The 112,496-nt window shown below is 69.4% G+C and carries 107 protein-coding genes, 4 tRNA genes and 1 pseudogene (2 of these 112 cut by a window edge); 31 read left to right on the forward strand and 81 right to left on the reverse strand.

Translation table 11 applies throughout. The annotated features are described in order from the left end of the window. Positions 1–182, forward strand: the 3' portion of a protein-coding gene (locus ITJ57_RS16000) for an antitoxin (protein ID WP_194671026.1). It extends 28 nt beyond the left edge of the window; 182 of the gene's 210 nt are visible here — the last part of the coding sequence; its start codon lies off the left edge, out of view; its stop codon occupies positions 180–182. Between the two features lie 101 nt (positions 183–283). Here the strand turns inward: ITJ57_RS16000 and ITJ57_RS16005 are convergent, their stop codons facing one another. The 6 genes from ITJ57_RS16005 to ITJ57_RS16030 form a co-directional block, all read right to left on the reverse strand. After that, positions 284–793: a hypothetical protein gene (locus tag ITJ57_RS16005; RefSeq protein WP_194671027.1), complete on the reverse strand. Its 510-nt coding sequence runs from the start codon at positions 791–793 to the stop codon at positions 284–286. A gap of 158 nt (positions 794–951) precedes the next feature. Next, a complete protein-coding gene (locus tag ITJ57_RS16010) occupies positions 952–1,743 on the reverse strand; it encodes an aquaporin (protein ID WP_194671028.1) in 792 nt (263 codons plus the stop codon). Between the two features lie 122 nt (positions 1,744–1,865). Beyond that, positions 1,866–2,528: a GntR family transcriptional regulator gene (locus tag ITJ57_RS16015; protein WP_228507518.1), complete on the reverse strand. Its 663-nt coding sequence runs from the start codon at positions 2,526–2,528 to the stop codon at positions 1,866–1,868. A gap of 32 nt (positions 2,529–2,560) precedes the next feature. Continuing rightward, on the reverse strand, positions 2,561–3,982 hold the full coding sequence (locus ITJ57_RS16020; protein ID WP_194671030.1) for a mechanosensitive ion channel domain-containing protein: 1,422 nt from the start codon (positions 3,980–3,982) through the stop codon (positions 2,561–2,563). Next, positions 3,979–6,198 (reverse strand): adenylate/guanylate cyclase domain-containing protein, encoded by a 2,220-nt coding sequence (locus ITJ57_RS16025; protein ID WP_194671031.1) that lies wholly within the window; start codon positions 6,196–6,198, stop codon positions 3,979–3,981. Before ITJ57_RS16025 ends, ITJ57_RS16020 begins: the two co-directional genes overlap by 4 nt. 209 nt (positions 6,199–6,407) lie before the next feature. Further along, positions 6,408–8,297, reverse strand: a complete 1,890-nt coding sequence (locus ITJ57_RS16030; protein ID WP_194671504.1) for an ABC transporter ATP-binding protein — start codon at positions 8,295–8,297, stop codon at positions 6,408–6,410. Between the two features lie 660 nt (positions 8,298–8,957). Here ITJ57_RS16030 and ITJ57_RS16035 point away from each other — a divergent pair. After that, positions 8,958–9,479: an endonuclease domain-containing protein gene (locus ITJ57_RS16035; RefSeq protein WP_194671032.1), complete on the forward strand. Its 522-nt coding sequence runs from the start codon at positions 8,958–8,960 to the stop codon at positions 9,477–9,479. A 240-nt stretch (positions 9,480–9,719) separates the two neighbouring features. Here ITJ57_RS16035 and ITJ57_RS16040 read toward each other — a convergent pair whose 3' ends face one another. The 3 genes from ITJ57_RS16040 to ITJ57_RS16050 all read right to left on the reverse strand — a co-directional run bounded on the left by ITJ57_RS16040 (position 9,720) and on the right by ITJ57_RS16050 (position 13,265). Next, a complete protein-coding gene (locus tag ITJ57_RS16040) occupies positions 9,720–10,694 on the reverse strand; it encodes a carbohydrate ABC transporter permease (protein WP_194671033.1) in 975 nt (324 codons plus the stop codon). Further along, entirely contained in the window at positions 10,691–11,824 is a 1,134-nt protein-coding gene (locus ITJ57_RS16045) for a carbohydrate ABC transporter permease (RefSeq protein WP_194671034.1), read from the reverse strand. Before ITJ57_RS16045 ends, ITJ57_RS16040 begins: the two co-directional genes overlap by 4 nt. A gap of 127 nt (positions 11,825–11,951) precedes the next feature. Then, positions 11,952–13,265 (reverse strand): ABC transporter substrate-binding protein, encoded by a 1,314-nt coding sequence (locus tag ITJ57_RS16050; protein WP_056014135.1) that lies wholly within the window; start codon positions 13,263–13,265, stop codon positions 11,952–11,954. 298 nt (positions 13,266–13,563) lie between these two features. Between ITJ57_RS16050 and ITJ57_RS16055 the strand changes: the two genes are divergently transcribed. Beyond that, entirely contained in the window at positions 13,564–14,613 is a 1,050-nt protein-coding gene (locus ITJ57_RS16055) for a LacI family DNA-binding transcriptional regulator (RefSeq protein WP_194671035.1), read from the forward strand. Between the two features lie 33 nt (positions 14,614–14,646). On the opposite strand, the gene ITJ57_RS16060 is transcribed toward ITJ57_RS16055, so the two are convergent. From ITJ57_RS16060 to rplJ, 5 genes are all read right to left on the reverse strand, one after another. Beyond that, positions 14,647–15,939 (reverse strand): MFS transporter, encoded by a 1,293-nt coding sequence (locus tag ITJ57_RS16060; protein ID WP_194671036.1) that lies wholly within the window; start codon positions 15,937–15,939, stop codon positions 14,647–14,649. After that, positions 15,936–16,397, reverse strand: coding sequence for a MarR family winged helix-turn-helix transcriptional regulator (locus ITJ57_RS16065; RefSeq protein WP_056014129.1), 462 nt, complete (start codon positions 16,395–16,397; stop codon positions 15,936–15,938). Before ITJ57_RS16065 ends, ITJ57_RS16060 begins: the two co-directional genes overlap by 4 nt. Before the next feature lie 150 nt (positions 16,398–16,547). Further along, positions 16,548–16,691 (reverse strand): hypothetical protein, encoded by a 144-nt coding sequence (locus ITJ57_RS16070; protein ID WP_194671037.1) that lies wholly within the window; start codon positions 16,689–16,691, stop codon positions 16,548–16,550. 329 nt (positions 16,692–17,020) lie between these two features. Beyond that, a complete protein-coding gene (gene rplL / locus ITJ57_RS16075; RefSeq protein WP_056014124.1) occupies positions 17,021–17,404 on the reverse strand; it encodes a 50S ribosomal protein L7/L12 in 384 nt (127 codons plus the stop codon). Between the two features lie 78 nt (positions 17,405–17,482). Then, positions 17,483–18,001 carry a 50S ribosomal protein L10 gene (gene rplJ, locus ITJ57_RS16080; protein WP_056014121.1) on the reverse strand — a complete coding sequence of 173 codons (519 nt, stop codon included), beginning with the start codon at positions 17,999–18,001 and terminating at the stop codon, positions 17,483–17,485. A 319-nt stretch (positions 18,002–18,320) separates the two neighbouring features. Here rplJ and ITJ57_RS16085 point away from each other — a divergent pair, with 319 nt between their 5' ends. Further along, positions 18,321–19,478, forward strand: a complete 1,158-nt coding sequence (locus ITJ57_RS16085) for an AAA family ATPase (RefSeq protein WP_194671038.1) — start codon at positions 18,321–18,323, stop codon at positions 19,476–19,478. A gap of 25 nt (positions 19,479–19,503) precedes the next feature. Here ITJ57_RS16085 and ITJ57_RS16090 read toward each other — a convergent pair whose 3' ends face one another. The 4 genes from ITJ57_RS16090 to ITJ57_RS16105 all read right to left on the reverse strand — a co-directional run bounded on the left by ITJ57_RS16090 (position 19,504) and on the right by ITJ57_RS16105 (position 23,013). Beyond that, a complete protein-coding gene (locus ITJ57_RS16090) occupies positions 19,504–19,914 on the reverse strand; it encodes a DUF5684 domain-containing protein (protein WP_194671039.1) in 411 nt (136 codons plus the stop codon). A gap of 101 nt (positions 19,915–20,015) precedes the next feature. Further along, a complete protein-coding gene (locus ITJ57_RS16095) occupies positions 20,016–20,636 on the reverse strand; it encodes a phosphoribosylanthranilate isomerase (RefSeq protein WP_194671040.1) in 621 nt (206 codons plus the stop codon). Between the two features lie 29 nt (positions 20,637–20,665). Then, the gene (locus tag ITJ57_RS16100) at positions 20,666–22,264 is read right to left on the reverse strand and encodes a sensor histidine kinase (protein ID WP_370582459.1); all 1,599 of its coding nucleotides are present in this window, start codon (positions 22,262–22,264) and stop codon (positions 20,666–20,668) included. After that, complete coding sequence (locus ITJ57_RS16105) at positions 22,261–23,013, reverse strand: response regulator transcription factor (RefSeq protein ID WP_056777068.1); 753 nt, start codon at positions 23,011–23,013, stop codon at positions 22,261–22,263. The genes ITJ57_RS16100 and ITJ57_RS16105 overlap by 4 nt, the downstream gene beginning before the upstream one ends. 242 nt (positions 23,014–23,255) lie before the next feature. Here ITJ57_RS16105 and ITJ57_RS16110 point away from each other — a divergent pair, with 242 nt between their 5' ends. The 4 genes from ITJ57_RS16110 to ITJ57_RS16125 all read left to right on the forward strand — a co-directional run bounded on the left by ITJ57_RS16110 (position 23,256) and on the right by ITJ57_RS16125 (position 28,014). Next, the gene (locus tag ITJ57_RS16110; protein ID WP_194671041.1) at positions 23,256–24,782 is read left to right on the forward strand and encodes an ABC transporter permease; all 1,527 of its coding nucleotides are present in this window, start codon (positions 23,256–23,258) and stop codon (positions 24,780–24,782) included. 86 nt (positions 24,783–24,868) lie between these two features. After that, positions 24,869–25,549, forward strand: a complete 681-nt coding sequence (locus ITJ57_RS16115; RefSeq protein ID WP_194671042.1) for an ABC transporter ATP-binding protein — start codon at positions 24,869–24,871, stop codon at positions 25,547–25,549. A 147-nt stretch (positions 25,550–25,696) separates the two neighbouring features. Continuing rightward, a complete protein-coding gene (locus ITJ57_RS16120; RefSeq protein WP_370582461.1) occupies positions 25,697–27,505 on the forward strand; it encodes an MDR family MFS transporter in 1,809 nt (602 codons plus the stop codon). 17 nt (positions 27,506–27,522) lie between these two features. Next, a complete protein-coding gene (locus tag ITJ57_RS16125; RefSeq protein WP_194671043.1) occupies positions 27,523–28,014 on the forward strand; it encodes a MarR family winged helix-turn-helix transcriptional regulator in 492 nt (163 codons plus the stop codon). Positions 28,015–28,113: 99 nt separating this feature from the next. Here the strand turns inward: ITJ57_RS16125 and ITJ57_RS16130 are convergent, their stop codons facing one another. Further along, entirely contained in the window at positions 28,114–28,971 is an 858-nt protein-coding gene (locus ITJ57_RS16130) for an NAD(P)-dependent oxidoreductase (RefSeq protein ID WP_194671044.1), read from the reverse strand. 106 nt (positions 28,972–29,077) lie between these two features. Here ITJ57_RS16130 and ITJ57_RS16135 point away from each other — a divergent pair, with 106 nt between their 5' ends. Then, on the forward strand, positions 29,078–29,338 hold the full coding sequence (locus ITJ57_RS16135) for a thioredoxin (RefSeq protein ID WP_194671045.1): 261 nt from the start codon (positions 29,078–29,080) through the stop codon (positions 29,336–29,338). 136 nt (positions 29,339–29,474) lie between these two features. Here ITJ57_RS16135 and ITJ57_RS16140 read toward each other — a convergent pair whose 3' ends face one another. Genes ITJ57_RS16140 through ITJ57_RS16155 form a run of 4 tightly spaced genes read right to left on the reverse strand, consistent with a single transcriptional unit; the run spans position 29,475 to position 33,473 of the window. Beyond that, positions 29,475–30,509 (reverse strand): sugar phosphate isomerase/epimerase, encoded by a 1,035-nt coding sequence (locus tag ITJ57_RS16140; RefSeq protein ID WP_194671046.1) that lies wholly within the window; start codon positions 30,507–30,509, stop codon positions 29,475–29,477. Next, positions 30,506–31,624 carry a Gfo/Idh/MocA family protein gene (locus ITJ57_RS16145; RefSeq protein ID WP_194671047.1) on the reverse strand — a complete coding sequence of 373 codons (1,119 nt, stop codon included), beginning with the start codon at positions 31,622–31,624 and terminating at the stop codon, positions 30,506–30,508. Before ITJ57_RS16145 ends, ITJ57_RS16140 begins: the two co-directional genes overlap by 4 nt. Further along, complete coding sequence (locus ITJ57_RS16150; RefSeq protein ID WP_194671048.1) at positions 31,621–32,730, reverse strand: Gfo/Idh/MocA family protein; 1,110 nt, start codon at positions 32,728–32,730, stop codon at positions 31,621–31,623. Before ITJ57_RS16150 ends, ITJ57_RS16145 begins: the two co-directional genes overlap by 4 nt. Continuing rightward, the gene (locus tag ITJ57_RS16155) at positions 32,727–33,473 is read right to left on the reverse strand and encodes a TIM barrel protein (RefSeq protein WP_194671049.1); all 747 of its coding nucleotides are present in this window, start codon (positions 33,471–33,473) and stop codon (positions 32,727–32,729) included. The genes ITJ57_RS16150 and ITJ57_RS16155 overlap by 4 nt, the downstream gene beginning before the upstream one ends. A 154-nt stretch (positions 33,474–33,627) precedes the next feature. Between ITJ57_RS16155 and ITJ57_RS16160 the strand changes: the two genes are divergently transcribed. Then, entirely contained in the window at positions 33,628–34,290 is a 663-nt protein-coding gene (locus tag ITJ57_RS16160) for a YqaJ viral recombinase family protein (RefSeq protein WP_194671050.1), read from the forward strand. Positions 34,291–34,333: 43 nt separating this feature from the next. Next, positions 34,334–35,563 carry an ROK family transcriptional regulator gene (locus ITJ57_RS16165; RefSeq protein ID WP_194671051.1) on the forward strand — a complete coding sequence of 410 codons (1,230 nt, stop codon included), beginning with the start codon at positions 34,334–34,336 and terminating at the stop codon, positions 35,561–35,563. On the opposite strand, the gene ITJ57_RS16170 is transcribed toward ITJ57_RS16165, so the two are convergent. Together ITJ57_RS16170 and ITJ57_RS16175 are read right to left on the reverse strand one after the other, a co-directional pair. Then, positions 35,527–36,294, reverse strand: a complete 768-nt coding sequence (locus ITJ57_RS16170; RefSeq protein ID WP_194671052.1) for a DUF998 domain-containing protein — start codon at positions 36,292–36,294, stop codon at positions 35,527–35,529. The genes ITJ57_RS16165 and ITJ57_RS16170 overlap by 37 nt on opposite strands. An 8-nt stretch (positions 36,295–36,302) precedes the next feature. After that, positions 36,303–36,932 (reverse strand): Pr6Pr family membrane protein, encoded by a 630-nt coding sequence (locus ITJ57_RS16175; RefSeq protein ID WP_194671053.1) that lies wholly within the window; start codon positions 36,930–36,932, stop codon positions 36,303–36,305. Between the two features lie 299 nt (positions 36,933–37,231). On the opposite strand from ITJ57_RS16175, the gene ITJ57_RS16180 reads away from it, so the two are divergent. Further along, positions 37,232–38,188 (forward strand): NADP-dependent oxidoreductase, encoded by a 957-nt coding sequence (locus tag ITJ57_RS16180; RefSeq protein ID WP_194671507.1) that lies wholly within the window; start codon positions 37,232–37,234, stop codon positions 38,186–38,188. Positions 38,189–38,242: 54 nt separating this feature from the next. Here the strand turns inward: ITJ57_RS16180 and ITJ57_RS16185 are convergent, their stop codons facing one another. From ITJ57_RS16185 to ITJ57_RS16210, 6 genes are all read right to left on the reverse strand, one after another. Then, positions 38,243–38,776, reverse strand: a complete 534-nt coding sequence (locus ITJ57_RS16185) for an N-acetyltransferase (RefSeq protein ID WP_194671054.1) — start codon at positions 38,774–38,776, stop codon at positions 38,243–38,245. A gap of 120 nt (positions 38,777–38,896) precedes the next feature. Then, positions 38,897–39,586 (reverse strand): 50S ribosomal protein L1, encoded by a 690-nt coding sequence (rplA, locus tag ITJ57_RS16190; RefSeq protein WP_194671055.1) that lies wholly within the window; start codon positions 39,584–39,586, stop codon positions 38,897–38,899. Positions 39,587–39,701: 115 nt separating this feature from the next. Beyond that, positions 39,702–40,133 carry a 50S ribosomal protein L11 gene (gene rplK / locus ITJ57_RS16195; protein WP_056014074.1) on the reverse strand — a complete coding sequence of 144 codons (432 nt, stop codon included), beginning with the start codon at positions 40,131–40,133 and terminating at the stop codon, positions 39,702–39,704. 93 nt (positions 40,134–40,226) lie between these two features. After that, positions 40,227–41,207, reverse strand: a complete 981-nt coding sequence (gene nusG, locus ITJ57_RS16200) for a transcription termination/antitermination protein NusG (protein ID WP_194671056.1) — start codon at positions 41,205–41,207, stop codon at positions 40,227–40,229. 138 nt (positions 41,208–41,345) lie between these two features. After that, a complete protein-coding gene (secE, locus tag ITJ57_RS16205; RefSeq protein ID WP_056014068.1) occupies positions 41,346–41,618 on the reverse strand; it encodes a preprotein translocase subunit SecE in 273 nt (90 codons plus the stop codon). Between the two features lie 41 nt (positions 41,619–41,659). Continuing rightward, a tRNA-Trp gene (locus tag ITJ57_RS16210) sits at positions 41,660–41,732 on the reverse strand. A gap of 239 nt (positions 41,733–41,971) precedes the next feature. Between ITJ57_RS16210 and ITJ57_RS16215 the strand changes: the two genes are divergently transcribed. After that, positions 41,972–42,523 carry a DUF805 domain-containing protein gene (locus ITJ57_RS16215; RefSeq protein ID WP_194671057.1) on the forward strand — a complete coding sequence of 184 codons (552 nt, stop codon included), beginning with the start codon at positions 41,972–41,974 and terminating at the stop codon, positions 42,521–42,523. Here the strand turns inward: ITJ57_RS16215 and ITJ57_RS16220 are convergent. After that, positions 42,501–43,760: a low temperature requirement protein A gene (locus tag ITJ57_RS16220; protein ID WP_194671058.1), complete on the reverse strand. Its 1,260-nt coding sequence runs from the start codon at positions 43,758–43,760 to the stop codon at positions 42,501–42,503. The two genes, ITJ57_RS16215 and ITJ57_RS16220, sit on opposite strands and share 23 nt — an antisense overlap. A gap of 275 nt (positions 43,761–44,035) precedes the next feature. Between ITJ57_RS16220 and ITJ57_RS16225 the strand changes: the two genes are divergently transcribed. Further along, on the forward strand, positions 44,036–45,109 hold the full coding sequence (locus ITJ57_RS16225; RefSeq protein ID WP_194671059.1) for an alkene reductase: 1,074 nt from the start codon (positions 44,036–44,038) through the stop codon (positions 45,107–45,109). 60 nt (positions 45,110–45,169) lie between these two features. Here ITJ57_RS16225 and ITJ57_RS16230 read toward each other — a convergent pair whose 3' ends face one another. Further along, positions 45,170–46,666: a helix-turn-helix transcriptional regulator gene (locus ITJ57_RS16230; protein ID WP_194671060.1), complete on the reverse strand. Its 1,497-nt coding sequence runs from the start codon at positions 46,664–46,666 to the stop codon at positions 45,170–45,172. A 150-nt stretch (positions 46,667–46,816) separates the two neighbouring features. Between ITJ57_RS16230 and aceA the strand changes: the two genes are divergently transcribed. The 4 genes from aceA (at position 46,817) to ITJ57_RS16250 (ending at position 52,000) form a co-directional block, all read left to right on the forward strand. Then, positions 46,817–48,163 (forward strand): isocitrate lyase, encoded by a 1,347-nt coding sequence (gene aceA, locus ITJ57_RS16235; protein WP_194671061.1) that lies wholly within the window; start codon positions 46,817–46,819, stop codon positions 48,161–48,163. A 121-nt stretch (positions 48,164–48,284) separates the two neighbouring features. After that, on the forward strand, positions 48,285–49,949 hold the full coding sequence (aceB, locus tag ITJ57_RS16240; protein WP_194671062.1) for a malate synthase A: 1,665 nt from the start codon (positions 48,285–48,287) through the stop codon (positions 49,947–49,949). 132 nt (positions 49,950–50,081) lie between these two features. Continuing rightward, a complete protein-coding gene (locus ITJ57_RS16245; RefSeq protein WP_194671063.1) occupies positions 50,082–50,699 on the forward strand; it encodes a hypothetical protein in 618 nt (205 codons plus the stop codon). Positions 50,700–50,770: 71 nt separating this feature from the next. Further along, positions 50,771–52,000: a pyridoxal phosphate-dependent aminotransferase gene (locus ITJ57_RS16250; RefSeq protein WP_194671064.1), complete on the forward strand. Its 1,230-nt coding sequence runs from the start codon at positions 50,771–50,773 to the stop codon at positions 51,998–52,000. A 61-nt stretch (positions 52,001–52,061) separates the two neighbouring features. Here ITJ57_RS16250 and ITJ57_RS16255 read toward each other — a convergent pair whose 3' ends face one another. The 7 genes from ITJ57_RS16255 to ITJ57_RS16285 all read right to left on the reverse strand — a co-directional run bounded on the left by ITJ57_RS16255 (position 52,062) and on the right by ITJ57_RS16285 (position 56,694). Next, positions 52,062–53,198, reverse strand: a complete 1,137-nt coding sequence (locus tag ITJ57_RS16255) for a UDP-N-acetylmuramate dehydrogenase (RefSeq protein ID WP_194671065.1) — start codon at positions 53,196–53,198, stop codon at positions 52,062–52,064. A gap of 13 nt (positions 53,199–53,211) precedes the next feature. After that, the gene (locus tag ITJ57_RS16260) at positions 53,212–53,646 is read right to left on the reverse strand and encodes a MaoC family dehydratase (protein ID WP_228507299.1); all 435 of its coding nucleotides are present in this window, start codon (positions 53,644–53,646) and stop codon (positions 53,212–53,214) included. Next, entirely contained in the window at positions 53,643–54,092 is a 450-nt protein-coding gene (locus ITJ57_RS16265) for a MaoC family dehydratase N-terminal domain-containing protein (protein ID WP_194671066.1), read from the reverse strand. The genes ITJ57_RS16260 and ITJ57_RS16265 overlap by 4 nt, the downstream gene beginning before the upstream one ends. A 63-nt stretch (positions 54,093–54,155) precedes the next feature. Continuing rightward, on the reverse strand, positions 54,156–54,953 hold the full coding sequence (locus tag ITJ57_RS16270; protein WP_194671067.1) for a sulfite exporter TauE/SafE family protein: 798 nt from the start codon (positions 54,951–54,953) through the stop codon (positions 54,156–54,158). Continuing rightward, positions 54,950–55,540, reverse strand: coding sequence for a histidine phosphatase family protein (locus ITJ57_RS16275; protein WP_194671068.1), 591 nt, complete (start codon positions 55,538–55,540; stop codon positions 54,950–54,952). Before ITJ57_RS16275 ends, ITJ57_RS16270 begins: the two co-directional genes overlap by 4 nt. A gap of 59 nt (positions 55,541–55,599) precedes the next feature. Continuing rightward, positions 55,600–55,911, reverse strand: a complete 312-nt coding sequence (locus tag ITJ57_RS16280; protein ID WP_194671069.1) for a DUF3253 domain-containing protein — start codon at positions 55,909–55,911, stop codon at positions 55,600–55,602. Positions 55,912–55,992: 81 nt separating this feature from the next. Then, positions 55,993–56,694 (reverse strand): SDR family oxidoreductase, encoded by a 702-nt coding sequence (locus ITJ57_RS16285; RefSeq protein WP_194671070.1) that lies wholly within the window; start codon positions 56,692–56,694, stop codon positions 55,993–55,995. 92 nt (positions 56,695–56,786) lie between these two features. On the opposite strand from ITJ57_RS16285, the gene ITJ57_RS16290 reads away from it, so the two are divergent. Together ITJ57_RS16290 and ITJ57_RS16295 are read left to right on the forward strand one after the other, a co-directional pair. After that, positions 56,787–57,185: a MerR family transcriptional regulator gene (locus ITJ57_RS16290; protein WP_194671071.1), complete on the forward strand. Its 399-nt coding sequence runs from the start codon at positions 56,787–56,789 to the stop codon at positions 57,183–57,185. Positions 57,186–57,298: 113 nt separating this feature from the next. Beyond that, positions 57,299–57,862, forward strand: coding sequence for a hypothetical protein (locus tag ITJ57_RS16295; protein WP_194671072.1), 564 nt, complete (start codon positions 57,299–57,301; stop codon positions 57,860–57,862). Between the two features lie 24 nt (positions 57,863–57,886). Here the strand turns inward: ITJ57_RS16295 and ITJ57_RS16300 are convergent, their stop codons facing one another. The 7 genes from ITJ57_RS16300 to ITJ57_RS16330 all read right to left on the reverse strand — a co-directional run bounded on the left by ITJ57_RS16300 (position 57,887) and on the right by ITJ57_RS16330 (position 62,930). Beyond that, on the reverse strand, positions 57,887–58,441 hold the full coding sequence (locus ITJ57_RS16300; protein WP_194671508.1) for an adenylyl-sulfate kinase: 555 nt from the start codon (positions 58,439–58,441) through the stop codon (positions 57,887–57,889). A gap of 12 nt (positions 58,442–58,453) precedes the next feature. Continuing rightward, complete coding sequence (locus ITJ57_RS16305; RefSeq protein WP_194671073.1) at positions 58,454–58,825, reverse strand: PH domain-containing protein; 372 nt, start codon at positions 58,823–58,825, stop codon at positions 58,454–58,456. Positions 58,826–59,057: 232 nt separating this feature from the next. Beyond that, complete coding sequence (locus tag ITJ57_RS16310) at positions 59,058–59,492, reverse strand: hypothetical protein (protein WP_194671074.1); 435 nt, start codon at positions 59,490–59,492, stop codon at positions 59,058–59,060. A gap of 211 nt (positions 59,493–59,703) precedes the next feature. Continuing rightward, the gene (locus tag ITJ57_RS16315) at positions 59,704–59,958 is read right to left on the reverse strand and encodes a DUF2188 domain-containing protein (protein WP_194671075.1); all 255 of its coding nucleotides are present in this window, start codon (positions 59,956–59,958) and stop codon (positions 59,704–59,706) included. Positions 59,959–60,038: 80 nt separating this feature from the next. Beyond that, a complete protein-coding gene (locus tag ITJ57_RS16320) occupies positions 60,039–60,551 on the reverse strand; it encodes a hypothetical protein (RefSeq protein ID WP_194671076.1) in 513 nt (170 codons plus the stop codon). 285 nt (positions 60,552–60,836) lie between these two features. Continuing rightward, positions 60,837–61,637 carry a hypothetical protein gene (locus ITJ57_RS16325; RefSeq protein WP_194671077.1) on the reverse strand — a complete coding sequence of 267 codons (801 nt, stop codon included), beginning with the start codon at positions 61,635–61,637 and terminating at the stop codon, positions 60,837–60,839. A 192-nt stretch (positions 61,638–61,829) separates the two neighbouring features. Next, positions 61,830–62,930 carry a CHAT domain-containing protein gene (locus ITJ57_RS16330; RefSeq protein ID WP_194671078.1) on the reverse strand — a complete coding sequence of 367 codons (1,101 nt, stop codon included), beginning with the start codon at positions 62,928–62,930 and terminating at the stop codon, positions 61,830–61,832. A gap of 200 nt (positions 62,931–63,130) precedes the next feature. Here ITJ57_RS16330 and ITJ57_RS16335 point away from each other — a divergent pair, with 200 nt between their 5' ends. Then, positions 63,131–63,640 (forward strand): hypothetical protein, encoded by a 510-nt coding sequence (locus tag ITJ57_RS16335; protein ID WP_194671079.1) that lies wholly within the window; start codon positions 63,131–63,133, stop codon positions 63,638–63,640. A 269-nt stretch (positions 63,641–63,909) separates the two neighbouring features. On the opposite strand, the gene ITJ57_RS16340 is transcribed toward ITJ57_RS16335, so the two are convergent. The 4 genes from ITJ57_RS16340 to ITJ57_RS16355 all read right to left on the reverse strand — a co-directional run bounded on the left by ITJ57_RS16340 (position 63,910) and on the right by ITJ57_RS16355 (position 65,528). Beyond that, a tRNA-Met gene (locus ITJ57_RS16340) sits at positions 63,910–63,983 on the reverse strand. A gap of 42 nt (positions 63,984–64,025) precedes the next feature. After that, a tRNA-Thr gene (locus tag ITJ57_RS16345) sits at positions 64,026–64,097 on the reverse strand. A 79-nt stretch (positions 64,098–64,176) separates the two neighbouring features. After that, a complete protein-coding gene (locus ITJ57_RS16350) occupies positions 64,177–64,899 on the reverse strand; it encodes a lytic transglycosylase domain-containing protein (RefSeq protein WP_228507302.1) in 723 nt (240 codons plus the stop codon). Positions 64,900–65,150: 251 nt separating this feature from the next. Continuing rightward, positions 65,151–65,528 carry a PGPGW domain-containing protein gene (locus ITJ57_RS16355; RefSeq protein WP_194671081.1) on the reverse strand — a complete coding sequence of 126 codons (378 nt, stop codon included), beginning with the start codon at positions 65,526–65,528 and terminating at the stop codon, positions 65,151–65,153. A 148-nt stretch (positions 65,529–65,676) separates the two neighbouring features. Between ITJ57_RS16355 and ITJ57_RS16360 the strand changes: the two genes are divergently transcribed. After that, on the forward strand, positions 65,677–67,440 hold the full coding sequence (locus tag ITJ57_RS16360; protein WP_194671082.1) for a glycoside hydrolase family 13 protein: 1,764 nt from the start codon (positions 65,677–65,679) through the stop codon (positions 67,438–67,440). 61 nt (positions 67,441–67,501) lie between these two features. Here the strand turns inward: ITJ57_RS16360 and treZ are convergent, their stop codons facing one another. The 4 genes from treZ to ITJ57_RS16380 form a co-directional block, all read right to left on the reverse strand. Further along, a complete protein-coding gene (gene treZ, locus ITJ57_RS16365) occupies positions 67,502–69,280 on the reverse strand; it encodes a malto-oligosyltrehalose trehalohydrolase (RefSeq protein ID WP_194671083.1) in 1,779 nt (592 codons plus the stop codon). Continuing rightward, entirely contained in the window at positions 69,277–71,649 is a 2,373-nt protein-coding gene (gene treY, locus ITJ57_RS16370; protein ID WP_194671084.1) for a malto-oligosyltrehalose synthase, read from the reverse strand. The genes treZ and treY overlap by 4 nt, the downstream gene beginning before the upstream one ends. Then, on the reverse strand, positions 71,646–73,694 hold the full coding sequence (glgX, locus tag ITJ57_RS16375; RefSeq protein ID WP_194671085.1) for a glycogen debranching protein GlgX: 2,049 nt from the start codon (positions 73,692–73,694) through the stop codon (positions 71,646–71,648). Before glgX ends, treY begins: the two co-directional genes overlap by 4 nt. A gap of 103 nt (positions 73,695–73,797) precedes the next feature. Then, complete coding sequence (locus tag ITJ57_RS16380; protein ID WP_194671086.1) at positions 73,798–74,859, reverse strand: serine/threonine-protein kinase; 1,062 nt, start codon at positions 74,857–74,859, stop codon at positions 73,798–73,800. Between the two features lie 244 nt (positions 74,860–75,103). On the opposite strand from ITJ57_RS16380, the gene poxB reads away from it, so the two are divergent. Then, positions 75,104–76,840 (forward strand): ubiquinone-dependent pyruvate dehydrogenase, encoded by a 1,737-nt coding sequence (poxB, locus tag ITJ57_RS16385; protein ID WP_194671087.1) that lies wholly within the window; start codon positions 75,104–75,106, stop codon positions 76,838–76,840. Between the two features lie 82 nt (positions 76,841–76,922). After that, entirely contained in the window at positions 76,923–77,921 is a 999-nt protein-coding gene (gene rfbB, locus ITJ57_RS16390; RefSeq protein ID WP_138945191.1) for a dTDP-glucose 4,6-dehydratase, read from the forward strand. 262 nt (positions 77,922–78,183) lie between these two features. Here rfbB and ITJ57_RS19870 read toward each other — a convergent pair whose 3' ends face one another. The 5 genes from ITJ57_RS19870 to ITJ57_RS16415 form a co-directional block, all read right to left on the reverse strand. Next, entirely contained in the window at positions 78,184–79,395 is a 1,212-nt protein-coding gene (locus ITJ57_RS19870; RefSeq protein ID WP_194671088.1) for a peptidoglycan DD-metalloendopeptidase family protein, read from the reverse strand. Positions 79,396–79,656: 261 nt separating this feature from the next. Continuing rightward, a complete protein-coding gene (locus ITJ57_RS16400) occupies positions 79,657–80,484 on the reverse strand; it encodes an inositol monophosphatase family protein (RefSeq protein WP_194671089.1) in 828 nt (275 codons plus the stop codon). A 296-nt stretch (positions 80,485–80,780) separates the two neighbouring features. After that, entirely contained in the window at positions 80,781–82,052 is a 1,272-nt protein-coding gene (locus ITJ57_RS16405) for an HNH endonuclease signature motif containing protein (protein WP_194671090.1), read from the reverse strand. Between the two features lie 254 nt (positions 82,053–82,306). Beyond that, a tRNA-Tyr gene (locus ITJ57_RS16410) sits at positions 82,307–82,388 on the reverse strand. Positions 82,389–82,493: 105 nt separating this feature from the next. After that, a complete protein-coding gene (locus ITJ57_RS16415) occupies positions 82,494–83,258 on the reverse strand; it encodes a lytic murein transglycosylase (RefSeq protein ID WP_228507305.1) in 765 nt (254 codons plus the stop codon). Between the two features lie 53 nt (positions 83,259–83,311). On the opposite strand from ITJ57_RS16415, the gene ITJ57_RS16420 reads away from it, so the two are divergent. Next, the gene (locus ITJ57_RS16420; RefSeq protein WP_056014685.1) at positions 83,312–83,800 is read left to right on the forward strand and encodes a YajQ family cyclic di-GMP-binding protein; all 489 of its coding nucleotides are present in this window, start codon (positions 83,312–83,314) and stop codon (positions 83,798–83,800) included. A gap of 332 nt (positions 83,801–84,132) precedes the next feature. Here ITJ57_RS16420 and ITJ57_RS16425 read toward each other — a convergent pair whose 3' ends face one another. The 8 genes from ITJ57_RS16425 to ITJ57_RS19875 all read right to left on the reverse strand — a co-directional run bounded on the left by ITJ57_RS16425 (position 84,133) and on the right by ITJ57_RS19875 (position 92,442). Continuing rightward, positions 84,133–85,170, reverse strand: a complete 1,038-nt coding sequence (locus ITJ57_RS16425; RefSeq protein ID WP_194671091.1) for an alpha/beta hydrolase — start codon at positions 85,168–85,170, stop codon at positions 84,133–84,135. Between the two features lie 73 nt (positions 85,171–85,243). After that, positions 85,244–86,401, reverse strand: a complete 1,158-nt coding sequence (locus tag ITJ57_RS16430) for a hypothetical protein (RefSeq protein WP_194671092.1) — start codon at positions 86,399–86,401, stop codon at positions 85,244–85,246. Positions 86,402–86,497: 96 nt separating this feature from the next. Continuing rightward, entirely contained in the window at positions 86,498–87,883 is a 1,386-nt protein-coding gene (locus ITJ57_RS16435; RefSeq protein WP_194671093.1) for an FAD-dependent oxidoreductase, read from the reverse strand. A 119-nt stretch (positions 87,884–88,002) separates the two neighbouring features. Further along, complete coding sequence (locus tag ITJ57_RS16440; protein ID WP_056776705.1) at positions 88,003–89,064, reverse strand: polyprenyl synthetase family protein; 1,062 nt, start codon at positions 89,062–89,064, stop codon at positions 88,003–88,005. Between the two features lie 102 nt (positions 89,065–89,166). After that, the gene (locus ITJ57_RS16445; protein WP_194671094.1) at positions 89,167–89,604 is read right to left on the reverse strand and encodes a hypothetical protein; all 438 of its coding nucleotides are present in this window, start codon (positions 89,602–89,604) and stop codon (positions 89,167–89,169) included. A 155-nt stretch (positions 89,605–89,759) separates the two neighbouring features. Continuing rightward, positions 89,760–91,319, reverse strand: a complete 1,560-nt coding sequence (locus ITJ57_RS16450; protein ID WP_194671095.1) for an APC family permease — start codon at positions 91,317–91,319, stop codon at positions 89,760–89,762. A gap of 148 nt (positions 91,320–91,467) precedes the next feature. Beyond that, the gene (locus ITJ57_RS16455) at positions 91,468–92,127 is read right to left on the reverse strand and encodes a class I SAM-dependent methyltransferase (RefSeq protein WP_228507532.1); all 660 of its coding nucleotides are present in this window, start codon (positions 92,125–92,127) and stop codon (positions 91,468–91,470) included. Between the two features lie 108 nt (positions 92,128–92,235). Further along, entirely contained in the window at positions 92,236–92,442 is a 207-nt protein-coding gene (locus ITJ57_RS19875) for a hypothetical protein (protein ID WP_194671097.1), read from the reverse strand. Positions 92,443–92,543: 101 nt separating this feature from the next. Between ITJ57_RS19875 and ITJ57_RS19510 the strand changes: the two are divergent. The 3 genes and pseudogenes from ITJ57_RS19510 to ITJ57_RS16470 form a co-directional block, all read left to right on the forward strand. Next, positions 92,544–92,711, forward strand: a pseudogene (locus ITJ57_RS19510) (helix-turn-helix domain-containing protein); the annotation flags it as partial. A 50-nt stretch (positions 92,712–92,761) separates the two neighbouring features. Then, positions 92,762–93,385, forward strand: a complete 624-nt coding sequence (locus ITJ57_RS16465; protein WP_228507307.1) for a transcriptional regulator — start codon at positions 92,762–92,764, stop codon at positions 93,383–93,385. An 89-nt stretch (positions 93,386–93,474) separates the two neighbouring features. Then, positions 93,475–94,713: an isochorismate synthase MenF gene (locus ITJ57_RS16470; protein WP_370582463.1), complete on the forward strand. Its 1,239-nt coding sequence runs from the start codon at positions 93,475–93,477 to the stop codon at positions 94,711–94,713. Between the two features lie 16 nt (positions 94,714–94,729). Here ITJ57_RS16470 and ITJ57_RS16475 read toward each other — a convergent pair whose 3' ends face one another. Genes ITJ57_RS16475 through ITJ57_RS16485 form a run of 3 tightly spaced genes read right to left on the reverse strand, consistent with a single transcriptional unit; the run spans position 94,730 to position 97,814 of the window. Continuing rightward, positions 94,730–95,593, reverse strand: coding sequence for a polyphosphate kinase 2 family protein (locus ITJ57_RS16475; protein ID WP_194671098.1), 864 nt, complete (start codon positions 95,591–95,593; stop codon positions 94,730–94,732). Between the two features lie 56 nt (positions 95,594–95,649). Continuing rightward, positions 95,650–97,392 (reverse strand): 2-succinyl-5-enolpyruvyl-6-hydroxy-3-cyclohexene-1-carboxylic-acid synthase, encoded by a 1,743-nt coding sequence (menD, locus tag ITJ57_RS16480; RefSeq protein WP_194671099.1) that lies wholly within the window; start codon positions 97,390–97,392, stop codon positions 95,650–95,652. After that, complete coding sequence (locus tag ITJ57_RS16485) at positions 97,389–97,814, reverse strand: PLD nuclease N-terminal domain-containing protein (protein WP_194671100.1); 426 nt, start codon at positions 97,812–97,814, stop codon at positions 97,389–97,391. The genes menD and ITJ57_RS16485 overlap by 4 nt, the downstream gene beginning before the upstream one ends. A 71-nt stretch (positions 97,815–97,885) precedes the next feature. Between ITJ57_RS16485 and ITJ57_RS16490 the strand changes: the two genes are divergently transcribed. Continuing rightward, positions 97,886–98,233 (forward strand): DUF4229 domain-containing protein, encoded by a 348-nt coding sequence (locus tag ITJ57_RS16490; protein ID WP_370582464.1) that lies wholly within the window; start codon positions 97,886–97,888, stop codon positions 98,231–98,233. Between the two features lie 13 nt (positions 98,234–98,246). Here the strand turns inward: ITJ57_RS16490 and ITJ57_RS16495 are convergent, their stop codons facing one another. The 5 genes from ITJ57_RS16495 to ITJ57_RS16515 all read right to left on the reverse strand — a co-directional run bounded on the left by ITJ57_RS16495 (position 98,247) and on the right by ITJ57_RS16515 (position 105,219). Continuing rightward, the gene (locus ITJ57_RS16495) at positions 98,247–99,281 is read right to left on the reverse strand and encodes a 1,4-dihydroxy-2-naphthoate polyprenyltransferase (protein ID WP_194671101.1); all 1,035 of its coding nucleotides are present in this window, start codon (positions 99,279–99,281) and stop codon (positions 98,247–98,249) included. Positions 99,282–99,320: 39 nt separating this feature from the next. Further along, the gene (locus ITJ57_RS16500; RefSeq protein WP_194671102.1) at positions 99,321–101,444 is read right to left on the reverse strand and encodes an acyltransferase family protein; all 2,124 of its coding nucleotides are present in this window, start codon (positions 101,442–101,444) and stop codon (positions 99,321–99,323) included. Between the two features lie 147 nt (positions 101,445–101,591). Beyond that, positions 101,592–102,764: an AMP-binding protein gene (locus tag ITJ57_RS16505; RefSeq protein WP_228507309.1), complete on the reverse strand. Its 1,173-nt coding sequence runs from the start codon at positions 102,762–102,764 to the stop codon at positions 101,592–101,594. Between the two features lie 39 nt (positions 102,765–102,803). Then, positions 102,804–103,730 carry a 1,4-dihydroxy-2-naphthoyl-CoA synthase gene (locus tag ITJ57_RS16510; RefSeq protein ID WP_056013937.1) on the reverse strand — a complete coding sequence of 309 codons (927 nt, stop codon included), beginning with the start codon at positions 103,728–103,730 and terminating at the stop codon, positions 102,804–102,806. A 16-nt stretch (positions 103,731–103,746) separates the two neighbouring features. After that, positions 103,747–105,219 carry a hypothetical protein gene (locus tag ITJ57_RS16515; RefSeq protein ID WP_194671103.1) on the reverse strand — a complete coding sequence of 491 codons (1,473 nt, stop codon included), beginning with the start codon at positions 105,217–105,219 and terminating at the stop codon, positions 103,747–103,749. A 71-nt stretch (positions 105,220–105,290) separates the two neighbouring features. Between ITJ57_RS16515 and ITJ57_RS16520 the strand changes: the two genes are divergently transcribed. Then, complete coding sequence (locus tag ITJ57_RS16520; protein ID WP_194671104.1) at positions 105,291–106,268, forward strand: o-succinylbenzoate synthase; 978 nt, start codon at positions 105,291–105,293, stop codon at positions 106,266–106,268. A gap of 177 nt (positions 106,269–106,445) precedes the next feature. On the opposite strand, the gene ccsB is transcribed toward ITJ57_RS16520, so the two are convergent. Genes ccsB through ITJ57_RS16545 form a run of 5 tightly spaced genes read right to left on the reverse strand, consistent with a single transcriptional unit; the run spans position 106,446 to position 111,132 of the window. Continuing rightward, the gene (gene ccsB / locus ITJ57_RS16525) at positions 106,446–107,501 is read right to left on the reverse strand and encodes a c-type cytochrome biogenesis protein CcsB (protein WP_194671105.1); all 1,056 of its coding nucleotides are present in this window, start codon (positions 107,499–107,501) and stop codon (positions 106,446–106,448) included. Further along, positions 107,498–109,162, reverse strand: coding sequence for a cytochrome c biogenesis protein ResB (locus tag ITJ57_RS16530; protein WP_194671106.1), 1,665 nt, complete (start codon positions 109,160–109,162; stop codon positions 107,498–107,500). The genes ccsB and ITJ57_RS16530 overlap by 4 nt, the downstream gene beginning before the upstream one ends. Further along, positions 109,146–109,892, reverse strand: a complete 747-nt coding sequence (locus ITJ57_RS16535) for a cytochrome c biogenesis CcdA family protein (RefSeq protein ID WP_056013922.1) — start codon at positions 109,890–109,892, stop codon at positions 109,146–109,148. Before ITJ57_RS16535 ends, ITJ57_RS16530 begins: the two co-directional genes overlap by 17 nt. Then, positions 109,889–110,497, reverse strand: a complete 609-nt coding sequence (locus ITJ57_RS16540; protein ID WP_194671107.1) for a TlpA disulfide reductase family protein — start codon at positions 110,495–110,497, stop codon at positions 109,889–109,891. The genes ITJ57_RS16535 and ITJ57_RS16540 overlap by 4 nt, the downstream gene beginning before the upstream one ends. Continuing rightward, the gene (locus ITJ57_RS16545; RefSeq protein WP_194671108.1) at positions 110,497–111,132 is read right to left on the reverse strand and encodes a histidine phosphatase family protein; all 636 of its coding nucleotides are present in this window, start codon (positions 111,130–111,132) and stop codon (positions 110,497–110,499) included. The genes ITJ57_RS16540 and ITJ57_RS16545 overlap by 1 nt, the downstream gene beginning before the upstream one ends. Positions 111,133–111,217: 85 nt before the next feature. On the opposite strand from ITJ57_RS16545, the gene aspS reads away from it, so the two are divergent. After that, on the forward strand, positions 111,218–112,496 hold the 5' portion of the coding sequence (aspS, locus tag ITJ57_RS16550; protein ID WP_194671109.1) for an aspartate--tRNA(Asn) ligase. Its footprint extends 62 nt past the window's final position; the window shows 1,279 of its 1,341 coding nt (coding positions 1–1,279); the start codon lies at positions 111,218–111,220; its stop codon lies beyond the right edge, outside the window.

The following is a 112,496-nucleotide window of genomic DNA, read 5'->3' on the forward strand; positions in this document are numbered from 1 at the left end:
CTCAGGAGTTCCTGAACGACAACAAGGTCAAGGACGCCCTCTCGAGCCAGCAGGCCGAGGACATCAGCGACAAGCTGCTCGGCGGCGTCGCCGACGCGGCGAAGAAGGTCACCGGCGGCAAGTTCGACGAGCAGATCGACGGTGCCCGCGACGCGGCCGACAAGGCCGTCGGCACGGAGTAGTCCGCACCAGCACCACCCGATCGGCCGGCCGACGCACCACGTGCGGCCGGCCGATCCGTGTGTCCGGCGTCAGGCGCGACGTCCGACACACCTCGGCGGCGTCAGCTCGCTTCGGCGTCCGTGTCGACGGCCGTGCTCCGGAACCGGTCGAGGGCGATCGCCACGAGCTCCGGCGCCGACAGATGTGTGTCCTGCATGAGGTCCGACAGGACCGCCGAGGCCCGCCCGGTGAGCGTCAACTGCACGTTGGTGGAACGGTCCTCGTCGACGCCGGTCAGGGTGCGACGGCGTTCGCCCAGGCTGAGGATGGCCGAGCGCAGGTAGGTGCGGCTCGCGACCGTGTCGATCTCCCAGCGGCCGGACCGACGGCTGGCGATCACGTTGCCGCGACGGATGTTCGTCATGAGCGACGCCCGGCTCACGTGGAGCCGTGCTGCCAGTTCGGCCGTGCGCACGGGACGCGGGAGGTCGTCGATGAAGTCCTCGACGAGCGCCTCCTGCAGCAGCTCCCAGGCGACGTCCGCCGGGAGCGGCACGTCGGCCGTTCCGCCGTCGGTGGTCAGCGGATCCGCCCACCTGGTCGTGGGGGCGTCGCGTTCGGTCATCGTCATCGCCCCTCCAAGGATCTGGCGCTCGAACCTCAAGCATGGACGGTGCCTCCCGAAAGCGCGTCCCCCAATGCGGGTTGCCCGCGTTCGCGGGGTGCCGTGCGAGAACGACGCACCCCGCCTGCCGAGGGCAGACGGGGTGCGAGTGGCGAGCGGCGGGATCAGCCGCGGTTCGCGACGGGCCGAGCGCCCACCGGACGCGTCCCCCCGAAGAGGATCCGGTAGCTGAATCCGGCGATGAGTGCGCCGATGACCGGGAACACGATGAACACCCACACCTGCGCCAGCCAATCACCACCGGCGAAGACGGCCGTCGCGATCGAGCGGGCCGGGTTGACCGATCCGTTGTCGATGGGGATCGCGACGAGCAGCAGCAGCGTCAACGTGGCGCCGATCGCGATGGGCGCGAAGCCCGGCGCCGCCCGGTTGTGGGTCACGCCGAGGATCACGTACAGGAAGACGGCGGTGATGACGACCTCGACCACGATGGCCGACACGAGTCCGAACCCGCCCGGCGACAGCTCACCGAAGCCGTTCGAGACGAAGCCTGTCGAGACCGCGCGGTCGAGGAAACCGTCCGGCCCACCGGCGGCCAGGCCGAACACCGCGAGCGCGCCGAGGAACGCCCCGACGAGCTGGGCGAGGACGAAGGTCCAGGTCGCTCGCCAGGGGAACCGGCCGGCAGCGGCGAGACCGAGCGTCACGGCCGGGTTGAAGTGCCCGCCGGAGATGGGGCCGAACGCGTAGGCGGCGATCGTCACCGAGAGCCCGAGGGCGACAGCCACCCCGAGGAACCCGACGCCGAGGGGGTTGGAGGTCTCCTCGCCGAAGAACGCGGAGAAGGTGGCGGTGCCGACGAGTCCGAAGACGAGGAGGAAGGTGCCGGCGAGCTCGGCGACCAGCTGCGCCATGGTGGTCGGTTCGACAGAGGGTTGGACTTCCGGTGAGGACATCTGGTCTCTTCTCGCTCGGGGTGACGACGGGGACACGGTCGGCTGGGGGGAACCGCGTCATCAGCAGACTATTGCCACGCGTCCCGAGCGGCACAGTCCTGCACGTCGTGCGGGGCCGTCGGTCAGTGGACTTCGAGGTCGTGCAGCGGCACCTGCAGCCGGAAGACGTGTTCCATCGCGAGCTCCGCGCCGACGGCGTCACCGGCGGCGATGGAGGACCGCAGGTGCGGGTACCCGACGCGGAGGTCGGCCCACTCGACCGTCTCGGCGGAACGGGTGGCGGCGAGCCGATACGCGAGCGCACCGATCACGTCCGCCGTCGCCGCGACGAGCACCGGGTTCGCACAGTGCTTCAGGAACCGGTCGACGAGGCCCCAGATGCACCGGCCGTGCGCGTCGGCGTCCTCGACCTCCACCGTCGCCATCGTGTGCTCGACGAAGGCGATGAGCTCCGTCCGCTGCCCCGCCGTGAGCGTCGGCACGGTCACCCGCACGACCCCGCTGACGAGGGCCCCCAGCGTCTGGAGGACGGCGGTCCGGTCCTCGACCCGAGGCTGAGCCACCCGCGTGTGCCGCTGCGGGGCGGTCTCGACGAGCCCGAGCTGTTCGAGCGACGTCAGGGCGGCGCGTACGTCCTCCGCCGGCACCCCGAGCCATGCCTGCAACTCCTCCTCGATGAGCAGCTCACCCGAGGCGAGCGTGCCGTCATAGATCGCGGCGCGGATCCGGTCCGTCGCGTCGCCGGGCGCGGAGCGGGTCCCCTGCGGGTGGTCGGGGTTCGACATCTGGCTCACGCTCCGATGGTGACGACGGCTGGCTACCGGCCGATCGTACCGCGGACGATCCCGGCTTCGGCGAGCGCCGCCTGCGCCTGCCGGTGCTTGTGGTCGATGGAGGCACCGATCTCCTGGGCGAGCCGGGGTCGGGTGCGGACGAGTCGGTCGATGGTGGACAGGGGCATCCTGAGGACCAGGGTCGTGCCATCGGCGATCGCGGCGGCCATGGCGACCTCCCGGGTCAGGGCCGTCTGGCCGATGACGTCGCCCGTGCCGAGGCGCTGGAAGGTGATGAGCCCGTCCTTCGTCGGGACGGCGAGTTGCACGCCGCCCTCGATGAGGAAGCGGATGGCGTCCGGGACGGCCCCGGCGGCCTGGACGGTCTCCCCCGGCCCGTACCGCTCGAGCGTGCAACTCTCGGCCAGCTCGTCCAGGTCCTCCTCGCGCGCGTGGAGGGTGGGGGCAAGGGTGACGAGCGCCGCACCCAGTCGCTCCGGGGTCGCGATCGGGTCGGTGCTGTCACCGTCGAGCGCGAAGCCACGACGTCTGGCCGCGTACCAGAGCCAGGATCGGAAGCGGGCGACGGCCTCGCCGGCGGCGGACGGGCCGGACACCGGCAGGGTCACCGAGAATCGCGCTGCACCGAGGTAGGAGGCGGACACCTCGTCGGATCGTTCGAGCATCGGGAGCGCCGATGCGACCTCTCGGAGCAACCGCAGCACGTCGTCGGGTGGGTCGTCGGTGGAGAAGGTCACCTCGACACTCGCCGTGAACGCACCGACGGGCTGGCTGAGGTTCGTGAACGAGGCCCCGGCGAGTGACGAGTTCGGCACGATCTGGATGCCGTTGCCGGTGTCGAGGTGCACCGCGCGCCAGTTCACCTCGACCACCCGCCCGCGGACGCTGCCCGTGTCGAGCCAGTCCCCGAGGCGGAACGGCTGCTCGAACAGCAGCAGGAGCCCGGAGATGACCCCGCCGACGGCGTTCTGCAGGGCGAGGCCGATGACGATCGAGGTGACGCCCAGCGCGGTCACGAGCCCGCCGATGTCGGCTCCCCACACCCAGGAGAACAGGATCGCCAGGCCGATGAGGATGAGGGCGAGTCTGGCCAGGTCGACGAAGATGGACGGGATCCGATCGCGCCAGGACCCCTCCTCGGCGTTCGCGAACAGGGCGACGTTGAACGCCGAGAGGATCAGCAGGATGAGGAGGAAGCCGAGGAGCGTCCCGACGATGCGCACCCAGGTGCTGTCGTCCGCCCTCGCCGTCGCGAACACCAGGAGCGCGAAGACCGCGCCGACGGGGACGACGAAGTTGCGCAGGAGGCGGACCGGTTTCGCCGCGGCGTTCCCGCGACGGCTGAGCGCCCCGAGCACCTCCGTGAGGACGATCAGCAGCACGGGGACACCGACCGCGAGCCCGACGGCCCACGGGAACCACGGCTCCTGCCACACCTCGGTCATGACGACGGCCCCGCGACGACGCGCCAGACGGACTGCGGACCTTCGCGCGTCTCGACCGTGCCGGCGGCCTCGAACGACACGGTGTCCTGCAGCCGGTCCCTGACGCGCTGACTGACGAAGATGCCCGCCGTCCCGGCCACGGACTGCACCCGGTTGGCGAGGCTCACCGCGTCACCCCACATGTCGTAGGCGAGACTCGTCCGACCGACGAGTCCGCTCGTCACCACCCCCGCGTCGACGCCGACCCGCAGGGTCAGGTTCGCCTGGTGCTGCGCGTTGAACCGTTCGACGATAGTGCGCATCTCCAGCGCGAAGTCGAGGGTCCGACGGACGTTGTCGACGCGCGGCACGATCAGTCCGCAACTGGCCAGGTACCCCTCCCGCAGGGTCCGCACCTGCTCGATGCCGAGGCGTTCTGCGGCCTCGTCGAAGCTGCGGACGAGGCCGTTCAGGAGCGAGAGCTCCCGTTCGGAGTCGAGCCCCCTCGTGAGGTCGTCGAACCCGACGAGGTCGGCGAAGATGACCGATACGTCCTGGTGGACCTCAGAGATCGTCTCCTCCCCCTCCTTGTACCGCTTCGCGACCGTCGCGGGCATCAGGGTCAGCAGCAGGCGCTCGTTCTCGGCGCGCTGCTCGTCGATGAGCTCCTGCTTCACCCGGAGGCTCCGACTCATGTCGTTGAAGGCCGCACCCAGGTCGCCGAACTCGTCACGCCTCGTGTTCGGCACCTCGACGCTGTAGTCACCGCCGGCCACGCGCCGGACTGCACCGACGAGCGATCGCACCGGACGGGCGAACACCTGGGCGAGCAGGAGCGAGAGGAGCGACACTGCGACGATGATCGCGAGCACGGAGATGATGAGGTTGCGCGTGAAGTCGGTGACCGGGGCGAAGGCCTCGGCGGTGTCGATCCGGGCGACGAGCACCCACTGGAGCCCATCGATGTCGACCGGCATGAAGGCGGTGAGGTTCTCCTCGCCGAGGTAGCCGCGCCCGATCGTCGTGCCCGTTTCACCGGCGAGTGCCCGCTCGACCGAGACGGTGCGGGTCGGTTGGATCTGGACGGTCCCCGCGACGGCGACCGCCCGTGCTGCCGTCTCGGGCGGTGTCCCGGCGGCGATCGCGGTGCGTTCGTAGGCCTTCGGATCCTCGATGAGCAGGCGTGAGGTCGAGCGCATGAGCTGGTCGGGGCCGGCGAGGTAGGTCTCACCGGTCTGCCCGAGACCGTCCTGTTCCCACTGGCCGGACCCGGTCATGATGTCGTTGATCGCCCCGATCGGGACCTGCAACGCCATCACCCCGTCGATCCGCCCGTCCTCGCCGACCGGGGAGAAGATCCACTGCGTCGGCACGTTGAGCGAGGGCTGGTACCGCTCGAAGTCCGTGATGCCGACGTAGTCGGTCGCGTTCGATCGGAGCGCTGCGGTGAAGCCGTCCTCGAGGACCCCGCCCCGGTAGGGCCCGGTGAGCACGTTCGTGCCGAGGTCCGGTCCCTTGTACGCGCTGTAGACGACGTCGCCCTCGTCGTCGATGAGCAGCGCGTCCTCGTAGCCGAAGCGGTCGATGATCTCGCGGAAGTAGTCGTGGTACCGGGCGTGGACGGCCGACCAGGCGCTGCCGTCACCGGCGTCCTGCACCGAGAGCGCGGTGTCGTAGTCGAGGTCGTCCGGGGTGTAGGCCGACTGCAGGTAGGTCTCGGCCGGGTTCGTCGGGATGAAGGCCGCCGGGTCGGTCTCGTCCCCGGTGCGCTCGGCGAGCTCCGGCGCGAAGGTGTCCTCGTAGAACGACGTCACCGTGGCTTTGCGTGCCGCGTCCTCAGGCTGCTCCTCCAACTCGTGGAAGGCGTCGTGGAAGCCGTTCATCGCGTCGGCCACCGTGCTGCCCCGGGTGTAGACGACGAGCGAGTCGCGCGTCTGGTCGTAGTAGTTCATGATCTCGCGGGCGCGGGACTCCCGGACCTCGGTGAGCCGCTCGAACGACGCCTGCCGGAGCGAGTCGCTGCCGGACAGGTAGCCGACGACCCCGGTGACGACCGACGCGCCGACGCTGACGAGCAGCAGCATGACGAGGAGCTTCGACTGGATGCTGAAGCCCGGGCGGCCGAACCGACCACGACCGAGTCCGCGACTGCGGGCCGCGGAGGACGACGCCGGCGGGTCGGTCGGCGCGGTGGCGTCGGGCGAGGATCCGGATGGTTCGTCCACAGCTGCGGTCATCGACGAGTCCCCTACTCGATCCGGCGGTGCGCGGTCGCGACCCCCTCCTTCGGGGGTCACGATGGCGCTCACTCTAGCCACCCGCGCCACGGGCCCACAATGGCTGGCCCACGGTTGTCCGAGAACCGCACGACGGCGGCGTGGGCGGGCCCGGACGGTTCGGCTCGGCGGGCGCTCGGCGCCCAGGCCGTGCGCCAGGTGACGCCGGGTCAGGCCGTGACGGCCTGCTGCGCGTAGAGGGTCGCGTACACGCCACCGGCGGCGAGGAGCTCCTGGTGTGTACCTCGCTCGACGATGCGCCCGCGGTCGAGGACGAAGATGACGTCGGCGTGCACGATCGTGGACAGGCGGTGGGCGATGGAGACGGTCGTGCGTCCGCGGGTCGCGTCGTCGAGGGCGAGCTGCACCACCCGCTCGGAGATCGTGTCGAGCGCGCTCGTCGCCTCGTCGAGGATGAGCACCTCGGGATCCTTCAGCAGGACGCGCGCGATGGCGATGCGCTGTTTCTCGCCGCCCGACAGGCGGTAGCCGCGTTCGCCGACGAGCGTGTCGTAGCCGTCCTCGAAGCGCATGATCGCCTCGTGGATGTTCGCCGCCCGGCAAGCCGCCTCGAGCTCCTCGGCGGTCGCGTCTGGCTTCGCGTAGCGGAGGTTCTCCGCGATCGTCGCGTGGAAGAGGTAGGTCTCCTGGCTGACGATCCCGATGCGTGAGACGAGCGAGGCCTGGGTGACGTCGCGGACGTCGGCTCCCGCGACGGTGACCCGGCCGCCGGAGACCTCCTGGAAGCGCGGGATCAGGTAGGAGATCGTGGTCTTCCCGGCGCCCGATGGCCCGACGAACGCTGCGAACTGTCCGGGTTCGATCGTGAACGAGACGCCGTCGAGCGTCGGGGTGGAGTCGTCCTGGGCGTCCGCGTACCGGAAGGTGACGTCGTCGAAGCGGATCTCCGGGGCGGTGTCCGGGAGCAGCGTTGCCCCTGGGCGGTCGGCGATCGACGGTTTGAGGTCGAGGTACTCGAAGATGCGGGCGAACAGGGCGCCGGAGGTCTGCAGGTCGAGGGCGACGCGCATGACGCCCATGAGCGGGAACAGGAGACGCGCCTGGATCGTCGTGAACGCGACGATGGAGCCCGCGGTGACGTCGGTCACGCCCCCGGTGATGAGGTAGCCGGCGACGAGGTAGACGATCGCCGGGATCGACGACAGGAAGATGTTGACCATCGCGAAGAACCACTGGCCGCTCATCGCCTGGCTCACCTGGAGGCGGATCTGGGTGCGGTTCTCGGCGCTGTAGCGCTCGACCTCCGTGTCCTGACGGTTGAAGCTCTTCGCGAGCAGGACCCCCGAGACGCTCAACGCCTCCTGGGTGATCGCGGTCATCTCCGACAGGGACTCCTGCGTCTTCGTCGCGATCCGTGCGCGCACCTGGCCGACCCGGCGCTGCGCGACCACGAGGATCGGCATGAGGATGAGCGCGACGATCGTGAGCTGCCAGTTGAGGATGAGCATGGCGACGAGGGCGGAGATGACGGTGACGGTGTTGCCGAGCACGCTCGACACCGTGTTGGTGAGCACGTTCGCGACGCCGCCGACGTCGTTCTGCAGGCGCGACTGGATGATGCCCGTCTTCGTGCGGGTGAAGAAGCTCAGTTCCATCGCCTGGAGTTGCGAGAACAGCTTGATGCGCAGGGCGCCCATGACGCTGTTGCCGACGGTGGCGGTGAGGTAGGTCTGCCAGACGCCGAGGAGGGCCGCGATGATGAACAGGGCGACCATGACGCCCACGATCTCCGCGAGGGCGACGAGGTTCGGGGAGCCGCCGTCGGTGGGGAACAGGCCGACGTCGAACGCCTGCTTGACGAGGAGCGGTGGCAGCACCGCGAGGGCTGCACCGAGGACGACGAGCACCATCGTGAGGATGATCTTCGCGCGGAACGGTACGAACAGGGCGACGATGCGCTTGCCGAGGTCGGGGATCCTCGGGGCCTCGGCGTTGAGCGCCTTCTGCGCCTCCGTGTCGCCGCCGCTCACGCGGCTGCCGGCGCGGGGCCCACCGCCGCCGGGGGCACCACCGCGTGGTCCGCCCCGTCCCCCGTGCATGCTCATCCCGCCACCTTATCCCCGCCCACCGACCTCCCCGCCCTCGGTCCCCGCCCCTGTTCTCTGACCCGTTCTTTTCCCTAACTCAGGACCTCTCCGGCGCGGCGTCCCATCGTGCACCGCCGACCCGCGCGACACGCCGCCGGCTTCCTGAGTTGGGCAAGCCAGGCACCACCCTCCTCCACAGCCGGTGTGTGCGCGAAACCGTGCGCAGCGGACGTGATCGGGCATGAGGCGACCAGCCCCGGCGCACACGATCGGGGGATGACGATCGCGACGACCTTCCTCGAGCCCGCTTATGGAATCGCCACCGTCCATCAGCTCAGGCGGCTCGGGCACACCAAGGAGACGCTTCGGATCGCAGTCGAGACAGGGATGTTGATCCGCGTGCGGCGCGGCTGGTACGCGGCGCCGGACGCACCGAGTGACCTGGTGAGGGCTGTGCGAGTCGGGGGCCGACTGAGCTGCGTCTCGGCAGCACGTTGGTATGGCTGGGCCGTGCCGTCGACGTCTCGACTCCATGTCGCGCTGCCGCCGAACGCAGCCCGCCTCCGGTCGGCCGATGAGCGGTGGAAACGTCCGCCGGCCGAGGCCCGCGAAGACGCCGTGCTGCACTGGGACGACTGGCCCCCAGCCCCTCCCCGCGGCACCCTCCTCCCGATGCTTGTCGAATCACGGTGCCAGGTGATCGGCCACCTCGTCGACTGCCAGCACCCCGAGGTCGTCGGGGCGGCCATGGACTCGTTCACCCACCTCGAACCCGCCCTGTCCGCAGCACTCCCCTCCTGGATCGACGCACTTCCGTCGCCACGAGCTGAGCGGACACCACGTGTGGAACCGGGTTGCCACAGTTTCATCGAGAGCATCGCTCGGATCCGCCTCGAGTCCGCTGGCATCGTCGGGCGTCACCAGGTCGCCATCCCGGCTGTCGGCCGGGTCGATCAGGTGATCGACGGATGGCTCGTCCTCGAGTGGGATGGTCGTGAGTTCCACGACAATCGCGACGCTCACGAAGAGGACCGCTGGCGGGACGCCCAGTTGGTCGTGCAGGGGTATCGGGTGTTGAGGTTCACCTATCGCATGGTCATGAACGACTGGTACGTCGTCCTGGGTGCCATCCGATCGGCGCTGGATGCTGGTCCTGCCGGCTCACCTCCTCAAGCCGCACTTCGCCGCTCCTGATCGATACAGCAGCTGCCCGACCTCGGTCTCGACGTTCCCTAACTCAGGAACGGCGCGGCGCGTCGGGTCCGCCGCGCACTTGTTCAGCGAGACTCGCCGAGACGCTCCTGAGTTAGGGAGGAGGAAACAGATCCGGAAGGCGACGGCCCGCAGACGCACGGATGCCCCGGGAGCGTGAGTTCCCGGGGCACCGGCGCACCGACGACGCTGTCGATCGGAGGATCGAACCGCGGCGTCGGGTCAGCCCTTCGTCGAACCGGCCAGCAGCCCGCGGACGAAGTAGCGCTGCAGGGCGAAGAACACCACGAGCGGCACGAGGATCGAGATGAACGCACCGGCCGTGAGGAGGTGCCACTCGTTGCCGCGGGTACCCGTGATCTCGGCGAGCAGCTTCGTGATCGGCGCGACCTCACCGTCCGCGAAGATGAGAGCGACCAGGAGGTCGTTCCACACCCACAGGAACTGGAAGATCGCGAACGACGCGATGGCCGGCATCGTCAGCGGCAGCACGATCCGGAAGAAGATCTGGCCGTGACCGGCACCGTCCACCCTGGCCGCCTCGATGACCTCACCGGGGATCTCCGCGACGAAGTTGTGCAGCAGGAAGATCGCCAGCGGCAGCGCGAACATGGTGTGCGCGATCCACACCTGCGCGAACGTGCCGCTCGCATCCAGTCCTTCACCGACCTGCAGGCCGAAGACGTTCAGCCCACGGGAGAACGTCGACAGCAGCGGGACGAGGGCCATCTGGATCGGCACGACCTGCAGGGCGAACACCATGATGAACAGGAAGTTCTTGCCACGGAAGTCGATCCACGCGAACGCGTACGCCGCGAGGCTCGCGATCACGAGCGGGAGGAGCGTCGCCGGAATGGCGATGGCGATCGAGTTGACCCACGACCCCGCCAGGTTCAGCGTCGAGTTGCCGGCCTGGAGCACCTGCACGTAGTTGTCGATGGTCACCTGGAAGTCGGCGAAGATCGTCCACCAACCGGTGGTCTTCACCTGCTGCTCGGGCCGGAACGAGGAGACGAAGAGTCCGAACGTCGGGATGGTCCAGAGCACCGCGATGACGACCGCGGCAATGGTCGCACCACGGCTCGTGAGGCGCTTCTTCGTCCGTCGGCTCGCGGCTTCGATACCGCGTTCACCCTGCTCGAGCTGCTTCTTGGTGGATTCGTCGATCGGTAGTTCGATCGGCTGCACAGCACTCATCGGATCTCCCTCTGCTTCTTGATCTGCCGTGCGTTGTAGATGACGATCGGCAGCACGAGGATGAACAGGATCACGGCGAACGCCGCACTCCGGCCGTTCTCGAAGTTCTTGAACTGGGTGTACATCTCATTCGCGATGACCGAGGTGCCGTTGTTGCCGGCGGTCATGGTGCGGACGATGTCGAAGACCTTCAGCGACGCGATCGAGATCGTCGTCACGACGACGACCAGCGAGGAGCGGATACCGGGGACGATGACGTTGGTGAAGCGCTGCCAACCGTTGGTGCCGTCGAGCTCGGCGGCTTCGATCTGCTCGGTCGGGACGCCCTTGATCGCGGCGGACAGGACGACCATCGCGAATCCGGTCTGCACCCAGATGAGCACGACGATGAGGAACAGCGTGTTCCACGGCTCGTTCTGCAACCACTGCACCGGGGTCCCGCCGAACCACACGACGATCTGGTTGAGCAGACCGATCTGGGTGGCGTCGGCCTCACGGTAGGCGTAGATGAAGCGCCAGATGATGGACGCTCCGACGAAGGAGATCGCCATCGGCATGAAGACGAGGATCTTGAAGTACTTCTCGCCACGGGACTTGTCGATGAACACCGCGTACGCGAGACCGAACGCCGTCGACAGCGCGGGGACGAGGAGCACCCAGATGATCGTGTTGACGACGGTCCGGATGGCGCTCGGCTGCGTGAACAGCCAGATGAAGTTGTTCAGTCCGACGAAGTTCTTGCCCGAGGCCGACATGAAGGCGGCGATGGTGGTGTTGATCGTCGGGAGGATGAGGCCGATGAGGAGCAGCAGGAACGCCGGTGCGAGGAAGCCGACGAGCTGCACGAGGTAGCCGACGCCCTTCTTCGACCGGTAGTCGAGCAGGAAGAGCACCCCGCCGAGGACGGCGGCGACGGCCGCGGCCCAGAGGAAGGAACCGAAGAACAGGACGACGACGACGGGCACCAGGACGCAGAACGCCAGGCGGATGACCGTGTAGAGCGTGCCCTTGCGCGGAGCGATGTCCACGAAGAAGAGGAGGAGGGCGACCACCGCGGCGAAGGCGATGACGACGATCGGGATCTGGGCGAGCGGTGGGAGTCCGCCCAACCAGTTGAGGAAACCTGACATAGCTAGCCTTTCGAGTACGGCGTTGGACCCTGAGTGAACCCTAGGGGGATCCACTGCCGAGGCGGAAGCGTCGGAGGGTGTTCACCCTCCGACGCTTCCGCTCATGAGCAGCAGTTCCGGTTGTCGATTACTCGGCGGACGGCCAGCCGGCTTCGATGTCCTTGAGCACCTGGTCGGTCTCGTCGCCGTTGATCCAGTTCACGAGGCCCTTCCAGAAGGTTCCGGCGCCGACGGCACCGGGCATCAGGTCGGAGGCGTCGAAGCGGAACGTGGTCTTCTCGTCCTGCAGGATCTCGATCGCCTGGCTGAGGATCGGCGTGGAGGCGTTGGCCGGGTCGAGGCCGTTGTTGGCGGAGATGACGCCGCCCAGCTTCACGCGGCTGTTCGCCCACTCGGCGCTCGACAGGTACTCCTGGACCTTGACGGTGCTCTCGTCGTCGCTGAACGCGCCGACGATCTCGCCACCACCGGTGACGGCGGTCTCGCCCTCTTCGATGCCGGGGGTCACGAAGGCCCACACGTCACCGTCGGGAGCGACGGTCGCGCCGGCGTCCTCGAGGAAGCCGGAGAAGAACGATGCCTGGTGGTGCAGCGCGCAAGCGCCGGACGCGAGTGCCGGGGCGACATCGCCGAACTCCGTGGAGTTGATCGAGGTCACGTCACCGAAGCTGGCGTTGACGTATTCCGGGTTCTTGAGGATCTCGCCGGCCGAGTCGAAGGCTTCCTTGATCTTCGGGTCGGTGAACTTGACCTTGTTGGCCACCCAGTCGTCGTAGACGTCCGGGCCCTGCTGACGCAGGACGAGGTCTTCGATCCAGTCCGTGCCGGGCCAGCCCGACGCGTCGCCGGAGCCGAAGCCGGCGCACCAGGGGGCCGCGCCGGTCTTCTCCTGGATGGTCTTCGTCACGGCGAGCAGCTCGTCCCAGGTCTTCGGGACTTCGACGCCCCACTCGGCGAACTTCGACGGCTGGTACCAGATCAGGCCCTTGACGCTCGCCATGAGCGGAGCACCGTACAGGGTGTCGTTGACGGTGCCGTAGCGAGCCCAGTCCTTGGACCAGTACTTCTCGACGTTGGCGGTGACGCCCTCGGGCGCGGGCTTCAGGTAGTCGCGCTTGGCGAGGTCGGCCAGGAGGCCGGGCTGCGGGAAGATCGCGAGGTCGGGCGGGTTGCCGCCCTGCGCGCGGATACCGATCTGCGACTCGAACTCCTTGGAGGACTCGTACTTGATCGTGATGCCGCTCTCCTTCTCGAAGTCGGCCCAGCTCTGCTCGAGCAGCTCCGCCTCGGTGTCGGCGATCGTGCCGTAGATGGTGACGGTCTTGTCGTCGTCGCCACCGCCACTGCTGCCGGATCCGCCTGAACAGGCGGTGAGCGCGACGCCCGCGACGGCCAGGACGGCCAGCGGCAGGGCCGTCCGGCGGGTCCGAATGAAACTCATCTGTGTCCTCCTCATTGAGTGCTGCAGGTTCGAACGGCTCCAGGGTCGAGCCGTTCCGATGATGCACTGGTGCGGAATCGGTCCGGATGCGGAACCGTTTCCATGCGTCAAAGTACTTCACCCCGGACCAGGATGCAAGCACGAGAACATAACGAAATAGACAGTGAGAGCGCTCCCACCGAAATCATGCGGATTTGCGGAGGAATCGTGGCCGAGCCGTTATGGATCCGTTCCATGATCGTGTTCCAGGTCTGTTCCAGATTCGCTATGGTGGTGCTACCCAACGGAGGGAGTCGGCATGAGTGGTGCCATCAGTGATGTCGCGGCCCTCGCCGGCGTTTCGAAAGCGACGGCCTCGCGAGCGCTCACCGGACGCGGATACGTGTCGACCGAGACGCGCGAACGCGTCGTCCAGGCTGCGGCCACGATCGGTTACGTCGCGTCACCGATCGCCGCGAGCCTGTCCACGGGACGCACCCTGGCGATCGGTGTCCTCACCTCGTTCCTCAACCGCTGGTACTTCGGCGAGGTGCTCGAGGGAGCCGAGAGCGCGTTGCGCGCCAGGGGGTACGACCTGACCCTGCACCATCTGCCGCCGGACGCCGCTGAACGCGACCGCATCTTCGACTCGTACCTCACGAACAAGCGCTTCGACGGCATGATCTCGATCGGCATCGAGGCCTCGCAGGACGAGATCGCCCGCCTGCTCGCGAACCCGAGGCCGCTGGTCTCGATCGGCGGGAACATCCGGGGCGCGCACTCGATCAACATCGACGACCAGGCGATCGGGCGGGAGGCGACGGAGCACCTCATCACGCTCGGACACACCCGCATCGCGCACATCACCGGCCACGACGCCGAGCTGCAGACGGACACCGTCCACGGCCGGCGCCTCGCGGGATATCTCGCGGCGATGGAAGAGGCAGGCCTCGCGTCCACCGTGCACGTCCTGCCGGCGGTCCACTCGCTTCCCGGCGGGTACGAGGCCGCGGCCCAGCTGCTCCGGGACGCCCGGATCCGCCCGACGGCGGTCTTCGCGTCGACCGACGAGGTGGCGATCGGCATCATCATCGCCGCCAGACGCCTCGGGATCACCGTTCCGGCGGAGCTCTCGGTGATCGGCATCGACGGGCACTCCTACGCGGAGATGTTCGCGCTGACGACCTTCGAGCAGGAACCCAGGGCGCAGGGTCGTCGCGCCGTCGAGATCCTGCTCCAAGACCTCGAGGAGGGCCGCCGCACCCAGGAGCCCGGCGGCGAGGTGGGTGGCGACGCGGTCACCGAGGTGCAGTGGCCGACGCGGCTCATGATCAGGCAGACCACGACGCGGCCCGAAGGGGCGGAGTGACGCTCCGACGTCCCCCCGGGGCGGCCGGAGCGGTCAGCTCGCGTCGGCTGCGGTGATCGCGATGGCCTCGTCGATGTCGCTCTCCACGGGCCCGTCGACCCGGACGAGGTGCTTGCGGCCGATGACGACGATGAGCAGCGCGATCACGATCGACCCGGCGGCCACGTAGTAGGGCGCGGCAGGCGAGACGAGCTTCGCGATCTCCGCGGCGGCCGGTGGGGCGATCGCTCCCCCGAGGAACCGCACGGACGAGTAGGCGGAGGACGCGACGTTGCTCGGCAGGTCCGTCGCCTCCATCACAGCCTCGGTGAGGACGGTGTTCATCACGCCGAGCAGGAGGCCGCCGACGACGATGCAGACGATGAGGCCGGCCGTCGACTCGACGAGGAGCCCGCCGACCACGAGGTCGAGCGCGAGCAGGGGCAGCACCAGCTTGATGACCGAGGTCCGGCGCATCCGCGCGGTGAGCAGCGGCGCCACGAAGACACTCGTGATCGCCAGCGCGACGCCCCACCCGAAGAACGTGAACCCGAGTCCCATCGCGTCGAGCCCGAGCGGGAACGGCGAGTACGCCAGGAGGGTGAAGAAGCCGATGTTGTAGAAGAGCGCCGCCGAGGCGAGGATGCCGAGCGACGGGATCGCCAGGGCCCGGAACGGCGCCGACAGCTTCAGTGGCGTCGGCTTCGGCCCCTCCGTCTTCAGCAAGACCACGATCGCGATGAAGCCGACGGCCATGAGGGTCGCGGTCCCGAAGAACGGCCACTTCCAGCCGATCCCACCGAGGAGGCCGCCGAGGAGCGGGCCGATGGCGATGCCGAGCCCGAGCGCCGCCTCGTAGAGGATGATCGCGTTCGCACGACCACCGCTGGCCGCACCGACGATGGTCGCCAGCGCGGTCGAGATGAACAGGGCGTTGCCGAGTCCCCAGCCGGCACGGAACCCGATGACGGCGCCGACGGAGTCCGACAGCCCGGCGAGCAGGGCGAACACCACGACGAGCGCGAGGCCGATCAGCAGGGTGCGCTTGGCACCGATCCGGCTCGAGAGCCAGCTCGTGAAGAGCATCGCGACGCCCGTGACCAGCAGATAGCTCGTGAAGAGCATCTCGGCCTGCGTCGGGGTGGCCTGCAGGTCTTCGGCGATGGCGGGCAGGATCGGGTCGACGAGGCCGATGCCCATGAACGCGATGACGCTGGCGAAGGCGACGGCCCAGACGGCCTTCGGCTGGTGGAGGATCCCGGCGAGTCCGCCGCCGTGACCGTGGCCGCCGGCCGGGTTCGACGTGGCGGTCGAGGGGACGGGGTGTGCAGCGGTGTCCCGGCTCATGCGGTCAGCTCCGAGGCGACCTCGACGGCCACGCGTTCCTGGATGATCTCGACCGTTCGCGCGATGGCGGCGAGGTCGTCGTCGCCCAGGTCCGTGAAGGCCGGCTCCAGGGCGTCGGTGAGTTCGTCGCGCCAGGCGAGCAGAGCCGCGGTCCCCTTGGGGGCGATGGCGATGAGCCAGGCACGGTGGTCGTCGACGTCGGCGATGCGCTTGATCCAGTCGCGCTCGTCGAGGCTCTGGACGAGCTTCGTCATGGTGGGCTGTGAGACCCGGCTCTGTCGGGCCAGTTCGCCGACCCGGACCGGCCCGACCGTGGTCAGCACGGAGAGCGTGCGCCAGACGGCTGGTGATTCGGAGGATCCGGTGGCCTGGGCGGCAAGGCGGGTGAGCCGGTGCGATGCCGTGATGAGGTCGCCGAGGATCGTGTGCAGGGGGGAATGCGTGGTGTTCTCGGTCATGATGAGACCAGTATACATAGCCAAGCTATACACCGCCCCCTCTGCCACTTCCCCAACTCAGGAGGTCGGCGGCGTGTCGCCCGGCAGCACGGGGCGCCCGAGGCGACACGCCGCGGTGTTCCTGAGTTAGGGAAGGGGGTAGTCCGAGGGTCAGCGCATCCAGGTGGTGAAGGACACGGTGACCCGGGGATCCGGAGGGTGGGCGCCGACGGCCCGCTCCGGTCGGTCGGGCATGGATGCGAGCCGGGCTCGGATCCGGGTGGTGATGGCACGCCAGCGTGCACGGGTGTTCATGGTGATGGGTTCTCCCGATTCGGGCACCGCATCGAACACCACACTCACGGGGAGTGGAACGACGACGCGGATGCCTGCGTGAACCGTCGACGAACGTCGTCGACGGGTGCAGAGCATCCGCGCGTGGGCGCGGAGAGCGGCACGACGAATCGCGGCCCTCCGGTTAACGGACGGAGGGCATCGCTCCCGAACGGATCGGGGGCGATGCCCTCCGATCACGGATGTCTCTGCTGAGTGCGTGCAGCACTCGTCAGGAAGATCCGCGATCGTCAGCGGCGACCGACCGGAGTCGGGCGCCAGCCCAGTGGTTGTCCCCCGTAGGGGACCGACTACTTGAGCGTGACGGTGGCGCCGGCAGCCTCGAGGGCTTCCTTCGCCTTGTCAGCGGCTTCCTTGTTGGCGCCTTCGAGGACGGCAGCCGGAGCGCCGTCGACGAGAGCCTTGGCCTCGCCGAGGCCGAGCGAGGTGAGCTCGCGGACCGTCTTGATGACCTGGATCTTCTTGTCGCCAGCAGCCTCGAGGATGACGTCGAAGTCGGTCTTCTCTTCGACCTCTTCAACAGCAGCGCCTGCAGCAGCCGGGCCGGCAACGGCGACGGGAGCAGCAGCGGTGACCTCGAAGGTCTCCTCGAACAGCTTGACGAACTCGCTGAGCTCGATGAGCGTGAGCTCCTTGAAGGCGTTGATCAGTTCTTCGTTTGACAGCTTTGCCATGATTGTTCTCCTTGTTTCATGCCCTGCAACCACTTCACGCGGTGTACAGGTACGGGGTTGATTGTTCGCGGAACCGAATTACTCGGCCGCGGACTCCTGCTTCTCGCGCAGCGCCTCGACCGTGCGAACGGCCTTCGAGAGCGGTGCGTTGAAGAGGTAGGCAGCTCCGAACAGCGAGGCCTTGACGGCGCCGGCAAGCTTGGCCAGCAGCACTTCACGGGACTCGAGGTCGGCGAGCTTGCCGACTTCTTCAGCGGTCAGCGGGTTACCGTCGAAGTAACCGCCCTTGACCACGAGGAGAGGGTTTGCCTTGGCGAAGTCACGAAGAGCCTTCGCGACGGTGACCGGGTCACCGTGCACGAATGCGATCGCGGACGGACCGGCGAGCTCGTCGTCGAACGACGAGATGCCGGCGTTGTTCGCCGCGATCTTGGTCAGCGTGTTCTTCACCACGGCGTAGGTTGCGTCCGCACTGATGCTCTTGCGCAGGGTCTTGAGCTGAGCAACAGTGAGGCCGCGGTACTCGGTCAGCAGAACGGCGGTCGAGCTCTGGAACTTCTCCGTGAGTTCGGCAACCGAGGCTTCCTTGTTCGCCATGGCCACTCCTTTTCGAATCTTGTATGCGTGCAGCGGAGGCCGCACGCATCAACCGCCGGGCCGGCGAAGGGTTCGGACATGAAAAAAGCTCCGGCGCAAGCGCACGGAGCTGGGGAGAGGCGAGCCTCGATCAGATCTTCATACACCTGCGCTGGACGTCTCGTCATGAGAACCTTCGACTGTCTCGTTTGCACGCGACAGTGACCGGCGGTCTTTGGTTTCCACCACCGTAGCACACGCCGGAGCACGGCGGAGACGCTCGGAGCACGCCGGACCACCCCCACCGCGCGATGTCCCTGGTGGCAGACATCATGGAGGCATGCTCCAGACACTCGCCATCTCCGGGTACCGGTCCATCCGCGACTCGGTCCTGCCCCTGCACGGTCTCGACGTGGTGACCGGATCGAACGGCTCGGGCAAGTCCAACCTCTACCGCGCGCTCCGGCTCCTGGCGAGTGCTGGCGAGGGCGACGTGGTCGGCTCCCTCGCTCGCGACGGCGGGCTCTCCTCGACGCTCTGGGCGGGGCCCGAGCACGTGCAGCACGCCGCGGTCGACGGCGGGACCCCGATCCGCGGGACGCGACGCTCGGGCCCGGTCAGCCTGCTCCTCGGCTTCGCGACGGACACCCTCGGCTACCTCGTCGACCTCGGGATCCCGCAGCCCTCCTGCACGTTGTTCGGTCGCGACCCCGAGATCAAACGGGAGCAGATCTTCGCCGGCACGTTCGCCAAGCCGAGCAGCCTGCTCGTCGACCGACAGGGGCCGGCGGTCCGCGTCCGTGACGGGTCCTGGCGGCCGGTGGGGCGGGCGCTGGGAGTGTCGGAGAGCATCCTCACGGAGTTCTCCGACGCCGACGCGACGCCCGAGGTCCTGCGCATCCGGAGCCAGGTACGCGGCTGGCGCTTCTACGACCAGTTCCGGACCGACCGCGACGCCCCTGCCCGGGTCCCGCAGGTCGGCACCCGCACCCCGGTGCTCGGGCACGACGGATCTGACCTCGCGGCCGCCGTGCAGACGATCATCGAGTCCGGTGGTGTCGACCGACTCGACGCCGCCGTCGACGAGGCCTTCCCCGGCAGTCGACTCCGGGTGCGCGCTGACGACGCGGTGTTCCGCCTGGAGTTCGAGCAGCCCGGCATGCTCCGACCCCTGTCGGCCGGCGAGCTGTCCGACGGCACGCTGCGCTACCTGCTGCTCGTCGCGGCACTGCTCACCCCGCGCCCGCCGGAGCTCATGGTGCTGAACGAGCCGGAGACCAGCCTGCACGGCGAGCTCCTGCCGCACCTCGCCAGGCTCATCACCGCGGCGAGCGCCGACACCCAGCTCATCGTCGTGTCCCACGCCCGCCCGCTCATCGACGCCATGCTCGAGGCCGGCGACGTGCACGAGCACCGCCTGGTGAAGCAGCTCGGCGAGACCCTGGTGGCGGACCAGGGCTTGCTGTCGACGCCGCCGTGGGCCTGGCCGTCCCGGTGACGCCGTCGCGCCCGCCGATCGGCGGCTAGGAGCGGTCGGCCTGCTTGCCGAGGAAGCGGTCCGAGCCGTAGCTGAGGATGAAGAAGCCGATCAGCTGGAAGAGGATGAGCCCGAAGACGCGGAACACGGTGCTCTTGTCGAACTGCTTGCCGATGTGCCACCCGACGACCCAGCCGAAGACGATGTTCACGAGCGGGATGAAGTAGAGGATCGTGGCCGCGCCGGTGAAGCCGGCGAGCTTCACGACGACGTACCAGTTGTAGATCGGGATGAGCGCCGTCCAGCCCGAACGGCCGGACTTCTCGAACATGCCCCACACGGACGCGACGAAGAGCAGGTAGCCGATGAGGCCGCCGAACACATTGGCGGGGGCGTTCATGAACTCGATCGCGGCGCGGCCGTTGTCGTCCGCGGCGAGCAGAATGGTGTCGATCACGGTGGTGGCGCTCCTCGTCCTCGTCGCGGTCGGTCGACCGCCTCACTCGACGAATGTAGCGTGCTGGTCACATCCCGGCCCAGCGGGCGCGCCTCAGACCCTCAGACCGCCCGGGCAGCGCGGGCGGCGTGCACGAACGACCGGACGAGCTCGGGGGACTTCACCCCGCGCGACGACTCGACGCCGCTCGAGACGTCGACCCCCCATGGGCGGAGTTCCGCGACGAGGCCGGCGACGTTCTCCGGGGTCAGGCCGCCGGCGAGGATCCAGGTGCGGGTGGGCGGGTTCGCGGTGAGGGCGACCGTGTCGAAGGTCTTGCCGGCGCCAGGGTCGGGTGCGTCGAGGAGCAGCAGCTCTTCGGCGTAGGCGGCGCGCTCGGCGGCGTTCTCAGAGGCGTAGCGCACAGCCGAGGTCGCCCGGAGGGTCCGCCACCCCATCGCCTGCAGCTCGTGGAACGCCTCGGGCGGTTCGTCTCCGTGGAGCTGGACCGCCTGCACCCCGGCCTCGCCGGCGATGCGCGAGACCTCCTCGACCGACTGCCGCCGGAACACCCCGACGGTGAGCACGTGCTCGGGGACGTCGGCCACGAGCGCGGCGACGAGCTCCGGCTCGATAGTGCGGGGCGAGCCGGGCGCGAAGACGAACCCGATCGCGTCGGCCCCCGCTTCGACCGCCGCCGCGACGCTCGACGGTTCCGACAGTCCGCACACCTTCACCCACATGGGCACCACGCTACCCGGCCGCACGCGCATCACTCCCCCGTCTGGACAGGCCCAGCCGGAGCCGCAGCAGCCGGCAGCTCGACCCGGAACACCGTCCGCCCGGGGACGCTCTCGACCGAGACCGAACCGTGGTGTGCAGTCACGACGGCGTGCACGATCGCCAGCCCGAGGCCGGTGCTCCCGGTGGCCCGCGACCGCGAGTCGTCGCCGCGGACGAAGCGTTCGAAGAGGTTGGGTTGGAGCGCCTGGTCGATCCCCGGTCCGTCGTCCGTGACGGTCAGGACCGCGAGCTCGCCACCGGGGCCGCTCTCGACCGCGAGACCCGTCCGCACGGTCGTCCCGGGTGGGGTGTGCGTCCGCGCGTTCGCCAGCAGGTTGACGATCACCTGCTGCAGGCGCGACGCGTCCCCCGTGACGAGCACGGGCTCCTCCGGGAAGTCGAGTTCGAAGACGTGCCCTGGGCCGGCGACGTGGGCGTCACCGACCGTGTGGATGACGAGTTCGGTGAGGTCGACGGGGCGCTTGGCGAGCTCCCGCCCCTCGTCCAGACGGGCCAGCAGCAGCAGGTCCTCGACGATCGTCGTCATGCGCCCGGCCTCGGAGCGGATGCGGCCGAGCGAGTGCGTCACCTCCTCGGGGAGCGTGTCGGACCTCCGGGCGGCCAGCTCCGAATAGCCGGCGATGGACGCGAGCGGCGTCCGCAACTCGTGGCTCGCGTCCGAGACGAACCGACGGACCTTGTTCTCGCTCGCCTGCCGTGCGTTCAGTGCGGAGGAGACGTGACCGAGCATGCGGTTGATCGCCGAACCCACGCGGCCGACCTCGGTCCGCGGGTCGGTGTCGGAGTCCGGCACCCGGACCGCCAGCGCGACCTCGCCACGGTCGAGCGGGAGTTCCGCCACCACGGCGGCCGTGGCGACGACGCGGTCGAGCGGGCGGAGCGAGTATCGGACGATCGCGAACGCGGCCAGGCCGGCGAGGAGGAGGACCACGACGCTCATGATCGCGATGAGGGTCACGAGCTGCATGACCGTCGACGTGACCTCGGAGAGCGGCAGCCCGATGACCCTCGTCGCGCCGCTCGCGTCGGTCACGGCGACGACCCGGTATTCGCCGAGGTAGGCACCGAGGTCGATGGTGGACGGGCGGCCGCCGGCGGAGACCGTCAGGATCATCGCGTCCTGGCTCTCGGTGCACGGGACGGTACTGCCGTCGGCGTTGAGGTAGCCGGCGTTCACGATCGTGCCGTCGACGACGATCGCCCCGAGCGCCCCAGGCCCCAGCCCGGGGGCTCCGATGAAGGCCGGAGGTTCGCGGGTTCCGCCGCCCCCGCCGCCATACCCGCCGGGCAGCTCCGAGTCCGGCACCGCGTCCGGGGTGGACAGCTGACCGTTCCGGCCGTAGTCGACGATCCGCTCGGCGGCCTTCGTGAGCTGGTTGTCGACGCCCTCGGTGAGGAGGCCGCTCACCGCCACGGCGCTCGCGACGCCGACGACGACGCTGCCGAGCGCGAGCAGCCCGACGACGACGACCATCAGGCGTCGACGCAGGGTCCAGGGCGCGCGCTTCGGGTGGACGGAGCCGGCGGTCGTCGCTGCCGGGTCGGCGGCTGGGGCGCCCGTGGTCACGAACCGACCGTCGGGATCTTCAACATGTAGCCGGCACCGCGCACGGTGTGGATCATGGGCTCGCGCCCGGCGTCGATCTTCTTCCTGAGGTAGGAGATGTAGATCTCGACGACGCTCGCCCGCCCGCCGAAGTCGTAGCTCCACACCCGGTCGAGGATCTGCGCCTTGCTGAGGACCCGGCGCGGGTTGCGCATGAGGAACCGCAGCAGCTCGAACTCGGTCGCCGTGAGCTCGATGGACTCGCCGTCCCTCGTCACCTCGTGGCTGTCCTCGTTCAGCACGAGGTCGCCGACGATGATGTCCGGGCCGGACTCGTCCGCGGCGAGGAGGGTCGATCGGCGGATGAGGCCACGGAGTCTGGCGACGACCTCCTCGAGGCTGAAGGGCTTCGTGACGTAGTCGTCTCCCCCGGCAGTGAGGCCGGCGATGCGGTCGTCGAGCGAGTCCTTGGCGGTGAGGAACAGCACGGGCACGTCGCTTCCCGAGGTGCGCAGGCGGTTCAGCACCTGCAGCCCGTCGAGGTCGGGCAGCATGATGTCGAGCACGACGGCGTCCGGCCGGAAGTCGCGGGCGATCGTCAGCGCCTCGCGGCCGTCGGCCGCGGTCCGGATCTCCCAGCCCTCGTACCGGAGGGCCATCTGCAGGAGGTCCGTGAGCGTCGCCTCGTCGTCGACGACGAGCACTCGCACGGCGGTGCCGTCGGCCCGCTTGAGTGCGCTTCGCGCCGCACCGGACGCCTGGGTCTGCATGTTCACGCGTTCAGTATTCGCCCCGAGCCTATGAGCTGTCCATGAACCGGCCAGACGGATGCTGAGCCCGGTCCGAGCCGACGAAGCGCCGCCGGGGGCCTGGGCCGATTCATAGCGTCGCCGAGGCGCAGGCCAAGTAGGCCTCCGTAGCGTCCGGTCCGAGTCATCCGCGACGTGCGGATCGTCGGCGCCGCGCAACCGGGATGCCGACACGTGGACCAGGAGCAGAAGGAAACGCAGACATGTTCGGAACGTATCTCCGGCGGGAACTCGTCGGTCGTCGCAAACAGACCGTCATCATCGCCATCGGGATGGCGCTCGCCATCGCCCTCGTGATCATCGTCAACTCCGTCGCCGCCGGTGTGAAGACGGCACAGGCGTCCGTGTTGGAATCCGTCTACGGTGTCGGCACGGACATCACGGTCAGTCAGGCCGCCGAGGCACCGACGGAGGGCGGAGGCCCCGGCCAGACCTTCGACTTCGGCTCGGGCGACGGGTCGACGAGCGACGGGACGACGACCGTCGACCAGTCGCGGCTCGCGGCGGCTCGCGGCACGGCGACCTTCGACGCGACGGCGCTCGGCACGATCACCGACGTCGCGAACGTCGAGGCCGCCGCAGGCACGTTGTCGCTCACGAACACGACCTTCACGGGCGAGCTGCCCGATTTCTCCCAGGCGCAGGGCTCCGACGGGACGGCAGGCGTCCCCGGTGACGCGAGCGCTGCGACCCCGCCGCAGGGCGGCCCGGACGGCGCGGGCGGGAGCTCGTTCGGTGTCGACTCCTTCACGGTCCTCGGTCTCGACCCCGCTGGCGACGCCGTGGGTCCGCTCTCGGCCGTCACCCTCAGCGACGGTCGCTCGCTCGCAGCCGACGACGCGGGAACGGACGTCGCCGTCCTCGACGCGTCCTATGCCACCGAGGCGGGGATCGCCACCGGCGACACGATCGACATCGCGGGCACGACGTTCACCGTGGTCGGCACCGTGACCGCCTCCGGAGCCGACGCCACGTCCGCATCGAACGTCTACATCCCGCTCGACGTCGCGCAGTCGCTTGCCGGGCTCGACGGCCAGGTCAGCGACGTGTTCGTGCAAGCCGCCTCGTCGACCGACATCACCCAGGTGCAGACGGACATCGAGACGGCGCTGCCCGACGCGACCGTGAGCACCCAGGAGGACCTCGCGTCCACCGTGTCCGGCTCGCTCGCCTCGGCATCGACGCTCGTCGGCAGCCTCGGCACCTGGCTGTCGCTCATCGTGCTCGCCGCCGCGTTCCTCATCGCGATCCTGTTCACGATCTCGGGCGTCACCCGCCGGACCCGCGAGTTCGGCACGCTCAAGGCGATCGGTTGGAGCAACCGGCGCATCGTCGGCCAGGTCGCCGGCGAGTCCGTCGTCCAGTCGCTCATCGGCGGCGCGGTCGGCGTAGCGGTCGGCCTCCTCGGCATCCTCGTCGTGAACCTCGTCGCACCGACGCTCAGCGCCGCGGCGACGACCTCGGCCGGCGGCGGACTCGGTGGACCGGGCGGTGCCGGTGGCATGTCGGCGGACGCGGCGGCGGGAGCGGGAGCGGCCGGTGGGTTCGGTGGCGCTCCGGGCGCCGCGGCCGCGACGACCACGGACATCGTCCTCCAGGCTCCCGTGACCGCCTGGATCATCGTCATCGCCGTCGGCATCGCCATCCTCGGCGGGCTGCTCGCCGGTGCCGTCGGTGGGTGGCGCGCCGCTCGACTCCGTCCGGCCGAGGCGCTCCGCTCCGTCGCCTAGGCGACGCACCAGACGCCGCCGGGTGGTCGCCCCTCTCGACCACCCGGCGGTCCACCCGCACTCCATCCAGCAGAACGAAGGACCCCATGTACACGATCACCGGCCTCACCAAGCAGTACCGCCAGGCGAAGCGCTCCGTCACGGCGCTCGACGGCGTCGACCTCGAGATCCCCGACGGCCAGCTCGTCGCCATCCAGGGCCCGACCGGCGGCGGCAAGTCGACGCTGCTCCAGATGCTCGGCGCACTGGACCGACCGACGACCGGTGGCGTCTCCCTCGCCGGCGACGACCTCTCGACACTCAGCGAGACGAAGCTCGGCAGGATCCGTGCCACAGAGATCGGTTTCGTGTTCCAGGGCTTCAACCTCATCCCGACGCTGACGGCACAGGAGAACGTCGAGATGGCGCTGGTGCCGATCGGCACGCCGCGGGCCGAACGCGAGACGAGGGCTCGTGCGGCGCTCGCATCCGTCGGACTCGCCGAGCGAGGGTCGCACCTCCCCACAGAGCTGTCGGGTGGGCAGCAGCAGCGGGTCGCGATCGCCCGTGCGCTCGTCAAGGAACCCCGGGTGCTGCTCGCCGACGAGCCGACCGGCAACCTCGACGAAGAGACCCGCGACGAGATCATGGACCTCTTGGAAGGCCTGTGGCGCGACCGCGGACTCACCGTCGTCATCGTCACGCACGACACGGCCGTCGCGAGACGCGCCGAGCGGCGCCTGCACATCGGTGACGGGAAGCTCAAGGACATCACCGCCGGTCGCTGACCCTTCGGCAGGCTCAGGCCCCCGGCCCCTGAGCCTGCCGAAGGGCGACAGGAATACCTCGCCGACGCGATTGGTTGACACTGATCAACTACTTGTCATATAGTTGACGCATATCAACTACCTGACGCCATCACGATCGCGGAGCCCATGTCTACCAACACCACTGCAACCGCCACGCCCGGACGGGCGGACAACGGCATGACACATCGCCAGGTGCTCGAGGCCCTCTCCGGCCTCCTCCTCGGCATGTTCGTGTCGATCCTCGCCGGGACCGTCGTCTCCACCTCGCTCCCCCGGATCATCTCCGACCTCAACGGCGACCAGACCGCGTTCACCTGGGTCGTCACCGCGACCCTGCTCGCGACGACCGTCTCCACCCCGATCTGGGGCAAGTTCGCCGACCTCTTCAACCGCAAGCTGCTCATCCAGCTGGCCCTCGCGATCTTCGTCCTCGGCTCGGCCCTCGCCGGCTTCTCGCAGGACACGGGCACGCTCATCGGCTTCCGCGTGCTCCAGGGCCTCGGCGCCGGTGGCCTCACCGCGCTCAGCCAGATCATCATGGCCGACATCATCAGCCCGCGTGAACGCGGCCGCTACATGGGCCTCTTCGGTGCGGTCATGGCCGTCGGCACCGTCGGCGGCCCGCTCTTCGGCGGACTCCTCACCGACTCCCTCGGCTGGCGCTGGAACTTCTTCGTCGGCGTCCCCTTCGCGATCGCGGCGATCTTCCTCCTGCAGCGCACGCTGCACCTCCCGAAGCGGAACGTCGGCAAGGTCAAGATCGACTACCTCGGTGCCGCGCTCATCGCGGGCGGCGTCTCGCTGCTGCTCATCTGGGTGACCCTCGCCGGCACGCAGTTCGAGTGGGCGAGCTTCACCACGCTCGTCATGGTGGGTGTCTCCGTCCTCCTGCTCGCCGCGGCGGTCATCGTCGAGATCAAGGTCGACGAGCCGATCATCCCCATGTCGCTGTTCAAGAACCGCACCTTCACCCTCGCGGTCATCGCGAGCATCTCGGTCGGTGTCGCGATGTTCGGAACCTCCGTCTTCCTCAGCCAGTACATGCAGCTGGCCCGCGGTGCCACACCGACCGAGTCCGGTCTCCTGACCCTCCCGATGATCGGCGGTCTGCTGATCGCCTCAATCGTCGTCGGGCAGTTCATCTCGCGCTTCGGCCACTGGAAGCCGTACCTCATCGTCGGGTCCGTCCTGCTCACCGTCGGGCTGTTCCTCATGAGTACGATCCACTACGACACGAACTACGTCCTCGTCTCCGTCTACATGTTCGTGCTCGGCGCGGGCGTCGGTATGGTCATGCAGAACCTCGTACTCGTGGTCCAGAACGACGTGCTCCCGCAGCAGCTCGGCACCGCGAGCGCCGGTGTCGCGTTCTTCCGGAGCCTCGGTGGCACGATCGGCGTCTCGGTGATGGGTTCGGTCCTCGCCACGAAGGTCACCGACATGCTCGCTGAGCGACAGAACGAGCTGCAGGCGGCCATCGTCGCCCTCGGCGCTCCCGGCGCCAAGATCGCCGAGACGCTGTCGAGCGGCACGATCCCCAAGGTGAGCACGCTGCCGGAGTCGGTGCGGACGATCATCGAGTCGGTCTACGGTGATGCGGTCGCCGACATCTTCCTCGTCGCCGCGCCGCTCGCGATCCTGACGATCCTCGCCGTGATCTTCCTGCCGAACAAGAAGCTCGGTTCGAAGAACGCCGTGCAGCGTGTGGCCGAGCAGGGTGGCGGAGAACCCGCCCTCGCCGGCGCCGCCACCGGTTCCGTCTCGACCGCGACCGCGTCGACGTCGACCCAGTCGTTCGCCACCGGTGCGCTCGACGTGGCCGAGGCCATGATCGGCGGCGAGGCCGACACTCGGCTGGAGCGCGGACGCGACGAGGACGCCGACTCGCGTGCCGACGCAGGCACCGAGACGCACACGCCCCGCCACGGTCGCTAGTCCGTACAATGCGAACGATGTCCATCGATCACGACGCCCAGGCCGGGCCGGCCGCTGCCGACGACGCAGCGGCCGGCACCGCGCACGACCTCGCGATCGGAGCGGTGGAGGAGCAGTTCGCGCTGCTCATCAACCGCATCCGGAACGGCATCCGCGATCGGGCCGAACGGATCTCCCCCGGGCTCCAGCCGGCGGGCTACAAGCTGCTCAGCATGGTGTCGCGCTCGGGAGCAGTGCGCGCTGGCGCCCTGGCCGAGATGCTGGCGATCGACAAGAGCGCCGTCAGCCGACTCATCCACCAACTCGAGGCCCTCGGTCTCGTGACGAAGACGCCGGACCCCGAGGACGGTCGTGCCAGCCTCGTAGTCGCGACGCCGGAGGGTGAGCGACGCATGGAGTCGACGAAGGCGAGCGACCAGGCGATGCTCTACCAGCAGCTCTCGTCCTGGGACGAGGCGGAGGTCCGTCGCCTGGCCGAACTGCTCGCCAAGCTCAACGACACCCTCTGACCGGGAGCACGGTTCGCAATTCAGGACGCCCGCGGCGCGTCGGCGGCTCAGGAGCGAGCTGGCGGGCGACTGGCCGGGGCCGTCCTGAATTGTGAACCGTCAGGGGGCGGAAGGGGCGTCGCGCCAGCTGTGCTTCGGGTCGTAGCCCAGGACCTCGCGGGCGTGGTCGATCGACAGGAGCGTCCCGTTGCCCGAGATGTCTCCGTTCACCGGGACCCCGGGGAAGACCTCGGCGACGAGCTCGGTGTTGTCGCGCGACATGACCGTGTCGGCCGCCGCGATGATGAAGCGGTCGAAGCCGGTGGCCTGGTGTTCGAGCGCGAGGCGCACGGCCTCGGCGCCGTCCCGGCCGTCGATGTAGCCCCAGAGGTTCCACTTGCGGAGCGTCGCGTCGGCGTCGAACGAGGGGAACGCCGCGTAGTCGACCTCGTCCATCACGTTGGAGAAGCGGAGGGCGATGATCTTCAGCTCCGGGTGCCAGCGGGTCAGCTCGATCGCCAGCTGCTCCTCGAGGTGCTTCGAGAGCGAGTACGTCGACTCGGGTCGGGCCGCGTAGGCCTCGTCGACGGGGATGTACGGCGGCGGGGTGTCGAACGGGAGACCGAGCACCGTCTCGCTCGACGCCGTGACGATGTTCGTGATGCCGGCCTTGATGGCGGCGTTGAACACGTTGTAGGTGCCGATGATGTTGTTCTGGAAGGTCGCCGTGTTCGTCGAGAGCCCGGGCGCGGGGATCGCGCTCAGGTGGACGACCGCGTCGAAGCCGTCCGGCGCCTGTTCGTCGACACCGGTGAGGGCGTCGAACACCTGGCCCGCGTCGCGCAGGTCGATGCGGACGAAGCCGTCGCCTCGCTCCCCCGCCTGGTCGAAGTTGATCACCAGGTGACCGTGCTCCCGAAGATGGCCGACCACTGTTCGCCCGAGCTTGCCCGAGCCTCCCGTCACTGCGATTCTCATGCGCCCATCCTGGTGCATCGGCCCGGAAAGGGGCGACGGGTTGACCGATCACCCAGGAACCGGCCACCGGCGGAATGACGGACGACCGGTCGGCGTTGGACGAAGCGTGAAGCTCACCCTGTACACCTCTGCGTTCTGCGCCCCCTGCATGCAGGCGCGCACCGTCCTGGCGGAGGTGCCCGCGCTCGTCCCCGGCGCCGTCGTCGAAGAGCGCGACGTCGCGTTCCGGTCCGTGGAGGCCGAAGACGACGGCATCCGATCCACGCCGACCGTCATCATCACGAGTGACGACGGCACCGAGGTGTTCCGCGCCACCGGCGCACCCACGCTCAACCAGGTCCTCGTCGCCGCCGCGAAGGCGCTGTAGCCCGCGCCCGCCCTTCGACAGGCTCAGGGACCGGGTGGAGGCTCAGGGACCAGGTGGAGGCTCAGGGACCAGGTAGGGGCCCGGGGACCGCCCTTCGACAGGCTCAGGGACCGGCGGGAAGCTCAGGGACCACGCCCTACTGCGTGCTGAACGCGGCGTCGAAGGACTGCTCGGGGAGCTTCCAGAGCAGGTTCCGGATGTACCCGACCGCCTCCTCAGCACCGTGCAGACGGTCCATGCCGGCGTCCTCCCACTCGATGGAGATCGGCCCGGCATAGCCGATGCTCGACAGGGCGCGGAAGGCGTCCTCCCACGGCACGTCGCCGTGACCGGTCGACACGAAGTCCCAACCGCGACGCGGGTCGCCCCAGGGCAGGTGCGAGCCGACGATGCCGGCGTGCCCGGTCGCCGGCCGGATCCGCGTGTCCTTGCAGTCGACGTGGTAGATCCGGTTCGCGAACTCGACGATGAAGCCGACGGGGTCGACGCCCTGCCACATCATGTGCGACGGGTCCCAGTTGAAGCCGAACGCGGGGCGGTGGTCGATCGCCTCGAGGGTGCGGACGCTCGTCCAGTAGTCGTAGGCGATCTCCGAGGGGTGCACCTCGTGCGCGAAGCGGACGCCCTCCGCGTCGAAGACGTCGAGGATCGGGTTCCACCGGGTCGCGAAGTCCTCGTAGCCGGCGTCGATGATCAAGGCCGGGACGGGCGGGAACATCGCCGAGTACTGCCAGATCTTCGAGCCGGTGAAGCCGACGACCGTGTCGACGCCGAGCTTGCGGGCGACCCGGGCCGAGCGCTTCATGTCCTCGGCCGCGCGCTGCCGGACACCCTCCGCGTCGCCGTCGCCCCAGGTGTAGTCGCGGACGATCGCCTGGTGGCGGAAGTCGATCGGGTCGTCGCACACCGCCTGACCGGTGAGGTGGTTGGAGATCGCGAAGACCTCGAGCCCGTGCCGGTCGAGGATGTCGAGGCGCGACTGCAGGTAGGCGTCGTCCTCGTCGGCCCGCTTCAGGTCGAGGTGGTCTCCGGAGGCCGCGATCTCGAGCCCGTCGTAGCCCCAGGACGCCGCCAGTCTCGCGACCTCCTCGAACGGGAGGTCGGCCCACTGCCCCGTGAACAGCGTCACGGGAAGTCGGCTCGCGTAGTGCTTGTCGGTGGTGTCGGTCATGCGGTGATCCTCGTCTCGTCATCGGTGGAGGTGGCGACCGGTGTCCAATCGCCGGAGTCGGCGGCGTCCAGGACCGCCTCGGTGATGCGGGCGGCACGCAGGCCGTCCGCGAAGACGGGCAACCCGTCGGGGGCCTGCCCGGCCATCGCGGCGTAGCTGTCCGCGATGAAGGCGTTGAACGCGTCCTGGTAGCCCATCGGGTGGCCCGCCGGGACGATGGACAGCCGTGCGGCGTCCGGGTGCAGCTGGTCGGCGTCGCGCGGGAGCACCTGCGTGCCGGATCGGCGTCCCAACCACAGTGTCTCCGGAGCCTCCTGGTCGAAGCCGATGCTCAGCTCGGTCCCGGCGACCTCGAGGTGGAGGCGGTTCTTCCGGCCGGGCGCGACCTGGGAGACCAACAGGGTGCCGATGGCGCCACCCTCGAGCCGGATGACGACGGCGGCGGCGTCCTCGGTGGTGACCTCCGCCGTGTTCGCGCGCTCGGCGAAGAAGGTGCGGACCGTCGAGCTCAGCTCCGTGATGCGTGCTCCCGTGATGAACTCGATGAGGTCGACGAGATGCGACCCGATGTCCGCGAACGCGCGTGACCGCCCTCCGGCAGCGGCGTCGACGCGCCAATTGTCGTCCGTCTGGGCGAGCAGCCAGTCCTGCAGGTAGGACCCGCTGATGGTGAGCAGCGTTCCGAGGTCACCGGCCGCGACGCGCGCCCTGGCCTCGCGGACGAGCGGGTGGAACCGGTAGACGAACGGCACGGTGCCGACGACGCCGGCCTCCGCGGCGGCTGTCACCAGCCGCTGCGCGGTGTCAGCGTCGGTCGCGAGCGGCTTCTCGCAGACGACGTGCTTGCCGGCGGCGATGGCCGCGAGGGCCTGCTCGGCGTGGAGGGCGTTGGGCGTGCAGACGTGGACCACGTCGACCGCCGGATCGGCGAGCACGGCGTCGAGCGAGTCGTATCCGCGCTCGAACCCCAGCTCGGCGGCGACCTCACGTGACCGCTCCGGCGTCGAGGCGACGACGCCCACCAGCCGGGCACCCGCTGCGCGAGCCGCCCGGCTGTGGACGGTGGCCATGAAGCCGCCGCCCACCACCGCGATGCCGGGAGCCGTCACGGTCATGCTCCGAGGGAACGGTCCGCCGGGGTCCACGCCTCGGGCAGCGCCGGAGCGAGTTCGACGGTGCTCACGACGTCGACCGAGGTGCGGCTGAGGCCGGACTCGGCGGTCGAGACCATGACGTCGAGCACGTGGTACGCGAGCTCACCCGAGGCACGTTCCGGGCGTCCGGCGCGGATCGCCTGCGCGAGTTCGACGACACCGGTCCCACGACCCTGCGTCGGACCGGTCGACGGGATGGCCTCCGGCTCCTCGCCACCGCCGTAGACGAGCAGATCGCCCTCGAAGGTGTTCGGGTCGGGGACGACGAGCGTCCCGGTGGAGCCCGCGACCTCGAACTGCGTCCGTCCGAGCTTCGAGTCGAAACTGAACACGCTCTGCGCGAGCTGGCCGCTCTCGAACTCGAACAGGGCGCTCACGTGCGTCGGCACGGTCACGTCGAACGACTGCCCGGCGCGCGGGCCGGAGCCGATGGTGCGTTGCGGGAACGCCTGCGAGGCCAACGCCGTGACGCGGGCGATCGGGCCGAACAGCTGGACGAGGGCGGTGATGTAGTACGGGCCGATGTCGAAGAGCGGGCCGGCGCCGTCCTGGAACAGGAAGTCCGGGTTCGGGTGCCAGGACTCCGGGCCAGGGCTCTGCATGAGCGTCAGGGCCGTGAGCGGCTGGCCGATGCCGCCGGCCTCGACCAGACGGCGGGCCGACTGAATGCCGGCACCGAGGAAGGTGTCGGGGGCGGTCGCGACGCGGAGTCCCTTGGCGTTCGCAGCCTCGAGCAACGCCTGGCCGCTCTCGCGGTCGAGCGCGAAGGGCTTCTCACTCCACACGTGCTTGCCGGCGTCGAGGATCTGCATGGCGACCTCGACGTGCACCTTCGGGATCGTCAGGTTGACGACGATCTCGATCTCGGGGTCGGCGAGGAGTTCGGCGACCGAACCGTGGCCGGGGACGCCGTACTTCTCGGCCTGCGTCTTCGCGCGCTCGAGGTCGAGGTCGGCGACGAACCGGACGTCGAGGTCCGGGAAGGTGACGAGGTTGCTGAGGTACTGGTCGCTGATGACGCCGGCGCCGATGAGGCCGACACCGACCGTTCCGGTGTTGTCGCTCATGCCTGGACTCCGTTCGTGGTGAGGTAGGTGAAGCTCTGTTCGAGCCCCTGGAAGATGTCGCCGTCGAAGGCGTCGAACTCGACGACGCGCAACGCCTGCGGTGCTGCGTTGATGATGTCGAGCACGGGGACGACGCCGGCGCCCGCGGGCAGCTGCTTCATCGTGTCGCGCGAGGCGTCGCCGTCCTTGACGTGGATGAACCGCACCCGGTCGCCGATGGATGCCAGGACGTCGACGGCGCGGCGGCCGCCGACCTCGACCCAGTAGGTGTCGACCTCGAACACGACCGCGGGGTCGGTGATGGCGGCGAGGTGCTCGAGGGGGCTCGTGCCGGCGACGTCGCCTTCGAGCTCCCACCAGTGGTTGTGGTACCCGACCTGCACCCCGTGCCCGGCGGCGACCTGGGCCGCGGCGTTGAGGTCGTCGGCGATCGAGGCGACCGAGTCCGCCGTGGCGAAGCGCTCGACGGCGATCGCGGGGTCGATGAGGACGCCGACCTGTTGTTCGGCGGCCGCGCCGAAGACGGCCGACAGGTCGATGCCGTCGTCGATGACCTTGCCGTGGGCACTCGGGGTGACGAGGCCCGCATCGTGGATGTCCTGCAGACTCACGCCGGGACCGAAGCCGAACGGCTCTGCCTGGCGGAAGCCGATGTCGGTGAGGCGCTGCAGCGCAGCGGCACGGTCCGCGCTCAGCGGCTCCCGTACCGAGTAGAGCTGGACGGAGAGGTGGGAAGTCGACACGATGCTCCTCAATGATGATGGTGTCAGGCAGCCGCTGCTGCGTGATCCAGGCTAGCCACACTTCTGTCGGTGGTCAAACAAAAGTCCATCGCCCATCGTCGCTCGCTCGGCGACGAATACCGCCGGAGGCCGAAGTGTGCGGGACAATGGAATCGTGAACTCAGCCCTGCTCTCCCGGATCGTCGCTGACTCCAGCGACCGCATCTCGTGGCTGCGGGCACGGTCGCGCGGGATCACCGCGACCGACGTCGCGACCCTCTCCACCCCGGCCTCCATCCAGCGCGCGGCCGACGCGAAGCTCGGCGGCACCGGCTTCTCCGGGAACGCCTTCACCGACCACGGGCGGGCCCGCGAACCCGAGATCGCGCGCTGGGTCGCGGCGACCCACGGGATCAACCCCTCCTCGGCCCTCTTCCGGGCGGAGGTCGAGCACCGCCACCTCGCCACGCCCGACGGCATCGCCGTCACCGATCGCGGTGCCGTCGTCCTCGCGGAGATCAAGACCACGACGAAGTCCTGGCGCTCGATCCCGCGCAACTACCTCCGCCAGGTGTGGTGGCAGCAGTACGTCATCGGCGCCGAACGCACGCTCGTCGTCTGGGAGGAGCACAAGGACTTCGTGCCCATCGACGACGAGCCACTCTGCCGCTGGGTGGAGCGCGACGACACCGAGATCGCGAAGCTCGTCGGCCTGGCGAACGCCCTCATCGACGAGTTGTACCACCGCACCAATCCGGCCGCCCGGCGTCCGGTCCCGCCGGAGCCCACTCCCGCCGCCCCGGCCCTCCGGGAGCCGCTGCTCAGCCTCGACTTCTGACGGCAAGTCGACAGAAGTCGGTCGAGATGGTTGACTGTGCCCCATGAACGAGCCGCAACGCCCCTCCCCCGGAGCACCGGGCGCCGGCGACCTCTTCCAGCTCTTCCGGAGCGGTGAGGCGCGGACGAAGTCCGAGCTCTGTACGCTCACTGGGCTCGCGCGCTCCACCGTGTCCCTGCGCATCGACGCCCTCGTCGACGCCGACCTCCTCCGCCCGGCCGGGGAGGCCGCGTCCTCGGGCGGCCGCCCGCCGGCCCGGATCGCGTTCAACCCGCTGGCGCGCGTCGTGGTCGCCGTCGACCTCGGCGCGACGCACGGGACGGTCGCCGTCACCGACCTCGCCGGCTCCATCCTCGCGACGAGTCGAGCCGAGCTCGAGATCTCCGCCGGCCCGGAACCGGTCCTGGACTGGGTCGTCGACGCGGCGACCGCGCTCCTCGCCGACCCGCTCGCCTGGACGACGCCGCAACCCACCACCCCGCTCGTCATCGGCATCGGCGTCGGGCTGCCGGGTCCGGTCGAGCACTCCACCGGTCGCCCGACGAATCCGCCCATCATGCCCGGATGGGACCGCTTCGACGTGCCCGCCTACATCCGCCGGACGATCGACGTCCCCGTCCTCGTCGACAACGACGTCAACGTCCTCGCCCTCGGCGAGCACGCGATCTCCTGGCCGGACACCGACGACCTCGTGTATGTGAAGGTCTCGACCGGCATCGGCGCCGGCATCATCGCCGGTGGCGAACTCCAGCGGGGCGCGCTCGGTGCCGCGGGCGACATCGGCCATGTCCAGGTGCCCGTCGGCCGCGATTCGCCCCGCCCGGTCGACGACGAACGCGACCTCGAAGCCATCGCGAGCGGGCCCGCGATCGCCACGGCGCTCCGAGCCCAGGGGGTCGAAGCCTCCAGCAGCCGTGACGTCGCCGCCCTCATCCGCGCGGGTGACCGGGCGGCGATCGAGACCACGCGGCAGGCCGGCCGAGAGATCGGCGAGGTCCTCAGCGTCGTCGTGAACCTCCTGAACCCGTCGGTGATCGTCCTCGGCGGCACCATGACCCGGGCGGGCGGGCATCTCCTCACCGGCGTCCGCGAAGTCGTCTACCGTCGGTCCATGCCCCTCGCCACCGGGCACCTCGGCATCGTCACCTCGACAGCCGGCGAGGAGGCCGGTGTGCTGGGAGCCGCGATCATGGTGCTCCGCGAAGCGCTGTCGGCCCCCGCCATCGATGCGATGACTCAGCCGCGGAGCCCGGTCGACGCCGCATCGAGCTGACGCGCGTCCTCCCCGACTGCGGCCACGCCCCCGCCGTCGTCCGAGCGACCGACCGTGAGCGCTTCGGCCAGGCCGTACCCGACCAGCCAGAGCAACGCGATCGTCATCGCCGCGAACTCCAACCAACTGCCGACCTGCTGCCCGATCTCGGCGAGCGACAACAGACCACCGATGCCGGCGACGACCGCGACGGCCGCCCCGGCGATCCACGACACGCGTCGGACGACCCGGAGCCGGGCGCCGATCGCGGAGCCGATCATGGCGAGGCAGGCGAGCGTGAACCCGAGCACCGCGAAGGAGATGTGCACGGCGTCCTGCACGGTGAACAGCGGGCTCGAGGGGATCGGGCACTCGTAGGTGCAGGTCACCTGCGAGGCGACGAAGAAGCTGACGCTCGATCCGGCCACGAGCAGCCACGGGACGAGGATGCCCGCGATCCGGGACCGCTTCGGGCTCCCGTTGCCGGGGCGCGCCGCGCGCTGCAGCGCCACCGCGATGCTCAGGCCGCCGACCGCGACCATGAGGAGCGCCGCGTTGAACACCGGGGCGGTCACCTCGCCGGTGGCACCGAGCCCGCTCACATAGCTGTTCTTGGCCAGGCTGAGCCGTGCGGCCCAGATCAGGATCGCGGCGATCACGACGAGGACGCCACCCACGGCGGCGAACACGAGGGCGGGTCGGCGACGGTCTCGTGACCGGGTGTCCGCCCCGAGACCTGGTGCGGGTGACATCGTGCGGCTCACCCTCGGATCAACCGGGTCCGACTGAGGGCGATCACCGCGCACCCCATGAGGCCGATGAATCCTGCGATGGCGATGATGTATACGATCACCGCGCCGACCCCGCCGGGCTGAGCCGGGTTGAGGAACGGGTACGGGTACCAGCCGACGATCGAGCCGCGGATCATCGTGTAGACGGTCCAGACCAGCGGGAACGCGATGATCCCCCACACCTGTCGCCACTCCAGCCGGGACTTTCCGGGCGTCACGATCCAGACGACCACCAGGTAGATGGGCGCGATGAGGTGCAAGACCTCGTTCGACCATCCGAGGGTGTGTCCCTGGTCGAGCTGGATGCCGCGGAGCAACAGGTTGTAGACGACCCCGGTGGTCGCCATGTAGGTGACGACGCTGCCGAGGAGGAGGTTGTACCAGGCGGGATCGCGTCGCATCCGGAAGCAGAAGCCGGCGCCGATCAGGAGCACGATCGCGCTCAGGGCGTTCGAGAGGATCGTGAAGTAGCTGAAGAAGTTCACGACGAAGTCCGCCGGCGCATCGCCGAACGACAGCGTGTAGACGAACTGCCCGACGATCGCGGCGATGATCACCCCGCCGGCGAGGATCCTGATGACTCCGAACAGTGCACGCATGGCGCCACTGTATCGGACCGACCGCGCGGCCCCGCAGTACCCGACATCCGTCGTGTCCCTCGACGTGGGGGAATCGTTTCCACCCAATTGACACCGCCGTAACAGCGCCGACTCATTCGGCGGCTTTGATGAGAACAGAGCCGGACCACGTGCCGGAGCGAGACTCGTCGCCGAGCCGACCTCCGTCGGGTGGAGTGTTCGGGGGACGAACGACGAAGGGGTACTCGATGCGTCAAGGAGCCGGACATTCCTGGTCACTGGCGACCGCCACCGATGTGGTCAAGCCGGCACCGGAGCAGATGCGGGCCGCGGTGATCGACACGGTCGGCAGTCCTGAGGTGTTCCACATGCAGACGGTGCCGACGCCGAAGCCGGTGATGGCGGAGTTCCTCGTGCGCGTCGTGGCCGCCGGGGTGAACCCCATCGACGCCAAGACGCGCTCAGGGCGAGGGGTCTCCTCGGCCATCGAGACCATGCCGGCCGTCCTCGGCTACGACTTCAGCGGCATCGTCGTGGAGTCACCGTTCGCTGCGTCCGGTCTGCTCCCTGGCGACGAGGTCTACGGCATGACCGCGTTCCCGCGGACCGGCGGCAGCTACGCGGAGTACGTCGCCGTCTCCTCACTGAGCCTCACCCGGAAGCCGACGACGCTCTCGCACGTCGAGGCCGCCGGGGTACCACTCGCGGCACTCACCGCCTGGGGCATGGTCGTGGACGTCGCGAAGGCGCACGAGGGCCAGCGCATCCTGATCCACGCGGGCAGCGGCGGGGTCGGCCACTTCGCCGTCCAGTTCGCCACCTACTTCGGGGCCCGGGTGATCGCCACCGGCTCCGGCCGGAACGTCGGCTGGCTGAGGGAACTCGGCGCCCATCAGGCCGTCGATCACGACGCGGTGCGGTTCGAGGACGTCGTGTCGCAGGTCGACGTCGTCATCGACCTCGTCGGCAACACGGTCGACGACACGGGGACGCGATCCCTGTCCGTCCTGCGCCCGGGTGGACTCATCGTGAACGCGCCGACCGGGTCGTGGCCGTCCCTCGTCGAGGATGCCCGAGCCGTCGGCGTCCGGGCCACCACGTTCCGGGTCGCCCCGGACGGTTCGACCCTCGACACCATCGGGCGTCTGCTCGAGTCCGGCGACGTGCGGGTCTTCGTCGACCAGGTGTTCGAACTCGACGAGGTCCACCAGGCCCACACCGTCCTCGAGGGCGGTCATGCCAAGGGCAAGATCGTCCTGAAGGTCGCCGACGGCTGAACCCGCCCTTCGACAGGCTCAGGGACCGGCGGCGGCGTCAGGGACCGGGGTGGTTCACCCCGAGACCCGTTCCATCACGAAGTCGTCGTGCCGCTCGGAGCCGACGAGGAACGTCTTGCGTCCGGCGATGACGAACCCGCTCTTCTCGTAGAAGCGGATCGCCCTCGCGTTCTGCTGGTTGACGCCGAGCCAGACGGAGGACGCTCCGTGCTGGAGGGCGTCGTCGAGCGTCGCCTCCATCAGTACGCGGGCCACGCCGCCACCGTGTCGGTCGGCGAGCACGTACAGCTTGCTGAGCTCCACCGTCGACCGATGGGTGATCACGGCGATGACGTCCGGGTCGGTCGGTTCGCCGAACACGAGCATCGTGTACCCGACAGCGGTGCCGTCGTCGGCGAGCAGGAGACGCACCGCCCGGTCGGGGCTACGGAGGTACGCCTCGAAGTGTTCCAGGGTGAAGTGTTCGGCGATGAACGCGTCGATGTCCGCCTGCGTCGTCCCTGGTGGACAGGCGAGCCCGAAGGTCGCGGCAGCGAGCGTGGAGAGCGTTGCGGCGTCGTCGGCGGAGGCGGGGCGGGTGGAGACCATCCCCGCATCCTACGACGTCGCCTGACGGAGGAGACGACGCTGACGGTGGGAACGACGCTGACGGTGGGAACGACGAAGGCCCGGCCGCATTGCTGCGACCGGGCCTTCGTACGGGTGTGACTAGATGGAGTTGACGTCCAGCGGGATGCCGGGGCCGAACGTGGTCGACACGGCGCCCTTCTGGATGTAACGGCCCTTCGAGGAGGACGGCTTGAGGCGGACGATCTCCTCGAGCGCGGTGTTGATGTTCTCCTCGAGCTGTGCGGCGTCGAACGATGCCTTGCCCACGACGAAGTGCACGTTGGAGTGCTTGTCGACGCGGAACTCGATCTTTCCGCCCTTGATGTCGGACACGGCCTTGGCCACGTCCGGCGTCACGGTGCCGGTCTTCGGGTTCGGCATGAGGCCACGGGGACCGAGGACCTTTCCGAGACGGCCGACCTTACCCATGAGCTCCGGGGTCGAGACCGCGGAGTCGAAGGAGGTGTAGCCCTCGGCGACCTTGGCGATGAGCTCGTCGCCACCGACCTCGTCAGCGCCGGCCGCGATCGCGGCCTCTGCTGCCGGGCCCGTCGCGAAGACGATCACGCGGGCGGTCTTGCCCGTGCCGTGCGGGAGGATGACCGTGCCGCGGACCATCTGGTCCGCCTTGCGCGGGTCGACACCGAGCTTGAGGGCGACCTCGACGGTGCTGTTGAACTTGGCGGAACCGGTCTCCTTGGCGAGAGCGACTGCCTCGTTCGGCGTGTAGAACTTGTCAGCCTCGATCTTCTCGACTGCGGCCCGGTAGGCCTTCGACTTCTGTGCCATGTGCGTTCTCCTATGAGAAATGTGGTCATCTGCGCCTGGCCGGCGCTGCCACGAGTGAAAAAAGAGTCGTGCGAGGGTGTCGCCTGGATGGCTCACCCGGTGCGGATCGGAAGGACTAGCCCTCGACCGTGATGCCCATGGAGCGGGCGGTGCCGGCGATGATCTTCGCGGCTGCGTCGATGTCGTTCGAGTTCAGGTCGGGAGCCTTCTGCTCGGCGATCTGACGGACCTGCTCCTTGGTGAGCTTCGCGACCTTGACGGTGTGCGGGGTACCTGAGCCCTTGGCGACGCCGGCGGCCTTCTTGATGAGCTCCGCTGCGGGCGGGGTCTTCAGGATGAAGGTGAACGAACGGTCCTCGTAGACGGTGATCTCGACGGGGATGACGTTGCCGCGCTGCGACTCGGTGGCCGCGTTGTACGCCTTGCAGAATTCCATGATGTTGACGCCGTGCTGACCAAGGGCGGGGCCGATGGGGGGAGCGGGGTTCGCGGCGCCGGCCTGGATCTGCAGCTTGATGAGACCCGTGACCTTCTTCTTCGGTGCCATGTTTCTTCCTTCTTCTGGGGTTCGAGCACCATCGGATGATGTGTGCTCTCCCGCGCGCCCGTCGGGCGGCGGTGGACTGGGGAGCCTGGTGGGCTAGAGCTTGGTGACCTGGTCGAAGCTGAGCTCGACCGGCGTCTCGCGCTCGAAGAGGGAGACGAGCACCGTGAGCTTGCCGCTCTCGGGCTTGATCTCGCTGATCGATCCGGGGAGACCCGCGAACGAGCCTTCCTTGATGGTGATCGTCTCACCGATCTCGAAGTCGACCTCGGCGGGGATGACACGCTGCTGCGTGGCGCTGCCCTTGGTGCCGGAACCCGTGGCGGGCGCGGTCTCCTTGACCTCGACGAGCGACTTCAGCATATTGAAGGACTCTTCGAAGCGGAGCGGCGTCGGGTTGTGGGCGTTGCCCACGAAGCCGGTGACGCCAGGCGTGTGGCGGACGACCGACCAGCTGTCCTCGTTGAGGTCCATGCGCACGAGCACGTAGCCGGGGATCCGGACGCGCGTGACCATCTTGCGCTGACCGTTCTTGATCTCGACGACGTCCTCCATGGGGACCTCGACCTGGTAGATGTAGTCCGCGACCTCGAGCGTCGACTTGCGCTGCTCGATGTTGGCCTTCACCTTGCGCTCGAATCCGGCGTAGGAGTGGATGACGTACCACTTGCCCGGCAGGAAGCGGAGCTCCTTGCGGAAGGCGTCGTAGGGGTCTTCCTCGGTCTCTTCAGCGGGCTCGGCGTCGGCGTCCGCTTCGGTGTCGGCGTCGAGCGGCTCGGCCTCTTCCTCGGAGATGGCCTCCGCGGCGGCCTCGACCTCGGCCGCCTCGTCGAGTTCGAGGGCGTCGTCGACGACGGCGTCGGCCTCGGGGTCGACGGCCTCGGCCATCGCGTCGAGCATGGCGTCGAGGTCGACCTCGGTGTCGCCGGTCTCTTCGACGTGGACGGCGTTGTGCTCAGCGGGGTCGACGGAGTGCTCGTCGGCCGAGAGCACGTTGCCCTCCTGGGCCTCGTCGTCCTCCGAGGACTGCTCGGCAGCGGTTGCCCAGTCGACGTCGTTCGAGTTTCGCTCAGACACTGATTTCCATTCCGTTTCTGTTGTGCGGATCACGGTTGATCCCGGCCGCGGCGCCAGAGGCTGGCGCGTGACGGCGGTGTCGCCGTCGGTGATGATGGAGCCCGGGTGCCGGGCCGGAGCACCGGAACCTGAGCGGGACTAACTCGCGGTGCCGAACACCAGGGTGACGACCCAGGCGAAGACGAAGTCGATGCCGTAGACGAGGGCCATCATGATGCAGACGAAGATGAGCACGACAGCCGTGTAGCTGAGGAGTTCCTTCCGCGTCGGCGTGACGACCTTCTTGAGTTCCGCGAAGACCTGCTTCAGGAACAGGACGATGCCCGAGAAGAAGCCGCGCCGTTCGGCACGGTCCGCCTTCGCCTTGACGACGACGTCCTCACCGGGCGTGTCGGTACTCTTCGGGGCCACTCGTTACACCTTTCGTGTGCCGGTGCATATGCACCGACTCGCAGGGCGGACAGGACTTGAACCTGCAACCTGCGGTTTTGGAGACCGCTGCTCTACCAATTGAGCCACCGCCCTTCAGTGCTGTTGCACTGGAGGGGTCGAATCTACCCCGACTTGCTGCACCGTGCCTGACATCACGAGGATGGAAAACAGGCGCAGAAAATCATGGCAGATTTCAACTACCTCCATCCAGTGTACGGCACGGCTGGCCCACTGTAAAACCCGGGCCCACTCGCCCAGTCCCCTGCGAGGACGGCGTGCCCGAGCGTAGACTCGCTCGCTCGACCGCACGACGATTCGATCCAGGGGGACCGATGAACAGCGCAGACGACACGACTCCGCCGACCATCGAGAACGGACGGAAGCCGATCAGAGACATCCCGGCCCGCTTCGCGGACGACAACCCGCTCCCGGGCGCTTCGGCGCTGCAGGCCTTCAGCCGATTCTGGACGCGCTACCCGATCTTCACGGGGCGCGCGAGCCGCAGCGAGTTCTGGTGGTGGACGCTCCTCAACGCGGTGATCGCCCTGGCACTCCTCGCCATCGGGCGGGCCGTCGACGTCTCCACCGGCATGACCTCGGCATTCTGGGAGGGCGACCTGTCCGAGGGGCCGGCCTGGGGCGCGCAGAGCGTCCTGTACGGGCTCTGGGGACTCGCGACGATCATCCCTGGCCTGTCACTCGGCGCCCGACGCATGCACGACACCGATCACAGCGGGTGGTGGCAGCTGATCGCCCTGGTCCCGATCTTCGGATGGTTCTTCTTCATCTGGCTCGCGGCACAGCCGAGCGACGCGGGTGGCGCCCGGTACGACACCGGGCCTCACCGTGACGCCGAGCAGATCAGGCCGACTCCTCCGCAGTGACCCGACGCGTCGGGCGGACCGTGTCGGCGAGCGCAGCCACGACGAGCGCCGCGGTGCACAGGCACCCGAGGGCGAGTTCGCCCAGGTTCGGCACGAGCACGGCGGCGAGCGCACAGCCGGTGAGCGCGCCGAGCCCGATGAGTGGAGCGGCCGGCAGGGCGCGGTCGACGACGAAGCGGAAGAGCAGGAGGCCGACGAGGTAGAGCGCCGGGCCACCGACGATGACGACGCCTCCGGCGAGTTCGACCGCGGCGGCGGGCCGGTCCAGGATCTCCTTGTCGCCCACCGAGACGAGCACGATCCCGGCCACGATGACGACGTGGGCGTAGCTGTAGCCGTCTCGCGCGATGCGTCCGAGACGACCCGGACCGCGGTGATCGGGCAGGTGGTCCTTCGCTCGGTCGGCTTCCTCCTCGGCGGCCTCCACCGCGTGTCGCCCCACGGCCTCGGTGCGGTGGAAGTACAGCCACCACAGGGCGGCGGCGGAGACGAAGGCGCTCAGCATGGCGACGACCGCCTCGGGAGAGGTCTCGAGCTCGACGAACGCGAACCCGGTCACGAGGAGCGATTCGCCGATGGCGATGATGATGAACAGGGACGCCCGCTCCGAGAGGTGCGCCCCGGAGAGGTCCCAGCTCTCGACCTCCGACCGCGGCATGCCCGGGAGGCGGAAGCCGAGCGCCCCGCCGCCGTACTCGATGGCGACCGCCGCCACCCAGAACGGCAGCTGCCACCCGGTGGGCACCAGGGCGCCCGCGATCCAGAAGACCCCGGCGAGCGCCGCCCAGACCAGCACGCGCGCGAAGCTCAGGGCGACGTCGCGGTCGTGCCGCCACGTCGCGACCACCATGAAGAGGGTGCGGATGAGCTGCAGCACGACATACGCGACCGCGAACGCCAACGCGCGGTCCGCGAAGGACGCCGAGACGGAGACCGCGGCCACGAAGGCGAGCAGCCCGAATCCGATGAGGGCGAGTCGCACGGCGAGGCGTTCCGGGTCGAGCCAGTTCGTGACCCAGCTCGTCGAGACCCATGACCACCACAGCGCGAGGATGAGGACGACCGACTCGAGCGCCGCGGTCACGCTCTGGTCGTCGGCGATGAGCTTGCTCAACTGCGTGAGCGCGAAGACGAAGACGAGGTCGAAGAAGAGCTCGACGAAGGTCACGCGCTCGGCGCGCTCCCCGGATTCCGGACGGCGGAGATCCGAGGCGAGGCCGAATCGGGAAGCTGGCATGTCCGTATCCTGACAGGCTTCGTCAGGATCGCCCGTGCGTCGATGCCCCGATGGGACCCGGTACCGACGCCTCCCCCTCGGATTCGTCGGTACCGGGCCGTGCTCGCCGCGAGCTGCGGGGACAGAGCTTGACGAGCACGCATTGATCTTAGCGACTGGAATGCGAGAAGCACAAGGTTCAAAAGCCTCATCGGAATACCCGTCGACGATCGACAGTTGCCTCCTGAGGCTGCGTCGTCCGCGCGCACCGCACCCCCACGAAAGGCACCACCCGCATGGATCTCTTCGCCCCCGTCCGTCTCGGCGACCTCGAACTCGCCAACCGCGTCGTCATGGCACCGCTCACGCGGATGCGTTCCGGAGCGGACGGCGTCCCCGGCGACCTCGTCGCGGAGCACTACGGACAGCGCGCGGGCCTCGGCCTCATCATCACCGAGGGCACCTACCCGAGCGCCGAGTCGCGTTCCTACCCGGGTCAGCCGGGGATCGTCACCCCCGAGCAGGTCGCCGGCTGGCGCGGCGTCGCCGACGCCGTGCACGGCGCCGGCGGTCTCATCGTCATGCAGCTCATGAACGGCGGCCGTGTCTCGCACACCGACATCACCGGGACCGACCGCATCGTCGCGCCCAGCGCCATCGCGATCGCCGGCGAGGTCCGCACCCCGGCCGGCGCACAGCCCTACCCGGTGCCGCACGCCCTGACGACGGAGGAGCTCGACACGGTCCGTGACGAGTTCGTCCAGGCCGCCCGGAACGCGATCGAGGCCGGGCTCGACGGCGTCGAGCTCCACGCCGCGAACGGCTACCTGCTGCACCAGTTCCTCTCCCCCGTCTCCAACGTCCGCACGGACCGCGCCGGCGGAAGCCCTGAGGCCCGCGCCGGGTACGTCGCGGAGGTCGTCCGCGCCGTGGCCGAGGCGGTCGGCGCAGCACGCGTCGGCATCCGCATCTCCCCGATGAACGGCGCCGGCGACACGGCGGAGACCGACGAGGCCGACGTCCGCGCCACCTACGCGTCGCTGCTCGACGCCCTGGCCCCCCTCGGGCTCGCCTACCTCAGCATCCTCCACGAGGAGCCGGCCGGTGCCCTGGTGCAGGACCTCCGCGGTCACTTCGGCGGCAACCTCATCGTGAACAGCGGCTTCGGCACCGTCACGACCCGCGAGGAGGCGATCGCGCTCGTCGAGAACGCACACGCCGACGCCGTCGCCGTGGGCCGTCTGGCCATCGCGAACCCGGACCTCGTCGAGCGCTGGGCGGGCGAGCACGAGGAGAACACGCCGAACCCGGCGACCTTCTACGGCCCCGGCGCCGAGGGCTACACGGACTACCCGCGCCTCGCCAGCTGATCCGCTCGACCTGAGGCGCCTCGTCACCCCGCGGACCGCGGCGCGACGGGGCGCCTCAGCTCACTCCGCTGCAGGTGGGGCATGGGACTCCAGGAACTCGTACACCTCGACCGAGTCGACCCCGGGGAACGAGCCCGTCGGCAGTGCCGCGAGCAGACTCGTCGGGGTCCGCGCCGCCGGCCAGGCCTGACCAGCCCAGCGTTCGGCGAGCGCCGGTGACGCGCGTCGACAGCACCGCTCGTCCGGGCAGTTCGACGTGGCCCGGTGCGGCGTCTCGCGGCCTCGGAACCACTTGACGTGCGCGAACGGCACGCCGACACTCACCGAGTACTCCCCCTCCTTCGCCCGCTCGATGCGGGAGGTGCACCAGAAGGTGCCGGTGTCCATGTCCGTGTACTGGTACCAGGGGCTGAAGCGGTCCTCGACGTCGAAGACCGTCCTGGCTGTCCAGTTGCGGCAGACGGGCGAGCCCTCGACCGCGCCCAGGACGTCGGAGGGGAAGGTCACGCCGTCGTTCTCGTAGGCCTTGATGATCGTCCCCGACTCGTGCACCTTCATGAAGTGCACCGGGAGACCGAGGTGCTTCGTCGCGAGATTCGTGAACCGGTGCGCTGCCGTCTCGTAGGACACGGCGAACGCGTCGCGCAGGTCCTCCATCGAGATGCGCCGCAGCTGCTTCGCCGCGCCGAGCACCCGGACGGCGTCGCGCTCGGGCAGCAGCAGTGCGGCCGTCAGGTAGTTGGTCTCGACGCGCTGCCGCAGAAAGTCGGCGTAGTTTCTCGGCTCCTCGTGTCCGCAGAGGTGGCTGGCGAACGCCTGCAGGATGGGTGACCGCGAGTCGCGCGACACGGACGATTCAGTCGGCAGGTAGATGCGCCCGTTCCGTCGATCGGTGACCGACCGTGTCGAATGCGGCAGGTCGGAGACCGAGTGGAGCGAGTACCCGAGGTACTGCGCCATCTCCGAGACCGTCTGGTGGGAGACCGGCCCGCCGGTGTAGCCGACGGCGTCGAGGAGCCCCTTCGCGACGGCCTCGAGCTCGGGGAAGTAGTTGTCGGCTGCCCGCATGTCCGCGCGCAGGGCCGCATTCGCCCGGCGCGCCTCCTCCGGCGTCGCCGCCCGTTCACGATGCAGTCTCGCGACCTCGTCGTGGAGCGCGAGGACGGCACGCAGGGTCTCGTCGGCCGTTCCCCGTGAGACTCGGATGGGCGTGATCCCGAGCGCGGAGAAGACCGTGCCCCGTTGTGCCCGCTCGACGGCGATCTCCAGGGCGGCCCGCTCGCTCGGCGGCTCGTCGCGGAGGAGGTCGTCGACCGAGGTGCCGACGGCCGCGGCGATGAGGCGGAGCGTCGCCAGGCTCGGCTCGCGGTGCCCGTTCTCGACGGCCGACGCCTGCGACGGAGCGCGGTCCATCGCGCGGGCGAGGTCGTCGAGCGTGAGGCCGGCGCGCAGGCGGGCGTCACGGATCCGGCGCCCGAGGACGAGGGCGTCGGCGTGGGCAGGGGCGGCGTCACCAGGGAAGGCGGAGTCGGGTGGAGCAGCGACGGTGCTGGTCATGGGGATCATGCTCACACGGCTCGGTTGTTCCGGCAACCAGAAGGTCGGCCGTTCTTCTGCTCACGGATCGCGGTCATCGGGGTTCCGGCGGGCACAGGATCGGTCCCACAGCATCTCCAGACCGACCGCATCCGACCCTCAGGAGCCACCGTGAGCAACGCCGCCACCAGCCCATCCGACCACCGCAGCCCGCTCCGTGCCGGCGACCAGACGCAGACCGCCGAGGAGCTGCAGGAGGAGTGGGACACCGACCCGCGCTGGGACGGCGTCCGGCGTGACTACACCGCGGCCGACGTCATCCGTATCCGCGGCGGCGTCCGCGAGGAACCGACCCTCGCCCGTCGGGGCGCCGAGCGGTTGTGGAACCTCCTCCACACCGAGGAGTGGGTTCCGGCTCTCGGAGCCCTCACCGGCAACCAGGCCGTCCAACAGGTCAGGGCGGGCCTCAAGGCCATCTACCTCTCCGGGTGGCAGGTCGCCGCCGACGCGAACCTGTCCGGGCAGACCTACCCCGACCAGAGCCTCTACCCGGCGAACTCGGTGCCCGCGGTCGTCCGCCGGATCAACAACGCGCTCCTCCGAGCCGAACAGATCGACTTCGCGGAGGCGCCCCTCGGCGAAGCCCCGGGACGTGAGGCGATCGACTGGCTCGCCCCGATCGTCGCCGACGCGGAAGCGGGCTTCGGCGGCCCGCTGAACGCCTACGAGCTCATGTCCGGCATGATCCAGGCCGGCGCGGCAGGCGTCCACTGGGAGGACCAGCTCGCGGCTGAGAAGAAGTGCGGCCACATGGGCGGCAAGGTCCTCGTGCCGACGGGCCAGCACATCCGGACGCTCAACGCGGCACGCCTCGCGGCAGACGTCGCCGGTGTCCCCACGGTCGTCATCGCCCGCACCGACGCGCTCGCCGCCACGCTGATCACGAGCGACATCGACGAACGCGACCAGCCGTTCCTGAACGGGAACCGCACCCCGGAGGGCTTCTACGAGGTGGAGAACGGCATCGGTCCGGTGCTCGCCCGTGGCCTCGCCTACGCGGAGTACGCCGACCTCCTCTGGGTCGAATCGGCGGAGCCCGACCTCGACCTCGCCCGCCGCTTCGCCGAGGCGGTCCACGAACGGTTCCCCGGCAAGAAACTCGCCTACAACTGCTCCCCGTCGTTCAATTGGCGGTCGCACCTCGACGACGCGCAGATCGCATCCTTCCAGCGCGAACTCGCCGCCATGGGATACGCCTTCCAGTTCATCACCCTCGCCGGCTTCCACGCCCTCAACCATTCGATGTTCACGCTGGCGAGCGACTACCGGAAGCGTGCGATGAGCGCGTACGTCGACCTCCAGGAGGCCGAGTTCGCCTCAGCAGCCCACGGCTACACCGCCACGAAGCACCAGCGGGAGGTCGGCACCGGCTACTTCGACCTCGTCGCGACCGCGCTCAACCCCGGCAGCGCCACCCTCGCGCTCGCCGGATCGACCGAGGAACAGCAGTTCCACTGAGCCCCGCCCCACCCGCGGTCCCTGAGCCCACACCCGGTCCCTCACCCCACCCGCGGTCGCTGCGACACACACCCGGTCCCTGAGCTTGTCGAAGGGCCACCATCCGAAACGGAGTCACCCCATGAATACCATCCTCGCCTCCCCGCCCACGCCCGCCACCGCACCGGTTCCGACGAAGCGCACCGGCCCCGCCATCGAGGTGGTCGGTCGACGCCTCGACCGCTCCGAGGAGATCCTCTCGCCGGACGCCCTCGCCTTCCTCGCAGAGCTGCACCAGCGGTTCGCGGGCGCCAGGCACGATCGCCTCGCCGAGCGCATGCGCCGACGGTTCGAGATCGGCAACGGCCGTGACCCGAAGTTCCGCGACGACACCGCGGCGATCCGTGAGGACGCCTCCTGGCGGGTCGCCGGTGCCGGACCCGGCCTCGAGGACCGCCGGGTCGAGATCACCGGACCGACCGATCCGAAGATGACCATCAACGCGCTCAACTCCGGAGCGGACGTCTGGCTCGCCGATCAGGAGGACGCCACGAGCCCGACCTGGGCCAACGTCATCGGCGGGCAGCTCTCACTCCGCGACGCGATCCGCGGCGAGCTGACGTTCACGAGCGAGGCGGGCAAGGAGTACCGCGTCACGGCGACCGAGACACCCACGATCGTCATGCGCCCGCGCGGCTGGCACCTGGTCGAGAAGCACCTGCGCTTCGTCGACCGCACGGGCGCCTCCATGGCGGCGTCGGGGAGTCTCGTCGACTACGGCCTGTACGTGTTCCACAACGCCGAGGCCCTCATCTCCTCGGGTCGAGGGCCGTACTTCTACCTCCCGAAGCTGGAGTCGAGCGAGGAGGCGAAGCTCTGGGACGACGTCTTCACCTTCACGGAGGAGCGCCTGGGACTGGTACACGGCACGATCCGTGCGACCGTCCTCATCGAGACGCTCCCGGCGGCGTTCGAGATGGACGAGATCCTGTACGCGCTCCGCGACCACTGCGCCGGCCTCAACGCCGGACGGTGGGACTACATCTTCTCGATCATCAAGCACTACCGCGGTCGTGGAGCCCGTTTCGTCCTGCCCGACCGGAGCGAGGTCACGATGACGGTGCCCTTCATGCGGGCGTACACCGAGTTGCTCGTGCAGACCTGTCACCGACGCGGCGCGCACGCGATCGGCGGCATGTCGGCCTTCATCCCGAACAGCCGGGACCCGGAGGCCACAGCGAGGGCCATCGAGAAGGTCTCGGCCGACAAGCGACGGGAGGCGGCCGACGGGTTCGACGGGACCTGGGTGGCGCACCCGGGACTCGTCCGGGCAGCGAGGGACGAGTTCGATGCGGTCCTCGGCGAACGCCCCAACCAACTCGAGCGACTGCGGGACGACGTGTCGGTCACCCCCGCGCAGCTGCTCGACGTGCGCATCGGTCGTGCCGTCACCGACGCCGGTCTCCGCGACAACGTGTCGATCACCGTCCGGTACCTCGACTCCTGGCTGCGCGGGGTCGGCGCGGCGGCCATCGACGGGCTGATGGAGGACGCCGCGACGGCGGAGATCAGCCGCTCGCAGATCTGGCAGTGGATCCACCAGGACGTCGCGACGGACGACGGCCGGCCGATCACCCGGGAGCGCGTCGAGGGCCTCCTCGACGAGCTGCTCGTCTCGCTCCCCCGGACGGCCGAGGACCGCTTCGACGACGCCGCCGAGCTGTTCCGCGAGGTGGCGCTCCGCGACGAGTTCCCGACGTTCCTCAGCTTGCCGGCGTACGCCCGTCACCTGGTCGACCCGGCGTAGGTGTGCGACGTCCAGCGCTCCTGCCCGCCGCTCGTCGTCGGAAGTCGCCCGGAATCCTTCCGGGGACCGACGGCGAGCGGCGGTGCATCCGTGCTCTGGCCGACCTGCGGACGGCACCGTAGAGTCGGGCGTATGACCCAGAACGTGCAGGAAGCGACGCCCGCCCGTCTCCCGTCCCTCGGCACGACCGCGCCGGAACCGCCGGTGGGTCGATGGAACGCGTCGAGCCGATACGGCGCTTCGCTCGTGGCCGTCGTCCTGGGTGGCTACCTCGCCATGCGCGCCGGATTGAACGTCATGTGGCTCCAGTCGGACGCCGATGTCATCGCCACCCTGCTCCTTCAGTTCTTCGTCGGCGGTGCGGTCCTCGTGGCCGGTGCCCTGATCGCCCCGGTCTCCCTCGCGCGGCGCGTGCTCGCCTCCGTCGTCGTCGTGGCCGGTCTCGTGGTCCATGCGTTCGGGTCGGCGACGGTGACCAACGCGACGACGCCGTTCCTGCTCTACGGATCGATGTCGGTCACCCTCGGCGCGTTCACCGCTGCCGCGGTCTGGTTGATCGTGCGGGGCCGATCCCTGTCGACGTTCGCCCTCCTGCTCGCCTTCGCCGCCGTGCCGGTGCTGACCGAGCGCCTGACCCATACCGGTTGGTCGGGCGTCACCCGTGAGGACCTCATGACGGGCGTCTCCGCCGCCATCGGCGTCGGCGTGGCCTGGGCGGCAGCGGCCGTCGACGGCGCCCGGTCCCGATAGGTCCGTTCCCGACAGGTCAGGTCCGCGTCACGCACTGTCCTCGCGACACCGGGTTGGGTACGCTCGGAGTCGTGCCTGAATCGACCTCCACGCCCCGCCTGTCCACGAAGATCGCAGCGATCGCCGAGTCCGCCACGCTGAAGGTGGACGCGAAGGCGAAGGCCCTGCAGGCGCAGGGTCGCCCCGTCATCTCCTACGCGGCGGGCGAGCCCGACTTCCCGACCCCCGAGCACATCGTCGAGGCCGCCCTCGTCGCCGCGCGCGACCCGAAGGCGCACCGCTACACACCGGCAGCCGGCCTGCCCGACCTCCGTGCGGCGATCGCCGAGAAGACGCTCCGCGACTCCGGTCTCGAGGTCGACCCCGGCCGGGTCATCGTCACGAACGGCGGCAAGCAGTCGGTGTACGAGGCGTTCCAGGTGCTGCTGAACCCCGGCGACGAGGTCATCGTGCCCACGCCGTTCTGGACGACCTACCCCGAGGCCATCGCCCTCGCCGACGGTGTCGCGGTCGACGTCTTCGCCGACGCCTCGCAGAACTACCAGGTCACCGTCGAGCAGCTCGAGGCGGCGCGCACCCCACGGACCAAGGTCCTCCTCTTCGTCTCCCCGTCGAACCCGACCGGCTCCGTCTACTCCCCCGAACAGACGAAGGCCATCGGCGAGTGGGCGCTCGAGCACGGCATCTGGGTCATCTCCGACGAGATCTACCAGAACCTCACCTACCCTTCGGCAGGCTCAGGACAGGCGACGAAAGCGACGTCCATCGTCGAGGCGGTCCCCGAGCTCGCGGAGCAGACCCTCCTCGTCAACGGGGTGGCGAAGACCTACGCGATGACCGGTTGGCGTGTGGGGTGGACCGTCGGCCCGGCGGACGCGATCAAGGCGCTCGGTAACCTGCAGTCGCACCTGTCCGGCAACGTGAACAACATCGCGCAGCGCGCGGCGATCGCGGCTCTCACCGGCCCGCAGGACGCTGCGGATTCCATGCGCGAGGCCTTCGACCGCCGCCGCAAGCTCATCGTCGGGGAACTCAACAAGATCGACGGCTTCGCGACCCCCACCCCGCAGGGTGCCTTCTACGTCTACCCCGACGTGACGGCGCTGCTCGGCCGGACGTTCGGCGGTGTGACGCCCACGACCTCGCTCGAGCTCGCGGACCTCATGCTCGACCAGGCCGAGGTCGCCGCCGTCCCCGGCGAGGCGTTCGGGCCGTCCGGGTACCTGCGGTTCAGCTACGCACTCGGCGACGACCAGCTCCTCGAGGGCGTCCAGCGGCTGCAGCGTCTCTTCGCGTCCTGATCCGTCGTCCGCCCGCCCGTGTTCGGTGGGCGGACGGTCGGCACGCGGACGACAGTGCGGCTCAGATCGTGACGCCGACCACCACGGGTTCGGGCTGCAGGAGCACCCCGAACTCGGCGTGGACCCGCGCCTGCACGAAGCGGGCGAGCTCGGCGATCTCGGTGGCGGTCGCCCCGCCCCGGTTGGTCAGTGCGAGGGTGTGCTTCGTGGAGACCGCGGCGTGCGATCCGGGGAGCGCGAACCCGCGACGGACGCCGGCCCGCTCGATCAGCCAGGCCGCCGACAGCTTCGCCAGCCGTTCCACGGGAGTCGGCCGGGGCGGGTTGACGACCTCGCCGAGCGGGTAGACGTACTCGGTGTCGTCGTCGGCCGGCGGGTCGACGGGCCACCAGGGAGCGTCACCGGGGAGCGAGCGGGCGACGTGCTCGGACACGATCGGGTTGGTGAAGAACGATCCGGCGCTGGCCGTGTCGGGGTCGTCCGGGTCGAGCACCATGCCCTTCGAGGCACGGAGCGCGAGCACCGTCGTGCGCACCTGGGCCAGACGGACCTGCTCGCCGACCTCCACGCCGAGCGCGAAGGCGAGCTGCTGGTAGGCGATCGGCGCGGCGAGACCGTCGGGACCGACGTCGTCGAGCTCGATGACGATCGCCACGACCACGCCCGACCGTTCGGGCTCCCCACCGCCGTGACGCTTCAGGACCGATGTCCGGTATCCGAGGCCGAGCTCGGCGGCAGGTACACGCTCGACGGTCTGCGACTCCTCGTCGAGCAGATCGACCGCGACGAGCGACGACACGATCTCCTGTCCGTAGGCGCCGATGTTCTGGACCGGGGCCGCCCCGCAGGATCCCGGGATGCCCGACAGTGCCTCGATGCCTGCGAACCCGTGCTCCACCGTGTAGGCGACGAGCGCCTCCCAGTCCTCGCCGGCCTGCACCCGCAACCGGACGCGTCCGGCCGGTGCCTCGAGCCGTTCGATGCCGCGGTTCGCCGCCCTGATGACGGTGGCCTCGATCGGCTCGTCGCCGACGAGGAGGTTCGATCCGCCCCCGAGCAGCAGCCACGGCTGGTCGGTGTTCCAGACGTCGAGCACGGCGTCGATCAGCTCGGCCTCGCTCGTGCACTCCACGAAGGCTGCAGCGGGCCCACCCACCTGCAGGGTGGTGAGCTCGCGCAGACTGATGGTGTCGGTCATGACGCTCCGCGGCTCAGGCGAAGCCGACGACGAGCTGCGCCTTGCCGAGCACCGTCTGCTCGGCGAAGGTGACGGTGAGGTCGATGCGTGCGGTCTGCGCGTCGGCGTCGAGCTTGCCGACCTTCGCGACGATGTGGAGCTCTGCGCCGGTCTCCGGGTCGACGACGACCGGGCGGGTGAACCGCACCTGGTAGTCGAGCACGCGGCCGGGGTCGCCGATCCAGTCGACCACCGGCTGCGCGGCGATCCCCATCGTCAGCATGCCGTGCGCGAGGACGCCGGGCAGCCCGACGGACGCGGCGACGTCGTCGCGGTAGTGGATCGGGTTGAAGTCACCCGAGGCACCGGCGTAGCGCACGAGCGCGTCGCGGGTGAGGTGGACCGTCCGCTCGGCGACGACGTCGCCGACAGCGGGCATGGCGGGAGTCGTCTGCTGCACGTCGCTCATCCTTCGTCTCCTCGCACCACGAGCGTCGAGGTCGCGGTGACCACCGGCTCGCCGTCGGCATCGGTCATGACCGAGTCGCACGTCACCATGGAGTGGCCGCCCAGGGACTTGATCGAGGTGACCGTCAGCTGCGCCGTCAGTTCATCGCCTGCGACGATCGGGCGGTGGTGCACGAACCGCTGATCGCCGTGGACGACCCGACTGAAGTCGATGCCGACGTCCGGCTCGGCGAGGAGCTGCTGCAGCGTGTGCTCCTGCACGACGACCGCAAAGGTCGGCGGCGCGACCACGTCGGCGTGGCCTGCGGCGCGTGCCGCTTCCGGGTCGAGGTTGATGGGGTTCGTCGCGAAGACGGCCCGCGAGAACTCGCGGATCTTCTCGCGTCCGACCAGGTACGGGGCGACGGGCGGGAAGACCCGACCGGCGAGTTCTGGGTTCACTGACACGCCCTCCAGCCTACCCGCTGGCCCGGCCAGGGGGTCTTGGAGCCGGATCGACGACCGGGGTGATCAGGAGCGCTTCAACGCCTGGAACACCATGCGGATCGCGATGACCACGAGGAACGCCGCGAAGAGCAGGTTGCCGACGAACGGTGGGACGACCGACGCGACGATGGCACCGAGGGCGGTCGTCGTGCACGCCGCGACCCCGATGATCGCCGCCGCCCGGAGGTCGACGTTGCCACGCCGGACGTTGCCGACGGTGCCGGAGATCGCGGTCGGCACCATCATGAGCAACGACGTGCCCTTGGCGATGAGGTCGCTCGCACCGAACAGCAGGATGAGCATCGGCACCACGACGACACCACCGCCGATCCCGAGGAGTCCCGACAGGACCCCGGTCAGGAATCCCAGCAGGATGAGGCCGATGATCGAGCCCACGTGCAGATCGATCTCCGCGGTGCGGGACGGGACGATGAGGAACAGCGAGACCACCACGACGAGGAGGAACCCGATGAACCCCCATTGCAGCGCGCGTTTCGGGAGCTTCGCCAGGAGGTAGCTGCCGAGCTGGGCGCCACCGATCGCGCCGACCGCCAGCAGGATCGCCGCCACCCAGTCGACCGTCCCGTTCACCGCGTAGGAGATGACCCCGACGAGCGACGTGGGGACGATCGCGGCGAGCGAGGTCCCAGCGGCGAGCCGTTGCCCGAACCCGAGGAGGAACACCACGGCCGGGACGATGAGGATGCCGCCGCCGACGCCGAAGAGCCCCGACAGGAACCCGGCAGTCAGGCCGATCCCGATGAGCCAGGCGATGCCGGACGCGGATCGGACCGGACGGCCGGTCGCGTCGTCGCCGGTCACCGTGCGGTGGGGCCGGAGAGTGCCGTCTCGAGGGACGGGGTGGTGCGAGCGGTTCCGGCGTCGAGGAGCGACCAGCCATCGTCGGTCGCCTCGATGACCGACACGGAACAGTTCTCGAGCGGCGGGACCGTGGTGCCCGACAGGTGGCTCAGGGTCAGGCGGATGAGCGTGCCGTGGCTCACGACGAGCACGTTCTTGCCCGGGTGGTCGCGAGTGATCTCCTCGATGCCGCGCATGCCGCGTTCGATGACCGACTCCTCGGTCTCGAGGTTCGGGTACTGGTGGTCGGGCCAGTTGTCGAGCACCATCTGCGCGGTCGCGCCTTCCGCGTCGCCGTAGTGGCGCTCGACCATGTCGGGGTAGGTGCCGCCGAGTTCCAGCCCGAGGGCGTCGGCGATGATCTGCGCCGTCTCGCGTGCGCGGCCGAGCGGGGAGCTGACCACGACGTCCCAGGTGCCGGTGAGCCGAGGGGCGACCGTCGCCGCCTGCTCCCGCCCCGTGTCGTTCAGCGGGATGTCCGTCGTCCCCTGCAACCGTCGTTCGAAGTTCCAGGCGGTCTGTCCGTGACGGACGAGGGCGATGGTCATGCCCCCAAGCCTAACCGCCGACGGCGCATGGACCACCGGTCGCAAGCCAACGGGCGCCCTCACCGTTCGGTGTCGCTCCCGGCTTCCGTCGCCCAGCGGATCCGGATGGGGCCACGGACGGTCTCGCGATCGACCGCCTCGTCGCCCTGGGTGATCCGCACCCGGCCCTCGTCGACGAGTCGCCAGGCGACCCGGCGGGTGTCGTCCATCAGCTCGCGCCAGTCCTCGCCGCCGACGGCTCGGGCCGCGTCGGACGGGCAGATGGAGGAGGTGACGGCACGCTTGCCGAGGAGGTCCAGGATCGTCGACTCGAGGACGGCGTCGTCGACGCCTCCCCGGCCGTGCCGCTGCGCCCCCGTGTCGTCACTCATGGCATCCAGTATGCGTGCTCCCCTGCGGCGGCGTCCCGGAGCCGTCGAACCCGGACGGGACACCGCGCGCTTGGGAGAGCCTCAGGCGAACTGCGCGTAGAACCCCTCGGGGGCGTTGGCGAGCGAGGCCTTGACCATGGCGCTCCACTCGTCGACGACGACCTCCGCGACACCCTGCTCGACACCGTCGAGGCTCGCGCGGGCGACGTCCGCCGGGTCGACCATCGGCCCCTCGTACCCCGCCATGATGTCGGTGTCGGCGGCGCCGAGGTGCAGTCCCTGCACCGAGACACCCTTCGGCGAGAGCTCCAGGCGGACCGCGTTCGTCATGTTCCACTCCGCCGCCTTGGCCGAGGCGTATCCGCCGGAGCCGGGGTGGGCGAACCAGCTCAGGGCGGAGAGCACGTTGACGATCGCCCCGCCCCCGTTCCCCTCGATCACCGGAGCGAACGCACGCACCATGGCGAGGTTGCCCCAGTAGTGGGTGTCCATCTCGCGTCGAGCGTCGGCGAGGTCGCCGGTCAGCATCGAGCCCTGCGTGGCGATGCCGGCGTTGTTGACGAGCAGGGTGACGTCGGTCGCGAACGCGGCCGCCCCCTCGACGGAGGCCTGGTCGGTGATGTCGAGCTGCAGCACCTCCACACCGGGGATGTCGACGAGCTCCGGGCGACGCGCGGTCGCGTACACCTTCGCTGCGCCGCGCTCGAGCAGCTGGGTGACGAATCGGCGCCCGATGCCCCGGTTCGAGCCGGTGACGAGTGCGACGGATCCTGCGATGTCCATGATTCCCTTCCGCGTGCGGGGCGATCCCGCAGCAGCCTGGTTAGGCTAAGACCTCACATCAATGTCAGGTGCAAGCCAGGAATGGAAGATCGATGCGCATCGGGGATCTCGCGGCTCGGACCGGGGTGAGCGTCCGCTCGCTCCGGTACTACGAGGAGCAGGGGCTGCTCACCGCCACACGCACGACGAGCGGCCAACGGAGCTATGAACGAGCGGCGGTCGACCGGGTCCAGCTCGTGCAGCAGCTCTTCGCGGCCGGCCTCCCGAGCCGCACCATCGTGCAACTCCTCCCCTGCGTCGACGCAGGGGTGGCGACGCCGGCGTCTCTTGAGCTGCTTCGGACCGAACGCGACCGCATCACGGCGCAGATGGCGGACCTCGAGGCCGCGCGCGCCCGCCTCGAAGCGGTCATCGACATCACGCTCCACCCGACGCCGGAGCACTGCCCGGCCCTGCGCGAGGAGCGTCCGGCGGAGTCGGAAGCCGCCTGACGCGCTCAGCCAGGCTTCGACGCTGTCGGTCCTTCGCGGCTACCATGACCAGGTCGGAGGTCGAGGACACAACCGGTGGCCCGCCTTCGCGGTAGCCGAGACGGGGGTCAGCGATGAGTGCATCCGAGAGCCAGGGGCAGGCGGGTCCGACCGAGTCGGTCGCGGCGCAGGCGGCGCGCACCCGGCTCGAACAGCGCGTGGCGAGCATCGAATCCATGCTGATCTCGTTCCCGATGCTGCTGTTGGAGGTCGCGCTCATCCTCTCGCTGTTCGTCCCGTTCGCCAGTCAGACGACCGACGACGAGGGCACGGAGGTCTTCAACCTCTTCTTCTTCCTCGGCGGGTTCGCCGATCGCGACGACGACGGTGATCCAGAGGCCGCCTCGATCCTGTTCGCGAGCGCGTTCCTCCTGCTCATCCTGGTGATCATCGCGGCGATCTGCACCACCCCGGTGTTCCGAGGGAAACGGATCTCGGCCCGGGCGGGCGCCACGGCCGTGACCGTCATCATCGTGCTCATCCTCGGCAACCTCGGAGCCTGGATGGTGATGCTGATGGGCATCTTCGCGGACTCGCCCTGGGAGCTCGGGCCGGCGCTCCCGCTTCTCAGTATCGGCACCCTGCTCGCGGCGATGATCGCCTTCTCGCCGGGCTACCGCAGCATCTGGGACCGGTGACGCGGCCCGGCCTCTAGCCCGGCGCTACGCGCTCGGGTGGCTCCGGCGACCGGGATCGGCCAGCCAGCCTGCCGCCCAGAGGATCTCGTGAGCGATCTCCTGCACGGCCCGATCATCGGTGACGATCCTGCGCGCCGTGCTCGCCTCGTCCAGCTTCGCGGCCGCTATGACACTCCGCTCGAGATGCTCCTCGAGCGCCGTCCCGATCTCGCGCCGAGCGAGACGCTGCGCGGCGGTCGTGTCGGTCGCGGTCAAGAGCACGCCGAACGAACGGACGTCTGTGCCGAGGGCGGCGGCCAGCGTGGGGATCTGCAGCACGCTGACGGTGTTCGTGTACAGGAGGCGGAAGTAGCCTGCCGACCGGTAGTTCGCCCACATGGCCGCAAGGTTCTGCTCTGCCAGGTCTCTGCCGTTGCGCCACGGTTCCGGGTACGCCTGATCGAGATTGTCGCCGTCGATGACGGCATGAGGAAGGTCGGCGCGTTGCAGGATCTTGGATGCTTCAGCAGCGACCGACGTCTTCCCGACGCCCGACCGACCTCCGATGAAGATCACGTCCGCGGCGGGTGTCTCCTGCATGTTCGTCACGCGCTAGTGCGCCTGGAGGACCGCCCACGCGATGAGGCTGTCGAGACGACGGACGTCGACGCCCTTCGCGAGCTTCACCTTGATGTGCCCGGCCTTGGTCCAGAGTTCGATCTCCGAGTTCCAGTCGAGGGTTCCGGCGTTCTCGGAGGACCACATGTTGATCGAGCTGTACGGGAGGGAGTAGATCTCGACCTTCTTGCCGGAGATGCCCTGCGCGTCGCGCACGATGAGGCGCTTGGTGGTGAACACCGCGGAGTCGCGGAACGTCTTGAACGCCGCAACCGCCTGTTCCCCCTGCACGAGCAGCTGGGTCACATCCGCGGGGATCGGAATCTCGTTCTGCAGGGTCCAGGCCATGATCGGTGCGCTTTCCATGGCCCGATTCTGTCAGAGACCGTCGCTCCCGGCGCGGTTCCCGCGGCTGCAGCGATGGGGAGCGCTGCCCATGCGGCACACCCCTGCGAACCGGGGCCTCTTGTCATACTGAACCCGTGAACGGAACCGACAGCACCTCCACCAGCGTGCTCGAGGAGTGAGCCTCGACGTCGTAGCGGATCGGTTTCGGACGTCCAGCATGCCGCGATCGTACGCCGCGGGTGCGACAGACCTACTCGTACAGCACGGAGTCCGTCGTCCACACGGGGCCGAACTTCTGGGTCGTGCAGGTGAAGGTGGACCGAACCATCGCGCTGAACGCGTTCTGCGCGTCCACTCGACCCTCGATGATGAAGATGGGGTTCTCGTCGTCCTGGATCGGGCGCGCAGCTGCGATCTCACGAGCGTCGTCGTCTGTCTGGATCTCGACCTCGGTGAACTGCGCGGTCGACGGCGACTTCAGTCGCCCAAGGACGTCGTCCTGGCACTCGCTGATGGCGCGCTTCGCGTCGGTCGGGAACAGGATGATCCCCGCGACGCACGCGCCGCCGACAAGCACGAGCGCAACCGCCAGAACGATCAACCACCAGCGTGGGTATGTCCGCCGCCGGCCGGGCGCATCTCCTGCGGGTACCTCGGCCATCGACGCTTCGGTGTGGTCGCTCATGTGTGCATCCTATCGACGCGGCCGGACTTCCATCCCGGACAACACATCGACGGAAGTGCAGCCAGAACCGTACGCGTTGTGCACCCCGGCGTGGGATTCACGAGCGTTTCGGCGGGCCGCCGTCACGGACCTTTTTTCCCTGTTTGAGTCCACATTCGGCTCTACGCGTGACGTATTTCTGTAGACCCGACGAAGCTAATACAGCCATTGATCAATGTTTACGATCCTTCTTGGGGCTTTCATTCTTCGAGCCCGAGTCGCTGTCCCGAATGCGGCCATCCCTGCCGTGAATCCTGACATCGCCCTTGCCATCTCCCGTTTTTTCAACGATCTCTTTCGCGCGCGTGATCGCCTCCTTCTGGGTGTCGAAGTGGCCGGAGGAGCGTTGGTGGTCTTCCTTCACCACGTCCCATCCGCCTCGATCCATATTCGGCACGACATGTCGGTCCTCGTCGTTCTTCGCCATGGGGTTCCTCGCTTTCTTGAATATCTTCTTCGTCCACTCCTCGGGTGGGAGGTCGTCGTCATCGCGCTCATCCGCCACTGTCAGGGACCTACCGATGTAGTCGGGCTGGGAGCCTCGGGCTGTTCAGCGGAGTCTGCGGGCGAGAACAGTGCGAGGAGGGCAACAGCGATGCTCAGCGTCAGAGCGATGAACCCGATCCTCACAATCGCTCCACGGTTGGACAGCCACGTCTCGTCCGCTTCCAATATCTCCAGCTTGGTGTCGGCGATCCTGTATTCGGCCAATAGCGAGTCCATCCCGAGTACGGCGTTTCGCATCGGCCGGACGTCCAGCGCATCGCCCCGACGCGGGAAGACAGCGATCACTCCAGCCAAGGCAGCGACAAAGCTGAGAAGGAGGTTCGCACCGACGAACCAGGAGAATCCGTCTGTCGCTTGCAAGGCTCCAACCACGCTGGCCGCGCCGATCAGCAGTGTCGCCCGCTGCTCCATGGCTGCCGAGCGCTGGGACTGCGAGGCAATCTCGCTGTCGAGCTCTCTCGATATCAGCGCCAGTTGCTCAGATTTCCCCTGCAGATCCTCGGAACGCATCACGCCTACTTCTTCGGCTTGGGAGGCTGGCGGTTCGGGCGTTTTGGCGGTTCCGCGGACTTCGGCTGTTCTCGCTCGTTGAACCGCCCGAGATCTCTGCCCTTGTAGACAGGTTTCTTCCATGCCTCATTCGGGCTTGGTTCGTTCGATTCTTCGGCCAATTCATCCCCCTGGTGGGAAGAGGATACATGAACGCAGAGCTATAGCAGCCACGCCGTTCCTTCTCCACCGAGAAACGGGCTCGGCCTGTCGACGCGTCCGAGTCTTGTAAAGGAACGTCAGTCCGTTCTAGCCCTTTGCTGGACCATCGACATCGTCAGCGGCGCGCGGCTCGAGCGTGGAGGCTGAGGTCCAGAGGTTCTGATAGGCGCTGCGAATTGCTGTTGCTGCAGCTACGTCCTCGATGGGGGCCACGACTCCTGGACGCGTCGTGATGCTGTTGAGGCTTGAGCCAAGAAGAAAGACGGGCCCCGCGTCGGGGATGTAAAAGCGATCATGCATCTTCGCAAGGGGAAGGGTCCGCACCTCAACGGTCATCGCGCCAGCTCCAAGCGCGCGGGCGAGCTGCTGAAGACGCAAACCCTTCCGGTCGGCCCAATCTGAGGTGAGTACTCGGTTCACCTGGGAAAGGTCGCGGAGGTCGTAGAGTCCCTGAAAGTGTAGGTACGGATCAACCAGCGTCCCCGGCCCAGCACTCGCGAGCAAGTCGAAGATTCGAATGTAGGCAAGCGGATCGTTGGGATCGATGACCACCGTCATCGGTTGCGCCGGCTGCTTCTCGAGCGCAGGGCGCCGCGCATGAGCCAGCACGGAGCGTCCGAGCGCGGTAAGCCGAACTGACCCAGAGGCAGGGTCAATCCAGCGCGACCGGATTAGAAATGCGCTCGGCGTCTCTCCAGGCTCGTAGAAGTAGTCATGATTTGCCTCCTCTTGCATCGCCGCCATGTACGACTCGCGCCGCCGCACAGGAGCAGGCCTCGGCAACGTGGCGAAACTATCGAAGGCTTCGACCGAAAGCTCCGCCCCGGCTCGTTCGACGGCCTCAATGTAGGTGAGCGCCACTTCGAGCTTGTCATCCACCAGGTTCATCTTTCGAACCTACCGTCCTGACCGTCTGTTATTTAGGCCGATTTCATGCGCTGACTTCCCCTGTGTGTGCGAACTCCACCAGTGCTATCAGCGCGTTCGACATCGTCGAGACCAAGCACATCGTGAACCTGCGAGGTCTAGTGAGCTTCCGCTTCTCGCTGCTGCGCATCTTCGACTCAGCGACGCGCGACGTCACTGAGGTGTCGTGACGAGCACGAGCGTCTTGGGGTCGATATCGTCGCGGGTCCGCAGCTCAGGAAGATCCGAGCCATCCAGCGCCGCCGCGAGCATCCGAACTTGCGCTTGGTCGAGCGCCGTCGACAACGACTGTGCGGACGCAATGGCCGAGTAGAACGCGGACGCGAAGACGATCGCAGACGTATCGTCGATGCTGTCCGACATACCGATGACGGCGGGCACCGTTCGAAGTACGTCATCAGCGCCCGCCAGACTTTCGCAGGCGTTCATGACGAGCAGGCGAGGTGGGTCATCGGTCGCCCCGAGAACCCGGGCAACCAGGGCGAAGTTGACTTCTGTGCCGTTTTCGTCGCCCGCCTCGTTTTCCATCAACAATCCGTCAGGACCTGCGTGTCCGGAGAAATGAACAATATGGGGTCGATAGTCGTTCAGCCCATCGAGTAGATCGTTGACGGTCGCGGCGGGTGCGTGCTCGACCTGCACTAGGTCACGGTATTTGGATCTGCGCAAGGCCTGACGGACCTGGCGAACCTCCTGGTCAACCCGAAGCCAGGTGCCGTACCGCTGTTCACTGCCATCCGGGGCGGTGATGGTCTGCTCGGTGGCTTCCGGATTGGCAGTTAAGTAGAGAACCCGCAGAATCTCGGGCTGCGGTGGACGCACCTCTACGTACCGGATCTCCGCAACGGGCGAGCTGAGCCGCGAGATCTCTCGTGCATGGGCTCGCTCGTCTTGCCGCCGCCGTGAATCTGTCTGCTTCTGCTTACTCTCGGCGCTCCGGCGCTCGCTCTCCTCAGCTGAGCGCAATGAAGTCATCTTCGTCGCGATCGACTTGTCGACCGCGGCCAGATCCTTGCGAGCTTTGGCAACCTTGCCTTCGGCGGCGACCACCTTCTTATCTTCGCGTTCAGCACCTGAGAGCGCGGATCGGACGGTTGAGGCACTCTTCGAGCGCTGCGCCTGATCCCGCTTCTTTCGTGCTGCTTCGCGTGACGATGCAGCATCCTTTTCGGCCTTTGCAACATCTGATGTCAGCGCTGCCTTGCGGGCCTGTGCGCGCGCAATATCCGACCGTAGTGTGTCACTTCGCGCCATCGGTGGACTCCTTGCAGCTGGCCGGATGCGTGGTTCCGCGCACTCACGTGAAGTGGACCCGCGTGGATCGCAGGCTACCAGCGAATCTTTAGCTGCTGCAGCCCCGCTTCAAGTCGAGGACGCAGCGGCTTCGGAATGATCGTTAGACGTCCTTCCTGACGACGACAGCCCGCGTCTCCGGTCACAACCCGAACCAGTAGATGCACTCGTTTCGACTTCAGGCCCGGTTAGAGCTACAGCGCGACAACGGTCTCGCACTCGAGAAGGTCATCGTCGAACACCCAAACGAGAACGAGCGACTTCGCCCGCAGAGCAAGGGCATCATAAACACTGAACTGCAGCTCCTCGCCGTGCGCGTATCTGCACGGAAGCTCGTCATCGAGACTCACGAGGTTGGTCGCCCCCTCGGGACGCACCTCGACATCACGCACCTCGATGGTCTGACCGGAGGTGTTCGTGACGGCACGAACGTCGTCACGAACCTGCCGCGGCGACGACCACGGCGCAACTCGCGTCGCGATGTCGGCGAGTCGCTCCTGGGCCTCGGCCTGACGAGCGAGAGCGGCGTTCGCGTCGGCGGCTCGCTGCGCGGCCTCCACGCTGGCGGCTTGGGCGTCCGCTCGCGCCGTAGACGCCTGCTTGGCCTGCACGACCGCGACGACGGCCGCCGCGATCGCGGCGAGGGCCGCTACTGCGGCGATCTAGTCTGACGGCGTCATTCGCCTGCTGCGGCCCTGCAACTCGCATCCGCACACGGGTCCTCAGTGATACCGGTCGTGCGTCGCAACGGCCCGCCACATCGCGGGCAACGTGGTGCCTCGTCGCGGCCGGAATCGGAAATGGATCGGTTCGAGCTGCGGCCCATGGTTCCCCCTGAGTGACGTCGATGTCAGATGATGAAAGTGCGGGGTTTATGCGGGCTCCCCCGCCTGCACGTCCCCGGGTGATAAACAAAAGGCCCGGAACCCCGGGCCTTGCGTAGCAGGAGAGAGATTCGAACTCTCGACCTCACGATTATGAGTCGTGCGCTCTCACCAACTGAGCTACCCTGCCACGTCTCTCCGTATGCCGGCGAGAGCAGTGACGGAGAGAACGAGCCCCGAGCGGGACTTGAACCCGCGACCTCTTCCTTACCAAGGAAGTGCTCTACCACTGAGCTATCGGAGCGCGAACCAGACCGCTCACGCGGAAATGGCACCAGTAGAGACTAGCATCCCCGAAGGCGTGCTTCGTACACGCCTGCGGATCATTTGGCCGCGAAGGTGTCGGCGGCGTGCACGACCTTCGCGAGGTATGAGGTGGCGCCGTTGTACGAGGCGATCGCGGCGACCCAGTCCGCTTCGATCCGGAGGTCCCGCCCGCCGTGGCAGAGGTAGCCGGCAGCGGCAAGTGCCGCGTCGTCGATCTGCTGCGGGTCCGCGACGCCGTCCCCGTTGCCGTCCGCTCCCCACCGCGCCCAGGTCGAGGGGATGAACTGCATCGGGCCGACCCCGCGGTCCCACCGGGCGTCCCCGTCGAAGGCGCCGCCGTCGGTGTCCGTGATGGCGTCGAACTCGGTCCCGGTGAGCGCGGGTCCGACGATCGGCGGGGTCGCTCGACCGCCGGCGTCGAGGGCGCCACCGAAAATGGTCCCGTGCCCGGACTCGACGCTGCCGAGCGCGGCGAGGGTGTTCCACGCGATCCCGCACTCGGGTCGCGTCTGTGCGGTGGCCAGTGCCGCCCCGGCGTAGGCGGACATGGCGCGTTCCGGGATCCCGAGCCGCTGCGCCGTGGCCGACGCCCAGGTGGGATCGACGCGATCGGTGATGGCGGCAGGCGCCGTCCCAGCAGAGCCCACCGCCGGGATGCCCGGTCCCTCGACCGCGGCGTGGGGTGCGGTGCCGAGAGTCGAGTCCCGCACCTGCGCCTGCCTGACGAGCTCCGGCCCCCAGGCGACGACGGCGACGATGACGGCGAGCCCAACGGCCACGGCAGCGAAGGCGACGACCCACCCCATCGGGGCCGACTGCCGACGCCTCCGACCGGACGTCCGGTTCGGCCGCTTGGCAGCACCGCGCGCGCCGACGGTCCGCGATCGTGGCTGCGGAGCCGACCGGGCAGCTCCGGTCCGAGTTCGTGCGGTGGCTCGCGGCTTCGATCCGGCGGGCCGTCGACCGCTGTTCCCCTTCGCCGACGTCACCACCCGTCCACCGTAACCGAGGGTGGTGACGGGCCGAGTCGTCAGGGCTGTGGCGCGGCCTTCGCAGCCTGCTTCGCCTGGCGCTTCGCCCGGAGGTCCTTCGCGACGGCGACACCCTTCTTGGCGGCGGCGTTCGCCTTCGTACTCGCCCGCTTGGCGCCGTCGAACTCGGAAGCGAGGACGGCGAGCCCGCCGACGGCGATGAGTGCCCCCGGGCCGGGCAGCGGGATGAGCGCGACGCCGAGGGCGACCGTGCCACCGCCGACGACCCCGACACCCGCGCGGTAGACACGATTCGCCGTCGGGTTCCGGCGGATGATCCCGCGGGTGGTCCGGGCCGCCGAACCTGCGACCCGCCCCGCCTGCGCTCCGACGCGCTTGGCCGTGCTGCGGGCGGTGCTGTCCGATTCCGTCGTCATGTCCCCACTCTAGGCAGCACCTGACGGGTCGTCGCCGGGAATCCCGTGCGAATCGCGGCCCCAGGGCCGAATGAGCGTGCTCGAGAGTGCCGCCCGCGGCCACGTCAACAGTCCGTGACGGTTTCCTGAGATGGCCTAGGGTAGCGACATGGACTCCGCCCTCCCGACCTCGTCGGCGACCGCAGCTCAGCAAGCCTCCCCCGCAGGAGGCTCCACCCCCGGATCGGAGTGGTGGCGTTCCGCCGTCATCTACCAGATCTACCCCCGCTCCTTCGCCGACGCGAACGGTGACGGCCTCGGCGACCTGCCCGGCATCACCTCCCGCCTCGGCGCCCTGCAGGAACTGGGTGTCGACGCCATCTGGCTGTCCCCGTTCATGACGAGCCCGCAGAAGGACGCCGGCTACGACGTCGCCGACTACTGCGACGTCGACCCCATCTTCGGCACGCTCGCGGATTTCGACGCGATGACCACCGCCGCCCACGGCGCCGGTATCCGGGTCATCGTCGACCTCGTCCCGAACCACTCGTCGACCGCGCACCGCTGGTTCCAGGAAGCGCTCGCCGCCGGACCGGGGTCCGAGGAACGCGCCCGCTACATGTTCCGTGACGGCACGGGCGAACACGGGGAGCAGGCCCCGAACAACTGGGAGTCCGTCTTCGGTGGGCCGGCCTGGACGCGCGTCGTCGAGGCGGACGGCGCCCCCGGCCAGTGGTACCTGCACATCTTCGACTCCTCGCAGCCGGACTTCGACTGGACGAACCCGTGGGTGCGCGAGCAGTTCCGCGGCGTCCTGCGCTTCTGGCTCGACCGCGGTGTCGACGGGTTCCGTGTCGACGTGGCGCACGGCATGATCAAGGCCGACGGGCTGCCCGACTACACCCCGCCCGCCGAGGGTGGCAGCATGGGCGGCGCCTCGGTGGACGCGTCGCTCGAGGCCGCCGGCTCGGGGCCGGAGTCGTGGCCCGAGACCGCGCCGTACTGGGGCCAGGACGGCGTGCACGAGATCTACCGCGACTGGCACGAGCTGCTCGCGACGTACGAGGGCGACCGTGTCCTCTGCGCCGAGGCGTGGGTCGACCCGCTCGACAAGATGGCCCTCTGGGTGCGACCCGACGAGATGCAGCAGGCCTTCAACTTCCCGTACCTCGAGACGCCGTGGAACGCGGCTGCGCTCAAGACGGTCGTCTCGGAGTCGCTGCGGGCCTTCGCCCAGGTCGGCGCACCGAGCACCTGGGTGCTGTCGAACCACGACGTCGTCCGCCACGCTTCCCGCCTCGCACTCACGGAGGAGAACCCGCAGGGCTATGGCGTCGGACCGGACACCCCCGGCAAGCCGGACCGCGCGCTCGGCCTGCAGCGCGCTCGCGCCGCGACCGCCCTCATGCTGAGTCTCCCCGGTGGCGCCTACCTCTATCAGGGCGAGGAACTGGGTCTTCCGGAGGTCATCGACCTCCCGGACGACGCCCGTCAGGACCCCACCTGGTTCCGCACGAACCACGAGCGCTACGGGCGCGACGGCTGCCGCGTGCCGATCCCGTGGGAGGCCGGCCACCCCGCGTACGGCTTCAACACCACGGGAGCCTCCTGGCTGCCGCAGCCCGACGACTGGAACGACTACTCGCGCGACGCCCAGGCGGGCATCCCCGGTTCGACGCTCGAGCTGTACCGCACGCTCCTCCGCCTGCGTCGTGAGCACGGCCTGGGCCTCGGATCGGTCGCGTGGATCGAGGGCGCTCCGGAGAGCATCCTCGCGCTCACCAACGGCACGGTGACGGTCGTCGCGAACACCGGCGCGGACGACGTGCCGGTCCCGTCGTCGCTCGCGGAGTCGTCCGTGCTCGTCGCGAGCGGCCCGTTCGACGGCACCACGATCCACGGCGACACGACGGTCTGGTTCACGACACCGTAGGGGTTCAGCCCTGCACGTTCCTCGTGGGCCGCGGCGACGGCACACGAGGAGCGGATCCGGCTCAGTGGTGGAGGATCGCGACCGAGTGCGCGCCGAGACGGATGGAACCGTCCGAGGTGACGACCTCACCGAAGCTGTCGAGCAGATCGTCGACCCGCAGCGCGAGCTCGACGGGTTCCGTCCCGAAGTTGACCGCCAGCGTGGCCGATCCACGACGCAGCACGAACGAGCCGTTCGACTCGTCGACGACTGCGGTGGTGTCCGCGAACGCCGGATCGGTGAAGGCCGGCACGGTTCGCCGCAATTCGATCAGACGCTGGTACCAGGTCAGGAGCCGCGCATGGCGCCCCTGCGACCGTTCGGACCAGTCGAGGATCGAGCGTCGGTACGTCTCCGGGTCCTGCGGGTCGGGCACGTCGGCCTCGTTCCACCCCATGCGGGCGAACTCGGCGACGCGACCCTTGGCCGTCGCCTCTCCGAGCTCCGGCTCGGGGTGGGAGGTGAAGAACTGCCACGGGGTCGATGCCGCCCATTCCTCGCCCATGAACAGCATCGGCGTGAACGGTCCGAGCAGGGTGACGGCGGCGGCGATGGCCAGCTGACCGTCGTCGAGGCTGGCCGCCAACCGGTCGCCGACGGCCCGGTTGCCGATCTGGTCGTGGTTCTGGTCGGAGACGACGAGGCGCCAGCTCGGCGTGCGCTCGAGGTCGATCCGCCGGCCGTGGTGCCGCTTCCGGAAGCTCGACCAGGTCCCGTTGTGGAAGAACCCCTCCTGCATGACCTTCCCCAGCGCCCCGAGGGGTGCGAAGTCGGCGTAGTACCCGGACACCTCGCCGGTGAGGGCGACGTGGAGGGCGTGGTGGAAGTCGTCGCTCCACTGCGCGTCCAGCCCGTAGCCACCGGAACCCCCGGGGCCGCGTGGGGTGATGAGTTTCGGGTCGTTGAGGTCCGACTCGGCGATCAGGGTGAGCGGCCGGTTGAGATCCGCCGCGAGCGCGTCGACGGCCGCGTCGAGTTCCTCCAGGAGGTGGACCGCGCGGGCGTCGTGCAGGGCGTGGACGGCGTCGAGCCGCAGGCCGTCGACGCCGTACTCCTCGAACCACATGAGGGCGCTGTCGATGATGTACCGGCGCACCTCGTCCGAGTCCGGGCCGTCGAGGTTGACGCTGTCACCCCAGGTGTTGCCGACGCCGTCCGAGAGGTACGGGCCGAACCGGGGCAGGACGTTGCCGGACGGGCCCAGGTGGTTGTAGACGACGTCCTGGATGACGGCGAGCCCACGCTGGTGGCAGGCCCGCACGAAGCGCCGGTAGCCTTCGGGTCCGCCGTAGGCCTCGTGGACGGCCGACCAGAACACGCCGTCGTACCCCCAATTCCAGACGCCGTTGAAGGCGTTGACCGGGAGGACTTCGACCGCGTCGACGCCGAGCTCGACGAGGTCGTCGAGCCGTTCGATCGCGCCGTCGAAGGTGGCCGCTTCGGTGAACGTGCCGATGTGGAGTTCGTACAGCACCGCACCGATGAGCGGACGACCCCGCCAGCCCGTGCCGTCGGAGGGAGCGGGGTCGGATGCGACGACGCGGGACAGCCCGTGGACGCCGTCCGGCTGGCGACGCGAGCGCGGGTCGGCGATCGGGCCGTCGCCGTCGAGGACGTAACCGTAGTCGGTGTCGACGATCGCGGTGCGTGGGGCGTCGCCGTCGAGCGCGATCCACCATCCCTCCGCCACCGCGTCGCGGCTCATCGGGAAGCGCTCGTCGCCGAGCACCAACTCGACGCGTTCGGCGATCGGTGCCCAGACCCGGAAGCCGTCGGCGGGGCTGGTGGTCGTACTCGTCATCGGGGTGACTCCTCGTCTCCAGACGTGGTGGTGGCCGACGACTGATCGTCCGTCGGTTCGGTGTGCTCGTCACCGTCGGCGATGGTGAGGACGGCGACCGGGTACTGCTCGAGGAGCGCTGCGACGGAGACCGGTCCGCCGGTGATCTCGCGGCCCGTCAGCACCTCGACGTAGCGTCCCGCAGGAAGCTCGACGTTGGTGTTCTTCCACCCGCCGCGCTCCGCGAGACGGAGGGACAGGCGGGTGGCGACCGTCAGCACACCACCGCGGGAGAAGGCGAGGACGTGCTCGGCGGCCGCACCCTCCGCGGCGAGCGCCGTGTACTCCGTGTACCGCTCGGGGTGGCTCCGGCGCAGCCGGAGGAGCCGGGAGGTGACGAGGAGCTTCGCAGCGCCGTCGGCGGCGACGGGCGGGAGCCACCCGTCGTCGAGCTTCGCCAGGAGCTCGCGGCGCTCGGCGTAGTCGACGGGTCGACGGTTGTCGGGGTCGACGAGGGACCGGTCCCAGAGTTCGCTGCCCTGGTAGACGTCGGGCACGCCCGGCATCGTGAGCTGGACGGCCTTCGCCACGAGGCTGTTGGTCCAGCCCGCCGCTTCGACGTCGGCGACGGCGTCGAGCAGCGCCGCGTTCGCACGACGGCTGTCGTAGAGCCCGTCGACCGCAGCGTGCAGGGCGACCTCGAAGGCCGCGTCCGGCGCGGTCCACGTGGTCGAGTCACCGGCCTCGCGGGCCGCCTTCTCCACGTAGGCGTGCAGTCGCTCGCGTTCGATCGGCCAAGCGCCGACCGCCGCCTGCCAGACGAGCTGTTCGAGCTGCCGGTCGGGGAAGCCGTTGCTCGTGTGCAGGGCGACCGCGTGCTCGGCCCATCGGTCCGCCACTTCGCTCAGGGCGTCGATGCGGGCGCGGACGTCCTCGCTGCGCTTCGTGTCGTGGGTGCTGAGCGTCGTCATCGACGACGGCCACTCCGCCTGCCGCCGTGCTTGACGGTGGTGGAACTCGGCCACGCTGATGTCGGTCTCCGCGGGATCGCCGCCGACCTCGGTCAGCGAGGTGAGCGCGGTGTACCGGTAGAACGCGGTGTCCTCGACGCCCTTCGCCATGACCATGCCGGAGGTCTGCTGGAAGCGCGCCGCCAGCGGGTCGGCCGGGTTCCGAAGCCGTGGCGCGAGGGCGGCGAACGCCTCGGCGAGCTCCGGCCTGCGGGTCTCCGCCGTCTCCAGGGCGGCGTCCAGGTACTCGTCGCCGAGCGGCAGGTACGAGCGGTACACCGGGAACGCCGTCAGGATCTCGGCCAGCGCGTCGACGGCCTCGTCGACCTCGGGGACGAGACGGGCGAGCCGCCGGACCTCGGAACCGAGGATGCCGTCCGCGATGCCGCGCTTGGTGGTGTGGACGAGCTCGTCCCACGCGTCGCGCGTGAGTTCCACCCCGGCCAGCTGCGCCAGGGCCGGGAGGCCGGCGGGGTCGACGAGGACCCGGTCGACGTCGCCGAGCGCGTCGTACCCGGTCGTGCCGAGCGTCGCCCATTCTGCCGGGAGGTCCTCCTCCCCCTCGAGGATCTTCTCGACCCAGATCGGTGCGCCACCGATGCGTTCGGACAGGCGGTCGAGGTAGGCACCCGGATCCAGCAGGCCGTCCGGGTGGTCGACGCGGATGCCGTCGGCGAGCTGCTCGTCGAACCAGCGGCCGATCTCGACGTGCGAGCCGTCGAACACCGCGGGGTCCTCGACCCGGATCGCGGCGAGCGTGTTCACGGCGAAGAAGCGGCGGTAGTTGAGTTCCGCGTCCGCACGACGCCAGTTGACGAGCTCGTAGTGCTGACGGTCGTGGACCTCGCGTGGCGTCGCGCCGTCGTCCGCCGTGCCGGGAGCGATGGGCAGGCGGTTCTCGAAGTACCGCAGCTCGCCGTCCTCGACCGTGAGGTCGTCGAGGGCGCTGTGGTCACCCTCGACGTCACCGAGGATCGGGATGCGGATCCTGCCGGCTCCGGCCTCCCAGTCGACGTCGAAGGCGGCGGCGTGCTCGGCCTCGCGGCCGTGCTGGAGGAGGTCCCACCACCAGGCGTTCTCGGCCGGGGTCGCGACCCCCATGTGGTTCGGGACGGTGTCGATGAGGACGCCGAGTCCGGCGGCGTGCGCGGCTTCGGCGAGCGCCGTGAGCCCCTCGGCGCCGCCCCGCTCGGGGTCGACCGTGGTGTGGTCGACGACGTCGTACCCGTGCGTCGATCCGGGCTCGGCGCGGAGGATGGGCGAGAGGTACACCCAGTCCGCTCCGAGGGTGCGGATGTAGTCGACGAGGTCGGCTGCGTCCTGCAGGCGGAAGTCGGCCGTCAGCTGGAGCCGGTAGGTGGAGACGGGCACGGTGGTCATGAGGTGACCCCCGATCGCAGCAGGGTGAAGGACGTGCCCTGCACGATCACCGTCGTCGAGCCCTCGGCGAGCATCTGCTCGGGGTCGCTCGACTCGATGAGGGTCCACGGCTGGCCGGGAGCCTTCGGCAGGGCGAACTCGACGCCGTTCTCGGCCGCGTTCAGCAGCAGCGCGAACGATGCCGAGCCGGCGTGCCGGAACACGAAGGTGATCGAACGGGCGTCGGGGTTCGCCCAGTCGTCTTCGGAGAAGGGTTCGTCGTCGGAGCGCGTGATGAACACCCGGTCGTCCGCCTTCGAGCCGGGGCCCTGACGGAACCAGTCCGGCCGGAGCGCCGGTTCGGCCACACGCAGCGCGATCATCCGCTTGGTGAAAGCGAGGAGCTCGTGGTCGGCGTTCTCCCAGTCGAACCACGACACCTCGTTGTCCTGGCAGTAGGCGTTGTTGTTGCCGCCCTGGGTACGGGCGATCTCGTCGCCGCCGAGGATCATCGGCACACCGGCCGAGAGCAGCACGGTCGCGAGGAAGTTGCGTCGCTGACGGTTGCGGCGCGCGTTGACCGCTGGGTCGTCGGTGGGACCTTCGGCGCCGTTGTTGCTCGAGCGGTTGTCGCTCTCGCCGTCGTTGTTGTCCTCGCCGTTGGCCGCGTTGTGCTTGGCGGAGTACGCCGTGAGGTCCGCCAGGGTGAAGCCGTCGTGCGCGGTGACGAAGTTGACGCTCGACAGCGGCGACCGACGTGACGCCTCGTAGACGTCCGGGCTGCCGAGGACGCGCTGCGACATCGTGCCGAGCACACTGTCGGCACCGTTCCAGAAGTCGCGGACGTCGTCGCGGAACTTCCCGTTCCACTCCGACCAGCTCGCCGGGAACCCGCCGACCTGGTACCCCGCGGTGTCCCACGGCTCCGCGATCATCTTGATCGGCGCGAGCACCGGGTCCTGCTCGATGAGCGAGAGGAAGGCGCTGTGGATCTCAGCGGAGCCGTCCTGCCGGGTGAGCGTCGTCGCGAGGTCGAAGCGGAAGCCGTCGACGTGCATCTCGGTCACCCAGTAGCGGAGCGAGTCCATGATGAGGCCGAGCGCCGCCGGGTGGCCGACGTTGACGCTGTTGCCGGTGCCGGTGGTGTCGAAGTAGTGCTCGCGGTCCTCGTCGACGAGGCGGTAGTACGCGGCGTTGTCGATGCCCTTGAACGACAGCGTCGGGCCCATGTGGTTGCCCTCGGCGGTGTGGTTGTACACGACATCGAGGATGACCTCGAGGCCGGCGGCGTGCATCGCCTTCACCATCGCCTTGAACTCGTCGACCTGGCCACCGGTGTCGCCCGCGGCCGCGTACTCGCCGTGCGGGGCGAAGAAGCCGATGGAGTTGTAGCCCCAGTAGTTGCGGAGGCCCTTCTCCTCGAGGTGGCTGTCCTGCACGAACTGGTGCACGGGGAGGAGTTCGACCGCGGTCACGCCGAGGTCGGTGAGGTACCGGAGGGCGGCCGGGTGCGCGAGACCGGCGTAGGTGCCGCGGATCTCCTCGGGCACCTCGGCGAGCTGCTTGGTGAAGCCCTTCACGTGCACCTCGTACACGATCGTCTCCGCGAGCGGGATCCGTGGCGCGACGTCGGCCCCGTCGGCGTCCCAGTCGAAGGACGACGGGTCGGTGACCACGCCGAGGGCGACGTGGCCCGCGGAGTCGGTGTCGTCCATCGACTCGGGGGCGTCCAGACGGTGGCTGAACTGCGCCTGGCCCAGGTCATAGTGTCCGGTGATCGCCGTCGCGTGCGGGTCGAGCAGCACCTTCGCCGGGTTGTGCCGGAGACCGTTGGCCGGGTCCCACGGACCGTCGACGCGGACCCCGTAGCGCACGCCGGGCACGAGGCCCTCGACGAGACCGTGGAACACGTGGCCGGTCCGTCGTTCGAGGCGGGTCTGCTGCTCCTTGCCGCCCTCGGGGAACAGGCACACGGTGACGGAGTCGGCGGTCTCGGAGTAGATGGCGACGTTCGCACCATCGCCCCGGAGGGTGACGCCGAGCGGATAGGGGGTCGAGAGCGTCATGGCGCCCTTTCACTCGAAGGAATCGATCGTTGATGAGACCGTACACCGGCCGGCTGTCTTCCCCGGAAGCGCGGGAAACATGGTAAAGCGCGTGCTGACGGGGTCAGAACGCGAAGATGCCGATGGCCACACCGATGGCGAGGCCGGCAGCGGCCGTGGCGCCGGCGAGCAACAGCGCCACCCGCGGATCCACGCCTCGCTCGGTCACGAGCCCGAGACGCGCGCGCACCCGGCGGACGCGCCGGACGCGGGACTCCGACCAGATCTCGCGCAGGGTCGAGGCGACTTCGTGGGCCGCCGGCCGGTCCTCCGGACGACGGGCCGTCATCGAACGCAGGAGCGGGTGCCAGGCGGCCGGCAGCTCGGGCGGGATCACGGGATCGCGGTGCAACCGGGCGATCGCTGACTCGACGAGCCCGCCGTCGAATTCACGACGGCCCGTGATCGCCTCGAGCAACACGAGGCCCAGCGAGTAGATGTCCGTCTCCGTGCTGACCGTGTCGCCGAGCGCCTGCTCGGGCGAGAGGTAGTTCGCCGTCCCGGAGATCGCCTCGGTGTTCGTCAGACGCGAACCGCCGATGAAGTGCGCGATCCCGAAGTCGGACAGCTTCACGAGGTTCGCGTGTCCGAAGGCGGCGATGTCGCTGAAGAGCATGTTGTCGGGCTTGATGTCGCGGTGGACGATCGAACGCGTGTGGATGAAGGACAACGCGTCGGCCACCTGCGCGCCGAGCGCGGCGGCGTCCCGCGGCAGCATCGGGCCCGCCTGTAGCTTGTCGGTGAGCGTGGCGCCCGGGATGTACTCCATCACCAGGAAGCGGTGCTCGACGCCACGATGGACGACGGAACCGGAGTCGTACAGCTCCACGAGCCCCGGGTGGCGCAGTTCGCCGAGCAGGCGGATCTCGCGCTCCTGACGGAGGCGGTCGTTCGCGGTCGCCGCCTCGTCGCGGAAGAGCTTGACGGCCACCGGGCGTGACAGCAGCTCGTCGCGTGCCCGGTAGACGTTCGCGGAACCACCCGAACCGAGCTGCTCGCCGATGCTGTAGCGGCCGTTGGACAGACTCACGCCGGTGACGACCGTCTCGCTGTGCTCGGTGAACATCGCGGCGGGATCGGTGATCGATCCCGCGTGGGCCGGCGGTCGGTGCAGGGAGTCACTCACGGCCGCCCCTTTCACGGTGCAGTCGGTGTTGGCCGCGCCACCGCGTCGTCGGCAGGCTGTTCCGAGATCCACGGTACAAGGCGTTCGTCGTTCACGTGGATTGGTGTCGGGGTGTTGAGAACCGCTACCGCACCTGGTAGGCGTCTGCAAGGCCGAGTTGCTCCCTTGTGGGGCTCAGACCGCCCGGGGAGCATGGAAGCACCGGGAAGCCCGGATCGAGAGCCGTCAGCTGCGAGGAGCACCCATGTCCACTGTCGCCGAAACCGTCGTCGCCACCCTCGAGGCCAGTGGGGTGCAGCGTGTGTACGGGCTGCCCGGCGATTCACTGAACGGGTTCACGGACGCCCTCCGGACCGGCGGACGGATCGAGTGGGTGCACGTGCGCCACGAGGAGGCGGCCGCGTTCGCCGCGGCGGCCGAGGCCGAGCTGACGGGGGAACTCGCGGTCGTCGCGGCCAGCTGCGGACCCGGCAACCTGCACCTCATCAACGGATTGTTCGACGCGAACCGCTCGCGCGTGCCGGTCCTCGCGATCGCCGCGCACATCCCGAGCTCCGAGATCGGCACCACCTACTTCCAGGAGACGCACCCGCAGGAGCTGTTCCGCGAGTGCAGCGTCTACGTCGAGCTCGTCTCCATGCCCGAGCAGCTGCCCCGGGTCCTCGAGATCGCGATGCGCACCGCGGTGGAACGTCGCGGGGTCGCGGTCGTCGTCGTGCCGGGCGACGTCATGCTGAAGCACGCGGTCTCCGAGCACGTCTCGGCGATCCGGGCGACGCAGCCACGCATCCTGCCAGCTGCCCACGAACTCGATGAAGCGGCCCGCCTCCTGAACGCCGGCAAGCGCCTCACGATCCTCGCCGGCGCTGGTGTCAAGGGCGCCCACGAGCAACTCATCGCGACCGCGGACGCCCTCGGCGCCCCCATCGTGCACGCGCTCCGCGGCAAGGAGCACGTCGAGTACGACAACCCCTTCGACGTCGGCATGACCGGACTCCTCGGCTTCGCCAGCGGCTACCACGCCATGCTGTCGTGCGACGTGCTGTTGATGCTCGGCACCGACTTCCCCTACCCCCAGTTCTTCCCCGAGGACGCGACCGTCATCCAGGTGGACATCCGCGGCGAGCAGATCGGCCGACGGCACCCGGTCGACCTCCCGCTCGTCGGCACCGTCCGCGACACCCTCGACGCCCTCCTGCCGAAGCTCGAACGCAAGACGCACCGGAAGCACCTCGACGAGGCGCTGAAGCACTACCGCAGCTCCCGGAAGGGCCTCGACGACCTCGCGACCGCCGACCACGACCGCCAGGCCATCCACCCGCAGTACCTCGCGAAGGTCATCGACGAGCTCGCCGCCGACGACGCCGTGTTCATCCCCGACGTCGGTTCGCCGGTCGTCTGGGCGTCGCGGTACCTCACGATGAACGGACGACGCCGGCTGATCGGCTCCTTCAGCCACGGCAGCATGGCGAACGCGGTCTCGCAGGGCCTCGGCGCGCAGGCGTCGCAGCCCGGCAGGCAGATCATCGCGCTCGCCGGCGACGGCGGTCTCACGATGCTGCTCGGCGAGCTCATCTCGCTCACGCAGAACCGGCTCCCCGTGAAGGTCGTCGTCGTCAACAACTCCTCGCTGAACTTCGTCGAGCTGGAGATGAAGGCGGCCGGTTTCGTGAACTACGGCACGGACCTCCAGAACCCGGACTTCGCCCGCGTCGCCGAGGCGATGGGGATCCACGGAGAACGCGTCGAGCGGGCGAGCGATCTGGAGGGTGCCATCCGGCGCGCCTTCGAGCACGACGGCCCGGCGCTCGTCGACGTCGTGACGGCACGGCAGGAGCTGTCGATCCCGCCGACGATCACGGCGGAGCAGATGAAGGGGTTCACGCTGTACGCGCTCCGCACGGTCATGTCGGGTCGGGGCGACGAACTCCTCGACCTCGCGAACACGAACCTGCTGCGCCGGATCCTGCCCGGACACTGAGCCCCGCCGGGGCAGCGACCCGCCGGCTCCGGAGCAGGATTCTCCCCTGGCTTCCAGAGACCGCCGGGTACACTTGGTTCTCGTGTCCAGACTTCTCGTTACCGGCGGCGCCGGATTCATCGGCTCGAACTTCGTCCACTACGTCCTGAACAACACCGATCACTCGGTGACTGTCCTCGACAAGATGACCTACGCGGGCAACCGTGCCTCGCTCGACGGCCTCCCGGCCGATCGCTTCGAGCTGGTCGTCGGCGACATCCAGGACGCGGCGCTCGTCGACGAGCTCTTCGCTCGTCATGACGCCGTCGTGCACTACGCGGCCGAGTCGCACAACGACAACTCGTTGCACGACCCCCGTCCGTTCCTCGACACCAACATCATCGGCACCTACACGCTGCTCGAGGCCGCCCGGAAGCACGGGACCCGGTTCCACCACATCTCGACGGACGAGGTCTACGGCGACCTCGAACTCGACGACCCGGAGCGGTTCACGGAGCAGACCCCGTACAATCCGTCGAGCCCGTACTCGTCGACGAAGGCCGGCAGCGACCTCCTCGTCCGCGCGTGGGTGCGTTCCTTCGGCGTCAAGGCGACGATCTCGAACTGCTCCAACAATTACGGCCCGTACCAGCACGTGGAGAAGTTCATCCCGCGTCAGATCACGAACGTCCTCGGTGGCGAGCGTCCGAAGCTGTACGGCACCGGCGAGAACGTCCGCGACTGGATCCACGCGAACGACCACTCCTCCGCGGTCCTCACCATCCTCGACAAGGGTGTCATCGGCGAGACGTACCTCATCGGTGCGGACGGCGAGAAGAACAACAAGGACGTCGTGGAGCTCATCCTCACGCAGCTGGGTCAGCCGGCCGACGCCTACGATCACGTGAACGACCGCCCGGGCCACGATCTCCGTTACGCGATCGACTCCTCGAAGCTGCGCACGGAGCTCGGCTGGACGCCGGCCTTCAGCGACTTCGAGGCCGGCCTCGCCGACACGATCGCCTGGTACCGCGACAACGAGTCCTGGTGGAAGCCGCAGAAGGCCGCCACCGAGGCGAAGTACCAGGAGCAGGGTCAGTAACCATCCCCTCACGACGAAGGCCCGCCGGCACCAGCCGGCGGGCCTTCGTCGTGCCGGTCCCTGAGTCGAACCCTGGTCCCTGAGCCGATCGAAGGGCTCGTCCCTGAGCCTTGAGCCTGTCGAAGGGCGCCATCCCCCGCGCCGCGCTTCCCCCGGTCCCTGAGCTTGTCGAAGGGTGCTCCGCCTACCTCCTGTCGCCAGAACCACGAACGCCTCGCCCGGAATCGGGCGAGGCGTTCGACGTGTGGCGGGATCCGCGTCGTCAGTCGACGTTGGCGTACAGCCACTCGAGCGGGTCGACCCAGGTGACGCCGTCGAGTCGGATCTCGAAGTGGAGGTGCGGCCCGGTGGACATGCCGGTGGAGCCGGTGAGGCCGAGGATGGTGCCGACCTTGATGGCCTGCCCTTCGGTGACCCGGACGGAACCGTGCTGCATGTGCGCGTAGACGCTGGAGACGAGGCGGCCGTTGATGGTGTGGTCGACGATGACGTTGACGCCGAGCGAGCCTTCGCCGTCTTCGACGTGGCGGACGACGCCGTCGGCGATGACCTGGATGGGTGCACCGTTGCCGGGGTTGAAGTCCTGGCCGTGGTGGTCGCTGGAGCAGCCGGCGCAGTCGCGAGCGCCGAAGCGGTCGCCGATGGTGACACCGACGGCGAACGGCCACTGGATGGTGCCGTTCGGGTTGTTGGTGAAGGTGTTGGCGGGGCGGATGCCCATCGCGGCGGCGGCCTCTTCGACGGTGCTCGTCGTGTAGTCGTCGCGGGTGAAGGTCAGTTCCGCCGAGCCCTCGCTGTCGAGCGACTGGGAGGCCTGGTTGCTGAGTCCGTTGCCGTCGCCGAGCTCGGCCTGGGAGGCCTCGGCCACCGACGTCGCGACGTCCTCTGCGGTGAGGAGTGCGTTGGCCGGGACGGAGGTCGCGACGGCCATGAGGGCGACGAACCCCATTGCGGCACCGGCGAAGATCTTCGTGGTGATGCGGCGCTTCCGGGCGATGCCCGAGGGGCGAGGAGCGGCGGGCGTGGAGGCCGGACGACTGGTGTTGCGGGGCTTCGTCGTCGACGCCGGAGCGGAGGCTGCCCTGGTCGACCGGCGCGGACGCGAGGCGGCGAGGGGGATGTCGGTGTCGACGGGCACGGAGGACGTCGGCGTCGTCGTGTCGGGGGCGAGGGTCGGCTCAGCGATGAGCGACTCGGTCTCGGCCGGCGCGAGGTCGGCGACGTCGGAGGTGTGGACCGCGTCGATCGCCTCGGCGATCATCTCGTCGACCGGGTCGACGGCAGGAGCGGCTTCTGGCTCCGCGACGTTGGCCTCGTGGGTCGGGTCCTGGAGTACGGACTCCTGCTGCTCGAGGGCTGCCGCCGCCTGCCGCTCACGTTCGCGGAGTTCACGACGGCTGAGGGGAGGCGTCTGCACGGGTGCGGCGGCTCGCTCATCGGACGTGTTCTGCGGGTCCTGAGGGTCGGGAAGCACAGGGGTGTCCTCAGGGCTTGCATGGCGTGACAAGGGGGCGGGGGCCTTTCAATGGGGCTAGCAGATAGGGCGTGAAGTCCGTCCACGCGGGGGAACGCGGACGTAACGAATAGATAAATGATAGCAACGGGAGCCTGAAAAAGCCATGGCAGTGCTCGGTTTTCTTGTGGAAAGCCCTGGTCAGAGGCCATATGAGAGTTCTCTTATGAACGAGTCGCGACCGGAGCGTTTCGGGGCGTCCGTCGTCGCCGGGCCGACGGTTCAGCCGATGGACGAGGCGAAGCCCTGCTCGATGAGTAGGCGCTCGAGGACGTCGAGCAGGGGTGCGTCTGCGGCCATGATGAGCTTCGTGGTGGCGGGGGCACCGTCGAACCCGGCGACCGTCGCGCCCGCTTCTGCCGCGATGAGCGCCCCGGCGACCTGATCCCAGGGCTTCAGTCCGCTCTCGTAGTAGGCGTCCAGGCGGCCGGACGCCACACTGCAGAGGTCGAGGGCCGCGGAACCGATCCGGCGGACGTCGCGGAACGTACCGAGCAGGGCGCCGAGGACCGCAGCCTGCTCCATCCGCCGCGACGCCGTGTACGAGAAGCCGGTGCCGAGCAGGGCGACGTTCGGGGCGACACCTCGATTCACTTCGAGGGTGCGGCCGTTGAGGTGTGATCCCGATCCACGGGCGGCTGTGTACGTCTCACCCAGCACCGGGTTCACCACGGCGCCGGCGAGGGCGGTCCAGGTGGCGGGCTCGGGTTCGCCCTCGACGACCCCGATGCTCACGGCGTAGGCGGGGATGTCGTAGAGGTAGTTGACGGTGCCGTCGATGGGGTCGACCACCCAGGTGAGGCCGGAGGTGCCGGTCGAGCCGCCTTCCGCGCCGGTCTCCTCACCGAGGAAGCCGTCGTCGGGGCGGGCCGCGAGGAGTCGATCGCGGATGAACTGCTCGGACTCGCGGTCGGCTCGCGTGACGACGTCCTCGATCGAGGACTTGCTCGCAGCGATCTCGACGCCCTCGCGTCGTCGGCGCAGGATCAACTCCCCCGCGTCGGTGGCGATGTCGGTGGCGATCTTGAGGAGCTCTTCGTGGCCGGTCACCCCACCACCCTATGGCCGGCCTGGTCGTCGACGCGTGGGCACCCTTCGACAGGCTCAGGGACCAGGACGTTCCGGGCACACTTCGCCCGGTCGCTGAGCCTGTCGAAGTGCCCGAGGAGTTCCAGGCACGCTTCCACCGGTCACTGAGCCTGTCGAAGTGCTCACGAGGAACCCTCCGACAAGCCGAGACATTCCAGGCACGCTTCCACCGGTCACTGAGCCTGTCGAAGTGCTCACGAGGAACCCTTCGACACTTCGACAGGCTCAGTGCGGCGCAGCCCGAGGAACGGACGCGCTCAGAATGGTGCGGGGTCCGGCTCGGTGCGATGGTGCTTGCCGTCGGGTGTGGTCCAGTCGAGCACGCCACCCGGGCCGTGGTCGAGGTTCCAGCCCGGCAGGTGTTTCATCCGGTGGTGATGTCGGCAGAGACAGGCGAGATTCCCGACATCCGTTGTCTCGCCGTCCTGCCAGGCGACCGAATGGTCCAGGTCGCAGGCCCTGGCCCTCCGCCCGCACCCTGGTGCGCGACAGGTGCCGTCTCGGAGGCGCACCGCCCGCTGCAGGTCGGCTGGAACGCGATACTGGCCGCGGCCAACGGAGAGGACGGCGGCGGTTTCCGGTTGGACGAGGATTCGGGTGAAGGAGGGTGCGTTGACGGCGATGCGGGCCGCGGTCTCGGGGTCGATCGGCCCGTATCCGTCGAGCGTGGCGGGGGCATCGGAGACGCCGGTCATGCTGAGTGCTGGGACGGTGATCTGCACGGTGGGCTTGATGTGCTCCTGGACCTCGATCGGGTGCGGGAGGACGGGGTTCGAGGCAACGTCATCTGGGGTGACACCGGTGAGGGCCAGTGCCGCGAGCGCGTCGGCTTGCAACTGCCGACGCGTGCGAGCATCGCCGGCCTTGCGTGACTCTGCAGCCGCGGCCTCGAGGCGCTCGACGATGCCCTGCGCGATGGACGCCGTGGTGAACAGGTGCACCCATGCCATGCCGTCCGAGGCGGGTTCGAACTCCACCCGGCGGTCCGCCTCCGAACGGATCGCGCGCGCCGTGATGGACTCCGGGTGGAGTCGCTCGCGGAGGTCTTTCGCGCGTTTCTTGAGCCGCGCGGCGGTCAATCGCTCGGCCATCGGGAGCACCTCGGCGATGAACGACGCGCGTCCTGTGGTGGGAACGTCGCGGAGCTGGTCGGTGATCGTGCGCGCATGCCGGCCAGAGATCCGGCCGGCCTCGAGTGCGGCCAGCACGGTCGGTGCCTCGTTCACGAGCTGTTCGGCGTCGTTCGTCGCGTGCAGGACGGTCCGCTCGGCCGAACGGGTCGCCATCGCGAGCATCGCGCACGTCGAGCGGCGCGAGAGTGCGCGCCGCTCGGCCGGCGGGTAGATGGCCGGGACGACGGTGCCCGCGAGCGCGTCCGCGTACGCGGCGGAGCGGGCAAGGAGGCGTGCCGCGCGCGCTTCCAAGACCGCCTGCTGCCGGCAGATGTCCGCATACTCGTCCGAGAACTCGGCGAGCTGCGCGGCGTACTCGTCGCTCGCGCGGATCGCGGTGGCGGTGCTCTCGGTCATGACTCCAGTCCACCATGGACCACTGACATTCCAGATGCCGAGTGCGGGTGAGTGCGGACGTACCCCGTGGGCACTTCGACAAGCTCAGCGACCGGGTCTGGCTGTCGGCATCCGGGTCGGGCTCGGCGACCGCAGCGTGCTTGAGGACTGAGGCGGCGTCCAGCGGCGGCAACCCACGACCCTCGGCGACAGTCACATGCACAATGCCCGGAAACGAACATTGCCCCACCCGCTGGGGTGAGGCAATCGTTCAGTGGCGAGTGAGGGATTCGAACCCCCGAAGGCTGAGCCGTCTGATTTACAGTCAGATCCCTTTGGCCGCTAGGGTAACTCGCCAAGCGCGCCCGACCGACTTTCGAACAGCCAACCGAAAGCGCTTGACCAATATAGCCGCCAGATGGCCGGACGCGAAATCAGGATCAGGACCCGTCATCAGGCCGCTCACTTCTCCGCTGACGACACCGCTTCGGCGTACTCGTTCGCGGCGGCGGCGACCCGTCGAAGGTACTCGGGCGACGAGTTGTAGGCGCGGATCCCGCTCAGCCATCCCGCCTCAGTCCGCATGTCGTAGTCGCTCGCCCGGCAGAGGTAGTTCGCCGCCGCCATCGCCGCGTCGTCGAGGTTCTGCGGGTCGAGCACACCATCGCCGCTCGCATCGGTCCCCCAGTTCTCCCACGACTCCGGGATGAACTGGAACGGCCCGACCGCCCGATCGTCGACCGGGTCGCCGTCGATGACGCCCTGGTCGGTGTCCGTGATCTCCTCCGTCTCGCCACCCTGCAGGGGGACGCCGAAGATCGGAGGCGTCACGACACCGTCCTCGCCGAGCTTCGAACCGTCGTGACGGCCGTGGTCGCTCTCGGCGAGCCCCACCGCGGCGATCGTCGTCCACCCGATGCCGCACTCCGGCGTCAGTTCCGCCTTACGGATGGCGGCACCGGCGTAGGAGCGGAGAGCGCGTTCCGGGATGCCGCTCGATGACGACACCTCGGCCACCCACGCCTCGTCGGCGAGGTCCACGTTGGCCACCCCGCCGTCGGGGGCGTCGCTCTTCGGCGGCAACTCGACGGGCTGGGCGTACGGGACGGGCTCCGGCTCCGGTGCACACCCACTCAGCAGGATCGCGCCGAGAAGCATCGAGGCACCCGCAAGGGACCACCGTCGTCTGGTGGCCGCCGGGCGGTCCTGCATGTCTGGGCTGTGCATCTCCCCCAGCCAACCACACCCGCCTGACCGACACCGGCGGTACCATGGTCCACATGGCAGATTCCTCGTTTGACGTCGTGAGCAAGGTCGACAAGATGGAGGCGGACAACGCCCTCAATCAGGCACACAAGGAGGTCGAGCAGCGCTACGACTTCAAGAACGTCGGTGCCTCGATCGCCTGGAGCGGCGAGAAGATCCTGATGAAGGCGAACACCGAGGAGCGCGTGAAGGCGATCCTCGACGTGTTCGAGTCGAAGCTCATCAAGCGCGGCATCTCCCTGAAGAGCCTCGAGGTCGGCGACCCCTTCGCCAGTGGCAAGGAGTACCGGATCGAGGCCACCCTCAAGGAGGGCATCAGCCAGGAGATCGCCAAGAAGGCCAACAAGCTCATCCGCGACGAGGGCCCCAAGTCGGTCAAGTCGCAGATCCAGGGCGACGAACTGCGTGTCTCCTCGAAGAGCCGCGACGACCTCCAGGCCACGATGGCGCTGCTCAAGGGCGCCGACCTCGACATCGACCTCCAGTTCGTCAACTACCGCTGAGCCGGCCAGGCGCGGCGCTTCGGCGCGACCGCGTCATGAACGACGACTGATCCGCTCTCTCCAGTGGAGCGCACCGCGCGCTCCGTCCGGCCTTCGGCCGGACGATGCCCGCCCTGCACATCGCGGGGCCCGGTCGTTGGAGCACACGTGGATCACTCGAGGCCCTCGGACGGGTCGCACCTCGAAGTCTTCCGGACATCGAGCGCCGACCAGGAGGTCGGCGTCCCCTGCTGGTGTTCGATCGGCCAGAACCACAGCTACGCCGAGTGGCTCGCCTTCGGTCGCCCTGATCCGCGACGCCCGGCCGGCCCGCGACGCCGCCACCCTCCGACTCAGCGCTGACCCGTGACGGGCGCCGCCAGATACCCGCGGCCCCACGCGACGATCTGGTCGAACGCGCGTTCCCTGACCGGCTCCTCCGAGAGGAACACGTCGTGGAGGGCTCCGTCGAGGCGGACGATCGTGACCGTCTCACCGAGGTCGAGGGCGCGTTCGGCGACCGCGTCGACGTCCAACGCCGTGTCGCTCCGCATCATCGCGTCGTTCCACCGCGGGAGGAGGACGCTCCGCGCCGACAGCAGCGTGAGCGCCGGGACACGCAGGTGCAGGCCGGCGTCGACGAGACGATGCCCGGTGAGGATGGCGTTCAGCCACCCGGGGTGCAACGGGAACCCGTGGAGCGGCCGCCACGCGAGGTCGTAGTCCCACGCGCCGTCCATCGTGCTCGACACGGACCGGGTGTAGAACCCGAGGTCGACGACCGGGAGCTGGGCACGCGGATCGATCCGGGAGCCGGCCTGGATGAGCGGAGCGATGGCGAGTCGGCCGAGCTGTCGCGCCTGGAACTCCAGCCAGGGGCTGTTCAGGACGAGTCCGGCGACCCGGTCCTGGTTCCTCGCCGTCCACAGGCTCAGGGTCAGGCCACCCGTCGAATGCCCGAGGAGGACCAGTCGGCGACGGGTGCGGCGTCCGGCGACGTGATCCGCGGCACCATGCCCCATGACGGTGAGCGCTGCCTCGATGTCCTCGTCGTAGGTACGGAGGTCGTCCACGTACCCGGGCGTCTGGTGCGGCCGGAGGCTTCGCCCGTACTTGCGCAGGTCGAGCGCGTAGAACCGTGCGCCGAGTCTCGCCCAGAAGCGGGCGAGATGGCGCTGGAAGAAGTAGTCCGACCAGCCGTGGACATACAGGACGTCGATCCCGTCCGCGACGTCGGGGAGGAGGAACTCGCCCAGCTGCTCGAGCGGAGGCATCCGGTAGCGGACGAGCGTCGCCACGACGTCGCCCTCGTCGTCCGGTTCGAGCGTCAGCGTGCGCTGCTGGAACCCCTCGCCGAGGATGTCGTCCGTCCAGCCCCGAGATCCCGCCATGTCGCCACGTTACCGTGCGGAAGCGATCGACCCCCGGATGGTCCGGCTTGCGCGCGGACCATCCGGACGTCGACTACTGCTGGTAGGGGTTGTGCTGCTGCGGGTTCTGCGGGTTCTGCGGCTGCTGCCCGTAGGGCTGCTGCGGCGCAGGCTGGTGCTGACCCTGCTGGTGCTGACCGTGCTCCGACTGGCCGTGCTGCTGCGGCTGGTGCTGGCCCTGGTCGTGCTGACCGTGCTGGGCCTGACCCTGGCCGTGCTGGTCGTGCTGTCCCCGCGGAGCATCGGCGAGCCCCTCGGGTGCGACGAAGCGCGTCGCGAGCAGCGCACCGATCGTCAGGAAGCCGGCGAGCGTCACACCGTAGAGGAGCGGCGACAGGAAGCCCTGGTTGACGATGAACGTCGCGGTCCCGTACTGCTCGACCACGCCGCGCACGATCGTGACGATCAGCACGATGAGCATCATGACACCGGTGCCGACCGCGGCGGCGATGCCGACCGACTGCACCAGGTCCCGAGCTGTGCGGACCCGCGTCAGGGGGCGGACGAGGATCAGGATGAGCGCAGCGCCGGCACCCCACAGGGCGATGTTCACCAGGTTGGCGCCGAAGCTCAGGAGGACGTCACCGACGGGGAAGTACTCCGAGATGCTGAAGAAGGAGCCGATCAGACCCACGAGGGCGACGGCCGCGGCGATACCGCCCGCGATGCCCACTGAGATGAGTGCGAGACGGGTCTCGCGCGCCCGGGGGTTCGGAGCCTTCGGCTGAGCCTGCGCGTACTGCTGCTGCGGCTGGCCGTACTGGCCGGTCTGCGACTGACCGTACGGAGCTTGGGGTGCACCGTACTGGCCGGTGTGCTGCGGCTGGCCGTACTGACCGGTCTGCGACTGACCGTACTGGCCGGTCTCCTGGCCGTACTGGCCGGTGTGCTGCGTCGCGGCGGACTGGTCGTTCGGCTGACCGTACTGCCCCTGCTGCGGCTGACCCCACTGGCCACCCTGGTCACCGGACTGCGGCTGGCTCCACTGCCCCGCCTGCTGTGGCGCCGGCGTCTGCTGGCCGGTCTGGTTCCACTGCTGCTGGACGGGGTCCGGGTGCATCTCTCCGTACCGCGGCTGCTGCTGCTGGGACTGCTGCTGCTGGCCGTCGGCGACGAATGCCGGCGGATCGGACGGCGGGACGGACGTCGGCTGGTCCGACGGGACGTTCTGGGGCGCGTTGGGGTCGGTCATTCGTCCAGCATAGTGACCGACACACTTCGGACAATGGTCCGGACAACCGGGTTGACGCAGCCCGATCGACCGGGCTGCGTCACGCTCGAGGAACGATCAGACGGTCGGAACGCCGCCGTCGGCCTCCTGCGCGCGCGAGATGGCGACCATCTCCTCGCGAGGGACGACCTTGACGCGCGCCCGACCCTGCGGCTCGCCGAGGGCGATCTCGTGCTGATCGAGGAGGTGCCAGCCTTCGAGGTCCGTGTAGGCCACCCCGCGCGACTCGAGCAGGGCGACGACGGCCTCCTCCTCGGGCTCGGCCGGCGACCACCAGTCGGCCTGGTCGTTGATGACGTGGGCGACGGTCTCCATGGCATCCGACTTGGTGTGGCCGATGAGACCGACCGGCCCACGCTTGATCCACCCGGTCGCGTAGACCCCGGGGACGCGCTCGTTGCTCTCGGGGTGGAGCACCTTGCCCTCGTGGTTGGGGATGACACCGTGCCGTGCGTCGAAGGGCACGCCGGGCAGCGGGCTGCCGAAGTAGCCCACCGCGCGGTAGAGCGCCTGGATCGGGAGCTCACGGACCTCGCCCGTGCCCTCGACCCCGCCCTGGCCGTCCGGACGGGTGCGCTCGTACCGGAACGCCGCGACCTTGCCGGTGCCGTCGTCGACGAGCTCGAGCGGCTTCGCGTAGAAGTGCAGGTGCAGGCGACGGGACGCCTGCCCGACCTCGCGGGTGCGCCACTGCTGCAGGACGCGGTCGATGACCATGACCTGCTTGTTGCTCGCCACGGCCGCCTTGGACGCGTCGTCGTAGTCGAAGTCCTCGTCGTGGAGGATCATGTCGACGTCGTTGAGCTCGCCGAGTTCGCGCAACTCCAGCGGCGTGAACTTCACCTGCGCGGGCCCGCGACGACCGAAGACGTGCACGTCGGTCACGGGCGACTGCTGCAGACCCTCGTGGACGTTCGCCGGGATCTCCGTCGGCAGGAGGTCCTCCGGGTGCTTCGCGAGCATGCGGGCGACGTCGAGTGCGACGTTGCCGTTGCCGATGACGGCGATCGACTGCGCCTCGAGCGGCCAGGTGCGCGGGACGTCCGGGTGACCGTCGAACCAGCTGACGAACTCCGCGGCGCCGTAGGACCCGTCGAGGTCGATGCCCGGGATGTCGAGCGGGGCGTCCTCGACGGCTCCCGTGGAGAAGATGACGGCGTTGTAGTGGTGCTTGAGATCGTCGAGCGTGATGTCGACACCGAACCGCACGTTGCCGAAGATCCGGATGTCGCCGCGGTCGAGGACGTCGCGGAGGGCGTTGACGATGCCCTTGATCCGCGGGTGGTCCGGCGCGACGCCGTAGCGCACGAGTCCGTACGGGGCCGGAAGCTGCTCGAAGAGGTCGATGGAGACGTCGAACTTCCGTTCCGCCTTGAGGAGGATGTCCGCCGCGTAGATGCCTGCGGGTCCTGCGCCGACGATGGCCAGCCTGAGCTTGGTCACGGTGGTTCCTTTCGTGTCCCCGTGCGGGGTTCCGGGTCCGGCCGGAGGAACACTCCGACCGTGATGCGTACGCGTCGCGGACACCGTGCCACCCCGGTCGTGCCGGAGCGGCGTCGGCGTCAGCTCCTGCGGTCGACGATCGCCTTCGCGAAGTGCACGAGTGCCTTCTTCACCGAACCGTCGGGCAGCGGTGCGAGTGCGGCGATCGCCTCGTTGGCCCACTGCTGCGCCTCGGCGAACGTGCGTGCGGTGACGGCGTGGTCGCGCAGGGTGGCGACGAGGGCGGCGAAGCGGACCGGATCGTGGTCCGTCTCGGTGACCTCGGCGTCGAGTCGTGCGACGAGCGCCGCCGCCTCGGGGTCGGTCGCGGCCTCGCGACGCAGGTAGAGCATCGGGAGGGTGACGACACCGGCCCGGAGGTCGGTACCGGGCACTTTGCCCGTCTCCTCGGGCTGCGGCGAGAGGTCGATGACGTCGTCGATGAGCTGGAACGCGATGCCCACCTTCTCGCCGAACTCCACGACCGCGTTCTCGAACTCGGCCGGTGCATTCGAGAAGACGACCCCGCTGCGGGCGGCGGCGGCGATGAGCGAGCCGGTCTTGTCGGCGAGCACCTGGATGTAGTGCTCGACCTCGTCCTGCCCCTCGCGGGGTCCGGTCGTCTCGTGGAGCTGCCCGAGGACGAGGCGCTCGAAGGTGGCGGCCTGGATGCGGATCGCGCGCTCACCGAGGTCGGCCATGATCTGACTGGCCCGGGCGAACAGGAGGTCGCCGGTGAGGATGGCCGTGTTGTTCCCGAACACCTGGTGCGCACTGGGGACACCGCGGCGCTTGTCCGCGTCGTCCATGACGTCGTCGTGGTAGAGCGAGCCGAGGTGCGTGATCTCGATCGCCTCGGCCGCCTGCAGGACATCCTCGGTGATGCCGTCGCCGAGCTGCGCGATGAGCATGGTGAGGAGGGGGCGCACGCGCTTGCCGCCGGCCTCGAGCAGATAGCGGGCCGTCACGTCGACGAGGTCGTCGGTGAAGCCCAGCTGCTCCTCCAGCCCGATCTCGAGGCGTGCGACGCCGTCGTCGATCGTCCGGGCGAGCTTGCGGTCCGCTCCGGTCGCGAACATGCGTTCGGCAAGCCCGGCCTGGCTGGCCAGGCTGCTGACACGTCGGGTCGCGCTGGGATTCACAGCTCTAGCCTAGCCGGGGCAGCCCGCCGCCGGTGCCGGAGCGCTCGAATGCACGACCGCGGACAGCCGATTGACAGCTGTGGTCGGACCACAGCCCACGGATCAGCGGAGCCGCACACCTTCGGCATCATAGAACGCCAGGTGCGGGAACTCGTGCGCGAGGTCCAAGAGCATCGTGTACCCGTCAGTGTTGAGGGGCGGCCACGTCCAGGCGTCGACCCCGGCCGCCGCCGGCAGCGCGGCACGGAAGAGGCCCGCCTCGACGCCGGTACTGAGGTGCTTCGGCGGCACGACGACCAGGGCGATCCTCGCAGAGGGACCGGACGCTACGAACTGGAGCCGGGCTCCGGTGGCGTCGTCGCGCACGATGAACTCGCGCGTGCCAGGGGTGTCCGGCGGGATCTCGGTCGTGTCGTACCGCTCGTACGGCTTCGCGAACGCCGACTTCGCGCGCCTCGCGTTCAGGAGGATGACGACCAGCACGAGACCGACGATCGCGATGCCCCAGATCCACGGGCCGCCTGGCAGGGAGTCCAACATGCCACCAGTATGCCCGGCGTGGCTGGACGGGACCGGGTGATGCGTCCTTCGACAGGCTCAGGGACCGCCCTTCGACAAGCTCAGGGACCGGAGGGAGGCTCAGGGACCGCCCTTCGACAAGCTCAGGGACCGGAGGGAGGCTCAAGGGGCGGAGGTCAGGTGAGGCCGCCGTCGACGGAGCGGCCGTACTCGATCGGCTCCTCCGGCACGAGCACCTCGGTGTCGCGGTTGAGGCTCTCACCCCGGAAGAACGGACGGGAGGCCTTCCGCGTGTACCAGAGGAGCATGAGCACGAAGCCGAAGGCGAGCGACCCGACGCCGATCACGAACGTGCCACCGACGCCGAACAGCACCGTGTAGCCGTAGTCGACGTCGAACATGTCGATGCAGCTCTGCACGAAGGCGTAGGTGAGCATCAGCGCGCCGAGGAGCGGGAAGAGCCCCTTGAAGAAGAAGTCCTGCGCCGAGCGGAACAGCACCTTCCGGAAGTACCAGACGCAGGCGTAGCCGGTGATGCCGTAGTAGAACGCGATCGCGAGACCGAGCGAGAGGATCGAGTCCGCGAGGATGTTCTCGCTGACGAACGTCATGCCGACGTAGTACACGATCGCCACGATCCCCATCACGAGGGTCGAGAACGACGGCGTCTTGAACGTCGGGTGCACGGTCGAGAACCGCTTCGGCAGGGCGCTGTACGCCGCCATCGAGAGCGTCCCGCGAGCGGTGGGGAGGATCGTCGTCTGCGTCGAGGAGACCGCCGAGATCAGGACGGCGACGACGAGCACCCACGCCCACGGCCCGAGGACAAGGTCCTTGAGCGCGAGGAAGATGTCGTTCGCGTTGTCCTCGTTGCCGAGGCCCGTGCCGGTGTCACCGAGGCCGGCGTACGCCATGGCGGCCACCGTGACGGTGACGTAGGTGACGAGGAGGACCACCGTGGAGATGAGGGCCGCGCGACCGGGGATCTTCTGCGGGTCCTTCGTCTCCTCGTTGAGGGCGAGGCAGGTGTCCCAGCCCCAGTAGATGAACAGGGCGAGCAGGACGGCCTCGATGAAGCCGTGGTAGTCGGTGAAGGCGAACGGGTTGAACCAGTCGAGGGAGATCGGCGTCGCGTCGGGCGCCGTCCCGTTGGCGACCCCGATGAAGGCGAACACGGCGAACAGGACGAGCGCGAGGTACTGCACGGCCAGCAGGATGTTCTGGATCCGCTCGCCGAGCTCGATCCCGCGGTACGAGACCCAGGTCATGAGGGCGATGAAGACGACGCCGGTCGCCGTCACGAGCGGCACGTTCGAGGCGAGCGAGCCGTCACCGATGAGCAACCAGAGGTATTGTCCGGCGATCTGCGCGAGGTTGGCCAGCACGACGATGCCGGCGAGCGCGACGCCCCACCCGCCGATCCAGCCGGTGACGGGGTTGAAGGCCTTCGTCGCCCAGGTGAACGTGGTGCCGCAGTCCGGCACGTCGCGGTTCAACTCGCGGTAGGCGAAGGCGATGAACAGCATCGGGATGAAGGCCACGATGAAGGCGATCGGTGCCTGGGCCCCCACGGCGAGGACGACGAACCCGAGGGTCGCGACGAGCGAGTACACCGGAGCGGTCGAGGCCAGACCGATGATCACCGAGCCGAACAGCCCGAGCGTGCCGGTGGCGAGCCCCTTCCCGCCGGTGGGCGGCCCCGACTGCGAAGCGCGGTCCGTGTCCTGTGCTGTCATGACGGAACGGTAGGGCCGGGCGCACCCGCGTGTCAATGCTCCCGTTCGGGCGGGCACGACGGAATCCGTCGATCATCTCCCTCCTGGGCGGCGGGATCAGTACCGTTTCATCAATCGAGACGCGGGAACACGCGGATCGATCGGTCGATCAGGCGGGCTTCACTCCACGGTGCAGGGCGACGATCCCGCCGGTGAGGTTGCGGTAGGCGACGTGCTCATATCCCGCCTCGCGCAGCCAGGCGGCGAGCTCCGGCTGGGTCGGCCAGGCGCGGATCGAGTCGTTGAGGTAGGTGTAGGCCTCGGCGTTGGACGACGCGACACCGGCGACGATCGGCATGACCTGCTCGAGGTAGAGGTTGTACGCGGCCCGCATCGGGGCGAACGTCGGCGTCGAGAACTCGCAGATGACGATCCGGCCACCGGGCTTCGTGACGCGGAGCATCTCGGCGAGCGCGTCCTTCGGACGGACGACGTTGCGCAGGCCGAAGGAGATGGTCGTGGCGTCGAACTCCTCGTCCGCGAAGGGCAGCGCGGTGGCGTCCGCTTCCACGAACTGGATGTCGGAGCGGTCGGCGTACTTCTCGCGCCCGACGGCGATCATGCCGGGCGAGAAGTCGGCGGCGACGACCTCGGCACCGTTGCGTGCGAGAGCCGCTGAGGACGTGCCGGTCCCCGCGGCGAGGTCGAGGATGCGCTCACCGGCCGCCGGCCCGACGGCGCGGGTGGTGGCGATCCGCCAGAGGGCGTCGTTCCCGATGGAGAGGACCGCGTTCATGCGGTCGTACTTCGTCGAGACGTCGTCGAACATGGCCGAGACCTGCTCGGGCTGCTTGGAGAGGTCGGCGCGGTTCACCCCTCCATCCTACGTCCGCCGCCCTGGGAGCCGGCCGTTCCAGCGCGGCTCCCAGGGACGTGCTCAGTAGGCGATGCGTCCATGCCGACTGTGGAACTCACCGGTGGGTCCGTCCGGACCGAGGAGCGCGAGCGCCACCGTGGCGTCCGTGCCCTCGCCGCGGCTCACGTCGCGCATGCCCGCGTAGACGGTGTGGCCCGCTTCGAGAGGTCGGCGGGCGGTCTCGAGACCGAGGCTCTTGTTGGCCCCGGTGATCAGTGTGGTGGTCATGCGTCCATGTTGGGCCCGTGGCCACCGACCCACCAGGCCCCCGTCGACAGGAGGACCCGCAGTACCACGATGCGGGACGCCACCGGGGGCACAATGGCGGGATGCATGAATTCGCGGGCGTACTCCGGGCCTGGCGCGAGCGTGTCTCGCCCGCCGAGGTGGGCCTCCCGGCCGGTCCGGTGCGACGCACCGCGGGCCTGCGGCGTGAGGAACTGGCCGCACTGGCGGGGATCAGCGTGGACTACATCGTCCGACTCGAGCAGGGCCGCGCCAGGAACCCGTCGCCGCAGCTGCTGCGCGCGCTGGCCGTCGCCCTCGGTTGTCGGATCAGGAACGCGACCACCTCTACCGGGTCGCCGGGGCGGCACCACCCGCGGCCGGCGTCGTCCCCCGGCACATCGGCCCCGGTGTCCAGCGCATCGTCGACCGCCTGGCCGACGTCCCGCTGGCGGTGTTCTCCGCAGCCCACGACATCCTCCTCTGGAACCCGCTGTGGGCCGCGGTGAACGGCGATCCCTCCGCGCTCAGCGCCCCGGACCGCAACCTCGTGTGGCGGTACTTCACGTCCGGCCACGAGGGGACCGACTTCGACGAGCAGCACGAGGAGGAGTTCGCGAGCGACCTGGCCGCCGACCTCCGCGCCGCCGTGGGCCGGTACCCCCACGACGATGAACTCAGCCGTCTCGTCGCGCGGCTCCGGTCGGTCTCGGCCGAGTTCGAGCGACGCTGGTCCGAAGTCAGGGTCGCGGAGCATCGGGCGAGCCGCAAGACGGTCACCCGCACCGCGGTCGGCCCCATCACCGTCGACTGCGACGTCCTGTCCACCCCGGGCGCCGACCTGCGCATCGTCGTCTACACGGCGGCCCCGGGCAGTCGGGACGCCGGGAAACTCACCCTCCTCGGCGTGACCGGCCTGCAGGAACTCGCCCCGTCGGCCGGTTGACCGCGGGCCGAGACCGGCGTGACCGGACGGGGTCGAGTGCGCGCCGTGGACGGGGAGGGACGGCCCGCCCACAGGCGTAGGGTTGAACGGTGACCATTCCCCCGACCTCGTCACTGGTCGCCCAGACCGTCGCCATCGACGACCCGCGCCAGCTCCTCCCCTTCGCCGACCAGACGTCCCCGCTCCTCTGGGTACGGAAGGGCCACGGCCTGGTCGGACTCGGCGAGGCGCTGCGACTCGAGTTCTCGGGCCCCGACCGCTTCGCGAGCGCCGCAGCCGCATGGCGCGAGGTGTGCGCCGCCGCGGACGTCACCGACGAGGTGCGACGACCCGGCACCGGCCTCGTCGCCTTCGGGACGTTCGCGTTCGACGACGAGTCCGCCGCGACGAGCGTCCTGATCGTGCCACGCACCATCATCGGCCGGTACGCCGACGCCAGCTTCATCACGCGCGTCCGACTCAGCGGGGACGCCGACGACGTCGAACCCCACACCACCGGGTACGGCCCGGAGTACCGCATCCAGCTGGTCCCCGGCGAGCAGTCCCGCGACGGCTACGTCAGCGCGGCGGAGCAGGCGATCGCCCGCATCCAGGCCGGCGAGCTGAGTAAGGTCGTGCTGGCTCGCGACCTCACCGGACACCTCCCGGCCGAGGCCGACCGCCGCCGGGTCCTCCACGACCTCGCCCTCGGGTACCCCGACTGCTGGACCTACGCGGTCGACGGGTTCATCGGCTCCAGCCCGGAGACGCTCGTGCGGGTGGACCGTGGAGCCGTCTCGGCCCGCGTCCTCGCCGGAACGATCTCACGCGGGCTCGACGCCGACGGCGACCGCGATCAGGCACTCGCGCTCGCGACGAGCCGGAAGGACCAGGACGAACACCGGTTCGCCGTCCGCTCGGTGCTGTCCGCCCTCCGGGAGCACAGCCCGGAGCTGCGGAGCGGCGAGACGCCGTTCACCCTGAAGCTGCCGAACCTCTGGCATCTCGCGACGGACATCGAGGGCCGCCTGTCCGACGGCTCCTCGTCGCTCGACCTCATGGACGGCCTCCACCCGACGGCCGCCGTCGCCGGCACGCCGACCCGCGACGCGGTCGCGCTCATCCGCGAGCTCGAACCGTTCGACCGCGGCCGCTACGCCGGACCGGTCGGCTGGGTCGACGCCTCGGGCGACGGCGAGTGGGCGGTCGCCCTGCGCTGCGCGCAGATCGCTCCCGACGGCGACATCACGGCGCACGCGGGGTGCGGCATCGTCGCCGACTCCGACCCGACGTCCGAGCTCCTGGAGACGAAGATGAAGTTCCGCCCGATCGTCGAGGCCTTCGGCTGAGCCGAGGCCGCGCGCGTCAGCTCGCCGCGAGCCTCGCCTGTTCGACGGCGATGTCGTAGTCGGCCTCCGGCCACTGCGGGTCGATGTCCTCGAGGGCGTCGAGGAGCAGACGCTGCACGGCGATCCGCGCGTACCATTTGCGGTCCGCCGGCACGACGAACCAGGGGGCGGCGTCGGTGCTCGTCCGCTCGAAGGCCGTCTGGTACGCCTCCTGGTAGGCCGGCCACAGTTCCCGCTCGTCCACATCGCCCGGGTTGTACTTCCAGTACTTGTCCGGCCGCTCGAGACGCTCCGCGAGACGAGCCTTCTGCTCGTCGGAGCTGATCTGCAGCATGACCTTCACGATGCGCGTGCCGCCAGCGACGAGCCTCGCCTCGAAGTCGTTGATCGCCCCGTAACGGCGCTCGATCTCCGCCGGTTCCGCCAGCTGCCGAACCCGGCCGATGAGGACGTCCTCGTAGTGTGAGCGGTCGAAGACCCCGATCTGTCCGGGCATCGGGATCTGGGACTCGACCCGCCAGAGGAAGTCGTGGGCGCGCTCCTCCTCCGTCGGCTTCTTGAAGGCGTGATGGTGCACCCCCTGCGGATCGACGGAGCCGACGACGTGCTTGACGATGCCGCCCTTGCCGGCCGTGTCCATCGCCTGCAGGACGAGCAGCACGGCGTCCGGGGCTCCCTGCGTGCTCGCCGCGAAGAGCCGCTCCTGCAGCTCGGACAGCTCGGGCACGCCGGCGGCCAGCTCGGGCACCCCCTGGCGCTTGTCACCGTCGAACCCGGGCGTCGACGCGGGGTCGACGTCAGCGAGCAGGAAGCCCTCCCCCACGCGGAGCGTGTCTCGAGGGGGTGCCGTCCAGGTCGATGCGTGCTTCGATGCGCTCATCCGCCCATTGTGGCCGGACCGCGGCTCGGAAGTCGACCCTCCCGCGGCAGGCTGGGTCAGGCTCGCGGCAGCGGTACCTCGATGAGGACGGGCCCGGTCACCGGCGCGGTGAACGCCTGGTCGAGCTCCGCCCGGGTCGTCGCCGAGCGGTACTTCCAGCCGTACGCGGCCGCGAGCGACTCCAGGCGGACCCGCTGCGGCGTGTACTGCACCCGGTCGAACAGCTCGCTCGGCGCACTCCGTGCGACTTCGAGCCCGTCGAAGATGGTGCCGCCGCCGTCGTTCCCGACGATCACCTGCAGGCGCGGCGCGATGCCGTCCTCGAGGAGCAGCGCGCCGACGTCGTGGAGGAACGCGAGGTCGCCGAGGAGCACGCGCGTGACACCGGGTCCGCCGTCGGCCTGGCTCGCCAACGCGATGCCGGTGGCGGTCGCGATGGTGCCGTCGATCCCGGCGAGGCCACGATTGGCATGCACACGGATCTTTCGTCCAGGGACCAGCCCGTCGGCGACCCTGATGAGCCGCGACGCACCGACGACGAGGCGGTCGTGCGGCCAGGTGGCACGCCAGACGGCGTCGACGAGGACCTCGCGGGTCACCGGGAGCCGGACGGCGTCGAGCTCGGCCCGCACCGAGGCGAGGCGCTCGGACGGCGTCGTCGAATGCAGGCCGGCGAGGTCGGGTGCTGCGGGCGACGGGTCCACGACCCGCTCTCGGGATCCGACGACCCAGGCACCGAGCCAGGCGCGGTCGGCGGGACCAGGCTCGACGGTGACCGAGGAGACGATGTGGTCGGCACGGCGCCCGGGGTTGTAGACCTCGGCTCCTGCGGGGGCGACGACGATCGTCTCGACCGCGTCCTGCTGCAGGAGGAGCGGGACCTCACGGCTGAGCGTCGGGTGGCCGAACACGACGACCCGCTCGACCGCCTCGCGGTAGTCGTCCTCCCGCAGCAGCTCGCGGTAGGCGGCGATGACCTGGCGTCCGAACCTGGCTCCGCTCGAGACCTCGGCGATGAGCGGCCAGCCACCGTCGGCCGCCAGCTGCTCGGCCGCCGGGCCGGCGTCGTGCCCGGCGACCACCAGGGTCCTCGGTCCACGCTCCAGCACGAGCCGGGGACGTCCTGGGTAGCGCGGGTGGTCGTCGGCTGTGACACTCGGGCCGGCCGTCGGCTCGGCCTCGGCGTCTGCATCCGGCTCCGGCTCGAAGGCACCGGACAGCGGCTCGCGGTACGCGAGATCGAGGTGGACCGGACCGGGATCGAGGATGCCCGTCGCCGCGTCGTAGGCCTCGCGTGCGAGCTCGCGCGCCGCTCGCTGCTCACCCTCGGCACCCGTCGGGGCCTCGGTGACCACGGCGAGGCGTGTCGCGGAACCGTAGAGGTCGTCCTGCCGCGTCGTCTGGTTCGCGCGGACCCCGTGGGCCTCGATCGGCCGGTCGGCGGTGAGGACGATCAGCGGCACGCGCGACTGGTGCGCCTCGAGGACGGCGGGGTGCAGGTTCGCGGTCGCGGTCCCGGAAGTGGTGATCACGACGGCCGGCCGGCCACTCTCCACGGCCAGTCCCAGCGCGAGGAATCCGGCGACCCGTTCGTCGATCCGCACGTGCAGGGCGATCCGTCCCGCGGCCGCGAGTTCCGCCGCCGCAAGCGCGAGGGCCTGCGAGCGCGACCCTGGGCACACCACGATGTCGGAGACGCCGGCGGCCACGAACGCCCCGAGGAGCGCCGACGCGGATGCGCTCGCCGGGCTCGCCGAAGCGGCCGAGCCGACGGGCTCGGGTGCTGCGGGCGGGGTCACGAGGCGCTCGGTGCGCCGGGCGGCTTCCGACCGGGGCCGTCGTCAGGGGTGTCGGACTCGGGTGCCGGGTCGTCGTGGGAGCCGCTTCCGGTACCGGTGCCACCGGGTTCATCGTCGAAGCGCTTCAGCTCGTCTTCGAGATCGCGGATGCGCTTCGCCTGGTTGCGTTCGGCATCGAGCTTCTTGAGGAAGTCGGGGTCGTCGTCGGGAGCGGAGCCGCGTGGCGCCGCCTTCGGGGCGCGGACCCGGCCGATGATCCACCAGAGCAGGCCACCGATGACCGGCAGCAGGAGGATGGCGATGATCCACGACGGCTTCGAGATGCCCCGGACGCGGTCTCGCGGCATCGTTGCGCAGTCCACCACCGAATACACGATGAAGACGACTGCCGCGACGGCGAGGCCGATCCAGAGACGAACCATGTCTCCATCGTAAACGCCAGGTGACGTGATTGCCTGGGGTTGCCTTCAGGGACGACGCCTAGACTTGACTGGTGAATCGCGTTCCCGCCGCCGTCCGGTACACCGTGCTCCGCCTGCTGGCGTTCGCGGTGCCGCTCCTGCTCCTCGTCTTCCTCACGGGCCTGCAGCCCTGGATCGCCGCGATCATCGCCGCGATCATCGGGCTCTGCGTCTCCTATATCTTCCTGCGCACCCCGCGCGAGACGGTGGCGCAGGAGCTCTTCGCCCGCCGGCACGGCGACAAGCCGGTGCCGCACGACGACGAGGACGCCGAGGACGCGGCGCTCGACGCCGACACCGTGCGCACCCCCGGAGCCGAGGATGCCACGACCGCAGAAGCACCCGCGGCGTCGACGCCTGAGGAGCAGCAGGGGCGCTAGCGTCCGGACCGCGTCAGGCGGCGATGCCCGGGGTGTAGAAGAACGCCAGGCCGAGCACCACGCCGAACACGAGCTGCACGAGTCCCGTCAGCTTGAGCGCGAGGATCTGCTCCTTCGCGGTCGTCGAGAACAGCACGATCACGCACGCGGGGAGTGCGGCGAGCAGGCCGAACATCGCGAGCCACGCGACCGGGTAGAAGAGCGCGAGGAACCCGGCGATGACGAACGGCACGAGCAGCAGGACGCAGTAGAGCACCTTCGACGCGATGCGGCCGATGAAGGTGGACAGCGTGCGCTTACCGACCGCCTTGTCCTGTTCGAGATCGCGGAGGTTGTTGACGACGAGCGCCGCGCAGGCGATGAGGCCGGCACCGATCGCGCCGAACCACGCCTCCTGATTGAGCCGACCGACCTGCACGAACGTCGTGCCGAGCGTGGCGACGAGGCCGAAGAAGACGAACACGAAGACCTCGCCGAGCGCGAAGTACCCGTAGGGGCGCTTGCCTCCGGTGTAGAACCAGGCCGCGATGATCGCGACGGCGCCGACGAGCAGCAGCCACCAGAACTGGGTGAGGATCGTGAGGACGATGCCGGCCACCGCGGCGATGCCGAAGAACACGAGCGCGACGGCGAGGACGGCCTTGGGCTTCGCCGCGCCGGAACCGGTCAGGCGGCTCGGGCCGACCCGCTGGTCGTCCGTGCCGCGGACCCCGTCGGAGTAGTCGTTGGCGTAGTTGACGCCGATCTGCAGCGCGAGGGCGACGACGAGGCAGAGCAGCGCACGGACCGGGTGGTAGACGCCGGGGCCGGCGATGATCGACGCGGCACCGGTACCGATGAGGACGGGTGCGACCGCCATCGGGAGCGTGCGGATCCGCGCGGCTCCGACCCAGTCGCGGAACGTCGCCGGCTTCGCGAGCGGGACCTTGCGCCCGCCGCCACGCGCCGGGTTGCCGGATCGTCCACCGTTCGCCCCGCGTCCCGCGGTCGGGCGCTGTGCGGACGTCTTCTGCTGTTTCGGCGCTGCCGGCCGTGCTCCATGTGCCACGACGGCGAGTCTACCCGCGGAGCCCTCCGGCGGATCTCGTCACAGTGCGCCGGCCGCCTGGAGGGTCTGGAGGACGGCCGGAGCGATGTGCTCGGCGAAGGCCGGTGTCAGGTGCACCCGGTCGTACTTCGTCGGGGTCGTCCCGGCGAAGGCCGGGCACACGCCGTCGACGCAGCTGAAGGGTAACGATGAGATGAACCGCTCACCCGCTGCCGCCGCGGCCGACTCCGAGGCGGTCGCGAAGTCGGTCCATGCGGCGTCCACCCCGACGGCACAGTCCTGCGGGCTTGAGACCCGCGAGTAGCAGGATCCGAGCTCGGCACCGAGCGGCGGTGGCGCGAGGAGCACGACCCGGCCGGGGACCTGGTACGCGGTCGTCTCGGCGAGCGTCGACGCGACCATCGCCGTCGCGTCCAGGGCGCGTCCGTCGGTCGAGCGGCCGTCGGTGAACGCGTTCGAGACGATCACGAGGTCGGGCTGGTCCGCGGCGATGCGCTCGGCGATGTCGTGCTTCCGGGTCGGACAGTCGTCCATGACGCCCGCGCCGCTGTTCTGGACGAGGTCCTGCGTGAAGCGGCACCCGTACAGCCCGATCGTGGTGATCCGCAACGCACCGCCGCTCTGGTCGGCGATCGCTCGGAACGCCGGGGCGTAGGCGAGCGCCGTCGAGTCGCCGACGAGGTACACGTGCTTCGGGGCACCGGCATCACCCCAGGTGCAGGACCCCGCGTCGGGTGTCGCGCCGATGTCGAAGCACGCCCGCGCCGGATTCGTGCTCGAGGTCGCACCGATCGCGTCGTCGAGGCTCGGCGACAGGTCGTCCGGCCAACTCGTCGCGTCAGCCGCGAGCTGCAGCTCCCCCGCGATGCTCTGCAACGGATCCCCCACCGGTGCAGCCACGGCCGCCGGCCCTCCGGCGGCCACCGGCATGCGCAGTGCGGGCCCGAGCACGATGACGGCCGATCCGGCGACGATCACCAGGCCGACGGCCGAGTACAGGAACTGCTGACCGAACCGGTCCCGCCACGCGGTCCAGGCAGCCGCCCGACCCTCGGGGTCGCCGCGGAACGTGCCGACGAGCGGCGTCCGATGCAGCGGCTGCTCCACGAGCAGGAAGGACAGGACGGAGATGCAGCCGATGAGCGCGAGCATCCCGGGGACCGTGCTCAGGGCTGTGCCGGGCACAAGCATCGGGACGAACACGAGGATCGGCAGGTGCCAGAGGTAGACGGAGTACGAGATGGCCCCGAGACCGCGGCTCAGCGGGTTGGCGAGGGGGAACATCCACCGGGAGTAGGCCGGCCCGGCTCCGGTCCCGGCGGCGATCAGCAGCAGCGCCGACGCGACGGGGGCGAGCGCCCAGGGCCCGGGGAAGCCGATCGACCCGGTGATCAGCAGGGCGGATGCGACGACTCCGGCGAGCCCCGCCCACCCGGCGATCACCCGGATCGCCATCGGGAGGCGTGCGAGCACCGGGGCGCAGACGGCCAGGAGCGCGCCGGCCGCGAGCTCCCAGACGCGCGCGCCGGTCGCGAAGTAGGCGGCCTGCGGTGCCGCCGCGGACTGCCAGACGGCGAAGGCGAACGACGCCGAGACGATCAGGACGAGCACGATCCCGACGACGACGCGCGAGCGGAGCACCGGTCTGGCACCCTTGGCCGCGACGGCCAGGAGGATGAGGAGGAGCAGCGGCCAGACGAGGTAGAACTGCTCCTCGATGGAGAGCGACCAGAAGTGCTGCAGCGGGGACGCCGCGTCCGTGGCGTGGAAGTAGTCGGTGCCCGACGCCTCGAACCGCCAGTTGGACACCAGCAGGGCGGCCGACACCGCGTCCCACCAGGTCGACGTCGCCCTCGGGGTGTTGAACAGCCACGACGCCAGGGCGGTGGTCGCGGCGAGGACCACGAGCGCTGCGGGCAGGATCCGTTTGATCCGCCGACCGAAGAAGGCCGGCAGCGAGATGCGCCCGGACCGCTCGTGCTCACGGAGCAGCAGGCCGGTGATCAGGAACCCGGAGATCACGAAGAAGACGTCGACACCGATGAAGCCACCGGTCGGCCATCCGGTCGCGTGTGCGAGCACGACGGCGGTCACCGCGAGGGCCCGCATGCCCTGGATGTCGGCGCGGAACGCCGCCGTCGGCCTGGCGGGCGTGGTGCCCATGTCGCTCGTCGTTGTCACCTGTCGTCGTCCCCCGGCTGCGGCCTCTCGTCGACGCGCATGGGAGAGCTTGCCGTATGCGAGAACCACTCGCAAACCACCGCCACGCCACCGCGGACGGAAGCGTCGGTGGTGTCGTCCGTTGCGGCGTCAGCCGAGCCGTGCGCGGAGCGCGACCACGTCGGGTTTGCCGCTCGCCAGGAGCGGCAGCTCGTCCACACGCACCAGCCGCGCGGGGCGCGCCGGGCGTCCGAGCGCCTCGGCCACCGTGCTCCTGGCCGTCTCGAGGAGCGCGTCGTCCGACCGCCCCTCGACGGCGGTGTCGCGCTCGGCGACGATCACGGAGGCCTGACCGAACCGCTCGTCCGGGATGCCGACGACGACCGCCTCGGCGAGGCCCGCCACCGACCGCACGGTCGCCTGCACGCGGTCGAGGGAGATGTTGACGCCACCGCTGATGATGACGTTGTCCGCGCGACCGGTCACCCGCACGACGCCGTCCGCGAGCTCGGCCGTGTCCCCGGTGCGGTACCACCGCCGACCACCCTCGTGCGGGAACGCGGCGGCCGTGCGGTCGGGCTCGCCGAGGTATCCCTCCGCGAGCACCGGTCCGGCGAGGAGGAGCTCACCGTTCGACAGCCGCGCCTCGACGCCGGGGAACGCCACCCCGTCGTAGAGGCATCCGCCGGCGGTCTCGCTGGAGCCGTAGCTCCGCACGACGCGCAGACCGAGCGACGCCGACCGCTCGAGCAGCGGACGCGGAGTGGCCTGGCCGCCGACGAGGAGCCCCGAGAGGCCACGGAGGGTGTCGCGCATCGAGGCGCTCTGTTCCGCCGCCTCGACGAGGAGCCGCAGCTGTGCCGGGACGAGCGCGGCGAAGCCGGCGTCGGCGGAGATCGCCTCGACGTGTCGCGAGAACACCCGGGCGTCGAACGACCCGGTCGGCAGCTCGATCGGCGTGGTCCCGGCGACGATGGACCGGAGCAGCACGTTCACGCCGGCGATGTAGTGCACCGGCAGCGCGAGGATCCACTGCGACGACCCTCTGGCGACGTCGTCCCCCCCGAGCGCGGCCGCGGAGCCGTTCGCGCTCGCCAGCAGGGCGTCTGCCGTGAGCGCCACCCGTTTCGGCACACCGGTCGACCCCGAGGTCTCGATGACGAGCGCGACCCGGTCGTCGACCGAGACCGGTGCGGCGGTGGGCGGCGACGCGACCCCGGTCTGCACCGGCAGGACCGCCGGTCCGGAACCGTCGAGCGCGGCTTCCAGCGCCGAGGACATCGCCGACGCGGTCGCCTCGACGGGGTGCAGCGGACGGGTCATGCCCTCAGCGTACGCCGGGTGCCGCGTCGCGCGACCGACTCAGAACTGCCAGGGGAACGGCGCCCAGTCGGGGCTGCGCTTCTCGAGGAACGCGTCCCGCCCCTCGACCGCCTCGTCGGTGCCGTAGGCGAGCCGGGTGGCCTCCCCGGCGAAGACCTGCTGTCCCACGAGCCCGTCGTCGACGGCGTTGAACGCGAACTTCAGCATGCGGATCGCCGTCGGCGACTTCCCGAGGATGGTCCGCGCCCAGGCGACGCCCGTCTGCTCGAGCTCGGCGTGCGGGACCACGGCGTTGATCGCACCGGCCTGCAGCGCACGCTCCGCGTCGTACTCCTGCGCGAGGAAGAACACCTCGCGTGCGAACTTCTGCCCGACCTGGCGGGCGAAGTAGGCGCTGCCGTATCCGGCGTCGAAGGAACCGACGTCGGCGTCGGTCTGCTTGAACCGAGCGTGCTCACGGCTCGCGATCGACAGGTCGCACACGACGCCGAGCGAGTGCCCGCCGCCCGCCGACCAGCCGGGTACGAGGTTGATGACAACCTTCGGCATGAACCGGATGAGTCGCTGGACCTCGAGGATGTGGAGTCGGCCGTTGCGCGCGGCGTCGATGCCGCTCGCCGTCTCGTCGTCGGCGGCGTCGTCGCTCGCGTAGCGGTAGCCGTCGCGGCCGCGGATGCGCTGGTCGCCGCCCGAGCAGAACGCCCAGCCGCCGTCCTTCGCGCTCGGCCCGTTGCCGGTGAGCAGCACGACCCCGACCGTCGGGCTCTGCCGGGCGTGGTCGAGCGCGCGGTACAACTCGTCGACCGTGTGCGGGCGGAAGGCGTTCCGCACCTCGGGACGATCGAAGGCGATGCGGACGAAGCCGCCTTCGCGCGCGACGTGGTACGTCAGATCGGTGAGGTCCTCGAACCCCGGCACGACGTCCCAGATCTCCGGGTCGAACAGTTCGGACACACGATCGCTCATGCGTCCAGCCTAGGCACTACTTCGGCTTGTCGAGGTCCGCATACGGTTCGAGGGCCGCGAGGAAGTCGGCGCGGTCGGCCTCCTTCAGGAGCGCGTAGGAGTCGAGGTGCAACTCGATCCCCTCGAGGGCCATGCCCGACGTGACGTCGAACTGGCGATCCTTCTCGACCGTCCCCGCGCTGTCGAGGGTGAGGTCGACGATGCTCGCGCCGAAGCTCCCCGCGCTCGTGATGGCGCCGTAGGTGTGGAGGTCCCAGAGCGCCTGGGTGTCGAGCGTCTCGCCGCCGTACTGCTCCGTCAGCTCGCCGGGTTCGCGCCACGACGACGGCGCGTTCTGGAGGTCGAGGTTCGCGATGCCCGAGCGCAACAGGACCCCGCGGATGATCTCGACGACCCGGGACTTCTCGTCGAAGGTGCGGACGGTCGTGGTCGTCTGCCACACCGGTGCCGCGTACTCGTAGAGCATCGAGTCGCCGCCGTAGCCGTTGTGGTCGAGCTCGCTCTCGGCCGGCTGTCGCTCCACCCACTCGAAACCGAACTCGGTGGTGAGGGCGGTCCGGATGTCGGCGAGGATCGTCTCGGAGCGGTCGACGAACGCCTCGTAGCTCGGTCCGTCGAGGGTCTCCTTCGCGTCCACGTAGGCGGAGCCGGGATAGGTGTCCCAGATCGGGTCGTGGTCCTCGTCACCTGTCCCGCCGGCGGCGGTGTCGCCGTCCGACCGGTCGAACACGAGACCACCGACCGTCATCGCCGTGACCGGGTTGACGACGAGGAGCAGGACGAGCGCCAGGACGCCCAGTCGTCGCGCCCTCCGCCGGATCACGACGACGCTCGCGAACACCAGCACGAGCTGGACGAGACCGACGACGACGAGTGCCGCGACGACCGCCCAAGCGCCCTCACCCGGTCGGTACACGACGGCGAGGAGAGCGGCGAGGAGGGTGACGGCGACGACCGCCAGCAGCAGCATCGGCGGAGAGAAGGCCGAGCCTCCCGTTCGTGCCGGTTGGGACGCGCTCGCGCCGGGTGCTGTCACAGCATTCCGGCCCGGAGCCGCCTCCTCGGCCTCGACGGCCTTCGGAACGACGACGGCGGCCTTCGAGCGCGCGGCCTTCGACCGAGCGGCTCTCCGAGCGCGGCGAGCCGAGGGACTCGCGCGCTGCTGCCGTCCGCGGGAACCCGGTCGGCGGAAGCGGGCGGTCGCCGCCTCGAGGTCCTCCGGCGTCGGTTGGTCCGCCGATGCCGGCACGACGGCGGGTGAGCTCGTCAGCGGTGGGGCTGATGAGCCGCCCGGGACCGGTGGGGCGTTCGGGTCGCGTGGCCCGGACGCCTCGGCGTCGGCCTCGACCGGGGCATCGGACACCTCGACGGGCTCGGGCTCGGCGACGGCTTCGAAGATCGGCTCCGGCACGCTGAACGTCCCCGGCTCGTCCGCGGGCACACCACGGCCACCACCGGGCGTCGGCTTGCGTCGGGAGAACAGCGGCACGCGTCCGATTGTGTCACGACCGTCCACCGGCTCCCCGAGGGGCCGCGCATCGGAGGGTGCAGGATAGGGGCATGCTCGCCACCATCGACGACATCCTCGCCACGGCCCGCGTGGTCTCGATCCCGCTGCGCGTCCGCTTCCGCGGCATCGACACCCGCGAAGCCGTCCTGTTCCGCGGGCCGGAGGGATGGACGGAGTTCTCCCCCTTCGTCGAGTACGACGACGACGAGGCCACCGCCTGGCTTCGAGCCGCCATCGACTTCGGCTGGTCGGCGTCGCCGCCGCTCAACCGGGACCGCATCCGCGTCAACGCCACCGTCCCCGCCGTCGGCGCGGACGACGTCCCGGCGATCCTGTCCCGCTTCCCCGGTTGCCGGACTGCGAAGGTGAAGGTGGCCGAACGCGGCCAGGTGCTCGCCGACGACGTCGCGCGCGTCGCGGCCGTCCGGAAGGCCATCGGACCGGAAGGTCGGCTGCGGGTGGACGCCAACACGAACTGGAACGTCGACGAGGCCGAGCACGCGATCCGTGCCCTCGAACCGTACGACCTCGAGTACGTCGAACAGCCGTGCGCGACCGTCGCCGAACTCGCCGAGATCCGCGAGCGCGTCTCCTCGCTGGACGTCCCCATCGCGGCCGACGAGAGCGTGCGGAAAGCGGAGGACCCCTTGGCCGTCGCGCGGGCCGGAGCCGCCGACCTGCTCGTCGTGAAGGCCCAGCCGCTCGGAGGCGTCCACGCGGCACTCCGCATCGCCGGGGAGGCAGGGCTGCCGATCGTCGTGTCCAGCGCGCTCGACACGTCCGTCGGGATCTCGATGGGCGCCCACCTCGCCGCCGCACTGCCCGAGCTCGACTACGACTGCGGGCTCGCCACCACGGCGCTGCTCGGCGGCGATGTGACGACGAGCCCCCTGGACCCGGAGGACGGCGGCATCGCGGTGCGACGCGTCGACGTGGACGTCGACCTCCTCGACCACTTCTCCGCGTCACCGGAACGCACCGCCTGGTGGCTCGACCGCCTGCGACGCACGCACTCACTGCTGGGCTGACGCACGCCCTTCGACAAGCTCAGGGACCGGTGGAGGGATCAGGGACCGCTGAAGGGGACCAGGGACCGGTGAAGGGGACCAGGGACCGCTGAAGGGGACCAGGGACCGGTGAAGGGGACCAGGGACCGGTGAGGGGGATCAGGGACCGGCGAAGGTGAAACCGACGACCGGTTCCCGTTACAAGCCGCTGTAGGCGTGCAGGCCCTTGAAGAAGACGTTGACCACGACGAAGTTGAACATCACGGCGCTGAAGCCGATGATCGCGAGCGTCGCCGCCCGGGATCCGCGCCAACCGCGGGTCGCCCTGGCGTGGATGTACCCGGCGAAGATCACCCAGATGATGAAGGTCCACACCTCTTTGGTGTCCCAGCCCCAGTACCGTCCCCAGGCCCGCTCGGCCCAAATTGCGCCGGCCATGAGGGTGAAGGTCCAGAAGATGAACCCGATGATGTTCACACGGTAGGCGAGGTTCTCGAGCCGCTCGGCGTTCGGCAGGGTGAGCAGGAAGCGGAGCGGCCCTGAGCTCTGCGCGGGCTGCACGAGTCCGAGGCGGCGCTCGCGGCGTCCCTGCAGGAGCTGCACGACACTCAGCGCGAACCCGATCGCGAAGAACGCGGTGCCGAGGCTCGCGACGAAGACGTGGATGACCAACCAGGCGGACTGGAGCGCCGGTGGCAGCGGGACGACCTCGACGTAGAAGTTGGCCGTCGCGAGGCCCAGCAGGACCGTGACGAGACCGATCACGAAGCTGCCGAGGAAGCGGAGGTCGACGCGCGTGATGACGACGAGGAACACGGCGACGATGAGCAGCGTGCCCGTCATCGCGAACTCGTACATGTTGGCCCACGGGACCCGACCGGCGGCGATTCCTCGCGTGACGTCGGCGACGAGATGGAGCATGAAGGCGATGACCGTCAGCGAGACGCCGACCCGGAGGCTCGGCGACTTCCGCGACGCCTGCTGCTCGGGCTCGTCCGCCGGGCGGCGGGACTTGCGCACCACGCCGTCGCTCGTGCTGATCGGTGCGACCGAACCGCCGCTCGCGTTGGCGAGGGCGCCGACGCGCTCGTGGGCGGCGGCCGCCTGCTCGACGTGCTCGCGTTCAGCGGCGTCGATCGCCGCGGTGACCTCGGCGCTTCGGCGCGCGAGGTCGAACGTGAAGGCGATGAACGCCAGCGCGTAGACGGCGACAGCCGACCAGAGGCAGAGGTTCGAGATTTCGACGAGGGTCACGGGGCGATTCTACCTTCGGGTTCGGACGGGACAGGCGTTGGGCTGTGGGCTTCCGCGATCGCTTCGACGGCGGCCTCGAGGCCGGGGTCCTCGCCACGAGCGAGGCCGGCGTATTCGAGCGAGACCGTGCCGTCGGCGCCGGCCACGGCCTTGACCCACACGCGGCGCCTGGCGACGAACAGCGAGGTGATCAGGCCTGACAAGGCGAGGATGGCGAACGCGAGGACCCACAGCTGGGTCGGATCGTGGTGGACGTCGAACGAGGCGAACCGCTTGACCGAGCCGGCGTAGTTCTCCGTCGACGGGTTGGCTGCCACGTTGTCGAAGGACACCGTCCCGAGCCCGTTCGGCAGATCGGTGATCTGACCGGGCGAGAGCTCGATGGATTCGACGCCGGTGTCGCCACCGGTGAGCTGCTTCATGTCGTCGACGTCCAGCGCGTAGACCGACTTCGGGGCACCGGCGTTGATGCCGAGGTCGCCGGAGTAGACGTTGAGCGTCAGCACGGGGTACGCGAGGTCGGGGTACGACGAGAAGAACGGTGGCTTGGATGCGGCCTGCGTCGGGTAGAAGAAGCCGATCATGCCGAGCTGCTCGGCCAGTCCGTCTGGGATCTTGACGATGCCGAGCGAGGTGAGCTGCGCGTCTTGCGGAAGGAAGGGGATGGAGTCGCTGAAGACGACCTTGCCCTCCGGGTCACGGACGGTGATCGTCGGCGCGTACCCGTTGCCGAGGAGGTACACGTCGGTGCCTTCGAACCGCAGGGGGTCGTTGACCTTGATCGTCGCGTCCTGCGGCTTCCCGCCGGGCGAGGTCGCGGTGACCTTGGCGCGGTAGTCGATCGCCTGACCGTAGGCGTCGAGGTTCTCGGTCTCGTACGTCACGCCGAACTCGTCGAGCGTCAGCTTGTACGGCGCGAGTTCCGACTCGTTGAAGAAGCGGCCCGGGTTGAACGAGTCGTAGTCGAGCAGGGTGTTGACGAAGGTCTGGCCCTCGACGAGGACCCGCTGCCCGGAGAACCCGAAGCCGCCGCCGAAGCCGACCGTGACGAGGATGCCGACGAGCGCCGAGTGGAAGACGAGGTTGCCGGTCTCGCGGAGGAAGCCCCGCTCGGCCGACACCGACGCCGAGCCATCCGCGTCGTAGCGTTCGACCCGGTAGCCCTGCCGCTTCAGCTGCTTCGTCGCGTCGTCGATGAGCTCGGTGGGGGTCGCCCCGCTGTCGTCGCTGCGACGCTCGAAGGCGGAGAGGCGGGACAGGCGCGCCGGGGTGCGGGGCGGGCGGGACCGGAGCGCCTGCCAGTGGTGCTTCGTCCGTGGGATCACGCAACCGATGAGCGAGATGAACAGCAGGAGGTAGATTGCGGAGAACCAGGCCGAGCTGTAGACGTCGAAGGCCTGGACCTTGTCGAGGATCGGTGCGAGGTCCGGGTTGTCGGTGAAGTACTGCGTGACCCCGTTCGGGTCGCTCGACCGCTGCGGTACGAGCGAGCCGGGGACCGCGGCGATCGCGAGGAGGAGGAGCAGGAAGAGCGCCGTGCGCATGCTCGTGAGCTGGCGCCAGAAGAACCGGAGCCACCCGACGAAGCCGAGCTTCGGCTGGTTCACGCCGTCGGCCGGAGCCGGGGCGACGGAATCGATGTGATCAGAGGGGCGTGACAAGGCCGCTCATCACCCCCTGCAACGAGTACATCCATGCGGACCAGAGACCAGAGACCATCAACACGCCGATCACGATGAGGAGCACGCCGCCGACGATGTTGATCGTGCGGATGTGCCGTTTGAGGAACGCCAGCGACCCCGTGACCCAACCGAGTCCGAGTGCGACGAGGAGGAAGGGGATGCCGAGACCGAGGCAGTAGAACAGCCCGAGGAGGGCGCCTCGCCAGGCGGAGCCACCGGAGAGCGAGAGGGCGCTGATCGCGGTGAGCGTGGGACCGAGGCAGGGGGTCCAGCCGATGGCGAAGACGAAGCCGAGGAGGGGAGCCCCCGCGATGCCCGTCGCCGGTGCCCAGCTCGTACGGACCGTGCGCTGCAGCCGGGAGAACTGCCCGATGAAGATGAGCCCCATGAGGATCACGACCGCCCCGAGGACGCGGGTGATCACGCCCTCCCACTCGACGACCCAGGCGCCGACCGTGCCGACGAACGCGGCGATCGCCACGAACACGACGGTGAACCCGAGGATGAAGAGACTGACGCCGAGCAGCACGCGTCGTCGCCCTGCCGCCGACCGGCCCTCCTCGACCGTCGTCATGCCGCCGACGTACCCGAGGTAGCCGGGCACGAGTGGCAGCACACACGGCGAGAGGAACGACAGCAGACCGGCCGCGATGGCGATCGGGATCGCCACGAGGAGCTGGCCGCCGTAGACGAGCTCGCCCGGGCTCACTCTGGGGAGCTCTCGGCGATCGTGTCGCGGATGAGGGTGTCGAGGATGGTGCGGTCCTGCAGCTGCCCGAGGATGCGCGCGGCGACCCGCCCCTCGGCGTCGAGGACGATCGTGGTCGGCACGGCGTTCGGTGGGACGTTGCCGGTGAACGCGAGCTTCGCCTCGCCGCTGTCGACGTCGAGGATGGAGGGGTAGGTGATGCCGAAGGTGCCGTTGAAGGCCTTCGCGGTGTCGGCCGTGTCGCGCACGTTGACGCCGATGAACGTCGCACCCTTGCCGGTGTAGTCGGCGTTCAGCGCCTCGAGGTCCTTCGCCTCGGCCCGGCACGGCGCGCAGGCGGCGTACCAGAAGTTCACGACGATGACCTGGCCGGCGTAGTCCGTGGAGGAGATCTGCTCGCCGTCCTCGCCGACGCCCGAGAAGCTGATCGCCTCGCCGCGGTCTTCGACCGCGACCTCGGTCACGCTGCCGTCACCCGCGACGTACCCCTTGCTGCTGCCCTCGCGGTACTGGTCCGCGAGCGGGTCGCTGCCGCAGGCCGTCAGCAGGAGTGCCCCGACGGCCAACACGGCGGCGACGGCGAACGTCCTCGATCTGCGCGCCATCAGACCGCCCCGACATCGGTGGCGCCGGACGCGAGACGCGCTGCCGGGTCGACGTAGCCGACCTCCAGGAAGCCGTGCTCGGTGCGTTCGAAGGTGGTGATGCTCGACAGCGCGCACCGGCGCCGGCGCGGGTCGTGGCGGTACGGCGCACCCACCACGGAGCTGTGCATCATCCAGATCGGCAACTGGTGGCTGACGAGGACGACATCGCCCGACGGCGTCGCCCGCCAGGCGTCCTCGATCGCGGCCGTCATGCGGTTCACGATCGACGCGTACGGCTCGCCCCAGCTCGGCCGGGACGGGTTGCGGAGCTTGGACCAGTTGAGCGGGTTCTTGAGCGCGCGGCTCATCCGCTTGCCCTCGAACTCGTTGAACGGCTCGATGACCCGGGGCTCGGCGACGATCGCGAGGTCGAAGGCGGCGGCGACCGGGGCGGCGGACTCCTGCGTGCGCTGCAGCGGAGACGCGTACAGGGCGCTGATCGGGCGGTCGCGGCCCACGAGGTCGTCGGCGGCCGCCTGAGCCATGCGCTCGCCGAGCTCTGACAGCCGGAACGCGGGGAGTCGACCGTAGAGCACACGAGAAGGGTTGTGCACCTCGCCGTGACGCACGAGATGGATCTGGTCGGCTACCACCCTCCAAGTGTACGTTTCCCCAAGCTGCGGATTCACCGTGACCTCCATCCGGATCCGAACGACGAGCGACGGCTAAGCTGTCGGGGTGAGTGAACGCGTCGTTGTGAAGAACCTGGCCGCCCTGTCCGACGGTCCCGTCACCGTCTCCGGATGGGTCGAGACCGTCCGCGACCAGAAGAAGGTGCAGTTCGTCGTCCTCCGGGACGAGAGCGGCGCCGTGCAACTGGTGAACCCGGCCGTCCGGGAACTCGACCCCGAGGTCGAGGGGTCCGCCGAGCGCCTCGCCACCACGGAGGCCATCTCCGCCCTCGCGCACGGCTCCTTCATCACCGTCACCGGCGAGCTCAAGCACGACGAGCGGGTCAAGCTCGGCGGCATCGAGGTCAAGGTCGCCACCCTGGACGTCGTCACCGCGGCGAACCCCGAGACGCCGATCGCAGCGGACTCCTCACTCGACAAGCGTCTCGACTGGCGCTTCCTCGACCTGCGTCAGCCGAAGCAGGCGCTCATCTTCCGCATCCAGACCACGTTCGAGCACGCGCTGCGTCAGTACTGGATCGACAACGACTTCATCGAGATCCACACCCCGAAGCTCATGGCGAGCGCAAGCGAGTCGCGCGCCGAGCTCTTCGAGGTCGACTACTTCGAGGGCAAGGCGTACCTCGCGCAGTCACCCCAGTTCTTCAAGCAGATGGCTCAGTCCGCCGGCTTCGGCAAGGTGTTCGAGGTCGGACCCGCTTTCCGCGCCGACCCCTCGTTCACGAGCCGTCACGCGACCGAGTTCACGAGCGTCGACGCCGAGATCAGCTGGATCGACTCGCACGAGGACGTCATGACGCTGCACGAGGAGCTCCTCGTCGCCGGCTTCACTGCGGTCAAGGCCAAGCACGGCGAGCAGATCGCGGAACTCTTCGGCATCGAGCTGGAGGTCCCGTCCCGCCCCTTCCCGCGCATCCCGCTGGCCGAGGCCAAGCGCATCGTCGCCGAGCGCGGCTACGAGGTGCCGCGTGCCGACGACGACATGGACCCCGAGGGCGAGCGCCAGATCGCGGCCTACGTCGAGGAGACCTACGGCCACGAGTTCGTCTTCCTCACCGACTACGCCTCGAGCATCCGGCCGTTCTACCACATGCGCAACAGCGAGGACGGCTCGCTCACCAACAGCTACGACCTCATCTACAACGGCGTCGAGATCTCCACGGGTGCCCAGCGCGAGCACCGCGTCGAGGTGCTCATCGAGCAGGCGAAGGAGAAGGGCCTCGAGCCCGAGGAGCTCGAGTTCTACCTCGACTTCTTCCGCTACGGCGTCCCGGCGCACGGCGGCTTCGGCATGGGCCTCGCCCGCGTGCTGATGCTCATGCTGC

The sequence above is a fragment of the Plantibacter sp. VKM Ac-2880 genome (assembly GCF_015351235.1).
Lineage (GTDB): Bacteria > Actinomycetota > Actinomycetes > Actinomycetales > Microbacteriaceae > Plantibacter.

Bases quoted from the DNA above. Each gene is read 5' to 3' on its own strand.
- ITJ57_RS16005 (WP_194671027.1), bottom strand. From the start codon at position 793: ATGACGATGACCGAACGCGACGCCCCCACGACCAGGTGGGCGGATCCG.
- ITJ57_RS16010 (WP_194671028.1), bottom strand. From the start codon at position 1,743: ATGTCCTCACCGGAAGTCCAACCCTCTGTCGAACCGACCACCATGGCG.
- ITJ57_RS16015 (WP_228507518.1), bottom strand. From the start codon at position 2,528: ATGTCGAACCCCGACCACCCGCAGGGGACCCGCTCCGCGCCCGGCGAC.
- ITJ57_RS16020 (WP_194671030.1), bottom strand. From the start codon at position 3,982: ATGACCGAGGTGTGGCAGGAGCCGTGGTTCCCGTGGGCCGTCGGGCTC.
- ITJ57_RS16025 (WP_194671031.1), bottom strand. From the start codon at position 6,198: ATGACCGCAGCTGTGGACGAACCATCCGGATCCTCGCCCGACGCCACC.
- ITJ57_RS16030 (WP_194671504.1), bottom strand. From the start codon at position 8,297: ATGCACGGGGGACGGGGCGGACCACGCGGTGGTGCCCCCGGCGGCGGT.
- ITJ57_RS16035 (WP_194671032.1), top strand. From the start codon at position 8,958: ATGCTTGTCGAATCACGGTGCCAGGTGATCGGCCACCTCGTCGACTGC.
- ITJ57_RS16040 (WP_194671033.1), bottom strand. From the start codon at position 10,694: ATGAGTGCTGTGCAGCCGATCGAACTACCGATCGACGAATCCACCAAG.
- ITJ57_RS16045 (WP_194671034.1), bottom strand. From the start codon at position 11,824: ATGTCAGGTTTCCTCAACTGGTTGGGCGGACTCCCACCGCTCGCCCAG.
- ITJ57_RS16050 (WP_056014135.1), bottom strand. From the start codon at position 13,265: ATGAGTTTCATTCGGACCCGCCGGACGGCCCTGCCGCTGGCCGTCCTG.
- ITJ57_RS16055 (WP_194671035.1), top strand. From the start codon at position 13,564: ATGAGTGGTGCCATCAGTGATGTCGCGGCCCTCGCCGGCGTTTCGAAA.
- ITJ57_RS16060 (WP_194671036.1), bottom strand. From the start codon at position 15,939: ATGAGCCGGGACACCGCTGCACACCCCGTCCCCTCGACCGCCACGTCG.
- ITJ57_RS16065 (WP_056014129.1), bottom strand. From the start codon at position 16,397: ATGACCGAGAACACCACGCATTCCCCCCTGCACACGATCCTCGGCGAC.
- ITJ57_RS16070 (WP_194671037.1), bottom strand. From the start codon at position 16,691: ATGAACACCCGTGCACGCTGGCGTGCCATCACCACCCGGATCCGAGCC.
- rplL (WP_056014124.1), bottom strand. From the start codon at position 17,404: ATGGCAAAGCTGTCAAACGAAGAACTGATCAACGCCTTCAAGGAGCTC.
- rplJ (WP_056014121.1), bottom strand. From the start codon at position 18,001: ATGGCGAACAAGGAAGCCTCGGTTGCCGAACTCACGGAGAAGTTCCAG.
- ITJ57_RS16085 (WP_194671038.1), top strand. From the start codon at position 18,321: ATGCTCCAGACACTCGCCATCTCCGGGTACCGGTCCATCCGCGACTCG.
- ITJ57_RS16095 (WP_194671040.1), bottom strand. From the start codon at position 20,636: ATGTGGGTGAAGGTGTGCGGACTGTCGGAACCGTCGAGCGTCGCGGCG.
- ITJ57_RS16105 (WP_056777068.1), bottom strand. From the start codon at position 23,013: ATGCAGACCCAGGCGTCCGGTGCGGCGCGAAGCGCACTCAAGCGGGCC.
- ITJ57_RS16110 (WP_194671041.1), top strand. From the start codon at position 23,256: ATGTTCGGAACGTATCTCCGGCGGGAACTCGTCGGTCGTCGCAAACAG.
- ITJ57_RS16115 (WP_194671042.1), top strand. From the start codon at position 24,869: ATGTACACGATCACCGGCCTCACCAAGCAGTACCGCCAGGCGAAGCGC.
- ITJ57_RS16120 (WP_370582461.1), top strand. From the start codon at position 25,697: ATGTCTACCAACACCACTGCAACCGCCACGCCCGGACGGGCGGACAAC.
- ITJ57_RS16125 (WP_194671043.1), top strand. From the start codon at position 27,523: ATGTCCATCGATCACGACGCCCAGGCCGGGCCGGCCGCTGCCGACGAC.
- ITJ57_RS16130 (WP_194671044.1), bottom strand. From the start codon at position 28,971: ATGAGAATCGCAGTGACGGGAGGCTCGGGCAAGCTCGGGCGAACAGTG.
- ITJ57_RS16140 (WP_194671046.1), bottom strand. From the start codon at position 30,509: ATGACCGACACCACCGACAAGCACTACGCGAGCCGACTTCCCGTGACG.
- ITJ57_RS16145 (WP_194671047.1), bottom strand. From the start codon at position 31,624: ATGACCGTGACGGCTCCCGGCATCGCGGTGGTGGGCGGCGGCTTCATG.
- ITJ57_RS16150 (WP_194671048.1), bottom strand. From the start codon at position 32,730: ATGAGCGACAACACCGGAACGGTCGGTGTCGGCCTCATCGGCGCCGGC.
- ITJ57_RS16165 (WP_194671051.1), top strand. From the start codon at position 34,334: ATGAACGAGCCGCAACGCCCCTCCCCCGGAGCACCGGGCGCCGGCGAC.
- ITJ57_RS16170 (WP_194671052.1), bottom strand. From the start codon at position 36,294: ATGTCACCCGCACCAGGTCTCGGGGCGGACACCCGGTCACGAGACCGT.
- ITJ57_RS16175 (WP_194671053.1), bottom strand. From the start codon at position 36,932: ATGCGTGCACTGTTCGGAGTCATCAGGATCCTCGCCGGCGGGGTGATC.
- ITJ57_RS16180 (WP_194671507.1), top strand. From the start codon at position 37,232: ATGCGGGCCGCGGTGATCGACACGGTCGGCAGTCCTGAGGTGTTCCAC.
- ITJ57_RS16185 (WP_194671054.1), bottom strand. From the start codon at position 38,776: ATGGTCTCCACCCGCCCCGCCTCCGCCGACGACGCCGCAACGCTCTCC.
- rplA (WP_194671055.1), bottom strand. From the start codon at position 39,586: ATGGCACAGAAGTCGAAGGCCTACCGGGCCGCAGTCGAGAAGATCGAG.
- rplK (WP_056014074.1), bottom strand. From the start codon at position 40,133: ATGGCACCGAAGAAGAAGGTCACGGGTCTCATCAAGCTGCAGATCCAG.
- ITJ57_RS16215 (WP_194671057.1), top strand. From the start codon at position 41,972: ATGAACAGCGCAGACGACACGACTCCGCCGACCATCGAGAACGGACGG.
- ITJ57_RS16220 (WP_194671058.1), bottom strand. From the start codon at position 43,760: ATGCCAGCTTCCCGATTCGGCCTCGCCTCGGATCTCCGCCGTCCGGAA.
- ITJ57_RS16225 (WP_194671059.1), top strand. From the start codon at position 44,036: ATGGATCTCTTCGCCCCCGTCCGTCTCGGCGACCTCGAACTCGCCAAC.
- ITJ57_RS16230 (WP_194671060.1), bottom strand. From the start codon at position 46,666: ATGACCAGCACCGTCGCTGCTCCACCCGACTCCGCCTTCCCTGGTGAC.
- aceB (WP_194671062.1), top strand. From the start codon at position 48,285: ATGAATACCATCCTCGCCTCCCCGCCCACGCCCGCCACCGCACCGGTT.
- ITJ57_RS16245 (WP_194671063.1), top strand. From the start codon at position 50,082: ATGACCCAGAACGTGCAGGAAGCGACGCCCGCCCGTCTCCCGTCCCTC.
- ITJ57_RS16255 (WP_194671065.1), bottom strand. From the start codon at position 53,198: ATGACCGACACCATCAGTCTGCGCGAGCTCACCACCCTGCAGGTGGGT.
- ITJ57_RS16260 (WP_228507299.1), bottom strand. From the start codon at position 53,646: ATGAGCGACGTGCAGCAGACGACTCCCGCCATGCCCGCTGTCGGCGAC.
- ITJ57_RS16275 (WP_194671068.1), bottom strand. From the start codon at position 55,540: ATGACCATCGCCCTCGTCCGTCACGGACAGACCGCCTGGAACTTCGAA.
- ITJ57_RS16280 (WP_194671069.1), bottom strand. From the start codon at position 55,911: ATGAGTGACGACACGGGGGCGCAGCGGCACGGCCGGGGAGGCGTCGAC.
- ITJ57_RS16285 (WP_194671070.1), bottom strand. From the start codon at position 56,694: ATGGACATCGCAGGATCCGTCGCACTCGTCACCGGCTCGAACCGGGGC.
- ITJ57_RS16290 (WP_194671071.1), top strand. From the start codon at position 56,787: ATGCGCATCGGGGATCTCGCGGCTCGGACCGGGGTGAGCGTCCGCTCG.
- ITJ57_RS16295 (WP_194671072.1), top strand. From the start codon at position 57,299: ATGAGTGCATCCGAGAGCCAGGGGCAGGCGGGTCCGACCGAGTCGGTC.
- ITJ57_RS16300 (WP_194671508.1), bottom strand. From the start codon at position 58,441: ATGCAGGAGACACCCGCCGCGGACGTGATCTTCATCGGAGGTCGGTCG.
- ITJ57_RS16305 (WP_194671073.1), bottom strand. From the start codon at position 58,825: ATGGAAAGCGCACCGATCATGGCCTGGACCCTGCAGAACGAGATTCCG.
- ITJ57_RS16310 (WP_194671074.1), bottom strand. From the start codon at position 59,492: ATGAGCGACCACACCGAAGCGTCGATGGCCGAGGTACCCGCAGGAGAT.
- ITJ57_RS16315 (WP_194671075.1), bottom strand. From the start codon at position 59,958: ATGGCGAAGAACGACGAGGACCGACATGTCGTGCCGAATATGGATCGA.
- ITJ57_RS16325 (WP_194671077.1), bottom strand. From the start codon at position 61,637: ATGAACCTGGTGGATGACAAGCTCGAAGTGGCGCTCACCTACATTGAG.
- ITJ57_RS16330 (WP_194671078.1), bottom strand. From the start codon at position 62,930: ATGGCGCGAAGTGACACACTACGGTCGGATATTGCGCGCGCACAGGCC.
- ITJ57_RS16335 (WP_194671079.1), top strand. From the start codon at position 63,131: ATGCACTCGTTTCGACTTCAGGCCCGGTTAGAGCTACAGCGCGACAAC.
- ITJ57_RS16355 (WP_194671081.1), bottom strand. From the start codon at position 65,528: ATGACGACGGAATCGGACAGCACCGCCCGCAGCACGGCCAAGCGCGTC.
- ITJ57_RS16360 (WP_194671082.1), top strand. From the start codon at position 65,677: ATGGACTCCGCCCTCCCGACCTCGTCGGCGACCGCAGCTCAGCAAGCC.
- treZ (WP_194671083.1), bottom strand. From the start codon at position 69,280: ATGACGAGTACGACCACCAGCCCCGCCGACGGCTTCCGGGTCTGGGCA.
- treY (WP_194671084.1), bottom strand. From the start codon at position 71,649: ATGACCACCGTGCCCGTCTCCACCTACCGGCTCCAGCTGACGGCCGAC.
- glgX (WP_194671085.1), bottom strand. From the start codon at position 73,694: ATGACGCTCTCGACCCCCTATCCGCTCGGCGTCACCCTCCGGGGCGAT.
- poxB (WP_194671087.1), top strand. From the start codon at position 75,104: ATGTCCACTGTCGCCGAAACCGTCGTCGCCACCCTCGAGGCCAGTGGG.
- ITJ57_RS16405 (WP_194671090.1), bottom strand. From the start codon at position 82,052: ATGACCGAGAGCACCGCCACCGCGATCCGCGCGAGCGACGAGTACGCC.
- ITJ57_RS16415 (WP_228507305.1), bottom strand. From the start codon at position 83,258: ATGCACAGCCCAGACATGCAGGACCGCCCGGCGGCCACCAGACGACGG.
- ITJ57_RS16420 (WP_056014685.1), top strand. From the start codon at position 83,312: ATGGCAGATTCCTCGTTTGACGTCGTGAGCAAGGTCGACAAGATGGAG.
- ITJ57_RS16425 (WP_194671091.1), bottom strand. From the start codon at position 85,170: ATGGCGGGATCTCGGGGCTGGACGGACGACATCCTCGGCGAGGGGTTC.
- ITJ57_RS16430 (WP_194671092.1), bottom strand. From the start codon at position 86,401: ATGACCGACCCCAACGCGCCCCAGAACGTCCCGTCGGACCAGCCGACG.
- ITJ57_RS16445 (WP_194671094.1), bottom strand. From the start codon at position 89,604: ATGTTGGACTCCCTGCCAGGCGGCCCGTGGATCTGGGGCATCGCGATC.
- ITJ57_RS16450 (WP_194671095.1), bottom strand. From the start codon at position 91,319: ATGACAGCACAGGACACGGACCGCGCTTCGCAGTCGGGGCCGCCCACC.
- ITJ57_RS16455 (WP_228507532.1), bottom strand. From the start codon at position 92,127: ATGTTCGACGACGTCTCGACGAAGTACGACCGCATGAACGCGGTCCTC.
- ITJ57_RS19875 (WP_194671097.1), bottom strand. From the start codon at position 92,442: ATGACCACCACACTGATCACCGGGGCCAACAAGAGCCTCGGTCTCGAG.
- ITJ57_RS16475 (WP_194671098.1), bottom strand. From the start codon at position 95,593: ATGAGCGCATCGAAGCACGCATCGACCTGGACGGCACCCCCTCGAGAC.
- ITJ57_RS16485 (WP_194671100.1), bottom strand. From the start codon at position 97,814: ATGGTTCGTCTCTGGATCGGCCTCGCCGTCGCGGCAGTCGTCTTCATC.
- ITJ57_RS16500 (WP_194671102.1), bottom strand. From the start codon at position 101,444: ATGGGCACCACGCCCGCCAGGCCGACGGCGGCGTTCCGCGCCGACATC.
- ITJ57_RS16505 (WP_228507309.1), bottom strand. From the start codon at position 102,764: ATGACCCGTCCGCTGCACCCCGTCGAGGCGACCGCGTCGGCGATGTCC.
- ITJ57_RS16510 (WP_056013937.1), bottom strand. From the start codon at position 103,730: ATGAGCGATCGTGTGTCCGAACTGTTCGACCCGGAGATCTGGGACGTC.
- ITJ57_RS16520 (WP_194671104.1), top strand. From the start codon at position 105,291: ATGCTCGCCACCATCGACGACATCCTCGCCACGGCCCGCGTGGTCTCG.
- ITJ57_RS16540 (WP_194671107.1), bottom strand. From the start codon at position 110,497: ATGGCGCGCAGATCGAGGACGTTCGCCGTCGCCGCCGTGTTGGCCGTC.